The organism is Salinimicrobium sp. TH3, assembly GCF_026676115.1.
GTDB lineage: Bacteria > Bacteroidota > Bacteroidia > Flavobacteriales > Flavobacteriaceae > Salinimicrobium.
Genome location: NZ_JAPONB010000007.1, coordinates 57672 through 173014 on the forward strand (window position 1 = coordinate 57672; position 115343 = coordinate 173014).

General features: G+C 40.7%; 98 protein-coding genes (2 of these 98 cut by a window edge). 62 read left to right on the top strand and 36 right to left on the bottom strand.

Annotated features, from left to right (window positions below; genetic code table 11):
- From OU683_RS11695 to OU683_RS11720, 6 genes are all read right to left on the bottom strand, one after another.
- Window positions 1–754, bottom strand: the 5' portion of a protein-coding gene (locus tag OU683_RS11695; protein ID WP_268138484.1) for a mannose-1-phosphate guanylyltransferase. It extends 248 nt beyond the left edge of the window; the window shows 754 of its 1002 coding nt (coding positions 1–754); its start codon is at window positions 752–754; its stop codon lies off the left edge, out of view.
- A 1359-nt stretch (window positions 755–2113) separates the two neighbouring features.
- On the bottom strand, window positions 2114–2590 hold the full coding sequence (locus OU683_RS11700) for a UpxY family transcription antiterminator (protein ID WP_268138486.1): 477 nt from the start codon (window positions 2588–2590) through the stop codon (window positions 2114–2116).
- 1107 nt (window positions 2591–3697) lie between these two features.
- A complete protein-coding gene (locus OU683_RS11705) occupies window positions 3698–4345 on the bottom strand; it encodes a hypothetical protein (RefSeq protein ID WP_268138488.1) in 648 nt (215 codons plus the stop codon).
- Between the two features lie 713 nt (window positions 4346–5058).
- Entirely contained in the window at window positions 5059–5814 is a 756-nt protein-coding gene (locus OU683_RS11710; RefSeq protein ID WP_268138490.1) for an SDR family oxidoreductase, read from the bottom strand.
- Between the two features lie 83 nt (window positions 5815–5897).
- Window positions 5898–6275: a four helix bundle protein gene (locus tag OU683_RS11715; RefSeq protein WP_268138492.1), complete on the bottom strand. Its 378-nt coding sequence runs from the start codon at window positions 6273–6275 to the stop codon at window positions 5898–5900.
- A 309-nt stretch (window positions 6276–6584) separates the two neighbouring features.
- Window positions 6585–6740 carry a lmo0937 family membrane protein gene (locus tag OU683_RS11720; RefSeq protein WP_029038389.1) on the bottom strand — a complete coding sequence of 52 codons (156 nt, stop codon included), beginning with the start codon at window positions 6738–6740 and terminating at the stop codon, window positions 6585–6587.
- Between the two features lie 321 nt (window positions 6741–7061).
- Here OU683_RS11720 and OU683_RS11725 point away from each other — a divergent pair, with 321 nt between their 5' ends.
- From OU683_RS11725 to OU683_RS11745, 5 genes are all read left to right on the top strand, one after another.
- Window positions 7062–8408 carry an FAD-dependent oxidoreductase gene (locus OU683_RS11725; protein ID WP_268138494.1) on the top strand — a complete coding sequence of 449 codons (1347 nt, stop codon included), beginning with the start codon at window positions 7062–7064 and terminating at the stop codon, window positions 8406–8408.
- Between the two features lie 2008 nt (window positions 8409–10416).
- On the top strand, window positions 10417–10962 hold the full coding sequence (locus tag OU683_RS11730) for an RNA polymerase sigma factor (protein ID WP_228912892.1): 546 nt from the start codon (window positions 10417–10419) through the stop codon (window positions 10960–10962).
- Complete coding sequence (locus OU683_RS11735) at window positions 10946–11569, top strand: hypothetical protein (protein WP_268138496.1); 624 nt, start codon at window positions 10946–10948, stop codon at window positions 11567–11569. The genes OU683_RS11730 and OU683_RS11735 overlap by 17 nt, the downstream gene beginning before the upstream one ends.
- The gene (locus OU683_RS11740; RefSeq protein ID WP_268138498.1) at window positions 11550–12947 is read left to right on the top strand and encodes a hypothetical protein; all 1398 of its coding nucleotides are present in this window, start codon (window positions 11550–11552) and stop codon (window positions 12945–12947) included. The genes OU683_RS11735 and OU683_RS11740 overlap by 20 nt, the downstream gene beginning before the upstream one ends.
- A 23-nt stretch (window positions 12948–12970) precedes the next feature.
- A complete protein-coding gene (locus OU683_RS11745; protein ID WP_268138500.1) occupies window positions 12971–13657 on the top strand; it encodes a peptidoglycan DD-metalloendopeptidase family protein in 687 nt (228 codons plus the stop codon).
- 485 nt (window positions 13658–14142) lie between these two features.
- Here the strand turns inward: OU683_RS11745 and tnpA are convergent, their stop codons facing one another.
- The 14 genes from tnpA to OU683_RS11815 all read right to left on the bottom strand — a co-directional run bounded on the left by tnpA (window position 14143) and on the right by OU683_RS11815 (window position 30112).
- On the bottom strand, window positions 14143–14601 hold the full coding sequence (gene tnpA, locus OU683_RS11750) for an IS200/IS605 family transposase (RefSeq protein ID WP_268138502.1): 459 nt from the start codon (window positions 14599–14601) through the stop codon (window positions 14143–14145).
- Window positions 14602–15011: 410 nt separating this feature from the next.
- Window positions 15012–15596, bottom strand: a complete 585-nt coding sequence (locus OU683_RS11755; RefSeq protein ID WP_268138504.1) for a DUF2911 domain-containing protein — start codon at window positions 15594–15596, stop codon at window positions 15012–15014.
- Window positions 15597–15874: 278 nt separating this feature from the next.
- On the bottom strand, window positions 15875–16372 hold the full coding sequence (locus OU683_RS11760; protein WP_268138506.1) for a DUF2383 domain-containing protein: 498 nt from the start codon (window positions 16370–16372) through the stop codon (window positions 15875–15877).
- 147 nt (window positions 16373–16519) lie between these two features.
- Complete coding sequence (locus OU683_RS11765) at window positions 16520–17251, bottom strand: VIT1/CCC1 transporter family protein (protein WP_268138508.1); 732 nt, start codon at window positions 17249–17251, stop codon at window positions 16520–16522.
- 21 nt (window positions 17252–17272) lie between these two features.
- A complete protein-coding gene (locus tag OU683_RS11770) occupies window positions 17273–17803 on the bottom strand; it encodes an iron transporter (RefSeq protein WP_268138510.1) in 531 nt (176 codons plus the stop codon).
- Window positions 17804–18013: 210 nt separating this feature from the next.
- Complete coding sequence (locus OU683_RS11775; protein ID WP_268138512.1) at window positions 18014–18532, bottom strand: DUF4199 domain-containing protein; 519 nt, start codon at window positions 18530–18532, stop codon at window positions 18014–18016.
- 586 nt (window positions 18533–19118) lie between these two features.
- The gene (secA, locus tag OU683_RS11780; RefSeq protein WP_268138514.1) at window positions 19119–22478 is read right to left on the bottom strand and encodes a preprotein translocase subunit SecA; all 3360 of its coding nucleotides are present in this window, start codon (window positions 22476–22478) and stop codon (window positions 19119–19121) included.
- An 88-nt stretch (window positions 22479–22566) separates the two neighbouring features.
- The gene (locus tag OU683_RS11785) at window positions 22567–22788 is read right to left on the bottom strand and encodes a DUF2795 domain-containing protein (protein ID WP_008272287.1); all 222 of its coding nucleotides are present in this window, start codon (window positions 22786–22788) and stop codon (window positions 22567–22569) included.
- Between the two features lie 157 nt (window positions 22789–22945).
- A complete protein-coding gene (locus OU683_RS11790; protein WP_268138523.1) occupies window positions 22946–23521 on the bottom strand; it encodes a cob(I)yrinic acid a,c-diamide adenosyltransferase in 576 nt (191 codons plus the stop codon).
- Window positions 23522–23781: 260 nt separating this feature from the next.
- Entirely contained in the window at window positions 23782–23979 is a 198-nt protein-coding gene (locus tag OU683_RS11795; protein WP_268138525.1) for a hypothetical protein, read from the bottom strand.
- A gap of 683 nt (window positions 23980–24662) precedes the next feature.
- The gene (locus tag OU683_RS11800; RefSeq protein WP_268138528.1) at window positions 24663–25370 is read right to left on the bottom strand and encodes an ABC transporter ATP-binding protein; all 708 of its coding nucleotides are present in this window, start codon (window positions 25368–25370) and stop codon (window positions 24663–24665) included.
- An 818-nt stretch (window positions 25371–26188) separates the two neighbouring features.
- A complete protein-coding gene (locus OU683_RS11805; protein WP_268138530.1) occupies window positions 26189–27127 on the bottom strand; it encodes an O-methyltransferase in 939 nt (312 codons plus the stop codon).
- Between the two features lie 226 nt (window positions 27128–27353).
- Window positions 27354–27944 carry a hypothetical protein gene (locus tag OU683_RS11810; RefSeq protein WP_268138532.1) on the bottom strand — a complete coding sequence of 197 codons (591 nt, stop codon included), beginning with the start codon at window positions 27942–27944 and terminating at the stop codon, window positions 27354–27356.
- A gap of 299 nt (window positions 27945–28243) precedes the next feature.
- Window positions 28244–30112 (bottom strand): ABC-F family ATP-binding cassette domain-containing protein, encoded by a 1869-nt coding sequence (locus OU683_RS11815; protein ID WP_268138534.1) that lies wholly within the window; start codon window positions 30110–30112, stop codon window positions 28244–28246.
- A 1364-nt stretch (window positions 30113–31476) separates the two neighbouring features.
- Here OU683_RS11815 and OU683_RS11820 point away from each other — a divergent pair.
- The 8 genes from OU683_RS11820 to OU683_RS16585 all read left to right on the top strand — a co-directional run bounded on the left by OU683_RS11820 (window position 31477) and on the right by OU683_RS16585 (window position 40276).
- Entirely contained in the window at window positions 31477–32400 is a 924-nt protein-coding gene (locus tag OU683_RS11820) for a GDP-L-fucose synthase family protein (protein WP_268138537.1), read from the top strand.
- 155 nt (window positions 32401–32555) lie between these two features.
- The gene (locus OU683_RS11825) at window positions 32556–33254 is read left to right on the top strand and encodes an outer membrane beta-barrel protein (protein WP_268138539.1); all 699 of its coding nucleotides are present in this window, start codon (window positions 32556–32558) and stop codon (window positions 33252–33254) included.
- Window positions 33255–33823: 569 nt separating this feature from the next.
- Window positions 33824–34612 (top strand): polysaccharide biosynthesis/export family protein, encoded by a 789-nt coding sequence (locus OU683_RS11830; RefSeq protein ID WP_268138541.1) that lies wholly within the window; start codon window positions 33824–33826, stop codon window positions 34610–34612.
- Window positions 34613–34615: 3 nt separating this feature from the next.
- Window positions 34616–37084, top strand: coding sequence for an exopolysaccharide transport family protein (locus OU683_RS11835; protein ID WP_268138543.1), 2469 nt, complete (start codon window positions 34616–34618; stop codon window positions 37082–37084).
- A gap of 119 nt (window positions 37085–37203) precedes the next feature.
- Window positions 37204–38064: an ABC transporter permease gene (locus tag OU683_RS11840; protein WP_268138545.1), complete on the top strand. Its 861-nt coding sequence runs from the start codon at window positions 37204–37206 to the stop codon at window positions 38062–38064.
- A gap of 35 nt (window positions 38065–38099) precedes the next feature.
- Window positions 38100–39371, top strand: a complete 1272-nt coding sequence (locus OU683_RS11845) for an ABC transporter ATP-binding protein (RefSeq protein ID WP_268138547.1) — start codon at window positions 38100–38102, stop codon at window positions 39369–39371.
- The gene (locus OU683_RS11850; RefSeq protein ID WP_268138549.1) at window positions 39364–40146 is read left to right on the top strand and encodes an O-methyltransferase; all 783 of its coding nucleotides are present in this window, start codon (window positions 39364–39366) and stop codon (window positions 40144–40146) included. Before OU683_RS11845 ends, OU683_RS11850 begins: the two co-directional genes overlap by 8 nt.
- A gap of 13 nt (window positions 40147–40159) precedes the next feature.
- Window positions 40160–40276 (top strand): glycosyltransferase, encoded by a 117-nt coding sequence (locus OU683_RS16585; RefSeq protein ID WP_442800853.1) that lies wholly within the window; start codon window positions 40160–40162, stop codon window positions 40274–40276.
- A gap of 278 nt (window positions 40277–40554) precedes the next feature.
- Here the strand turns inward: OU683_RS16585 and OU683_RS11855 are convergent, their stop codons facing one another.
- Complete coding sequence (locus OU683_RS11855) at window positions 40555–41193, bottom strand: class I SAM-dependent methyltransferase (protein WP_268138718.1); 639 nt, start codon at window positions 41191–41193, stop codon at window positions 40555–40557.
- A 417-nt stretch (window positions 41194–41610) separates the two neighbouring features.
- On the opposite strand from OU683_RS11855, the gene OU683_RS11860 reads away from it, so the two are divergent.
- Genes OU683_RS11860 through OU683_RS11875 form a run of 4 tightly spaced genes read left to right on the top strand, consistent with a single transcriptional unit; the run spans window position 41611 to window position 46317 of the window.
- The gene (locus OU683_RS11860) at window positions 41611–43272 is read left to right on the top strand and encodes a glycosyltransferase family 2 protein (protein WP_268138551.1); all 1662 of its coding nucleotides are present in this window, start codon (window positions 41611–41613) and stop codon (window positions 43270–43272) included.
- A 40-nt stretch (window positions 43273–43312) separates the two neighbouring features.
- Window positions 43313–44461 (top strand): glycosyltransferase family 4 protein, encoded by a 1149-nt coding sequence (locus OU683_RS11865; RefSeq protein WP_268138553.1) that lies wholly within the window; start codon window positions 43313–43315, stop codon window positions 44459–44461.
- A 3-nt stretch (window positions 44462–44464) separates the two neighbouring features.
- Window positions 44465–45391: a glycosyltransferase family 2 protein gene (locus OU683_RS11870; protein WP_268138555.1), complete on the top strand. Its 927-nt coding sequence runs from the start codon at window positions 44465–44467 to the stop codon at window positions 45389–45391.
- Window positions 45367–46317 (top strand): glycosyltransferase family 2 protein, encoded by a 951-nt coding sequence (locus tag OU683_RS11875; RefSeq protein ID WP_268138557.1) that lies wholly within the window; start codon window positions 45367–45369, stop codon window positions 46315–46317. The genes OU683_RS11870 and OU683_RS11875 overlap by 25 nt, the downstream gene beginning before the upstream one ends.
- Here OU683_RS11875 and OU683_RS11880 read toward each other — a convergent pair.
- Window positions 46314–47267, bottom strand: a complete 954-nt coding sequence (locus OU683_RS11880) for a beta-1,6-N-acetylglucosaminyltransferase (RefSeq protein ID WP_268138559.1) — start codon at window positions 47265–47267, stop codon at window positions 46314–46316. The two genes, OU683_RS11875 and OU683_RS11880, sit on opposite strands and share 4 nt — an antisense overlap.
- A 204-nt stretch (window positions 47268–47471) precedes the next feature.
- On the opposite strand from OU683_RS11880, the gene OU683_RS11885 reads away from it, so the two are divergent.
- The 25 genes from OU683_RS11885 to OU683_RS12005 all read left to right on the top strand — a co-directional run bounded on the left by OU683_RS11885 (window position 47472) and on the right by OU683_RS12005 (window position 75752).
- Window positions 47472–48311, top strand: coding sequence for a glycosyltransferase family 2 protein (locus OU683_RS11885; RefSeq protein WP_268138561.1), 840 nt, complete (start codon window positions 47472–47474; stop codon window positions 48309–48311).
- 37 nt (window positions 48312–48348) lie between these two features.
- The gene (locus OU683_RS11890) at window positions 48349–49488 is read left to right on the top strand and encodes a glycosyltransferase WbsX family protein (protein WP_268138563.1); all 1140 of its coding nucleotides are present in this window, start codon (window positions 48349–48351) and stop codon (window positions 49486–49488) included.
- Complete coding sequence (locus OU683_RS11895) at window positions 49485–50516, top strand: glycosyltransferase (protein WP_268138565.1); 1032 nt, start codon at window positions 49485–49487, stop codon at window positions 50514–50516. The genes OU683_RS11890 and OU683_RS11895 overlap by 4 nt, the downstream gene beginning before the upstream one ends.
- Window positions 50503–51453, top strand: a complete 951-nt coding sequence (locus OU683_RS11900) for a glycosyltransferase family 2 protein (protein ID WP_268138567.1) — start codon at window positions 50503–50505, stop codon at window positions 51451–51453. The genes OU683_RS11895 and OU683_RS11900 overlap by 14 nt, the downstream gene beginning before the upstream one ends.
- Window positions 51454–51495: 42 nt before the next feature.
- The gene (locus OU683_RS11905; protein WP_268138569.1) at window positions 51496–52488 is read left to right on the top strand and encodes a glycosyltransferase family 2 protein; all 993 of its coding nucleotides are present in this window, start codon (window positions 51496–51498) and stop codon (window positions 52486–52488) included.
- Between the two features lie 6 nt (window positions 52489–52494).
- Window positions 52495–53640, top strand: coding sequence for a non-hydrolyzing UDP-N-acetylglucosamine 2-epimerase (gene wecB, locus OU683_RS11910; protein WP_326493554.1), 1146 nt, complete (start codon window positions 52495–52497; stop codon window positions 53638–53640).
- A 3-nt stretch (window positions 53641–53643) separates the two neighbouring features.
- Window positions 53644–53778 (top strand): hypothetical protein, encoded by a 135-nt coding sequence (locus OU683_RS11915; RefSeq protein ID WP_268138573.1) that lies wholly within the window; start codon window positions 53644–53646, stop codon window positions 53776–53778.
- A 103-nt stretch (window positions 53779–53881) separates the two neighbouring features.
- Entirely contained in the window at window positions 53882–55144 is a 1263-nt protein-coding gene (locus OU683_RS11920; RefSeq protein ID WP_268138575.1) for a glycosyltransferase family protein, read from the top strand.
- The gene (locus OU683_RS11925) at window positions 55141–56031 is read left to right on the top strand and encodes a glycosyltransferase family 2 protein (protein ID WP_268138577.1); all 891 of its coding nucleotides are present in this window, start codon (window positions 55141–55143) and stop codon (window positions 56029–56031) included. Before OU683_RS11920 ends, OU683_RS11925 begins: the two co-directional genes overlap by 4 nt.
- Before the next feature lie 42 nt (window positions 56032–56073).
- Window positions 56074–56946, top strand: a complete 873-nt coding sequence (locus OU683_RS11930; RefSeq protein WP_268138579.1) for a hypothetical protein — start codon at window positions 56074–56076, stop codon at window positions 56944–56946.
- A gap of 51 nt (window positions 56947–56997) precedes the next feature.
- The gene (locus tag OU683_RS11935; RefSeq protein WP_268138581.1) at window positions 56998–57687 is read left to right on the top strand and encodes an acylneuraminate cytidylyltransferase family protein; all 690 of its coding nucleotides are present in this window, start codon (window positions 56998–57000) and stop codon (window positions 57685–57687) included.
- Complete coding sequence (gene neuB / locus OU683_RS11940) at window positions 57684–58730, top strand: N-acetylneuraminate synthase (protein WP_268138583.1); 1047 nt, start codon at window positions 57684–57686, stop codon at window positions 58728–58730. Before OU683_RS11935 ends, neuB begins: the two co-directional genes overlap by 4 nt.
- A gap of 29 nt (window positions 58731–58759) precedes the next feature.
- The gene (neuC, locus tag OU683_RS11945) at window positions 58760–59890 is read left to right on the top strand and encodes a UDP-N-acetylglucosamine 2-epimerase (protein WP_268138585.1); all 1131 of its coding nucleotides are present in this window, start codon (window positions 58760–58762) and stop codon (window positions 59888–59890) included.
- Between the two features lie 162 nt (window positions 59891–60052).
- Window positions 60053–61327 carry a hypothetical protein gene (locus tag OU683_RS11950; protein ID WP_268138587.1) on the top strand — a complete coding sequence of 425 codons (1275 nt, stop codon included), beginning with the start codon at window positions 60053–60055 and terminating at the stop codon, window positions 61325–61327.
- Entirely contained in the window at window positions 61324–62397 is a 1074-nt protein-coding gene (locus OU683_RS11955) for a glycosyltransferase family 4 protein (protein ID WP_268138589.1), read from the top strand. Before OU683_RS11950 ends, OU683_RS11955 begins: the two co-directional genes overlap by 4 nt.
- A gap of 26 nt (window positions 62398–62423) precedes the next feature.
- Window positions 62424–63383: a class I SAM-dependent DNA methyltransferase gene (locus OU683_RS11960; protein WP_268138591.1), complete on the top strand. Its 960-nt coding sequence runs from the start codon at window positions 62424–62426 to the stop codon at window positions 63381–63383.
- On the top strand, window positions 63380–64531 hold the full coding sequence (locus tag OU683_RS11965; protein ID WP_268138593.1) for a glycosyltransferase family 4 protein: 1152 nt from the start codon (window positions 63380–63382) through the stop codon (window positions 64529–64531). The genes OU683_RS11960 and OU683_RS11965 overlap by 4 nt, the downstream gene beginning before the upstream one ends.
- Window positions 64522–66054 (top strand): glycosyltransferase family 2 protein, encoded by a 1533-nt coding sequence (locus OU683_RS11970; protein ID WP_268138595.1) that lies wholly within the window; start codon window positions 64522–64524, stop codon window positions 66052–66054. Before OU683_RS11965 ends, OU683_RS11970 begins: the two co-directional genes overlap by 10 nt.
- A gap of 111 nt (window positions 66055–66165) precedes the next feature.
- The gene (locus OU683_RS11975; protein ID WP_268138597.1) at window positions 66166–67161 is read left to right on the top strand and encodes a glycosyltransferase family 2 protein; all 996 of its coding nucleotides are present in this window, start codon (window positions 66166–66168) and stop codon (window positions 67159–67161) included.
- Window positions 67162–67196: 35 nt separating this feature from the next.
- The gene (locus OU683_RS11980) at window positions 67197–68444 is read left to right on the top strand and encodes a glycosyltransferase family 4 protein (RefSeq protein ID WP_268138599.1); all 1248 of its coding nucleotides are present in this window, start codon (window positions 67197–67199) and stop codon (window positions 68442–68444) included.
- The gene (locus OU683_RS11985; RefSeq protein WP_268138601.1) at window positions 68435–69502 is read left to right on the top strand and encodes a glycosyltransferase; all 1068 of its coding nucleotides are present in this window, start codon (window positions 68435–68437) and stop codon (window positions 69500–69502) included. The genes OU683_RS11980 and OU683_RS11985 overlap by 10 nt, the downstream gene beginning before the upstream one ends.
- Window positions 69503–69605: 103 nt before the next feature.
- Window positions 69606–71009, top strand: a complete 1404-nt coding sequence (locus tag OU683_RS11990) for an O-antigen ligase family protein (protein ID WP_268138603.1) — start codon at window positions 69606–69608, stop codon at window positions 71007–71009.
- A 31-nt stretch (window positions 71010–71040) separates the two neighbouring features.
- Window positions 71041–72057: a glycosyltransferase family 4 protein gene (locus OU683_RS11995; protein WP_268138605.1), complete on the top strand. Its 1017-nt coding sequence runs from the start codon at window positions 71041–71043 to the stop codon at window positions 72055–72057.
- A 308-nt stretch (window positions 72058–72365) separates the two neighbouring features.
- The gene (locus tag OU683_RS12000) at window positions 72366–73430 is read left to right on the top strand and encodes a glycosyltransferase family 4 protein (RefSeq protein ID WP_268138607.1); all 1065 of its coding nucleotides are present in this window, start codon (window positions 72366–72368) and stop codon (window positions 73428–73430) included.
- Between the two features lie 843 nt (window positions 73431–74273).
- Entirely contained in the window at window positions 74274–75752 is a 1479-nt protein-coding gene (locus OU683_RS12005; protein ID WP_326493551.1) for a sugar transferase, read from the top strand.
- Between the two features lie 551 nt (window positions 75753–76303).
- Here OU683_RS12005 and lnt read toward each other — a convergent pair.
- Window positions 76304–77893 carry an apolipoprotein N-acyltransferase gene (gene lnt / locus OU683_RS12010; RefSeq protein WP_268138609.1) on the bottom strand — a complete coding sequence of 530 codons (1590 nt, stop codon included), beginning with the start codon at window positions 77891–77893 and terminating at the stop codon, window positions 76304–76306.
- 1120 nt (window positions 77894–79013) lie between these two features.
- A complete protein-coding gene (locus OU683_RS12015) occupies window positions 79014–79316 on the bottom strand; it encodes a GIY-YIG nuclease family protein (RefSeq protein WP_326493552.1) in 303 nt (100 codons plus the stop codon).
- 406 nt (window positions 79317–79722) lie between these two features.
- Between OU683_RS12015 and OU683_RS12020 the strand changes: the two genes are divergently transcribed.
- Entirely contained in the window at window positions 79723–80496 is a 774-nt protein-coding gene (locus OU683_RS12020) for a CDP-alcohol phosphatidyltransferase family protein (RefSeq protein ID WP_268138611.1), read from the top strand.
- A gap of 258 nt (window positions 80497–80754) precedes the next feature.
- Here the strand turns inward: OU683_RS12020 and OU683_RS12025 are convergent, their stop codons facing one another.
- The 5 genes from OU683_RS12025 to OU683_RS12045 form a co-directional block, all read right to left on the bottom strand.
- The gene (locus OU683_RS12025) at window positions 80755–80937 is read right to left on the bottom strand and encodes a hypothetical protein (protein WP_268138613.1); all 183 of its coding nucleotides are present in this window, start codon (window positions 80935–80937) and stop codon (window positions 80755–80757) included.
- 357 nt (window positions 80938–81294) lie between these two features.
- Window positions 81295–82035, bottom strand: coding sequence for an LPS export ABC transporter ATP-binding protein (gene lptB, locus OU683_RS12030; RefSeq protein WP_228912832.1), 741 nt, complete (start codon window positions 82033–82035; stop codon window positions 81295–81297).
- 136 nt (window positions 82036–82171) lie between these two features.
- Window positions 82172–82522: a carboxymuconolactone decarboxylase family protein gene (locus OU683_RS12035; RefSeq protein WP_268138615.1), complete on the bottom strand. Its 351-nt coding sequence runs from the start codon at window positions 82520–82522 to the stop codon at window positions 82172–82174.
- Window positions 82519–83352 (bottom strand): twin-arginine translocase subunit TatC, encoded by an 834-nt coding sequence (gene tatC, locus OU683_RS12040; protein ID WP_268138617.1) that lies wholly within the window; start codon window positions 83350–83352, stop codon window positions 82519–82521. The genes OU683_RS12035 and tatC overlap by 4 nt, the downstream gene beginning before the upstream one ends.
- Window positions 83352–84317: a KpsF/GutQ family sugar-phosphate isomerase gene (locus OU683_RS12045; protein ID WP_268138619.1), complete on the bottom strand. Its 966-nt coding sequence runs from the start codon at window positions 84315–84317 to the stop codon at window positions 83352–83354. Before OU683_RS12045 ends, tatC begins: the two co-directional genes overlap by 1 nt.
- A gap of 85 nt (window positions 84318–84402) precedes the next feature.
- Here OU683_RS12045 and OU683_RS12050 point away from each other — a divergent pair, with 85 nt between their 5' ends.
- Both OU683_RS12050 and OU683_RS12055 read left to right on the top strand, forming a co-directional pair.
- Window positions 84403–86604, top strand: coding sequence for an ATP-dependent DNA helicase RecQ (locus OU683_RS12050; RefSeq protein ID WP_268138621.1), 2202 nt, complete (start codon window positions 84403–84405; stop codon window positions 86602–86604).
- Between the two features lie 513 nt (window positions 86605–87117).
- A complete protein-coding gene (locus tag OU683_RS12055; protein ID WP_268138623.1) occupies window positions 87118–88050 on the top strand; it encodes a peptidylprolyl isomerase in 933 nt (310 codons plus the stop codon).
- A 103-nt stretch (window positions 88051–88153) separates the two neighbouring features.
- Here the strand turns inward: OU683_RS12055 and OU683_RS12060 are convergent, their stop codons facing one another.
- Together OU683_RS12060 and OU683_RS12065 are read right to left on the bottom strand one after the other, a co-directional pair.
- Window positions 88154–88789 (bottom strand): peroxiredoxin, encoded by a 636-nt coding sequence (locus tag OU683_RS12060; RefSeq protein WP_268138625.1) that lies wholly within the window; start codon window positions 88787–88789, stop codon window positions 88154–88156.
- Window positions 88790–88967: 178 nt separating this feature from the next.
- Entirely contained in the window at window positions 88968–89537 is a 570-nt protein-coding gene (locus OU683_RS12065; RefSeq protein ID WP_268138627.1) for a thioredoxin family protein, read from the bottom strand.
- 88 nt (window positions 89538–89625) lie between these two features.
- Between OU683_RS12065 and OU683_RS12070 the strand changes: the two genes are divergently transcribed.
- The 5 genes from OU683_RS12070 (at window position 89626) to OU683_RS12090 (ending at window position 94233) form a co-directional block, all read left to right on the top strand.
- Entirely contained in the window at window positions 89626–90084 is a 459-nt protein-coding gene (locus tag OU683_RS12070) for an Mpo1 family 2-hydroxy fatty acid dioxygenase (protein WP_268138629.1), read from the top strand.
- 224 nt (window positions 90085–90308) lie between these two features.
- The gene (locus tag OU683_RS12075; RefSeq protein ID WP_268138631.1) at window positions 90309–90647 is read left to right on the top strand and encodes a tRNA-binding protein; all 339 of its coding nucleotides are present in this window, start codon (window positions 90309–90311) and stop codon (window positions 90645–90647) included.
- 28 nt (window positions 90648–90675) lie between these two features.
- Window positions 90676–90972: a DUF6660 family protein gene (locus tag OU683_RS12080; RefSeq protein WP_268138633.1), complete on the top strand. Its 297-nt coding sequence runs from the start codon at window positions 90676–90678 to the stop codon at window positions 90970–90972.
- A 55-nt stretch (window positions 90973–91027) separates the two neighbouring features.
- A complete protein-coding gene (locus OU683_RS12085) occupies window positions 91028–93211 on the top strand; it encodes a TonB-dependent receptor (RefSeq protein ID WP_268138635.1) in 2184 nt (727 codons plus the stop codon).
- Window positions 93212–93588: 377 nt separating this feature from the next.
- A complete protein-coding gene (locus tag OU683_RS12090) occupies window positions 93589–94233 on the top strand; it encodes a cation efflux transmembrane domain-containing protein (RefSeq protein ID WP_268138637.1) in 645 nt (214 codons plus the stop codon).
- A 387-nt stretch (window positions 94234–94620) separates the two neighbouring features.
- Here the strand turns inward: OU683_RS12090 and OU683_RS12095 are convergent, their stop codons facing one another.
- The 3 genes from OU683_RS12095 to OU683_RS12105 form a co-directional block, all read right to left on the bottom strand.
- Entirely contained in the window at window positions 94621–97134 is a 2514-nt protein-coding gene (locus OU683_RS12095; RefSeq protein WP_268138639.1) for a M14 family zinc carboxypeptidase, read from the bottom strand.
- A gap of 83 nt (window positions 97135–97217) precedes the next feature.
- Entirely contained in the window at window positions 97218–97607 is a 390-nt protein-coding gene (locus OU683_RS12100) for a PUR family DNA/RNA-binding protein (protein ID WP_268138641.1), read from the bottom strand.
- A 75-nt stretch (window positions 97608–97682) separates the two neighbouring features.
- A complete protein-coding gene (locus tag OU683_RS12105; RefSeq protein WP_268138643.1) occupies window positions 97683–99440 on the bottom strand; it encodes an ABC transporter ATP-binding protein in 1758 nt (585 codons plus the stop codon).
- 124 nt (window positions 99441–99564) lie between these two features.
- Here OU683_RS12105 and OU683_RS12110 point away from each other — a divergent pair, with 124 nt between their 5' ends.
- The 4 genes from OU683_RS12110 to yajC all read left to right on the top strand — a co-directional run bounded on the left by OU683_RS12110 (window position 99565) and on the right by yajC (window position 102515).
- Window positions 99565–100662 (top strand): Glu/Leu/Phe/Val family dehydrogenase, encoded by a 1098-nt coding sequence (locus OU683_RS12110; protein WP_268138645.1) that lies wholly within the window; start codon window positions 99565–99567, stop codon window positions 100660–100662.
- An 87-nt stretch (window positions 100663–100749) separates the two neighbouring features.
- Window positions 100750–101688: a transcription antitermination protein NusB gene (locus tag OU683_RS12115; RefSeq protein ID WP_268138647.1), complete on the top strand. Its 939-nt coding sequence runs from the start codon at window positions 100750–100752 to the stop codon at window positions 101686–101688.
- A 49-nt stretch (window positions 101689–101737) separates the two neighbouring features.
- Window positions 101738–102190, top strand: coding sequence for a DUF1573 domain-containing protein (locus tag OU683_RS12120; RefSeq protein ID WP_268138649.1), 453 nt, complete (start codon window positions 101738–101740; stop codon window positions 102188–102190).
- Between the two features lie 28 nt (window positions 102191–102218).
- Window positions 102219–102515, top strand: coding sequence for a preprotein translocase subunit YajC (gene yajC / locus OU683_RS12125; RefSeq protein WP_228912852.1), 297 nt, complete (start codon window positions 102219–102221; stop codon window positions 102513–102515).
- Between the two features lie 166 nt (window positions 102516–102681).
- On the opposite strand, the gene OU683_RS12130 is transcribed toward yajC, so the two are convergent.
- Both OU683_RS12130 and pepT read right to left on the bottom strand, forming a co-directional pair.
- The gene (locus tag OU683_RS12130) at window positions 102682–103275 is read right to left on the bottom strand and encodes a YdeI/OmpD-associated family protein (protein ID WP_268138651.1); all 594 of its coding nucleotides are present in this window, start codon (window positions 103273–103275) and stop codon (window positions 102682–102684) included.
- Window positions 103276–103405: 130 nt separating this feature from the next.
- Window positions 103406–104650 carry a peptidase T gene (gene pepT, locus OU683_RS12135; RefSeq protein ID WP_268138653.1) on the bottom strand — a complete coding sequence of 415 codons (1245 nt, stop codon included), beginning with the start codon at window positions 104648–104650 and terminating at the stop codon, window positions 103406–103408.
- A 110-nt stretch (window positions 104651–104760) separates the two neighbouring features.
- Here pepT and OU683_RS12140 point away from each other — a divergent pair, with 110 nt between their 5' ends.
- The 8 genes from OU683_RS12140 to guaB all read left to right on the top strand — a co-directional run.
- The gene (locus tag OU683_RS12140; RefSeq protein ID WP_268138655.1) at window positions 104761–105783 is read left to right on the top strand and encodes a quinone-dependent dihydroorotate dehydrogenase; all 1023 of its coding nucleotides are present in this window, start codon (window positions 104761–104763) and stop codon (window positions 105781–105783) included.
- Window positions 105780–106397 carry a LysE family translocator gene (locus OU683_RS12145; protein WP_268138657.1) on the top strand — a complete coding sequence of 206 codons (618 nt, stop codon included), beginning with the start codon at window positions 105780–105782 and terminating at the stop codon, window positions 106395–106397. The genes OU683_RS12140 and OU683_RS12145 overlap by 4 nt, the downstream gene beginning before the upstream one ends.
- A 266-nt stretch (window positions 106398–106663) precedes the next feature.
- Window positions 106664–107527, top strand: coding sequence for a hydroxymethylglutaryl-CoA lyase (locus OU683_RS12150; protein ID WP_268138659.1), 864 nt, complete (start codon window positions 106664–106666; stop codon window positions 107525–107527).
- Between the two features lie 128 nt (window positions 107528–107655).
- On the top strand, window positions 107656–108867 hold the full coding sequence (locus OU683_RS12155) for a DUF4856 domain-containing protein (RefSeq protein WP_268138661.1): 1212 nt from the start codon (window positions 107656–107658) through the stop codon (window positions 108865–108867).
- A 115-nt stretch (window positions 108868–108982) separates the two neighbouring features.
- The gene (locus tag OU683_RS12160; protein ID WP_268138663.1) at window positions 108983–110098 is read left to right on the top strand and encodes an imelysin family protein; all 1116 of its coding nucleotides are present in this window, start codon (window positions 108983–108985) and stop codon (window positions 110096–110098) included.
- A 3-nt stretch (window positions 110099–110101) separates the two neighbouring features.
- Entirely contained in the window at window positions 110102–111466 is a 1365-nt protein-coding gene (locus tag OU683_RS12165; RefSeq protein ID WP_268138665.1) for an HTTM domain-containing protein, read from the top strand.
- Window positions 111444–113876 carry a TonB-dependent receptor gene (locus OU683_RS12170; protein WP_268138667.1) on the top strand — a complete coding sequence of 811 codons (2433 nt, stop codon included), beginning with the start codon at window positions 111444–111446 and terminating at the stop codon, window positions 113874–113876. Before OU683_RS12165 ends, OU683_RS12170 begins: the two co-directional genes overlap by 23 nt.
- A gap of 101 nt (window positions 113877–113977) precedes the next feature.
- Window positions 113978–115343 carry the 5' portion of an IMP dehydrogenase gene (guaB, locus tag OU683_RS12175; RefSeq protein WP_228912862.1) on the top strand. It continues 107 nt past the right edge of the window, so the window shows 1366 of its 1473 coding nt (coding positions 1–1366); the start codon lies at window positions 113978–113980; its stop codon lies off the right edge, out of view.

Below are 115343 nucleotides of genomic sequence, written 5' to 3' on the forward strand. Positions count from 1 at the left end.
ACGAGAGAACAACTTTGATTTTTTTGCTCTTTTCCATTATGGCATAGTCAACGCTGATGGCCGGGATATTCAAAGAAGTTTTAAGTTCCAGCTGTCCATCTTTGCTGTTTTTCCATGCGGTAAGGGATCTTTCGTAGATTTCGGGTTGGAACTGCTTTAGCTCCTCAAGGAAAACTCCGGCTCTAAAGCAGAACATGCCGCTATTCCAAAGAAAATTTCCTTTCTTTAAAAAATCCTCTGCTGTTAAAGCATCAGGTTTTTCTCTAAAGGAGAGGACATCTGCCTCTTTATGTTCGATATAACCGTAGCCTGCCTCGGGCCTTGTAGGCTGTATTCCGAAGGTTACAATATTATCCTGTTCAGCCAGAGCAATGGCATTTTGAACAGCAATTGAATATTCCGGGCCCTCCTCAATAACATGATCGGCAGGGGTTACTAATAAAATATCATCAGGATTGGCAGCAAAGGCTGCAAAGGCAATGGCGGGAGCGGTGTTACGCGGAGTGGCTTCGACAATGTGCACAAACTCAGAGGTCCCAAGTTTTTGAAGGCTGTTTTCTGAAAGTTGCCTGTTTCCCTGGTTTCCCACCACAATTAGCCCATCTGAAAAAGCAATGTTTCGTTGCACTGCCAGTTCAAATAATGAATTGTTTGCGAAAATACTGAGATATTGTTTTGGTCTGGACTGCCTGCTAAGAGGCCATAATCGGCTCCCTACCCCTCCCGTAAGGAGGACGTGAAGAATTTTTGACATGAATCTCTTGATTATTTTGCCTTTTCAGAAGGTAGGGGCTTCTTCGTGGCGAGTATTACTTTGCTGTTAACGATTCCCGCTGTGAGATTTAAGAAGATGTTATTCAAACTTCGCAATTCTAAATTCGTATCTCTAACTTCCTGTCACGGCTTCGCCCCTCTGAGCCCCATCTAAAGTAGGTCAGGTCGATGAAAAGCTCCGAAAATCAGATGACTGACATTCGAACCTTAGAGCCGGTAAATATATTCGTTAACTTTACTTTAAGACAAACATTGAATGTTAAATAATGGAAGTTTTGTATCAAAATCCGGTAAAAACGCCACTTTTTAAGGAAAACCGTAATGACAGAAAGGTTTTTGGCCAAGAAAAAGATAAGGGAGGAAAGAAAAGAGGAGTAGGAATGTTAAATTTTTCTTAGGAGTCGGGAGAAATTCTTTGGTTAATTTTAAGAAAACGTTTTGGTAATCGGTTGTCAGTTGTCTGTTTTGAGTTGTGGGTTAATTCGGTAAATGCTTAAGTGGTTAAAAGGGGATTGGTTAATTAGTTAATTGGGGAGTGGTTAATTTGGTTTTAATTTTCCTAATTCCTAATTCCTAATTCCTAATTCCTAATCCCTAATCCCTGAAATTTAATTAATTGGTTAATTGGGGATTGGTTAACTGGGGAATGGTTGTTCTCGATACTAATTTCCCCCTGCTCTCGCAGGTTTAAATTCACTCGAACTGACGGGGAATGGATAATTGGGGAATGGTTAATTTGGTTTTTAATTTCCCTAATCCCTAATCCCTAATCCCTAATCCCTAATCCCTAATCCCTAATCCCTAATCTCTGAAATAGTTAATTGGTTAATTGGGGATTGGTTAACTGGGGATTGGTTTTTCTCGATACTAATTTTCCCCTTCTCTCGCAGGTTTAAATTCACTCGAACTGACGGGGAGTGGATAAATGGTGAATGGTTAATTGGTTAATTGGGGAATGGTTAAATTGGTTTTTAATTTCCCTAATCCCTAATCCCTAATCCCTAATCCCTAATCCCTAATCTCTGAAATAGTTAATTGGTTAATTGGGTATTGGGTATTGGTTAATTGGGAAATGGTTGTTCTCGATACTAATTTCCCCCTGCTCTCCAACTGACGGGGAATGGTTAATTGGATTAAATTTTTTTTACTGGTTACTGATTACTGATCACTGAATACTAGCCCCTAATCCCTAAAATAGTTAATTAGTTAATTGGGGACTGGTTAATTGGGGATCGGTTAATTTAATTAAATAAGCCAACAGCTAAAAGCTAACTGCCAACAGCTCTTTAACTTTGATCTTTAATCACTTGATCCTGAATTTTGAACACGGAATATTGAATTACGAAAGAACATCCGACACCCTGACATTCACAACCACCCCAAGATCTTTTAAGACAAGTCTGAGGCGCTTTTTTCCGATCTGCTCTACAACCCCTTCTTTACCTTTAAAGCTGCCCTCTGCAATAGTGAGTCGGTCGCCGGGGGAGAGGTGGGATACTTCTACCGCTTCCACGCGGTCATCCTCCAGCCAGTTTTTGATTGTGTTGATCTCTTCCTGGCGGATAATGGCAGGTTTTCCCAACCAGAATACATATTGAACTGCCCCGGGAACATCGAAAACCTGTGACCGGTTTTTTTCCTCCAGGTACACGAAAACATAAGATTTAAAAAGGGGAGAAGTGACTTTCTTTTTGCGGTCGCTCCACTGTTTTACTTCCGTAATAGTGGGGCAGTAGACCTCAATCTCTCTTTTCTCCAGTTCATTCGCAACTTTTTGCTCCCACCGCGGTTTAGTATACAGGGCGTACCAATTCATATAATCTTTGTTGTCTGTCTTTGATAAAATTCTTTTCTGCGGTAGGGAAGCAGAAATTTTAAGGGGGCAACCCCGTTGTTGAACAAATGTAAGCATAAGTTGGAAGAATGAAAAGGCGGAAATGATTTGAAAATTTGAAGATGTTGGGACATGAAGATTGGGAGGGAAGTTTTTCTGGCCACGAACCCGCCTGCCGGACGGGCTGGTGCACGAATGGCTTAAAAGGCGTTAGTCGGTAGTCCGTAGTCTGTAGAGCCAACAACCAACAGCTAATAGTTTAAAAATGAGATCCCTCGTCGCATTCTCTTTCTACCGAAAGCAAATGCTCTGTCGGGATGACAGCAGGAATTCAGTCGGCAGTACGGCTGTACTAAGTCGGCAGTAAGTGCTTTCTGTGTCCGTTTGAAGATTTATAAATGAAGAAGATAAACATCAGGTGTAAATCAGATAAACCGACAACCGAGAACAGACAACTGATAACTGAAAAAGCCAACCCTCCTACGCCAAAGCTTCGGCGGCCAGGCAGCCGCTAGCTCAAATGATGAGATCCCTCGTCGCATTCTCTTTCTACCGAAAGCAAATGCTCTCTCGGGATGACAGAAGAGATTCAGTCGACAGTGCGCAGTACTAAGTCGGCAGTAAGTGCTTCGTGTTTGTTTGAAGAATAAAATAAAGAAGAAAAACATCAGGTGTAAATCAGATAAACCGACAAACGAGAACAGACAACTGATAACCGAAAAAACCAAAATCTTTCAGGACCGACAACAGAAACTTGTTCCTGCAAGGTGTAACCCTACAATAAATACTGGCAACAGGCAACCCGAAATTCAGTAAAGCAGTACGGAGTACTAAGTCGGCAGTAAGTGCTTTGTGTGTGTTTGAAGATAATAAATAATAAAGATAAACATCGGGTGTAAATCAGATAAACCGACAACTGAGAACTGACAACTGATAACCGAAAAAGCCAAAACCTTCAGAACCGACAACAGAATCTTTTTCCTGCAAGATGTAACCCTGCAACAAATACTGGCAACAGGAAACAGGCAACAGTAAAAACTCGCAAATTGCAACCCACAACAATTTTCACTCCGTCACTCCATCACTCCGTCACTCCGTTACAACTTCCACATCCGTAAAAAACAACTCGAAACTCCCATCCTCACTTCGGTGCATTTTAGCAATGGCTATTCCCTCAAAAACATCATAATCTTCCCAGGTAGTAGCCAATGGATTTTCTCTACTTCCCCCGGATAGGTATACCCATTCCTGTATCATATAGTCATTTCCAAAGTAGACTTCGTACATGTCACCCGGGGTATAACCGGCGCCGTCGGGATATTTTACTGTTACCCGCTGCATTTCTTCGCCGCTTATAGGTGCAGTTGCCTGCTCTGTATGTTCCCATTCCATCTCATCCCAAACCAGGTGGAAAGGGAAAAGCAGCCAGTATTGATCATTAATGAACCGCTGATCTACCGCTTCATGTTGAGAAGCCTCTGTTTCGTAATTGTAGCTTGCAGTACTGTCGGGCGTTGTGAGGGTAGCTGTCTTCACCTGTGGCCGCCACGTCCAGGCTCTGCTGGTTCTGAGAGTGTCATCAACTCTCACGTTGAAGGTGTAGCGGAGTTCCTTCACATCTTCGAAATTCTGTATTCCGTTAGCTTCAGCTATTTTTTGCACAATAGTTTGATCTTCATTTTCATGGCAGGAGGTGATGATAAGGAGAAGGAGGACGAGGAGAGTGACTTTTTTCATATTATTATAGTTGGTATTGGATAAAGATATGAAAATGGGGGATTAGTTAATTGGTGAATTGGGGATTGGATAATCGATATCCAAAAAGCACGATTTCCAGGCCAAAATTCACAATCTACCAATAGAACAAAGCCTAAAGGCTAAGCTCATAGCAAACAGGCATAGCTCCTAATAAAAAATTGCTAACTAATTACTGCGCACTGCGAACTACTTTTCCCGGCTCCCTTTAGGGTAAGGGGTAAACCATCAAAAGACACCAGCTGTTGGCACGGACCTGTGATCCGGGACGATTATCAAAATTAGGAAAGATGGAGATGTTCTACATCCAGGGGGGAGATTGCTTCAGTTGCCTTTTCGGCTCCTTCGTAAAGACGTAAAGATGCTAAACAGTTGAAAAAAAACTGCCAACTAATCACTGCGCACTGCGAACTACTTTTCCCGATTCCCTTAAGGGCCAGGGCAAAACGGGAAAGGCGCAGCCACTACAAAACGCCAACAGCTAAAAGCCAACAGCCAATAGTTTAAAAATTGATGAGATCTCTCGTCGCTCCCTCTTTCTCACGAAAGAAAAAGCTCTGTCGAGATGACAACAAAAGTGGCAACCGGCAACAGATAAAACTCGCAACCGGCAACCGGCAACAATTAAACACCTGCAACCTGCAACTAAGAACAACCTTGAACTTTAAACCTTAAACCCACAACGGCCGCAGGCCCTAAAGCGCTTTCACACTCATACCTCCATCAGCCACTATATTCTGTCCGGTAATGAAGGATGATCTGTCCATGGCCAAAAATGCTATTATCGAAGCAATTTCTTCGGGTTCTGCAATGCGGTGGAGAGGTGTGCGACGCAGGATCATCTCCTTACGTTCGCCTTGAAGAACTGAATCTGTAAGCGGAGTTCTTGTATACCAGGGTGAAACAGCGTTTACTCTAATGTGATCTCTGGCCCATTCAACAGCTAAACTTCTGGTTTGCTGCAGGAGTCCGGCTTTAGCCATGGCGTAAGGAGTACCTGTACCCACATCCTGGGTCGCAGCAGCCGATGCTATGTTGATGATCTTCCCATTTTTGGATTTCACTAGTTGTGGGTAAAGTTCCCGGGCCAGCAGAAACGGCGAGATTAGATTGGTCTCCAATACCTGCCGGTGTTCATCTTCTGAAATTTCAGTAGCTTTCTTCCGAATGTTGATCCCGGCGTTATTTACCAGAATGGTCACCGCTTTCCAGTTGTTATCTACCCAGGTCGAGATCTTTTGGCGGCCTTCAGCTTTTGTGACATCGGCAACTATTCCTTTTACTTTGTATCCGTCCGAAGTGAATTTATCTTCTACCTTAAGAATATCATCTGCATTCCTGGCGGTAAACAGAACTTCTGCACCCAATTTTAAAAATTCCAGTACAGTCGCACGCCCAATTCCTTTGGAGCCGCCGGTAATGACAGCCGTTTGTCCTTTTAAGTTCCACATGTTTTTGTTATTAGTTAATTAGTGATTGGTTAATTGGGAAATGTTTATTTTTTCATTTCTAATTCGTTAATTCTAATATTAAATTACTGCTTTTCCTCGGCTTGTCTCCTAAGATATTTAATGTATCCATTGATTAATTTTATACAAGACTCAGTTTGGAGACGGACGTATTGTAGTTTTTCATCTGAGATATAATCCCATGCCTTTGCTTCAAGAGAGTGGTCCAGGATTTCTGCTATTGAGCCCCGGGCATTAAAAAGAAATTTTATGTTTTCTTTGTAATGATATCTACCCCATCCTTCTGCTATGTTAGCTGTTGCTGATCTAGAAGCTCGCAATAGTTGAGAATATAATTCAAATCGCTCCGTTTTTGGTAAAGAAGGGAGAATTTTTTCTTTAATGTAAATTTTAAGTTCATTACAAACCTGCCAACATTGAAGGTTTTCAAAATTCTCTGCCATCTTCTTTTTAGTTAATTGATTAATTAGAGTTAGAGAGTGGAGAGGTTTTTTATTTTCCCTAATCCCTGAAATTGGTTAATCAGTTAATTGGTTTTTTAATTTTCCTAATCCCTAATCCCTAATCCCTAATCCCTAATCCCTAATCCCAGTCCTCAACTCCTATTTTCTAGTACTCGAACTTTTTAAAAAAGGAGAGGCCGCTCCAAATATGAATAAGAAATGAGAGATCACTCTAAAATAGAGGATTCAGAAATTCTTTTTCATATTTACCGGGGCGGCCTCTTATTCTTTGGGCTGCAAATAGTCGATTTACAGGCTCCTTCCCGTTAGTAATTTATAAATGATCAGGATCACTGCAATTACGATCAGGATGTGGATAATACTACCAAGATCTGGAAAGGCGAAGTAGCCTATCAACCATCCAATGATCAGTAAAACGATAATAAGCCAAACTAAATCTCTCATAGTTCATAATTTGTGCAACCTTGTGGCTGCTGGTTAGATATAATGGTTGTATGCATTATTAATCTGTGAATTTTTAATTAGTTTCTAACAGATTATTTATTAAATGTACAAAAGCTTTCATTCCTTGGTTTGACTTTAACGGAGGTTTAACCCTTCCAAAGTATTAAGGTTTGAGGAATAAAGATTAATATATAATACGGTAAGTGAGCGGGAACAACCTGTGACCTGAAATATTTTCTGCAACCCGTAACTTTTAACTCGCAACAGCTGCCGGGCAACAGTAAACTCGCAACCGGAAAAAATTGTATTTTCGCAGGCAACATGCAGCACACAAAAAATATTGCCATAGTCGGCACCGGCCTTGTCGGTTCTTTACTTGCCCTTCACCTTAAGCAAAAAGGACATTCTGTAACCGTTTTCGACCGCCGCCCCGATGTGCGTAGGGTTGAATTCTCGGGCCGCTCCATTAATCTTGCCATGTCTAACCGCGGCTGGAAAGCTTTGCGCGAAGCCGGTATTGAGGAGGAGGTGAGGAAACTTGCTATTCCGCTGTACCGTCGTGCCATGCATGTAAACAGTAGCCCTGTGTATTTTCAGAATTATGGAAAGGAAGGGGAGGCGATTTACTCGATTTCCCGCGGAGTTTTAAACCGAAAGATGATCGATCTCGCAGAAGCTGCCGGGGCCGAATTTCGTTTTGAAGAGAAGGTATGGGATGTGGATCTAACGCAAGCCAGGCTCTATACGGGAGAATCTGAAAAAGGGGAGTGGCAGGAGTACAATTTTGATCTTATTTTTGGGGCCGATGGTGCTTTCTCACGGGTGCGCCACAAGATGCAACGACAAAGCAGGTTCAACTATTCCCAGAATTTCATTGATGTGGGCTATAAGGAACTGCGTATTCCGGCCAATCCCGATGGTTCACACAAGCTCGATAAAAATTCTTTTCATATATGGCCCCGTGGCAAGTTTATGTTGATCGCCATGCCCAATCTTGATGGGAGTTTTACCTGCACTTTGTTCCTGCCTTTTGAAGGGGAGCATTCCTTTGAAAGTCTCACTAACGAAGCTAAAGCCGAGAGTTTTTTTACAGAGTTCTTTCCCGATATCAAGGACGAGATCTCCAATCTTACCCGGGACTTTTTTAAAAATCCTACCAGCGCCCTGGTGACGGTAAAATGCTATCCCTGGACCTATTATGACAAAATAGCCCTAGTGGGGGATGCCGCTCATGCCATAGTTCCTTTTTACGGGCAGGGAATGAATGCCGGCTTTGAAGATATTTCTGAACTCAGCCGCCTTGAAACTGACTTTGGGGACGACTGGGAAAAGATCTTTGCACAATACCAGGCATTGCGGAAGCCGAACGCCGATGCCATTGCCGAACTCAGTTACCGGAATTTTCTTGAAATGAGTAGTAAAACTGCCGATCTCGACTTTTTACTTCGGAAGAAGATCGAAAAGAAATTTGCCGCCAAACATCCTGAACAATGGATTCCTGTATATTCCAGGGTCACATTTTCTGAAGCACCCTATGCTGAAGCTTTAAAAACCGGCGACCGGCAGGCTGCTATAATGGATAAAATAATGCAACTTCCCAAAATAGAAGAAAAATGGGAATCGGCTGAAGTGGAGCAAAAGATCCTGGAGTTGCTTAAAGGAAGTTAGACTTAAGATTTACGAAGGCCGAAGTTTCATATGCCATCCCGACAGAACTTCCTGACCGGCAGGGAAGGAAGTGACGAGGGATCTCAATTTTTTAATGTGAAAAATTTCCTGCAAGAATTACCTTCTAAAAATGCCATTTCAGAGACTCACTTTTAAGGACATTTTACTGACCAAAGATTTCTCAGTCGCTGAAAAAGCTCCTTCGAAATGACAACAAACCTGAAAACAGCCCTCCTTTGCTAAAGCTTCGGAGGACAGGCACCAGTCAACCTGCAACAGTTTGGAACTTGCAACACGCAACACGCAACCCGCACCTCGCACCTCGCAACATTTTGAAAATATAATGGATAAACCTTCCACAGTACTACCTCGCGCAAATGCACTTTTCAGCACCTCTTCCTGTCCACTGTTCTCCACCCTCCGTCTACGAAAAAGAGGTTTCTCACTCGCTAAAAAAGCTCCTTAGAAATGAGACCCCTTTGTCATCCCGACAGAACTTCCTGACCGGCAGAGAAGGAAGTGACGAGGGATCTCAATTTTTTAATGGGAAAAATTTCCTGCAAGAATTACCTTCTAAAAGTGTCATTTTCAGCACCTCTTCCTGTCCACTGTCCTCCACCCTCCACCCTCCGTCCACAGAAAAGAGATTTCTCAGTCGCTGAAAAACTCCTTCGAAATGACATCCGTTTGTCATCCCGACAGAACTTCCTGACCGGCAGGGAAGGAAGTGATCAGGGATCTCACTTTTCTTCCTATCCACTGTTCTCCACCCTCCGTCCACTAAGAAAAGATTTGTTAGTCGCTAAAAAAGCTCCTTTGAAATGACACCCCTTTGTCATCCCGACAGAACCTCCTGACCGGCAGGGAAGGAGGTGACGAGGGATCTCATGATTTTAGGTACATAAGCTAAGACATATCTACCTTACGTCTAAATTCACCTGTTAATTTCCCCTGTCCCGTAGGGACCAAAGATCGGTGAAAATAAACGAGCAAGGAAAAAGAGTCCTGTAGAGACGACAGGGATGTTTCCAACTTACTGCAAGAATTACCTTCTAAAAGTGTCATTTTCAGCGCCTCTTCCTGTCCACTGTCCTCCACCCTCCGTCCACAAAAAAGAGATTTCTCAGTCTCGGGAAATGCTCCTTCGAAATGACACCCGTTTGTCATCCCGACAGAACTTCCTGACCGGCAGGGAAGGAAGTGACGAGGGATCTTATGATTCTACGTACAAAAGCTAAGCTCACATCTACCTTACTTCTAATTTCCCCTGTCCCGTAGGGACAAAAGATCGGTAAAAATAAAATAGCTAGTAATAAAGTAGTCCCGTAGGGACGACAGATATCCCTTTCAGCATTACCTTCTTAAAATGCACTTTTAAGATCTCTTCAATTTACTTTTCCCTGCCCTTTGTACACTGTCCACTAAGAAAAGATTTCTCAGTCGCTAAAAAAGCTCCTTTGAAATGACACCCGTTTGTCATCCCGACAGAACTTCCTGACCGACAGGGAAGGAAGTGACGAGGGATCTCACTTTTCTATTTCTATAACCTAAATTCAATATTCCAGTTCTACCTTCACCTGCTAATTTCGCCTGTCCCGTAGCGACGACAGATATCCCTTTCAGCATTACCTTCTTAAAATGCCACTTTTAAGATCTCTTCAATTTACTGTTCTCTGCCCTCTGTACACTGTCCACTAAGAAAAGATTTCTCAGTCGCTAAAAAAGCTCCTTCGAAATGACAACGAATTTGGATAGGGCCCTCCTTCGTTTTAGCTTCGGAGAACCCGAAATCGGCAACCGGCAACAGTTTCCAACTTGCAACCCGCAGCTCGCAACCCGTACCTCGCAACATTTTGAAATATTCGGGATAATACCTTCCGCAGCAAACCTCTCAATAATGCCATTTTGGAAAGGTCTTCAGAAAAAAATCTACATTTAATAAATTTTTTTGCAACGCGACAGGAATATTGTCGTCTTTAAAGTGAAACCCAACCAAACTGAAGTTATTTTGATACAACATCAATTAATAGAGGCTTGCAAACAGAACGACCGCAGGGCGCAGCTTAAGCTCTATAACAAGTATTGCGACGGCATGTATTACGTTGCCCAGAGGTTTATCAACGATCCGTTTGAAGCTGAGGATGCCATGCAGGAGGCTTTTATCAAAGCCTTCGAGAAACTGGCGCAATTCACCGGAGAGGTGTCGTTTGGAGCCTGGCTTAAAAGAATCGTTATCAATAAGTGTCTCGATAAGCTAAAGGCCAGGAAGTTGGAGCTGGTAGCGATCAATGAACAGATCCTTGGAACTGTTGAGGAAGAGGAGAACTGGAATGTTGATGACGGTGTCGGACTCGAAGAGGTGAAAAAAGCCATGGAGGAACTGCCCGAAAAATACCGCTATCCTCTCATGTTGTATCTCATTGAAGGTTATGATCACGAAGAAATTGCAGATATACTGAATATTTCTCAGGTGGCCTCCAGAACACTGGTTCACCGCGGAAAGAAGAAATTACAGGAAGAACTTAAAGAAAAAAGACATGGCACAGGATATTAGAAAGATGTTACAGGAAGACAGAACCTTGCCTTCCAGGCCTCCAAAAGGACATCAAAAGAGATTTGAGGCAAGACTGGAAGAAAACTTCCCGCAGGAAAAAAATGACAAATCTTCAAACAGGAATTTCTTCTTCCTTAAGATAGCCGCTGTGTTCATAGTGGTATTGGGAATTGGATTCTTCTTTCTTAACCAAAACGACAGCTTTAACGGCAGCCAGGTAACCGACGCTCCTGTTGAGGTACAAACTAAAAGCGACAATGACAGCGATATCCCGGTGACCAAAGAGTATCAATTAAGCGATGTTTCGCCCGAATATAAAAAGATCGAGAACTTTTACCTGGCGAGCTTAAATATGGAACTGGCAAAACTGGATGTTAACGATTCTAACAAGGTGCTGGTGGATTCTTTTATGAAGCAGTTATCGGGCCTCGACCAGGAATATAAAAAATTAAATGCCGAAATAAATGAAACCGGACTAACAGAAAGCAGTGTGGAGGCTTTGATCTCCAACCTGCAATTAAGACTTGAATTGCTAAACAAATTGAAGAATAAAATTAAAGATATCAATCAATCTAAAAAACAGGAAAATGAAAACTACAGGGCTTAAAACCGCGATTATAGCACTGCTCTGCGCGGCTCCTATGCTGGCGCAGACAAGCAAACTGGATAAAACTTTTAAAACCAACAAGGACGTTACTGTGAATATTGATGCCCGCCATACGCTGGTGAATGTTGAGTATTGGGATAAAAATGAAGTTCGGGTATCGGCTCATCTTGAAGGAGGGGAAGGGAACAACACCAAAGCTCTTCAAAACTGGAGGCTGGATGTGGATGGATCGGCATCGGAGGTGAAGATAAATTCGGCCGCAGCACCGGGCGGGCCGGGGGATTTTAATATGGCTGCACTGCAGGCTCCCCTTGCAAAACTGCCGGAGATGATTGCCCCGCTAACCGAAATGATCGGGCCTATGCTGGAAGGTATTGCAGATCATCCTTTACCACCAGAATTTTATGCCAGCATGGGAGAGATCCACTTTGATTATGAGCAGTATCAAAAAGATGGTGAGAAATATATGGAGCAGTTTGAGAAAAAGATAGAGAAGAATTTCGGTAAGGATTTCGAAAAGGCGATGGAAGACTGGGCCCAGAAATTTGAAAGAGATTCTGCTCTTCGAAAAAAGCAGGAGATGAAAATGGAGGCCTGGAGTAAGGATTTTGAGAAAAAAATGGAAGCCTGGGGCGAAAGCTTTGGAAAAGATATGGAAAAATGGGGTGAAGAATTTGGAAAGGAGATGGAGACCTGGGCCGCCAATGTAGAAAAGCAGGCAAAGGAGCAAAAAGGTAATTCCAACTCAAATATTATTTTTCTTAAGGAAGGAAATTCTGAAAAGAAAGTATTGAAGGTGAGAATGCCCCGAAATGGACAATTAAAGCTAAACGTGCGTCATGGAGAGGTGCAGCTTGGAGGAACTACCAACAACCTTCGAGGGGAAGTATCTCATTCTAAATTCAGTGCCGGGGAAATTGCGGGGAGGAATACTAATTTCAAATTGGCCTATACACCTGTAATGATCAAGAACTGGAAGTACGGAGTTCTTAACGCGGCTTATGTGCAGGACCTTAGGATCGAAAAAGCCGAAAGCCTTAAGCTTGAATCCAATTCAAGCAATGTGCATCTTAAAGAGCTGGGTGAAACAGGAATTCTTGCCGGGACTTTTGGGGAGCTTAGGATAGATAAGGTATCGCCTGGTTTTAAGAATTTGGATATCACTCTTGAGAATTCAGACCTTGTGCTGGATCTTCCCGAGAGCTCTTTCAATTTCACATATAATGGAACCAACAGCGAAGTAGAATATCCAAAAGGGTTGAAGCTAACATCCAGCAAATCCTATGACAATCAAAAGTTAAAAGGTTATAACGGCAGCCAAAATGCCGGTGCTTCAATAAATATTCAGGTAAGATTTAGCGATGTTGTTTTGAAGTAGCATATTTTTGGACAAAAAAGTAAATGTCCCGACATAATTTCTTAGCCGGCCTCACTACAGGATTCACTCCCGTAATTGATGCCGGTTTTTCTTTGCCAGATTACCGGCATGTTGACCTCTCGGTCAATAATCCTGAATTATCCCAGGCGCATTTTAATTCTCCGGAAGCTTTTCAGGAATACCTTGATTATTTTATGCGGAAGCGGGGAGGAAAGATAACCTATGGAGGTTACAATGAACACCGCGGACTTTATCGACGCAGTGATTTATTTTCTTCTGCGGAAGAGGAAGATTTGATAAGGAACCGGCATATTGGTTTGGATATCTGGGCACCACTGGGTACAAATGTACTTGCTGTTCTGGATGGAAAGATCCACAGTTTTAGAGATAACGATAATTTTGGCGATTATGGACCTACTATTATTCTGGAGCATCAAATTGAAGACAGAAAGTTTTACACCTTATACGGACATCTGGAAAAAAGATCGCTGGAAAACCTGAAGGAGGGGCAGAAGGTTAAACAGGGAGAACAGATCGCTACATTGGGAGGTGCGTTAGAAAACGGAAGTTATGCACCTCATCTTCATTTTCAGATCATTTTAAATATGCAGGGCAAAAAAGGAGATTATCCCGGGGTCGCCGCCAAAAAAGACCTGGATTTCTACCTGGACAATTGTCCCGATCCAAATTTGTTGCTAAAGATCTATTAATTAACGGGTGGTCATGATGCCTTAGTCAAGGCTCTTTAGGTAGCCAAAGGTCCCGGAAGGACGGCAGGTTAATAGAATGTGCAGATACATTTTTAATCCCATGGTGATTACCTATATGAGGAATGAATATTTCATTTATGGAGTGCCTGTGGGTAGAACAAGATATTTAGAAATAAATATTTCAGTCCAGTAGGAACCTAGGATTAGAACAAGATATTAGGGAATGATAATTTATTTTTCAGTCTTCTGGGGACTACTTAGGGTAGAAAAGGGTATTTATAAATAAATATTTGAGTCCCGTAAGGCCTACCTATGGGCAGTCTAGATCCAGAGTGATTATTTTATTTTCAGTCCCGTAGGGACTACCTATGGGTAGCCATGATCCAGAGTGATTATTTTATTTTCAGTCCCGGAGGGACTGCCTGTGGGTAGAAAAAAATGTACAGAGCGCAACTGTGCCGTTAGGTACAGCATATGATCGATCATCAAATAGGTTTAAATATATATCGATCATCAAATTTGATATTAAATGCTTCCAGAAGGTTTATATACTCCTCCTGAAATGTCAGTGTTTTGTGATGCTCTTCTTGGTTTTGTATGTATCTTATTACACTTGGTAGTTGTGTTTTTGCATATGAAAATGCACCGTACCCGGCTTGCCAGGAAAATTTTCCATTTACAAATCCTTTATTGTTTATCCATTTAGATGAATCCTGCTTTACCTGTTTCATTAGATCAGAAAGAGATTGGGAAGGTCGCATCCCAAACAAAATATGGATATGGTCTGGCATACCGTTTATTTGTAATACTTTATGTTCATTGTTTTGTATAATGCCGGTGATGTATTTATACAATTCATCCTTAAAAGCATTTCGAATCAGACTTTCCCTGTTTTGTACAGCAAAGACTGTTTGAATATGTATTTCTGTATATGTGTTTGCCATGCTTTATTTATATATCCCGTACCTAAAGGCACGGAAATCTAAATAAATTCTAATTTCTACCTGTAGGATGTCCCTAACGGGACATAATTCTTTTTATGGAATTTAATCCATTCTGTGAAACCCCGTACCTAAAAGCACGGAAATCTGAATAATTCTAATTTCTACCGGTAGGGTGTCCTTAACGGGACATAATTCCTTTTATGGAATTTAATTCTTTCTGTGAAGCCCCGTACCTAAAGGCACGGAAACCTGAATGAATTCTAATTTCTACCTGTAGGATGTCCCTAAAGGGACATAATTCTTTTTAATGAAATTTAATCCTTTCTGTGAAACTCCCCGTATCCTGAAACAGGGCAATCGTATTTTAGTTCATACTCTCAATAAATATTCCTTGACGTGCCATAAAATTTTCACGATGCTCTCACCTTTTCTATGGTCTCGGGATCTTTCAAAGGCACACGCACCAGGGTTTGGTCCCAGGCAAGATTAAAGTTTATTAGGCCCTGCTTTTCTTCGAAATAAATTGTGAATTGTTCGATCGGGTTCTTTAGTTTTTTCACCGGTACTTCGACCGTGAGTACGTCATATTCCGGGATTCGGGATGGGAGTTCGTCGGCGGTAATACCCCAGGGGTACATTTCAGAATTGAAGATCACCTTCCAGGAATTCTCTTTTGGAATGGTCCAAAGGGTGTAGGTGCCTGCCTGCAGGAGCGAACCATCTACAAGAATATCTTTAGAAGTGTAGAAAGTGGTGGCTTCATTAGCCCCGGTTCTCCATACCTGGTCGTAAGGAACGAGTCCGCCAAAGATAGTCCTGTCTTTTTTGTAAGGACGGTTATAAAAAACTTCCAGCTGCAAATCTCCACTGCTATACTCCACAGTAGCTTCGGGACTAAACGATTTGGTGTTGTTCTTATAGATGATGTAGGTGAGCATGATCGCCCCTAACACAATTATAAAACCTAGAAATCCTTTCTTAACAGTACTTTGCATGTGCTAATGTAAACAATTTCCGCGCCGAAACATGCTTAACAGGAAATACCAAAAGCTGATTTAAAAAAATGTCATTCCGACGATAGGAGAAATCTCTGGTAGAAACGAAAGATTCTTCGCTTCGCAAAAGCTATGCTCTGAATAACAGAAGGACTCCCTCTTAAAAAGTGGTAAGTGAAGATATTTTTCAAGAAATATCCATGGTTAGGCCCATAAATTGATAACTTAGAAATAAAAAAGCCCCAATAGGGGCTAATGTAAAAATGTTTTTGTGCCTATTACATCGCCTTCAGCTTACGAACTCTTGGGCGATTGGAAGGATCTAACGCTTCTTCTCCCGATTCATATTTAAGGCATTTCTGTACTGCACTTTCTATAGTTTCTTTTTGCTTTTTTAGGATCTTCAGGATCTCCTTAGGCAAAGCTTTATTTTCAATTATCTCATTATAAAGCTCCAGGTTTTCCTCGTCTTTTTTTCTGCATTTTTTCAGCAGTTTTAGGGGTTTGGCCTTAACAAGGGCTTTTCTCTCTTCCCGCCAGTCGCGATCAAGATTTCCTTTTTGCACCCATTCCCTGGCGGGTTCCACATCTGCCTGAACAAGCTGTTCAGAAATTTCGTAGCTAAAGCGGTTCCTGTTTACAGTCTCATGGTTGAAAAATCGCTTCAACTCCACCTGCTGTACATCCTCGCTCGCATTGTAATAAATACGTTCTGCTTCAAAACTCTCTATAAGCAACGAATTTAACTTCTTAAATTTAGAGTAACGATCTTCCATAATTATTGTTTTATAACTTCGAAGATAGTTACGTTTGTAGATTATTTACTGCTAACCAATTGTTAAATCACTGATTTTTAATAGAATATTCAGTAAAATTTAAGAATAAGAATTCAGGTGTTAAGAAATTTCGGGATTAGAAATTTCCTACATCGCCACAAACATCTTTTCGAGAACATCTCCCACGAAGTAGGCGAGGAAGGCTGCTAAACCTCCTAGGAGCAGGGTCTCAAAAATGCCGAAAAGAATATTCTTTTCGGTTACGAAACTTTTTAGACTACCTACAATGGCGAGAGCTACCCCGGTTAAGATACAGGAGTAAAGAAAAAGATCATCCTGTATAGATGGTCCTGCACCGGTAAAAACATAAGAAAGCAGCGGGACAGAGCCAACTACCACGAAACTAAAAAAAGTCATACCGGCTGTTTTATATGGGGCCTTATCGCTTTTTACCATTTCCAGTTCCTCTTTCATCATGGTATCCACCCACACATCCTTATCGGCTGTTATTACGTCCACAACCTGTTCCAGCAGGTCGCCTTTAAAGCCTTTGGCCGCATAGATCTCCCTAATTTCCTCTACTTCCTTTTCCCGCAGGTTTTCAATTTCCCAGTATTCTACTTGTTTATGGCGTTCAAAGGTGTCCCGTTCTGCCTTGGTAGAAAAGAAATTGCCAACGCTCATTGAAAAGCCGTCGGCAATAAGATTCGCTAGTCCGAGGATGACCACAACCTGTATTCCAAGGCTGGCACCTTCGGCTCCTGCTACTACTGCAAAGGTGGTGATGGCGCCGTCTATGCCCCCGTATACGAATTCAGCAATATAATCTTTATTGAAGAAGAGGATCTTTTCCTGAGAGTGGAGTTGTTTTTCCTGCATTGGACGATATTTAATTAGTGGCTATTCCGGTCCATGAGGTTCCCTGCCTGTTTCCATTTCGATCTCAATTTCGACATTTACATCCTTTTCATAACGTTTTCCTTTGATCTCATCATGCCTGTGGAATTCGGGTGCAGGAATTTCCAGTTGGACTTTATATTTTCCTTCTTTTGGTATTTTAAAAAACGCGCCATAATGCAGCAGGAATGGATGCCACAGGAGCGGGAAATCTGTCTCAACGATCTGCTTTCCATCCCGATCCAGCACTTTACCGCGAATCTTTAGCCCCGGAATGAAACGCTTGTCTTTCCTGTCTCTCACCACGATTTCCAGGTGCGTATTAAAACCTTCTTTTGGAGTGTTCCACTTCAGCTTTCCTTCCTGCAGTTGGTAGGTGCCTTCAGCTTCTTCAGAAGCCAGGCTAATTATATAATCATCCACTTCTTTTTCGGCGTGGTTGTCCATTTCTTTCATGTAATCCAGGGCTGCCGAATATGCTTTTCCCTGGTCTTCGGCTAATTTGATCTTCTTTTCGTTGTCTTCGATCTTCATTTTTTATTTCTTAAGGGTTAGTCTCTTTAAGATAAGAACAAGTGCTTGTCTTTGCTGCTAATGCCCTGTTAAAAAAGGGTTCAAAAATGTCATTTTAAACCTCTTTTTGAGATAAGGATGTAAGACAAATTCTGAAAAACAAAAAATCAAGAAAGGTCTCCTGTCAAAAATGCGTTTTTGCACAATGATTTTTTTAGGAGCTTTCATGATCTATCTGTAAGGAGTTGTACCTTTTACCTGGTGCGGATTTGGCACCTTTCGCCGCATAATAAGTGCGGCAATGGCTGCTGTTATAAGTCCCGTAACGGCTGCCCACAATAGACTTTGCAGAATGTAGTTGGAGATATTGAAGTAGGCTTCGGCTTCTTGCCTGGTCATTTCTCCTGTTTCTACGGAATATTCAGTGATGTTGGCGAAATATTCAGGGGTAATGACAAAGCTTATTAACAGTTGTACAAAAGGGGAGAGGATCACAATTCCCAGGGTTAGGATTGCCCCGCTTTTAAATCCTTCTTTCCAGCTCATAACGCCATTGTGAAAGTTCTTCCTCTTGTCGTAAAGTGCCAACAGGTAAATGCCAATAGCCACTATGGCAAAAAAGCTGGTGTAGAATGCATGTTCCGAGATATACTCATCATGCAGGCCGAGTAATTTTTCTCCCACCATCCACAGGATCATGACCACAGAAAAAATTACGGCCCATTTGATTTCAATACGATACTTGCTCATGACGAAAAGGTTAGTTCTCTAAAATTAACAAAAAAAGCCTTATTAAAACAGGTCGTTAAAAAAAGAGGCTGAAATTATGATACACCTTCTTCTTTGCTTTTTCAGGTTTACTCATTAAAAAAGCAATTGTGAAGTGATGCTAAAATTTATACAATCTAACTTAAATCTGTCCCGAGACTTCGGGAGGTTGAAAGTGAAAAAAAATCTAAAGAGATGCTGAAATGAATTCAGCATGACGAGGTATAGTTTCGTCAACCTGAACTTGTTTCAGGTTCTCATTTACAACAGTAGCATCTGGATAGATTCTGAAATAAATTCAGCATGACATAGGGCTAATAAAAAGAAAGAGGCCTGAAAAGCAATTTTGCCTTTCAGACCTCCTTAAAAAAGATATACTGACCACTGATCACACCTCCTCTGTCCTGCGGACATCTCCCCTTTGTAAGGGGAGAAATATTTCGTACTACTAATTAGGAGTAGTGATATGTCGGCGTTTTAATTATTGATCACTAATAACCGGACCCCTCTGTCCTACGGACATCTCCCCTTTGTAAGGGGAGAAATATTTTGGTTCAGATTTAGCTAGTTAATCATCTACAAGTACCCAGTCTCCTTTGTCAAGAAGCGGAATGGCTTGTTTAAATTTCATGCTTTTATTTTCACCCGTCATCACATTTTTAATGGTGACCTTGTCGTTACGGCCGATCTTTGGGCGTTCCCGGGTGATAGTTTCAGTTACCTGAGGGCGACGTTGCTGAGTTTGGCCTGCAGCCCTACTTTGGGCAGCTCTCTCATCCATATTCGGGATTTCTTCCTTCGAAGTCTCAACAGCCTCTTTTTTCCTGGTTTGTCTTGCCTCTTTAATTTGAGCAGGGTTTGGTGCAGGAAGTTCTCCTTTGAACAGGAAGGAGATCACATCTTTATTTACCATGTCAAGCATCACCTTGAACAATTCAAAAGCTTCGAACTTATAGATCAACAATGGATCCTTTTGTTCGTGTACAGCCAACTGCACACTCTGTTTAAGCTCGTCCATCTTCCTTAGGTGAGTCTTCCAGGCGTCGTCAATGATCGCCAAACTTATGTTCTTTTCAAAGTCGGTGATTAACTGCTTACCTTCACTTTCATATGCTTTTTCAAGATTGGTAACTACCTGCAGGGTTTTCGTGCCATCCGTAAATGGAACAGCGATCCTTTCAAAGCTATTTCCTTTATCTTCCCACACCTGCTTGATCACAGGGTAAGCAGCTTCGGCATTGCGTTTCATCTTTTCAAGGTAGTGCTCGTAGGCAGCCTTGTAAACGGTTCTTGCAATCTTTTGAAAATCCATTTTGTCGAACTCTTCCTTGGTCACAGGAGAACTCATGGAGAAATAGCGAATAAGTTCGAACTCAAAGTTCTTAAAGTCGCTCGCCAGTTTATTTGTTTCTGCAATACCTTCTGCAGTATCATAGATCATGTTTGAAATATCCACACGCAATCTGTCTCCAAATAAGGCGTGGTAACGTCGCTTATAAACCACCTCACGCTGGGCATTCATCACATCGTCATACTCCAGAAGTCGCTTACGTACTCCAAAGTTGTTCTCTTCCACCTTTTTCTGAGCGCGTTCAATGGATTTAGAGATCATGGAATGCTGGATCACTTCTCCTTCTTCCAGACCCATGCGGTCCATTAATTTCGCGATCTTTTCCGATCCAAACAGGCGCATCAGGTTATCTTCAAGAGACACATAAAACTGTGAACTTCCGGGATCTCCCTGTCGTCCTGCACGACCTCTTAACTGCCTGTCCACGCGTCTTGAGTCGTGACGCTCTGTACCTACAATGGCAAGACCGCCAGCTTCCTTAACTTCTTTGGACAATTTAATATCTGTACCACGACCGGCCATGTTGGTGGCTATGGTCACAACGCCCGAGTTACCTGCTTCGGCAACAATATCGGCTTCCTTCTTATGCAGTTTTGCGTTAAGAACGTTGTGAGGTACGTTGCGCAGTTTAAGCATACGGCTAAGCAATTCTGAAATTTCTACGGAGGTAGTACCAATCAACACCGGTCTTCCCGCCTTGGAAAGTTCGGTTACATGATCGATTACTGCATTGTATTTTTCACGTTTGGTCTTGTAGACCAGATCTTCTTTATCTTTTCTTGCGATAGGGCGGTTCGTCGGAATTTCTACCACATCCAATTTGTAGATCTCCCACAATTCTCCTGCTTCGGTCACAGCTGTACCGGTCATCCCCGATAGTTTGCTGTACATCCTGAAATAATTCTGTAGGGTTACCGTAGCAAAGGTTTGCGTGGCATCTTCAATCTTCACATTCTCCTTGGCTTCAATTGCCTGATGTAGTCCGTCACTGTATCGACGGCCTTCCATGATACGGCCGGTTTGTTCATCCACAATTTTCACCTTGTTGTCCATCACCACATATTCGGTGTCTTTTTCAAACAGGGTGTAAGCCTTTAACAGCTGACGCATGGTGTGAATTCTCTCGCTCTTCACGCTGTAGTCGCGGAATAGATCTTCTTTCTTTTCGGCTTCTTCCTCTTTAGCAAGACCTTCTTTCTCGATCTTGGCGATCTCCATCCCAATTTCGGGCATTACGAAGAAATCGGGGTCATCTTTACCTGAAAGGAATTCGATTCCCTTATCTGTAAGGTCGATCTGGTTATTTTTCTCCTCGATCACAAAATACAATTCGGCATCAACCGTGGGCATTTCCCGGTTGTTATCGGCCATGTACTTGTTCTCTGTTTTCTGAAGAAGCGCCTTAACACCTTCTTCACTCAGATATTTTATAAGAGCCTTATTCTTTGGAAGTCCGCGGTACACGCGTAACAACTGTAATCCACCTTCCTCGGTGTTTCCCGAAGCTATAAGTTTTTTGGCTTCAGCAAGAACCCCGGTTAAATATTTTCGCTGTACCTCAACAATGTTGGCGATAGCAGGTTTTAATTGATCGAATTCATGAACGTCGCCCTTGGGAATTGGTCCCGAAATAATAAGAGGCGTTCTCGCATCATCAACCAGCACCGAATCCACCTCATCTACTATGGCGTAGTTGTGGGGACGTTGCACAAGATCGTCGGGCGAATGTGACATGTTATCCCGCAGGTAATCAAATCCAAATTCATTATTGGTTCCGTAGGTGATATCGGCATTGTATGCCTTTCTACGGGAAGCTGAATTGGGACGGTGGTAATCAATACAGTCAACAGTCAAGCCATGGAACTGGAAAATAGGAGCCATCCATGCGCTGTCACGTTTTGCCAGGTAATCGTTCACCGTAACCAGGTGCACCCCGTTCCCGGTAAGGCCGTTAAGGTACATGGGAAGTGTGGCCACAAGGGTTTTACCTTCCCCGGTTTGCATCTCTGCGATCTTTCCCTGGTGCATTGCGACACCACCTATAAGCTGCACATCGTAGTGCACCATATCCCAGGTAATGGGTTTTCCGGCAGCATCCCAAGAATTCTTCCAAATTGCATGATCTCCTTCAAGATTCACATAATCCTTATCGGCAGAAAGTTCACGGTCATAGGCAGATGCCGTGACCTTTAATTCGGTATTGTTTTTAAAACGTTTAGCTGTTTCCTTAACGGTGGCAAATGCTTCGGGCAGGATCTCGTTGAGAACACCTTCAGAAATCTCATAAGACTTCTCTTTTAATGCGTCAACTTCGGCGTAAATGTCTTCTTTTCGGGTAATATCTTCAGATGCATCGGCTTCGGCATTTAGACTCGTGATCTGTTCATTCACCTCCTTAAGCGCATCTTCAATCCTGGTCTTGAAAGCCGTGGTCTTAGCGCGGAGTTCATCCAGGCTAAGAGCTTCATATTCTTTTTCGAGAGCGAGGATCTGGTTGACTATAGGCTGAATCTCCTTAATGTCTTTCTTAGACTTGTCGCCGACAAAAACTTTCAATACGGTATCTAAAAAACTCATATGTTTTTGTGGTATTTAATATGTCAAAGTTAAGCAAAAAAAAAGCCTCAATTCTGAGACTTTTTTCTGCTGTTATTTAAGTGTGCTTTTAATATTCATCTTCATTCCAGAGGTAGTCCTCATCTGTAGGATAATCGGGCCAGATTTCCTCTATTGAATCATAGGAATCTCCCTCATCTTCAATAGCCTGCAGGTTTTCGACAACCTCCAGGGGCGCACCCGTCCTGATGGCGTAATCAATTAACTCATCTTTTGTGGCGGGCCATGGCGCATCACTAAGGTAGGATGCTAATTCTAATGTCCAATACATTGGTTAATCGGTTTTAATTTTTGCAAAAATAATTTTTTTGACGAGATAGTCAAGAAAAAAATCATCTTTTTATCACTAATTTTAAGAACGTATCTCTTCCACTGTAATTCCTTATAAAATAGAGGTCTTAAGTAAAAAATCTGCAGAATCCGGGATTTTAAGATTCCTTCTGGGGAATCCATTGGATTTCCTCTGCCTGTAGATCATGAGACAACTTTCGTGCCAGCACAAAAAGGTAGTCACTTAGACGGTTAAGGTACTGCAGCACCTGCTCCTCAAACGGTTCAATTTCATATAGGGCAGTGGCTAAACGTTCGGCGCGGCGGCATACACAGCGGGCTACGTGACAAACTGACACGGTTTGATGTCCTCCCGGAAGTACAAAATGTGTCATAGGCGGTAGAGCTTCATTCATTCTGTCCATTTCCTGCTCCAGTAATTCTATATCCTTTTGCGAGATCAATGGGATATCCAGGCGCTTTTTACCACTTTTAAGCACTGCCTTTTCAGGATCGGTAGCAAGTGTAGAACCTATGGTGAACAGCCGGTCCTGGATCTTTAGGATGATCTCCTTGCTGTGCTCATCTACCTGCTGGTCACGCAGGAGCCCCAGGTTAGAATTTAGCTCGTCTACTGTGCCGTAACTTTCAATGCGAATATGATGTTTGGAAACCCGGGTGCCGCCAAAAAGAGCAGTAGTGCCTTTGTCCCCTGTTTTTGTGTAAATCTTCATGTTTTCAATTTTAATACTTCTTCTGTGAAAGGGTGCCTAAAGTAGGAAAATTTGAAGTGTTTTTGAAACCGAAAGCTAACAGGTGTTTTAGAAAAATATAAAAGTCCTTAATGAAGAGAACATACATCCGGAGATGTGGGAAGATCTTATTTCTGAAGCATCTCCTTAACACCTCTTAAAAAAGACCTTTTTGAGGGGAATTTTCAGAAATGTCTTGTGAAGGAACAGGAAATTATTTTTAATAATACTCAGGCTGAAGGCTAATCTCCAATGTTCATTTCGGGCGTACTGTTCCCATTCTTTCTTCTGAATTTCCCGCGGATCTTTTCGCTTAGCGAACGGCGCCATTCGAGTTCCTTTTTCCTTCTTTTTATGCTTCTTATCCAAAGGAAAAAGGCGACACAGATACATGCCAGGGCCAGGTACAGAAATATCTCGTTCAACAAAAACTCTTCCATGGCATATGGATTTTATATAGTTAATTTACAGAAAATTCCTGATAAACCGAAACTTATATCCTGTTAAAACTCTATAATAAACTTTACTTTTTCTTCCTTTTTCTTTCGAGATATCGCTTTCTAAAGCTTTCGTTTTGCCGGTTCCTCTTGGTTTGATTTCGGGTCCAGAGAAAAAAGGCAAGGAAAACCACAATAAGGATGATATATTTTAGAGTGTCGCTGTCGAAAAAAGACATTTTGAAGGTAGATTTTAGAAGTTAGAATTTTGAAGGGGGTGTTGCATGTTGCCTGTTGCCCGTTGCCTGTTGCTTGTTGCCTGTTGCACGTTACCGGTTGTCTGTTGCACGTTGCCTGTTGCCGGATCGAGGTTCGGGTTTTACAAACTAACCTCGATTTCATAACCACTTATCACTGCTGCTAAAAGGAGTTGCAAAAAGGACCTTTTTTGGAGGTGCTTCGCAGTTAACTTTTGGCTTTTACCCTGCCTCAATTACAGTTTACACTATATAAGCTACAATATACATCATACATCAAAAACTGTCAACTAACCCCTGCGCACTGCCTACTGAACAAGAAAGTTGCCTGTTTCGCGTTTTTACTATTAGAATCTAAAAATATAAATTTTCTACTGAGCTGATACTAGTTCACTTCGAATTTCATACCTGATCTTGTACTTCGTCCCGCTAACTTTGTACTTCCAAATTCACTTCCTTCTTTTCGTCGCTTTCGATCATTCCGTCGCGTAGGCGTATGATGCGATGTGCATGTCGTGCAATGTCTTCTTCGTGGGTTACCAGGATCACTGTATTTCCAGACCTGTGAATCTCATCAAAGAGGTTCATGATCTCCAGGGAAGTTTTTGAATCCAGGTTTCCTGTGGGCTCATCGGCAAGGATGATGGATGGGTTATTGACCAGAGCCCTACCTACAGCAACCCTTTGTCGCTGCCCTCCCGAAAGCTGATTAGGTTTATGATCCATCCTGTCGGCCAGGCCAACATCGGCCAGTACTTTCTCGGCACGTTCCTTCCGCTGACTTTTTGAAGCACCCGCATAGATCATGGGAAGAGCTACGTTTTCAAGAGCGGTGGTGCGGGGGAGGAGGTTAAAGGTTTGAAAGACAAAGCCAATTTCCTTGTTGCGAATCTCTGCCAGCTCATCGTCTGTCATTTTACTCACATCTTTCCCGTTAAGTATATACTGCCCGGAGGTGGGAGTATCCAGACATCCTAAAAGGTTCATTAAAGTAGACTTTCCTGAACCCGAAGGTCCCATAAAGGCAACATATTCCCCTTTTTCAATCTCAAGGTCAATACCTTTTAAAACTTTTACTACTTCCTGCCCCAGGTTAAAATCCCGGGTAATCTGCCTGATCTTAATGACGCTGCTCATAGACTAATGTGAATTCAAATTGTTAGACGCAAGATAAAGGAATATGTTACAAGTTCTCTTGCCGGGGAATTTTGATCCTTTGGAAATTCTATATTCCGGGACTTTCAGAAAATAGCCAAAGAGTTAAAGGCTAAAAGCTCTTTCAGGAAAAATGTCATTCCGGCGATAGGAGGAATCTCATTTGTAGACGAGAGATTCTTCGCTCCGCTAAAGCTTCGCTCTGAATGACAGGGATTCCAAGTTAGCGCTTCCTTTTCCCCTCCCTAAAGGGTGGGAAGCGCAGAGGGTTTGGAGATTATCCTAAAAACCAACAGCAAATGGCTAACAGCTGTTTTAAGTAAAATGTCATTCCGACGTTAGGAGGAATCTCATTTGTAGACGAGAGATTCTTCGCTCCGTAAAACTTTGGCTTTGAATGATAGAGATTCAAAGTTAGTGCTTCCTTTTCCCCTCCCTAAAGGGTGGGAAGCGCTGATATCCTTTAAAACAGCTAAAAGCCAAAAGTTGTTTTATGGAAAATGTCATTCCGACGCCAGGAGGAATCTCATGTGGAAACAAAAGATTCTTTGCTCTGCAAAAGTTTAGATTTGAATGATAGTGGAGACAAAATTGTGCTTCCTTTTTCCCTCCCTAAAGGGAGGAAAGCACTGATATCCTTTTAAAATAGCTAAAAGTAAAAAGTTGTTTTATGGAAAATGTGATTCCGACGATAGGAGGAATCTCATTTGTAGACGCGAGATTCTTCGCTTCGCAAAAGCTTCGCTCTGAATTACAATGTGGTCAACTGCCAACTAAACACCTGCGCACTGCCTACTAACTCACACTCTTATCACAAAATGCTCTTTCTCCTGTTCTCTCCTGAAAAAGACCAGTCCCCATTGAAAAGTGTCAATAGTTACCCTAACTTCTGAATGCTGCTTAATTATTTCCCAGGCTTCTTCCATTCCTTTAGACCAGTGGATATCGTCAAAGATCATGACGCTGTCATTGTGGACAGTGGGAAGTAGCTTTTCAAAATATGCTAAAGTGGCTTCTTTTTGGTGATTGCCGTCGATGAAGAGTAGTGAGTATTTAGTATTGAGTATTGAAATTGGAGTTGAGGGTTGTGGGCTGTCGGTTGTCGGTTGTTTTTTTTTGGAATTAGGAATTTGGAATTTAGAATTTCTGTTCGTCACGGATTGAAAATCCGCGCCATAGGCTAATCTGTTATCAGTTGTCAGTTGAGAGTTTGGTCTCACCACTGACCACTGACCACTGTCCACTAAAAATTTCTCAAATCTGTCAATCTTAAGCTCAATATCTTTAAATTCAAAAGTTTTGAATTTCTCCCTTGCTACCGCCGCTGTCTCAGGGCAACCTTCAAGAGTAGTGATCCTTATAGCATTTCCCGCTGCCATAGCAGCTGTTCCCAACCCAAGAGAAGTCCCGAGTTCCAGAGCATTATCTACTTCTAAATATCGTACCAGCCGATTTAATAGTCGGGCGCGTTTGGGGGATATGCCTGCAATTTTTGCCATTTTTGACACCTCCCTTTTATCAGATTTAAAAACCCTGCTTTTGGCACCAAAGTCTTTAACCTTAATAGTCCTTTTATCTTTTAACAGAGATTTTCGGTATTGCTTTAGAATTGAGTAAGAGGGATGTTTCTTCCGGTCATAGAAGCATTTAGTTACCAGGTTGTAAACAAAAGGTGAATGCACCCCATGCTGATTGCTGGAGCGGAGGAGGAATTTTATGTAGGCGAGAAAAGTGAACAATTGGCAATTAACAATTAACAATAATCAATAGGGCAATGATTCGAAATCGGATTTAGACGGTCATTTCATTCTCTGTCTTGACGGCAAATGTAAGGCAAACAATGCCTGTTCCAGGATTAAGTGTTCGGAAATCGGGCAAAATCTATTGCTTTAAGGGTAAAAAAACTGCCGAAAGGGTTAGGCAATCGATCACCCCTTTCGGCGGCTTGGAGCCCCGAAAGCGGGTTTAAAACAAATCCCTCTTCTCATTTCTCTCATGGTAAGCTTTAAAATTTTCTATGTCGCCAAACATTTGAATAACTTCTTTCCGCTTTAAAATAGTTGGACTTTTGGATATAATAACATTATAGGAGGACCAGGGATATTCTCTAATTCTTTGAACAACCTTATGATGCACGGGATTATTATGGATGTAAAAAATTACTTGTTTAAAATATTCTTCAGACGTGATCCTTTTTCTTTCAAATGGCTTTTCCATCAGACTTCCAGTTCTGCCATAATTTTTGTTTATGGCCTGAGCATATGCATTAAATAAATGACCGAGCTGTCTGGAGGCATCTGGTTTCTTTGGTTCTTTACCCGGAGAGAATAAATAGTCCTCCTTCTTAATTTCATCGTCAGTTTTGAGATAAATAAGTACATGAAAATGATTCTGCATTAGGCACCAGGCAAAGGTATCCGCTATTGGAGGAATATACTTTTTATAGAGTCGTAGAAAATGTTGGTAATTCTCATCTTCAAAAAAGATCTTAGAACCGTTGTTCCCACGGTTGTAGATGTGGTAGAAGTTTCCCGGTTCTATAGGTTCGATCTGCAATTTTTTAATTTTGAGGAAAGAAATTAAAGATAAAAATTATTAAACTAACCACTTTCAGGGTAAAAAAACCGCTGAAAGGGTTGGCAATCGGTCACCCCTTTCCACGGCTTGTTCTGCAATCTTTCTACGGCTCCAAATCCGGAAAGAAGATGGCCGGCAAAACAACCTCTTCCGGGGTTTAAAACCGTTTTAAAGGTTGGGTGTCTGTGGTAACCACCCCTTTCCGCGGCTTAGGGCCCGGAAAGCGGGTAGAAATCGACAACCTCTTCCAGCTTTAAAAAACCGCTGAAAGGATTTTCTTAACTTTCCATCTTCGCTCCCAATTCAAACCACCTCTCAGTTTTCTTTTCAATCTCGTCTTCGATCCTGCTTAATTCCACAGAAGATTTTTCGATCTCTTCCGGGCTCAGGTCCTGCAGGAATTTCTTCTGGACTTCTTCCTTTTTCTTTTCCAGGTTATGGATCTCCTTTTCCAGTTTGTTGTACTCCTTCTGCTCGTTATAGTTGAGGCCGGCGGAGGTGTTGCTTTCCTTCTTCCATGATTTTTTATCGGTAGAAGTTTCTGTCTTTTCAGCAGGAGCAGCTTCAGTACTGGCTTCGTATTCTCTATAATCGGTGTAATTTCCGGGGAAATCTTCGATCTCGGCTTTTCCTTTAAAAACAAACAAATGATCCACGATCTTGTCCATGAAATACCTGTCGTGGGAAACCACTACGAGACAACCGGGAAAATCGAGCAGGAAGTTCTCAAGCACATTCAGGGTAACAATGTCCAGGTCGTTGGTAGGCTCATCCAGGATAAGGAAGTTTGGGTTCTGGATCAAAACTGTACACAGGTACAAGCGTTTCTTTTCACCCCCACTTAGCTTCTCTACGTAATCGTACTGCTTCTTCCGGTCAAAAAGAAAGCGCTCCAGTAATTGCTGTGCAGAGATCTGTCGACCTTTCTTCAGCGGAATATAATCCCCGAACTCTCGTATCACATCAATAACTTTTTGTCCTTCTTTCACCTCAATTCCCCGCTGAGTATAATATCCGAACTTAATGGTTTCTCCGATAGTGATCTTGCCTGAATCGGGTTCAAGTCCTCCGGTGAGGATGTTCAAAAAAGTGGATTTACCGGTACCGTTTTTCCCGATGATCCCAATACGATCCCCCGGCTGGAAGTTATAGTTGAATTTGTCAAGCAACTCAAGGTTTCCAAAACTTTTAGACACATTATGGAACTCCACGATCTTATTCCCCAGCCGCTCCATATTGATCTCCAGTTGGACCTGGTGGTCATTGCGGCGTTTGGAGGCCCTGTCTTTGATCTCGTGGAAATCCTCAATACGTGATTTGGATTTTGTGGTCCTGGCTTTGGGCTGGCGGCGCATCCAGTCGAGTTCCTTTTTAAAAAGCTGCTTTGCCTTATCTGTATTGGTTTGCTCTGTGGTGATCCTGTCCTCTTTTTTGTCAAGATAGTAGGAGTAGTTTCCTTTATAGGTATAAAGGTTCCCGTCCTCCAGTTCTACGATCTCATTACATACCCTCTCCAGAAAATACCGGTCGTGAGTAACCATAAAAATGGTAAAATTCTCCTTGCGGAAAAATTCCTCCAGCCACTCGATCATGTCCAGATCCAGGTGGTTAGTAGGTTCATCCATGATAATGAGGTCGGGCTTATTGAGGATCATTGAAGCCAGGGCAAGACGTTTCTTTTGTCCACCGCTAAGGCTTCCTACCTTGGCATGCAGGTCTTCCAGGTTAAGCTTGAAAAGAATTTGCTTATAAGTGGATTCAAAATCCCAGGCCTGATGCGCTTCCATTTGCTCAAAAGCTTTTTGGTAAGCTTCAGAATCTTCCGGATTTTCCAGGGCCTTTTCGTAGCGCTCGATCACTTTCAGGATCTCATTATCTGAAGCAAAGATGGTTTGCTCTACCGTAAGCTTTGGATCCAGGTTTGGTTCCTGCGGAAGAAAGGCAGTGGTAATGTCTTTGCGATAGACCACATTTCCCGCATCGGGAGTATCGGCGCCCGAAAGGATGTTTAGCAGGGAAGTTTTCCCCGTTCCGTTCTTGGCTACAAATCCCACCTTGTCCCCTTCATTGATCCCAAAAGAGATATTTGAGAACAGTTCTCTTTCCCCGTAAGCCTTGGCTACATTTTCAACAGATAAATAATTCACGCAGTTATTTTTTGCAAAAGTAAGTTTTTTCAATGACCAATTAACAATGACCAATTAGCCGGGAGCAAATTCCAAATTTTAAGCAACAAATTCCAGCGTTTCCTTTAGTCTCTCGTTAAAACTTGGGAATCACAAATCTTAAAAAAAAATAGCCAAAGGCCTATAGATAAAAGTTGATAGCCTCCATATGTCATTCCGACGGCAGGAGGAATCTCTGGTGGGAACGAGAGATTCTTCGCTCCGCAAAAGCTTCGCTCTGAATGACAGTGGAGTCACAACTGGCGATTTCTTTTCGCCACCCTAAAGGGAGGGAATCACATGTGTTTTGAGAATATAATCAAAAGCCAAGAGCTAACAGCCAAAGTTTTTTGAAGAAAATTGTCATTCCGACGAAGGAGAAATCTCTTGTGGGAACGAGAGATTCTTCGCTCCGCGAAAGCTTCGCTCTGAATGACAGTATGGATTCAACCGGCGCTTCTTTTCCCCGCCCTAAAAGGAGAGAAGCGCAGGTGGATTGGGGAAAACAGCCAACGGCTAACGGTTAAGAGTTAATAGCTCTTTTATGGAAAATGTCATTCCGACGTAAGAGGAATCTCTGGTGGAAATGAAAGATTCTTCGCTCCTCAAAAGCTTCGCTCTGAATAACAGTGAAGTTACAACTGTCTATTTCTTTTTAACACCCTAAAGGGAGAGAAGCGCAAATATTGTGAAAAATGTCATTCCGACGTAGGAGGAATCTCTGGTGGGAACGAGGGATTCTTCGCTCCGCAAAAACTTCGATCTGAATGACAGGGTAATATGGCGCTTCCTTTTCCCTATCGATGGCTATCGGGACAAAAGGGAGGAAGTGCAGAGAGTTTGTGAAAAATAGCCAAAGGTTTAAAAGCTAAAGGCCAATAGCTATATAATTAATTCTAAAGCAGCTCCGGAGGAGCGAAATATTTATAGAAAAAAGTGCTGAATAGAAATGAGCTCCAGAGGAGCGACAGAGAGTTGGATTCGTATCAGTTTGGAAGGCTCGACACGGATCACAGATCCTCGCCATGATGAAACCTATTCCAAAATATTCTGAAGTAGATTTCTAAAGCAGCTCGGGAGGAGCGGTACCTGCAGCTCACCTGCGACGGTATAATTTCAAGCTCTAACAATATTTAAACCGCCAGCTAATATCCACAACTTAAAACCCTTTAAAACTAAATTGTTGATGATAAAATTAAGATTTGCTATGTTAGCCAAAATATAACAGCTTGAAGAGTCAGAAATGTTTTGGAATTCTTTAAGGCCAGGGACTAAAGGCAAACAGCTAACAGATTTTTAAATTTTTGAGCCTAAATTAATAAGAAAATAAAGCAGCAGAATAAACAGTGGAGAAAGAATCAAAAATATACGTGGTGGGGCATACCGGAATGGTGGGTTCGGCCCTAATGAGAAAGCTGGAACAGGAAGGATATAAAAATGTCATTTTTCGTACCTCTGCAGAACTTGATCTTACGAAACAGGAGGCTGTTGTAGATTTCTTTGAGGTAGAAAAGCCGGAATATGTGTTTATGGCAGCTGCCAAAGTTGGTGGTATAGCTGCAAATGATACCTACAGGGCCCAGTTCCTATATGAGAACCTAATGATCCAGAGCAACCTGATCCACCAAAGCTATGTTCACGGGGTGAAAAAGCTGCTGTTTTTAGCTTCCTCCTGTATATATCCTAAAATGGCTCCGCAACCCATCAAGGAAGAATACCTGCTCACGGGAGAGCTGGAACCTACCAATGAACCTTATGCAATTGCCAAAATCGCGGGGGTGAAGATGTGTGAAAATTACAACCGGCAGTACGGCTGCAACTTCATTTCGGTAATGCCCACAAATCTATACGGGCCCAATGACAATTTTGATCCTGAGACCTCTCACGTGCTTCCGGCATTGCTGCGGAAGTTCCATGAGGCAAAGATCACAGGTGCCGAAGAAGTAGTGGTTTGGGGTAGCGGCGAACCCCGCAGGGAATTCCTGCATGTGGATGATCTCGCCACAGCCTGTATCCACCTTATGAATACTTATAATGGGAATATTAGCCTTAACATTGGCACGGGAGAAGACATAGCAATTAAGGATTTAGCTGCTTTAATAGCGGAGATAACAGGTTATAAAGGCAAGATCATTTATGACCACTCCAAACCAGACGGTACTCCCAGAAAACTCCTCGATGTTTCTTTGGTCCATAGTTTTGGATGGTATGCAAGCATATCTTTGAGAGAAGGAATTGAAATGGTTTATGAAAAAGTTAAAAAGCAGTAGTAAATGTTTCTTCTTCCCTCTTAATACTGCCTTATAACAAATAAAGAGTTTAAACGTTATTAATTAACAGCTGTTGATTTAATATTGAAAAGAAATAATTGACATATCACCTTATTTTATTTTATTTGTAAACTTGTACTCCATATCCAATTCTCATGAGAAAATATTTTTTTGCCCTCCTGTTCATATTTGCCACTACTTATACCGGCTTTTCCCAAACCACTTTTGAATATGGCCTTAAAGGCGGAATTAACTACTCTATGGGCGGAGAGATCCAGGGGAATGATTCAAATACAACATATTGGGACGGAATTGCAGAAGGGGAAGGAGCTCTTGGATTTCATGGGGGAGTTTTCGGACAGGTCAACTTTGGGAAGTTCTTTATCCGACCAGAGGTGGTTTACAGTTCTTTAACCCAGGAATTTGCTATTCCGAAAAGGGAAGAGAATACCGACTTTAATGTTCAGACCTTTACTATTCCTTTGATGGTGGGGTACAATATCTACGGTCCGTTGGATGTTTATGCCGGCCCGGTGTATTCCAATGTTTTGGATGCTCAAATTCCCGATGAGGAATTAAATGATCTAATTGTAGTGCAGAATACCCCGATAAATGCCCAAATAGGAGCTAAGGTGGAATTTGGTCGTTTTGGTTTGGATGTGCGATACGAACATTCATTGTCTGATGCAGAAAGACAGGAACTGGATTTTGTTAATACTGAATATGGGGGCAATCAGGGAGGAGCTAACAGAGCTTATTTTAATGATGCCCGACTTAATCAGGTGATTGTTAGCCTTATCTTTAAAATTGGTGGTCCCGGATTGAACGAAAGAAGAAGGAGAGCCTGTTACTAAATCAAGTGGGCAGTAGGCAGTGTTTTAGTGGGCAGTTTAATTTTTAGAACCAAGAGACAAGAATCAAGAACCAGGATTTTTTAATTTTCAGTGTTCGGTGATCAGTCTTTTTTGAGAGCCAGATTTTCAGTAAGCAGTGCACAGTTTTTATGTTGGCAGTTTCTCTTTTTAGAACCAAGAGACAAGAGTCAAGAATCAAGACTTTTTTCTGTTTAGTGACCAGTCTACCGGTAACTAAAGTCATTTCGAAGACTTTTGAGCGACTGAGAAATCTGCCTCAGCATTACTGAAAACTTAACTCCTCGCTCTCATGATGAGATCCCTCGTCGCATCTCCTTTCTGCCGAAAGTAATTGCTCTGTCGGGATGGCACCTGAGGAACCACAGGTATAACTCGGAACCCGTAACCCTCAACTTGCAACTTGCAACTAGAAACTGGCAACCGGAAACTGACAACCGGCAACCGGCTACAGGAACAACCCGCATTTAACTTCATTTAACAAACTAAACCTCCATTTATTTTATTATTAACATTCAACACCTATATTTGTCTTTACCTATTTATCCCAAATGAGTATCAGGCATTTAATTGTTATTGTTAGTGTTATATCTTTTGTTTCTTCCTGTGTTCCCACCAAAAGGTTGATGTACCTGCAGGAGGATGGTGTGAAGACAGATAGTATTATTAAAGTGGAGCGGATCCAAAAGCCATATAGGATTCAGGTAAATGATCTGCTGAGTATCAGGGTTAAAGCTATTGATCAGGATGCTGTGGGCATGTTTAATCCTATAGGGGATGAAAATCTTAATGCTACCAGAGAAGAAAGTTTATACTTTGATGGTTTTCTTGTAGATGCCCACGGTAATATTCGGGTACCGACCCTGGGGGAGGTGAATGTTTTGGGTTATACCGTAGAGGAAGTGAGAGAGAAGATCGAAAAAGCCCTTTTAGAAGATTATTTTAAAGAGCAGGCAAATATATTTGTTACGGTAAAGCTGGCAGGAATAAGATATACCACAATTGGAGAAATAGGTTCGGGGAGCCAGGTGATCTATAAGGAGCAGGTGACCATAATGGAAGCCATTGCCAATGCGGGAGATATTACGGAGTTTGGAGATAGGACAGATGTGGTGATCGTAAGACAGTATCCGGGAGGGGAGAAAAGACATCACATTGATCTTACCACTATTGACGCAATGCGTTCACCCTATTATTACATTCAGCCTAATGATCTGATTATAGTTAATCCGCTTCCGCAGAAGGCGTGGGGAATAGGGACTACTGGACTTTCCAATTTCCAAACTGCAGCTTCTGTATTGGCACTTGTAATAAGTAGTATATTAATTTTTACCCGGTGATGTATGGCACATGAAGATGATCATATTAGTGACGTAGGTACTACCTTTGATTTTAAAGGTTTTGTACTAAAGGTTTTTAGTTACTGGCAGCTTATTTTACTTTCCATAGCTATAAGCGTGGGGGTGGCATATTATAATAATGTCAGAAAATTACCTGTTTATCAACTGGGAAATTCCATTTCCATTAAGGACGATCAGAATCCTTTTTTTACCAGCAATACCAGTCTCACTTTTAACTGGGGAGGGACTTCTGATAAAGTAAATACAGCCATGACTATTCTTCGTTCCCGTTCGCATAACGAGGAGGTGGTGGAGCGGCTACAATATTATATTGGATACCAGCAGGACGGGGAGTATCAAAGGGTAAATGCGTATGGCTTCACCCCCTTCAAAGTAGTGGCCGATACCGCAGCATATCAGGGATTGGGAAAAACCTTTACCATACGTTTTAAAGATCCGGAAACTTTTACCTTAAGTACTAATTTTTCAGGTGGGAACACTTCCGTTTTTAATTATGCTACCAAAGAATATTCCACCGTAGTGGTAGAAGACGGGGAGTTCAAGAGGGAGTACAGGCTCAATGAGCCAATAAATTTACCATTTTTCAATGGTAAGCTGGTGGCAACCCAACTTGCACCCGTAATTGATAAGCCATTTTATGTGCAGTTCCGGCATTTTGATGGTACTGTTGGCCGGTTCAGAGGAGTGTCTGTAAATCCACAGAACCAGGGGGCTTCTGTATTAAATCTTTCCATGACAGGCGATAACAAGGCCGAAATTGTAGATTACCTTAACGGAACTGTGAGGGTGCTGAGTCAGAACATGTTGGAACGGAAGAATCTCTTTGCGACCAAAACTATTAGGTTCATTGACAGTTCGCTAAACGTGAAGGCACTGGAGCTCCAGGTAGTGGAGGATGAATTAAATAATTTTAGAAATAAGAATTCTATCCTTGATATTTCTGCAGAAAGTAGTCAATTAAATTCAGAACTCACGGCCCTGGATGTGCGGAAAGAAAATATTGCCCGGCAACTGGCGTATTACGAAACCCTGCAGGACTATCTTCGAACTCGCAGCGATTATTCAGATGTTCCGGCACCTTCGGTAGCCGGAATTGACGAAGGAAGTATAGTGAGAGGTGTGGGGCGTATTTTAGCTCTTGCTGAAGAAAGACGGAAGTACGAATATTCTTTACAGGAGGATTCGCCGGTTTTTAAGGATATAGACCGGCAGATCAATGCTGTTAAAGATGTATTGCTGGAGAATATGGCATCTTCTCAAGGCCTTCTTAGATCTGAGCTACGGGATATTAACAGGGACATAGCATTGGCAGAAGGAGAAATTAAAAAATTGCCTCAGGAAGAACAGGACCTGCTCAAGATCCAGAGAAAGTATACCATTAGCGAACGCACCTATAACATGTTCCTGGAAAAACGCAGTGAGGCCGGACTTATTAAAGCAGCCAACGTGAGTGACGTGATGGTGATCGATACTGCCAAAGATACCGGAGGCGGACAAATTGGTCCCAACACGCAGCTAAATTACGTTATGGCTTTAATGGTCGGCGGAATGATCCCGCTAACCTTCGTATTCCTGCTGGTTTTCCTTAATACTAACGTGCACAATGCCCAGGAGGTTACCAGACTTTCTCCTATTCCAATTCTGGGAATGATAGGTAAGAGTCGTATGGATACCAATCTTGCGGTTTTTAACAAACCTAAGTCAGCCATTGCCGAAGGGTTTCGGGGGTTGAGGTCGAGTCTGCAATTCATGTATAAAAAGCAGGGGGTTAAAGGTTCTAAAACAGTTCTTATTACCTCTTCAGTTTCCGGGGAAGGTAAAACTTTTTGCGCCATGAACCTGGCAACAGTATTTGCCCTGAGTGAAAAGAAAACCGTGCTGATAGGTGCCGATTTAAGGAAGCCAAAGATCTTTGATGATTTCAAGATCAACAATGATGTAGGTGTTGTTAACTATTTAATTGGGCAGGAGTCACTGGAAAATATCATTCAGCCGAGTATGGTGCCGCATCTTGATGTGATCACCGCCGGGCCTATTCCCCCAAACCCTTCAGAGCTACTCATGAACGAGCAGATGGAAACCCTCATGAATGAACTTAAGGAGCGGTATGATTATATTATCATGGATACCCCGCCGGTAGGAGTGGTTGCCGATGCACTCAACCTTATAAAATATGCCGATGCCACATTATATCTCATCCGCCAGGATTACACCAAACGCGGGATGCTGGAGGTGATCAATGAAAAGTACAACAAAGGCGAGATCAAAAATATAAGCTTCGTGCTCAACCATTTCGTGCACCGTGCAAAATACGGTTACGGTTATGGCTACGGTTACGGTTATGGATACGGCTATGGTTATGGCCAGTATGGGAAAGGCTATGGGCAGCAGGATACTCGCAAAAGCAAATTGAAGAAGAAGTGGAGGGAGGTACTTCGTAACTTCGAATAATCTTATGAACTGGAATAGTACAAAAAATAATCGTCCTAATCCCATCGGAGACAGCAAACGGAAAACAGCAAACGAAAGGCTGTAATCGGAAAATCCTACCAAAAAACAACAAACTACCCTTGACTGAACCCAACGACAACTGGCTCTACGAAATCACCCCAAAGCGGAAGCTGATCGACCTTAATTTTAAGGAGATATGGCGCTATCGCGACTTGTTGTTTTTATTTGTGAAGCGGGATATTGTGACCGTATATAAACAGACGATCTTGGGGCCGTTGTGGTATTTTATTCAGCCGCTATTTACTTCAGTGATTTTCACGCTGGTCTTTAATAACATAGCAAATATTCCTACTGGTGAGGTTCCTGCATTTCTTTTTAATTTAACCGGGATCACGGCCTGGAATTATTTCAGCCAGTGCCTTACCGGTACTTCGAGCACTTTTACGGCAAATGCAGGGATTTTTGGGAAAGTTTATTTCCCCCGGGCAATAATGCCTTTGAAGACGGTCATTTCCAATCTTTTTAAGTTTGGTATTCAATTATTCATATTGATCATTTTTTATTGTTACTATTTGTTTAATGGGTTTGAACTGAGTCCCAATTCCAATTTGCTTTTGTTTCCCATTTATGTGCTGATGATGGCTTTGCTTGGTTTGGGTGCCGGAATGACGATTTCTGCTTTAACTACGAAGTACAGGGACCTAACGGTACTTGTAGGTTTCGCAACCACTTTATTGATGTATATTTCGGCCGTACCATATCCTTTGAGCGAAGTCTCTAAAGAAGTTCCGGATCTCGTATGGCTGGTAAAATATAACCCGCTGGCACAGATCATAGAAGGCTTCAGGTATATGGTTCTGGATACCGGAACCTTCACCACAGCCGGGTTTTTATATACACTCGGAGTTTCTGTGGTGATGTTTTTGTTTGGGCTTATTGTTTTCAATAAAACGGAAAAGAACTTTATTGATACAGTTTAATTTATTTTCTGTGTCAAAAACTTAATTTGCATCCAATGAGCATTATTTTAAAAGCCGAAAATATATCTAAACTTTATCGCCTGGGAAGTGTCGGCACAGGTACACTCGGCGATGACCTGAAGCGATGGTGGTATAATGTTCGCGGGAAGGAAGACCCTTTCTTAAAGATTGGAGGGGTAAACGATAGAAGCGCCAAAGCTACCAAAGATTATGTCTGGGCGCTGCGGGATATAAATTTTGAAGTAAAACAGGGGGAAGTCTTAGGGATTATTGGGAAAAACGGCGCAGGTAAATCTACGCTTTTAAAACTGCTTTCCAGGGTTACTGCACCCACCACCGGGAGTATAAAGACCAGGGGAAGAATAGCATCATTATTAGAAGTAGGAACAGGTTTTCATGGGGAACTCACCGGGCGGGAAAATATTTTCATGAACGGTGCGGTTCTGGGGATGACAAAGGCTGAGATCAAAAAAAAATTAGATGAAATAATTGCATTTTCGGGTTGTGAGATGTACATCGATACTCCGGTAAAGCGTTACAGCAGTGGAATGACTGTGCGGCTGGGCTTTGCGGTGGCTGCTCACCTCGATCCCGAAGTTTTGGTAGTAGATGAGGTTCTGGCCGTGGGAGATGCGGAATTCCAAAAAAGAGCCATTGGGAAAATGCAAGACCTTTCCTCCGGAGAAGGTAGGACTGTACTTTTTGTGAGTCATAACATGTCTAGTGTAAATGCTTTGTGTTCAAGAGCCCTGCTATTGAGCAACGGAGGAATTAAAAAGGAAGGTGACGTTGAAAAAATTATTGAAGTTTATTTAAACGAAAATCAAAAAACCAAAACCAATTATTCATTAGAAAAATTTCCCCATAGACAGGGAAATGGTGAAGTTAAATTAGGCTCAGTTCAGATATCTAGTGAATACCCTGATGAAGTCCCCCGGACTGGGAGAAAATTGAATTTTGAATATCATCTTCTCAATCCCAAAGGTTACAATACTTCAGACATTCAATTCGACTTCAGAATAGATGATAACTTGGGACAGCGGTTGCTCTGGTTTAGCACAACCTTAAAGAAGTATGAAGAAAATAAAGTTTTGAATAGGTTAACGTTCAGCATTGATCGCTGTAATCTCAATTCGGGAATTTACTATGTCACAACTTACATTAGAGTAAGGAATGAAGTTTCGGATTGGATTCAAAACGCTTTTAGTTTTGAAGTGGCAGATGGGTTCTTTTATGACAACGCGGCAGGAGTGGTGCCTTCCCAGAGTAAGATTTTAACGAATTTCGATATATTTTCCTATGATTAAAAAAATCAGAAACAAAATTACTCGTTTTGAATCTCGCCTAGATCAAATATATCAAAATCTGAGCGTCCTTGATCAGAAGGAGAAAATTCAGAAACAGAACCAACAAATTCAATTTGATTTTCACCAAATTTCACAACTTTTCTCCCGAGGCGAGTTCATACCATGGACAAGTTGGTCAATTTCTCCGAGTACAATCCTTCACGTTTTGAACGATCTGTTAGTAAATGAGAAAAAGAGTGTCATTGAGTTTGGAGCAGGTTCATCTACATTTTACATTGCTAAATTTCTAAAAGAACATCAACTTGAAAATGTTCAATTTTTAACTGTGGAATCTGATGAAAGATGGATTGGAAAGATAGAAAAATGGGCTGGTAAATATGAACTGCTAGATCATATTAATATTGTTCATTCACCAATTACTGATGTTCAAAATGAATTGTCTTGGAAAAATCAGACAAAGTGGTATAGTTCGAAGGACATTGAGAATGCATTTAATAGGGAAGAGAAGTTTGATCTAATTCTAATCGATGGCCCATGGGGTGGTATCTCGCCCTTTGGAAGATATTCAGCAGTGCCATTTTTAAAAAACAATTTATCCGAAAAGTTTTCTATTTATCTTGATGATACTTTTCGTGAGGAAGAATTTAAAATTATTAACAAATGGAGCCAGTTATTAGATACGCCTGTTAAACATTATAATAAATATTCTCTTCTAACGAATGAAGATAGATATAATATTGAACCATTTTCAGTAAACAAATGGCAGAAAGTTTAATTTCTATAATTATATCCCCCACTTCAATCGCTCTGATCTTTTAAGAGCGACTTTAGAGTCTGCCATAGCCCAAGTCTACCTCAATTGGGAATGCATCTTAGTAGATGACGGTACTACAGATTATACTTAAGAACTTATAAGTTTATATTGCTTGAAGGGTTCACGGATAAAGTTTTATCAAAAACCGACAAACGCCAACGCTTGTAGAAATTATGAGGTTTTATACAAAGCAAAGGAGAATTTATTCAGTGGTTTGATAGTGATGACCTGATGGTTCCTGAATTTCTGGAAATTAAAGTCAAGACTGCAAATTTTAAAGACCCCTCCCTTGACGATATTGTTGACACCAATAAAGAGTGTTTGAAGAAGTATGTACTTTATTAGGATTATGTAGTTACACAGAAAAATTCAGGTAATTTTTTGTGCTTCTTTTTCACATAAATATATCTTTTGGGTGGGAAGGATTCCATATTTATATCTTTTTTTTGAAGAAAAATTTCTTCCGAAATCTGAAATAGTAACTTTAAAACCGGCTTCTCTATATCGGTCTAAATAATCTCTACCGCAAATTCTAACATGATCCGATTGTCCAAATGCTCTTTCTCTCTCTGTAGGAGCTGTAATAGTAAAATCTTCATAAGTTTTTTCAAATCTTTCATCAATTGGCACCAAAAATATGCCTCTTCCTCCAGGTTTCATTACCCGATAAAGCTCTGCCAAGGCTTTTTGATCGTTCTCAATATGTTCCAGGACATGGTTGCACATTATAAAATCAAACATATTGTTCCCATAAGGAATAGCAGTAATGTCAGCTTGAACAATTGGGGTCTTTAGGTTTCTGTAGAAATGCGGGTTCAGATCACAGGGGGTATAGTTAATCTGTTCTAATTTTTTAAACTGCTGATATAAACAATACTCTGGTGCAAAATGGAGAAAATTTTTATTGGTTCCGGCAAAAAGAAAATTATCCTGTTTTAAATAAAAGTAGAGTAGCCTATGTCTTTCCCTGCTACGACATTTCTGGCATTCTTCATTTTCTCTAGGCATCAATCCTGCGGTCCGGAATTTTTTAAATAGCTGTCATATATCGGGCAATGCACACCAGTTATTCTATACCTAATCCTAAGAATTTTCCTTTGAATTTTCCTTATTCTATAACTTGAGGTAATTCTTTTTAGCATACAACAATTCTAATTAGGATGGAAAAGTAGAAAAAGCCAGTCATATATTTTTCATTCAGTGATCTTATATTTTGGAAATTGGGGAAATCTCAATAAAAACCTTTTTTGTAAGAAATAATTTTTTGAAGCTCTGTGCCTATGGAATAGAGAAACAAGGACATCCAAAGAAAAATTTTATTACGGGATGTAATCCTGATGGAGCAGTTTATTCAGTAGCCAAAAGTATCTGTGAGATAGGACTTTTTGATATATTAGCATCCAACGATTCTAATATTATAGTTTTTTGAATCCTTTAGTTTCCATTATTATACCGACATATAACCGATCTGATCTTTTAGGAGCTACTTTAGATTCTATCCGTTCACAGACCTATACCAATTGGGAATGTATTGTAGTAGATGACGGTTCTTTAGATTATATTGGAGAGCTTATGTGGTTTTATTGCTCGAAGGATCCTCGCATTAAATTTTATCATAGACCGAGAACCAGAAGAAAAGGCGCCAATGCCTGCAGAAATTATGGATTCGAACTAAGCACAGGAAAATACAATCAGTGGTTTGATAGTGATGATCTAATGGTTCCGCAATTCCTGGAAGTTAAAGTCAGGACAATTGAAGAACATGATGTAGATTTTGTGATATCAAAGACTGCAAATTTTAAAGATCCTGAACCTAAGGACATTGTCAGTAAGAATAAGCAGTACTACAAATTCGATGATTTTAATATCACTCATCATAATTACGTAGTTCAAAACATAAACTGGTTGACACCAGATTTTATGGCCAGAAGGGATGTTTTGAGAAATTTAAGATTCAACGAAGGTCTCAAATCTGCCCAGGAACGTAATTTCTTCAGTAAGTTAACTTCCAGAACAATAAATGCTAAGGTCATCGATCAATATCTTACAAAACGGCGTTTACATGAGCAGTCCACTCAGTCCATTCTAAAAGTGGACCGGAGCAGGAAAGAAAGAGAGACTTTTGAGTTCATGTATGAGACCTGGCATGAATTGAGAAGGGAAAATACTTTTCCAACAAATTATTTGTTTGTAGAGGCGGTAGAGCATACCATTCACTACAAAGAACACCCCAGATACTTTCTTGAGCTTACGAAGCAATTATTGAGATGGAATATATCCACCGGCCTCTGGTATCTGGCTTATCAAACTAGCTGGAGAACGTCTAACCGGGGAAATATCTTCAGAAAAGGATTCAGAAGATCCTTTTCACGCCTAATGGCTAGAGGAGAAATGCCGCCTAAGAAATGTAAAAGCCTTTTCCTGAACAAGAACGTAAAAGAAAAGCCGGTCATCAACATCTTAACCCGCACTTCAGGAAGGCCAAGGGGTTTTGCGAAATGCAGGGAGTCAATTGAAAATCAGACGTATAAAAAAGTTAGACATTTAGTGAGTTATGATTCTGTCGCAGATCTTGATTATTTGGTGAGGGATGATATTGAAAAGATAAAGGTGACGAATCAGACAGTCGCTGCCGAATTAATACAATCTTTAGATCTTGAATATAAGCCCTACAATTTGTACTGTAATGAACTCCTGGCAAAAGTGGAAGAAGGCTGGGTACTTTTTTTAGATGATGATGATATGCTGACGAATAACCAGGTTTTGGAAGATATTTTTAAAGCTATTCGAAAAGGGGATGAAGACACTATATTTTTTTGGTTTACGAGGTTTCCTAACGGAGCATTATTTCCTTCTACTGAAAATTTTAAAAAGCGTACCATAAAGCTTCAGCAGATGGATACGGCCTGTTTTATGTTCCATTCGAAATACAAAGGAAGTGCCACATGGGATTGCTGGAAAGCAGCAGATTTCAGGTTTGTTAAGGAACTTTCCGAAATTATTCCAAACCAAAAATGGATCCCTAAAGCTTTGACCCAGAAGAACAACTTCGGAGACCAGGGAAGAAGAAATGACATATCGGATTAAGCAAAAACAAAATTCGTAGTTTCACAATATAATTCTTTTGATGAAAAAACTCCTTTTTATATGTCATGAAACCACCAGAACGGGGGCTCCATTTGTTCTGCTCTACTTTCTCGAGTGGTTAAAGGAAAATCATCCTCATATAGAGATATGGACAATTTCATTAAAAGAAGGCGGGTTAAGTGAGGATTTCAGAAGAATTTCTGACGAGTACATTGAGTTATCACATGCTTCAAAGACGAAAAATTCCTTATTGGTGAGAATTTTTAAAAAGCTACGGAGGAAGGCAGGTGGCAGGTTTGCTCCCGCAAGTTTTGAAGATGTTCTAGTAAAAAAAATCTCTAAGGAAGAATTCGATCTAATTTATGCCAATACAATAGTCAGCATTCCTTTGGCCCAAAAATTTAGAAAAGGTAGTAAATCCACTAAACTCATCGCCCATATCCATGAATTGGAAAGAACAATAAAAATGAGGTTGCCAGATCTAAAACAATATGCAAGAAATGTAGATCATTTCATAACAGCTTCAGATCTGGTTAAGGAAAACCTCGTCCTGAATCATGAAGTCGAAGAATCTTCCATAACAACCGTATACGAATGTGCTAAACTTGCAGCGCCAAGCAAAAGAAATAAAACCGAAGAATTTATAGTAGGAGGGGCAGGCACGGCCTATTGGAGAAAAGGGAGTGATCTTTTTATACAGGTAGCACGAATGGTAAAAACAGACTTGCCCGAAGCCAAAATCCGGTTTGTCTGGGTTGGGAACATTTCTTCAGAACAAAAAATTATTATTGAGAGTGATCTTGAAAAAGCTGGTTTGACAGATACAGTTTTTTTTGTTGGTGAGAAAGAGGATGTACGGCAATACTTCAATGAGTTTGACGTTTTTTTGCTGACATCAAGAGAGGATCCTTTCCCTTTAGTCGCCATTGAAATTGGAATGTTGGGTAAACCAATTATTTGTTTCGAAGGCGCAAGCGGTACTGCAGAAGTGCTGAAAATGGGAGGTGGGTATATCATTCCTTACCTGGATACAGAAACAATGGCAAAAAAAGTCAAATTTTATTTTCAAAATCCCGATCAGGTTGAAATGGACGGAAATAAGAGTTGTGAACTTTTTTCTCCCTATACTCCGGAAAAAATTTGTCCTCAAATATGGAAAAGCATAAATCATACTCTTATTAATTCCTAAAGTATGCTGGCTATTGTCATTCCTTTTTATAAGATTTCTTTTTTTGAACAAACCTTGAAGTCACTGGCGAACCAGACGAATAAGGAATTTAGGGTATATATTGGGGATGATGCGTCACCAGATAATCCTGTGGATATAATATCTTTTTATGAGGATTTAATAAACATTTCCTACCAACGATTCGAACATAATTTAGGAGGTAAATCTCTTACCAGTCAATGGGAGAGGTGCATAGAAATGGTTGCAGATGAAAGATGGATCATGATTTTAGGGGATGATGATTACGTAAGTAATAATTATGTTCAAGAGTTTTATCAACACCTCGATGAAATAGAGAATTATGATATAAAAGTTGTGCGTTTCGCCACACGTGTACTGAGAGAACCAGGCGGTGAACTTTCTAACCTATTCACGCATCCAAAAATAGAAAGTTCTACAGATTTTTTTTATAGAAAATTTTTAAAATTTTCCCGAGGCAGTCTTTCTGAGCAAATCTTTAGAAAGGATGCTTACCTCAAAAATAAATTTAGAGACTTTCCTTTGGGGTGGGGTGCCGATAACTTTGCATGGTTGGACTTTACTGAATTTGGATCCATCTATACCATAAATAATGCGACTGCTTTTTTCCGGATTTCCGAATTAAATATTTCAAGAGGAGGTTACGAAGAAACACTAAAGCAGCAAACGAAATGGATGTATTTTAACCTTATCGTAGAACAGTATCTTCATAAATTCAAAAAAGAACAAAGAGTTCCATTGCTCCTCTTTTATGAGCAGGTGGTTTATTATTCAGACAAGATTTCTCCGGGTTTTTTTATTACAATGCATAAAAACTTCATTCGCGAAAAAGCTTATATTCAGGTTCTGAAATTTAGTAGAAGATTTTTTTTATTTCTTATCAATAAGTGGAACGGAAAACATCCATCATAATCCCTACATATAATAGAGCCCATTTAATTGGTGCGACCATAGATTCTGTAATTAAACAGACTTATAATAATTGGGAATGCATTATTGTTGATGACGGTTCACAAGATGATACTAATACTGTCTTAAAACAGTATTGCAACCGGGAAGAAAGAATTAGTTTTTATTTAAGACCTGCCAATCGACCCAAAGGGGCCAATTCCTGTAGAAATTTTGGGTTGGAAAAGAGTAAAGGTGAATATATTATTTGGTTTGATAGTGACGATTTAATGTCAGCTGATCATGTTGAAAGAAAAGTCAATGCTATAGAGGCTTCAGATGTAGATTTTGTTATTGGTAGAACAGCTAATTTTCATAAGAATCTGGTGCTTGAGCCCTATTATTATGAGAAAAAGGAATATGGGATTAAAGCTTCAGATTTTATTTTACTCAAAATCCATTGGTATACTTACGATGTCCTTCTAAAAAAGGACATAGCAGACAAAATTATATGGAATGAGCGCATGAAATCCTGGCAGGATTATAATTACTTTTCTAAAATGTTATTAAAGACAGAAAAGGGGGAATATTTGGATGAAATACTAACTTTTCGAAGAATCCATGAAAATTCCATTCAAAAACAATTGACAAGGAGTAAAAAGAACTTCCAGGAAGAGCTGCTGGAAAATAGGATATTGACTTTCTACGATATTGAGAAAAAGATAGATCCTCTTACCAAAAAGGAATTGGTGTACGGCATCATGAACCTTCATTATGATCTAGCAAAAATGGGTGTTTTCTCACGAGCCAGAGAAGTAATAGGAATTGTAGGTAAAGAGTTGGGAATAACCTCTGTCTTTCTTTTTAAGGCTGCTGTGTGCTCTGCTTTTTATATAGAAAAAGGAAATTATCTTTTAGAAATATCAAAAAAACGAAATAAAGGAGTTTAGAAACGCTTTAAAATTAATTCCTTTTCAATTAAGACAAAGATTTCTTGATCCTGCTCAATATCAAATTTCCGTGCGAATAGTTTGTACTGTGATGCTTCCGTTAATTCCTTAAGATTATCTTTTTCAAAAGTCGCTGGCAAAGGTCCAGTGGGTTTTTCCCAATTTACATAGGTCAAAGAAGGTGCGATTTTCAAGTTATCCCCTTTAAAGAAATATGCCAGAATACTGTGAAAAAATATTTCATCCGGAATTAGAGTATATTTATGATACCTGCAATACCCGGGATGATCTTTTAAAAATTCAAGAATTCTTGTAACAGTTTCGGTTGGAAATGCCCACCACTGACTTCCACCATGTGGAAGTAAGAATGAAGGGAATTTTCTCTTTTGGAAGATTCTTCTAATTTCCTGAAATTTCTTTGTTTTTATTAAATAATTTATTTTCCCAGCCGTTTCTTTAGTGAAAAAATGTTGATCAAAAATAGAGGGTAATAGGGTGAAGTGCCCCCGTTTTAAGGATTTGTTTATTTTGTATTTGCGAATTCTATCTGTTCCTGAACTTCCCCAAATTCCAGGCATAGGAAAGATGTCAATATAATGTTTTTCATGATTTTGATCTAAAGTCTGGGTTATAAATTCAGGGTTTCTAAGAGGGTAATCTTGACCACTTAGAAGAACGCAATATCCATTTTTCCCGTCAGCCACTATTTGCTGCATGGCATTTAAAGTCGCCTCTACTATACTAAAGTCTCCCCAAATTATAGATTTTCTTTTGCTATAATCGAGTAAATGGACATTCGGAAATTCATTTAGCATCTGCTGGAACGGAGCAATTTTGACTTTTTTGTCGATATGAATATAAAAAGATATTTCCCTGTAATTTAGACTATGCACTAAACGCAGAATCTGGTCTGGGTTTTTGTGACCTAAAATGATATAATTAATCTCCAAAGTTTTTATTTTTTCTGTCTTTTTATAGAAAAATTTCTTTTCTCGTAATTGATGAATGATAAATTAAATTTTATTGTTTTCTTTGGTCCATTGAGCTCATTTTTGGGGAATAAAATTAGTTTCAGATTCCTCTCCTTTGATTGAAGGAATTTATAAAATTACTCTATTGAAAAGATATCTATAAGAGATTTTCAAATAAAAAGTATGGAAGAGCCTTTGGTGTCAATTATAGTGCCCTGTTATAATCAGGGGAGATTTCTGGATGAGGCGCTTTCTTCAGTTTTAGGTCAAACCTTTTCGTACTGGGAATGTATTATTATCAATGACGGAAGTACGGATGAAACGGAGAAAATTGCCCATCGTTGGTCGGTTAAAGATTCCAGGTTCATACCCATTTCGGTTCAGAACGGAGGAGTGAGTAGAGCTCGTAATATTGGGATTTCCAGGGCACAGGGGAATTTTATCCTGCCGCTTGATGCCGATGATAAGATTTCCAATGACTACGTTAAAGCCGCAATATCTGCTTTTCAAAATGATCCCTCTTTAAAACTAGTTTATTGCCAGGCAGAAAAGTTTGGAAAAGTGAGTGAGCCATGGAGCCTTGAACCATTTTCATTATTAAATCTGACAAGGTTCAATATGATATTCTGCTCGGCGATGTACAAAAAAGAGGACTGGGCAATGGCAGGTGGATACGATGATCAAATGACTACCGGTATAGAGGACTGGGAATTTTGGATATCATTATTGAAAACAGGAGGAAAAGTTCGTCGCCTGGAATTGACAGGTTTTTATTACCGGATTCAATCAAATGGAAGAACAGGTAAAATTACAGATACGAATCTTAAAGAGCTATACGAATATATGAGTATCAAACACGCTGAATTTTTTGTTCAACAATTAGGATCATTTAAATATCTAGATCAGAGGATAACCAATCTACAAGAAGAGCATGACCTGAAACTAACCAGCAGGAAATTCGTTATTGACCTCTTTTGTAAAAGATTTTTAAATTTCTCTATTTTTGGAACGTATAGACTTTAATTATCCTGAATTATCCTGAGATAAAGATTCCTGCAAAATGACAAAAACCGGAATAAAATTTCTTGCATATTATCTACCGCAATTTCATCCAATTCCCGAAAACGATGAATGGTGGGGCAAGGGCTTTACCGAATGGACTAATGTAACCCGCGCCAGACCACTGTTCAGAGGCCATTATCAACCTATTCTTCCAGCTGATCTGGGTTTTTATGACCTCAGGTTAACAGAAGCCAGAGTGGCGCAGGCCGAGCTCGCCTCTGAACATGGAATTGACGGCTTTATATATTATCATTACTGGTTTGGGGAAAACAGAATGCTTCTGGAGAAACCGGCTGAAGGAATGCTACTGGACAAAAAACCTGATTTTCCGTTTTGCTTTTGTTGGGCGAATGAAACCTGGAGAGGGATCTGGCATGGATTGGAAGATTCAAAAACCTTGATGAAACAGGAGTACAGTGGGGTTAAAGGCTATAAAAAACATTTTCAATATTTGCTTCCATTTTTCAGGGATTCTCGTTACATAAAAGTGGATAATAAACCCATGTTCCATATATACCGAATTGAAGACATTCCAGATCTTGACATTTTTTTGCAAGTCTTTGAAGATATGGCAATAAGTGAAGGCTTTGCCGGGATGTATTTTATATCTACTATAGTTTCAAATCAAAAGTTGAGTCTACATAGAAAAGAGATAAATGGCCAGGTGGGAGTAGATTTTTTCCAAAGAATGCGGTATAATCAGGGAAATATTTTTGCAGAAGACAATCCACTCTTTAGGATAGAATTAAAATTAAAAAAATGGATGGGTCATACCAGTAAATTAGGAGAAAGATCGAAGCCTCTAATTTACGATTACAAAAAAGGTGTTGCTAATTTTAATAATCAGATTCCACATAAGAAATATATTCCCTGTGTTTTTCCTAATTGGGATAATTCAGCGAGGAGCGGAAAAAGATCTATGATTTTTGTAAATTCTGATCCTGAAGGTTGGCAGGAACATTTGCAGAAAACCGTTGATGAACTCCTAAATCATCCACAGAATCCACCTTTCATAATTATTAAATCATGGAATGAATGGGCGGAAGGAAATCATCTTGAACCCGATAAAAAATATGGTTTGGGATGGTTGCAGGCAGTTAAGAATGTCAAGGAAAATCTAACAGGATCAATTAGTTGAAAAATCAAGAATTAATTTCTATAATACTTCCTGTCTTTAATGGAGGAAAGTATTTAGAACAATCTATTGTCAGTTGCCTGGAGCAGTCTTACGTCAATATAGAACTCATAATCATTGATGACTGCTCCACTGATAACTCTCTTGAAATTGCAAAGAAGTACGCCCGGAAAGACAGACGAGTACGTATATCTTCGAATTCTGAAAATCTAAAATTACCAGTAAGCCTGAACATTGGCCATAAGATTGCAAAGGGGAATTACATTACCTGGACCTCTCATGATAATTTTTATGAACCTGAGGCAATTGCGGAGATGCAGCAGGCACTTTCGCTTGCTGGGATAGACATCGTATACAGTGATTTTAATATTGTGGAGGATGATGGTCAAAAGAGAAAACCATTTGTTCTCGAAGAAGGCTCTACTCTTTTAATAAAGAACATTATTGGATCCTGCTTCCTGTATAAAAGGGAAGTTTATAAAAGAAATGGGGGCTATGATGAAAATTTATATACGATAGAAGATTACGATTTCTGGCTTCGATCTTCTCTTCATAGCAATTTTTTTCATTTACCTCAATTTCTTTATAACCATAGAAGCCACAAGGAAAGCCTTTCCTCGCAAATAGGTGAAGAAAACTCTTATCTCAAGTCCTTTTTTGACCAGGGATTAGTGCAGACTTATACCAGGTTCTTTAGTTTCTTTCCTCTGACAAAAATAGGAGACTATCCGGTCCTGTTTGCTAGATTTCATAAAAATGAAGAAGTTCCTCTCGAGGCTTTTTTCAGAAACTATCGTACATTTCGAAAAGAAATGGCACAACTTTGCGAAAAAATCCCTGGATTTGAAGTGGAGGATCTTTTAACAGGTTTCGATCTAAAAATCCGTCAGAATATTTATAACTACAGGAATAATCAGAACACTGGAACTCTAAAGTGGATACTGAAAAACAGACCATCCATTCTGTACAGGTTTGACCGGAGAAGAAGTCTGAAAATTATCATTAATTGTTTAAAAAATGGAGAGACCTAAAATAGGAATATTACTGGCCACCTACAATCGGGCACATCTTATCCATGATACACTTGATTCAATTAGTGCCCAAACTTATGAGAATTGGGAGTGCATTATTGTTGATGATCATTCTATAGATAGTACTGCTGAGGTAGTGGCCGATTATTGTGAAAAAGATCCACGTTTTTCCTATTTCTTGAAAGATGAGAGTTTTTCAAGAGGACTTTCCGGTTCCAGAAATTTTGGATTGACCATAGCTCAAACTAGAAAAGCTGAGTTTATTCAGTTTTTTGATGACGATGATATCATGCATCCGAAAAAGCTCGAACTTCAAATTCTCCCATTTCTCAATGACAGCAAACTTGCATTCACAGTATGTACTTTCTTAGGCTTTGACAGAATCGAGGATATTGACTTTAATAAAAACGAATCAGATATTCCCATAGAATCTGAACATCTTGCTGAAGATTTCCTGCATTCAAGAATTAGAATTAATTCAGCCGGACCAGTATTTCGAGCATGTTTATTTCAGGTACAGAAGTTTGATGAAGATTTACGATATGGCGAAGAATGGGAACTCTTCTTACGTATTTTTTTCAAATACAAACCAGAATATCTGGCGATAAAAAAGCCTTTGTTCTATTACCGACATCATCCCTGGTCTATAACTGCGAGACAGGATACAAAGGTTGAAAAAATCGGGACGCAATTTGTTATTATACAAAAAGTGTGGGATTTTTTGGAATTTCACAATTTAGTCACTGCCAGATCCTTTCCTTTTTTCATAAAACAATTTCTATTTCAAAATCATAATAAAATTTATTTAAAGAAAATTCAGGATCAGCTGCATAAAAGCGATGAGATAAATTGGTTTCAAAAATCAAAATTCAGATTTGTGATTTATTTTCATGACTTTTACTTAAAAATCATGAAAAGTATACTATATAAAGTATAACAACAGTCTTTATCCTTATTAAGGATTTGTTAGAAGAGACACTTGAATTTAAAGATGAGAATAGGAGTAAATCCAGAGAAAATAAAGGGTGAAAAAAATGTTCTAAAAGAGCACAGGGTCATAATACCCGTGTATATTCCCACAGAAAAGGATGAATACTACAAGGAAGCTGGAGATGTTTTTAAAATTGCTTTAGAATCTATTTTCAGCACGATTAACTATTCGACCACGTCTGTCACAGTCATAAACAATTCTTCTTGTGAAAGGGTAAAAAAAATAATTGAGCAATATCTGGAAAAAGATCTAATAGAAAAAAGTGTACAGTATACGGAAAACCACGGAAAGGTGTACAGCGTGGTTAGCGAAGCTAAAGCCTCCTACGAACCTTTTATTACAATAGCTGATGCGGATGTAAAGTTTTACTCGGGATGGGAACAAGCAGTTGTCGAAATTTTTTTAGACCACCCTAAGGCAGGAGTAGTTTCGCCTCTACCATTACAGAACCTTTGTTTTCATAAGAACTCTTCTGTTTTTTTTGATAATTATTTAGCCGGAAAAATTAAATATTCAAAAGTCGTTTCAAATGAAGATTGCGATAAATTTTTAAAAGGAATGGGGAATACTTCGTTATTGGATAGGAATAACCGCCAATATTCATGGAGAGAAAAGCAGTATTTTTTAAAAGGTAAAAAACCTGTGTTAATTGGAGCAGGACATTTTGTTGCAACTTATCGCAGAGAGATTTTTGACCTGATTACAGAATTTCCAAAAATGAAATTTATAAATGGCTATGAAGAATCTTTCCTGGACGATAAGGCAGATAAGAAAGGCTGGTACCGCCTTTCGACGGTAAACACTTATGCCTATCATATGGGAAATCGTGTAGAAAATGAAGATGAAAATACGACACCTGCGACTGAAGAAAGATCAGAAAATCTTTTTTTCAGGAATGTGAAAAATCCGAAAAAATCAATTTACCCACATTGGTTGAGAGATTTCTTCTTCAGAACATTACGAAAATTAAAGAAATTATAAATCTTAATCAATTTGAAAATTCTCCTTTGCTTTGGCACCCGACCTGAAGCCATTAAAATGGCACCAGTTGTTCATGAGCTTCAAAGAAGACATATTGACTTTAAAATATGTGTAACAGCTCAGCACAGGGAAATGTTGGACCAGGTGCTTGATTTCTTTGGGGTAATTCCTGATTATGACTTAGATCTAATGAAATCAGGGCAATCTTTGAATGGCTTAAGCGCAAATATATTCAGTGCAATAGATAAGGTCTTTGATCATTGGTTGGGGGTGCGACAATGTCGTCCTGACGATAATGCCGGGACTAATATAGTGCTGGTACATGGAGACACCACTACTTCTTCGATGGTCGCTCTTGCCGCCTTTCATAAGGGGATTAAGGTAGGGCATGTTGAAGCGGGGTTGCGAACCTATAACAAAAAAGCGCCCTTTCCCGAGGAAATGAATCGGCAGCTTACCGCCAGGATCGCCGATTATCATTTTGCGCCTACAGCTAATGCAAAGTCTAATTTACTAAATGAACAAATTCTGAATGAACAAATTCTATTTACAGGTAATACAGTAGTGGATGCGCTACATTGGGCGGTAAAACGGGTATCTGGGAAAGCCTTGCCCGAAGAGATAAGGAAAATTCAATCTTTATTGGATGTTGAAAAGAAGTTTATTTTAGTAACCGGTCATCGTCGAGAAAGTTTTGGAACAGGACTGGAAGAAATCGCGGAAGCACTACTGGAATTATCCTTAAAATCTCATATCGAAATAGTATTTCCCGTACATCTGAATCCAAAGGTAAAGGAGCCGGTGCATCGTCTTTTAGCGGAAAAACGTAATATACATCTTATTCCACCGGTTAGCTACCCCGCCATGTTGTGGTTAATGCAAAGAGCTGTAGTGATCATTTCAGATTCCGGAGGAATACAGGAAGAAGCCCCGGCTTTTGGAAAACCCGTATTGGTAACCCGGAAAGTTTCAGAGCGCATGGAAGGAGTAGAGGCGGGGTTATCAATCTTGGTGGGAACTGATAAAAAAAGAATAGTAGACGAAACAAGCCGTCTACTTCAAAATCCACCTAACCTGATGGAAAAACAGAATCCATACGGTGACGGCAAGGCAGCTTGGAGGATTGTGGAATTTTTGAAGAGTTTGGATTGAAACATGTGCAAAGGGCGTGTCGATAGTTCTGCAGTGATGCAGGGCCTGAGCGTTGATGAAGTAGCACCCCTGCTGTCCCAAACTAAACCTGTCGAAATGATGCTGAAGCGGTCTCTTGCTATCATAATGAGCCGGTGAAGTGCGAAGTGCTAGTGGAAAGTGGTCACTAAACTTTCCAATATTTCTGGGCCTGCTATTTAACAATTAATCTCTATTTTCGCTTTAGAACAAACTCAGTAAATTGTACCTAATTAAACAAAAAAAAGTTCTTGTTGTTGCCGAATCCATTGATGTGGAAGATAGCAGTGGCTCTAAGGCCAACGTGGCGCTGATATTGAGTTTGAGAGAGGCAGGATTTGATGTGCTGGTCTATCACTATACCCGAAAAGCAATTAATCTTGAGGGAGTGAATTGTGTAGCCATAAAAGAGAAAAAATTCAATCTTCTTTTTCTACTGAGCCGGGCGCAGCGAAAAATTCAGCATGGTCTGAAAATCAATCTTGCCAAACGTTTAGAACCCCTATTAGGCTTCTCATTTACTTTTTTTAATGATACTGCAAGTATTGCGGAGGCCCTTAAGCAGATAAAAGATTATTCGCCTGATATAGTGCTGACCTTGAGTAAAGGAGCAAGTTACCGACCTCATTATGCACTCCTTAAGCTGCCTGAGCTACATGATCGATGGTTGGCGTACTTCCATGATCCTTATCCGTTCCATTATTACCCCGATCCGTATCAATGGTCTGAACCGGGATACCACAAAAAAATTGAATTCTTTAAAGAAGTCTCAGAGAAGTGCCTGAAAGCAGCTTTTCCAAGTTTGCTTTTAAAGGAATGGATGGAGAAATTTTATCCTGCTTTAAAAAACAAAGGAATAATTATTCCACATCAACTGGACCAAGCTGGGAGAAAAGGAGTTAGGATTCCTGAGTTTTTTCATGCTGAGAAATTTACGCTGCTTCATGCCGGGAATTTATTGAAACAGCGTCCACCTTTTACTCTTATTCGAGGTTACAAAAAATTTCTTGACCAGACACCTGAAGCGAGAAAAAAAAGTCAGTTATTTTTAATAGGTAATGCTTCGTATCATATAGACGAATTGAAAAAATATAATAAGAATATTGACCAGCTTTACATAAGCAAAGGCTACATTAATTATGATGTAGTACTGGAAATGCAGAAGCTGGCTTCTGTTAATATTATATTGGAGTCGGAAGCTTCTCAAAGTCCATTTCTTCCGGGAAAATTTCCTCATTGCATACGTGCAAATCGTATAATTTTACATCTGGCGCCTGAGAAAAGCGAAGTGAGAAGGCTTTTGGGAAGGGATTATGAGTTTTGGTCAGAAATAAATGATGTGGATAAAATTGCAGGCTTGATTACCCTTCTCTATAAGAGATGGAGAAGTGGCCAAGAAATGACCCTTAATAGATCGGATCTGGAGTTTTATCTTTCGAAAGATTTTTTGAAACAGGAATTAGATAGAACTCTTCAGGAAGTATGAAGGCATCAGTTTTAATAGTATCTAAAAACCGGAAGGAGGAACTTCGAAAAACCATAAATTACATTGCGAAATTCCTTGATCAAAATCAACACGAAATGGGAATTTTCTTAGATGGTTCTACCGATGGTTCAGTAGACCTAAAGAAAGAGTTTCCCTGGATCAACTGGTATGGTTCTTCCGAGAGCATTGGACCTTCAAGAGCCCGAAGCATTTTGTACAAAAAAGCAAAAGGAGAGGTGCTATTCGGATTTGATGACGATTCACATCCATTAAACTCAGGATTCATAGAACAAACTCTAGAGCTTTTTGAAACCAAAAAGAATTTGGGGATTATTGCATTCAGGGAAATCAAAGGTTCATTCAAAAATAGAGATGACTTACAAGCTATTTTATCAGAAAAAAAAGAAGATTTCAAAGTAAAAAGTTTCGCTGGATGCGGATTTGCTATAAGAAGGCAGGTTTATAATGATGGTCGTGGCTTTCCAGTTTGGATTGATATTTATGGAGAAGAATCCTGTGTAGCTATGGAAACACTGTCGCTGGGATATGATATTTTATTCACCTATGCTATCTCTGTTCATCATAGAGTAGACAAAGATGTGCGAGCGAAAAGCTGGGCTAATCAACATCGATTTGGAAAACAAATAAAGAATGAGGGAATGTTCTATCTTGTATATTATCCTTTTCCTTTAGTTATTCTTAAACTTTCAAAATTATTCTTTCATAACTTGAAAAAATATTCTTTTTTAGATATAATATTTTTCAAGGAGTATCTGCTCGCAATTTTTAAAATTTTTAAAAACTTTCCTTCTGCATTGTTTCATAGAAAGCCAGTATCAATGAGAGTAATAAAAAAATTTAATTCCCTCAGAAATCCGGAATATTAATATCATAATATCTTTTAAGAATTGCAATTTAAAAACTCTTTATTGAAACTAAATCGGTTGGGTGTAAAAACTTTAATTTTCAAGATTTTGAATAAATTCCCTGCCCAGACTGGCTTTAGGGTATACCATTTGATTCAAAGATATTTAGTGGTCACCAGTTTAAAGTATAAAATAAAGAGCACGGAAGATAGCTATAGAAATATTGAACGTATTGCTAGTAAATTAAACTTAAGCCTAAAGGATAAAAAAATTATGGAAGTAGGCTCGGGTTGGGTACCAATTCTCCCTTATTTTTTTAAATTTTTCGGCGGAGTGGATCTTGTGTATACTTATGATTTAAATCACCATTACTCCATAAAAGAGATAAAAAAATTGAACAATTATTTTCAAGAACTGTATGGTGTACAGGTTAATAAACTAGGAACCAGAAATGAACTTTCAGATAAAATAAAATATTTCCCGAACACAAATGTCATTGATGCTGAACTTCCTCAAGTAGATATAATTTTTTCTCGGTTTGTACTAGAACACATCTCGCCGGAAGATTTAATGCATATGCACATGAAGTTCAAAGATGAAATACCTGATGCCTATATTATTCATTTTATTTCTCCTAGTGACCATAGAGCATATGAAGATGCCTCTCTTTCGCTGCAGGATTTCCTCAGGTTTAGTGCCAAGGAATGGGAGGAGATTCAAACAAAATTTGATTTTCATAATCGTTGGCGTTTGCCGCATTATTTACAATTATTTGATCATCTGGGTTTTCAGGTTGTCCATCTTGAGTATGATTGTCCGCCTATAGATTCAGAGGCCTACAAGAAGTTTAAAAATCTCGATGTGCATGATGATTTTAACGGGCTTACTGATGATGAACTTACTGCAGGAGCTATTAAAATTGTTCTAAAAGTATAAATATTACAATAGTTTTGAACTTCAAAAAATTAATAACTTGCACAAAAAGGTTTGAATAGCAATAAAAACATAATAGTCATTCCTGCCAGAGGCGGGTCCAAACGTCTAGAAGGAAAAAATCTTTTGTTATTAGGTGAAATGTCTCTTTTGGAACACAGTATAAAATTTGCCAAAATGCATGAGCGAATTTCCAAAAAGGTTATTGTATCTACAGATTGTCCTGAAATAAAAAAAGTAGCATTGAAAGCGGGAAGTGAAGTAGTCGATCGCCCGGCATGTCTGGCTACCGATACAGCATCTACAGTGACGGTGATTGATCACGTATTAAAGGTCCTCCCGGAGCAGGAGATTGAAAATATCATCTTATTACAACCTTCTAATCCTTTGCGACCGAGGAATTTATTAAATACAGCCTTCCAGACTTTCAAAAGCGGAGATTATGACAGTTTGGTAACAGTAAGCAGGAGTTACCAAAAATTTGGAAGGATTCAGGAGGAAAAGTTCATTCCTCTCAATTATAAATTTGGACAACGCAGTCAGGAACTACAACCATTATACTATGAGAATGGGTTGCTCTATATCATTCATGTAGACTTAATAAAAAAAGGAAAAATTTTGGGAGACAAGAATTATGCATTTATAGTGGATCATCCATTTGCTGAAATTGATATTGACGAACAGGTTCATCTTGATTACGCAGAATATATTTTAAGTAGAGAAACATGGAAAAATAATTTATGAATCCATACATAAAAATTGGAGAAAGAAAGATTGGTCAGGATTTCCCTCCTTTAGTAATTGCTGAAATTGGGATCAATCACGAAGGCTCTCTTCTAGTGGCAAAAGAAATGGTGGATGCAGCAAAACGTGCCGGAGCAGAGGTAGTAAAGCATCAGACTCATATAGTAGAAGATGAAATGTCAGAGGCTGCGAAAAAAGTTATTCCCGGCAATGCTAATATCTCTATTTACGAAATAATGCAACGTTGTGCACTTAATGAGAATGAAGAATTAAAGCTAAAGCTTTATGTTGAGGAACAAGGAATGATTTTTATTTCCACTCCATTTTCAAGGGCAGCTGCGAACCGACTTCAAAAATTTGATGTACCTGCTTTTAAGATTGGAAGTGGGGAATGTAATAATTATCCTCTATTAGAGCACATCGCTTCTTTTGGAAAACCTGTGATTCTAAGTACTGGCATGAACAGTCTTGAAAGTGTAAGAAAGGCCGTTGCAATATTTGATGAAGCAAAAGTGCCCGTAGCATTATTACATACCACAAATTTGTATCCTACTCCAATTCATCTGGTCCGGTTAGGAGCTATGATAGAGCTGCACGAAGTTTTTCCTGACAAAGTCTTTGGATTATCAGATCACACTCTAAACAATAATGCCTGCCTTGGGGCTGTTGCATTGGGAGCTTCTATTTTGGAGAGACATTTTACAGATCATATGCAGCGAACAGGTCCTGATATTAGCTGCAGTATGGATGAACAGACTTGCCGGGAACTCATTAGGAATTCGGCAGAAATTTCACTAATGCGGGGAGGAGAGAAGATTCCGGCAGCCGAAGAAAAGGTAACTATAGAATTCGCTTTTGCATCAGTGTGTTCAATTGCAACAATTAAAAAAGGCGAAACTTTAACAAAAGAAAACATTTGGGTTAAACGACCAGGTACCGGTGAAATATCAGCAGAACAATATAAGGAGTTGGTGGGAAAGAAAGCTGCAAGGGACATACCAGATGATACTCAACTAAGGTGGATTGATATAAGTCATTCTTAATGACTTCGGCAATATTAGATCTAAAACGAATGAAGAAGATTGCATTTTTAACAGGTACCCGTGCCGATTTCGGGAAAGTAAAATCCCTGTTTCAGATTCTACAGGACCATCAGGATTTTGAAGCACATCTTTTTGTTACCGGTATGCACCTGATAGAGAAATATGGCTATACCCTCTACGAAATAGAAAAATGCAGGTTTAAGAATATTTATGAATTCAGCAATGAAACTTCTGAAGCAACAATGGACCTCACATTGGCAAGGACCATAGAAGGTTTTTCTTCTTATGTGAAACAACTGCAGCCAGATCTCATAATAGTCCACGGGGATAGGGTGGAGGCACTTGCCGGAGCTATTGTGGGATCTTTGAACAATATCCTGGTGGCGCATATAGAAGGAGGTGAGGTTTCCGGTACTGTTGATGAACTCATCCGTCACTCTGTAAGTAAATTAAGTCATGTTCACTTTGTTTCTAATGAAACTGCAGAAAACCGACTGGTACAAATGGGGGAACTTAAAGAATCTATTTACAATATTGGTTCTCCCGATGTGGATATTATGTTTTCAAATAATTTAGCTCCTTTGGAGGAGGTGAAGAAATATTATGAAATTCCCTTTGATGACTATGCCGTTGCAATGTTCCACCCTGTTACCACTGAATTTGACAAGATGGAGGAATATGCTGAGAATTTAGTGAATGCTTTATTGAAAGATAATAGAAATTATGTGGTAATTTTTCCAAACAATGATTTGGGTAGTGAATTGATTTTAAAGCAGTATGAACGCCTGGAGGCTAATGGCAGGTTCAGGGTTTTTCCTTCCATAAGGTTTGAGTATTTTTTGGTGCTCCTTAAAAATTCCAAATTCATTATAGGAAATTCAAGTGCCGGGATTCGGGAAGCGCCCTATTATGGTATCCCAATTATCAATATTGGGTCACGGCAAAGCAACCGTAGTCTGCATTCCGAAATAATAAATTCAGATTATCGCCTGAAAGATATCCTGATAGCGCTAAAAGTCGTTGATCGATCTAAACATTCTGTTCCTGTCGAATCTTTCGGAAAAGGCAATAGTGCCCAATTATTTGTACAGACCTTGGAAAACAAGGAACTCTGGAGGATCAATCACCAAAAACAGTTCAGGGACCTCGAAAGTACCTGATTAACTTTGTGAACTAAGATTATGCTACAAAATGCCTACAAAACTTTAGGCCTGGTCATCACAGATGGGGTGGGGTTCAGAAACTTTGTCTTCAGTGATTTTCTTTCTGAAGCTGTTCAGGAATTTGAAAAAATTATTATCTATTCCGGCCTGCCGGCTGAGGTGTACAATGAAAATCTTCCTGACATTGTAGAAATTCGGGAATTGCCCATTTTTGTGGAAACATTTGACACCTGGTTTTGGAGAAAATTCAAAGAAGTGGCCCATTTGCAATTGCACAAAAAATTTTTCGGTATTAATGACAATTTAGAAGCAAATAAAAGTACGGGTAGTTCAAACCGGGGAAGAGCTACGAGATTTATTTATAAACTGACAAGAAGGTTTCATTCTGAAAAATTCATTCTCTTTCTGGAAAAGAAGCAATTAAAATCTCTATCGCAGCATCAGGTAACGAAACGGTGTTTGGATTTTTTACGGGAAGATCATCCCAATTTTTTGTTTTTTACTCATCAAAGGCCTCCCTACGTTGTTCCTATGGTTGTGGCAGCGAACGAGTTGGAAATAGGAACAGGTTCATTTATCTTCAGTTGGGACAATTTGGCATCGAAGGGTCGAATGGCCGCGAATTTTGACCATTACCTTGTATGGAGCGATTTAATGAAAAATGAACTTCTGTATTTTTATCCAGAGACTGCTGTCCAGAATGTAAAGGTTGTGGGAACCCCGCAATTTGAACCTTACATATTGGACAGGTATAAAACTATAAAAGAGGATTTTTATTATAGATTTGCTTTAGACCCTGTCCTTAAGACCATTTGCTATAGCTGTGGTGATATATCTACCAGCAGGAATGATGAACTCTATATTGGGACGATTGCTGCAGCCATTGAGAAAGGTGAAATCTTGGAATCAGTGAACCTACTGGTACGAACTTCTCCTGCAGAAGAAATAGATAGATTTGAAAATCTTAAACAGAGATTTCCCTTTATTTCTTGGAATTACCCTAATTGGGCTGTTTCGCGGAAGGATCATCCAGAAATTTGGAGTCAGAGAGTTCCTTCGGAACAAGATTTGAAAGATCTAAGTGCAATTCTTCAATTTAGCCACATTGGCATCAACATGTGTTCTACCATGAGTCTTGATTTTATGATTTTCGACAAACCAGTAATAAATCCTGTCTTTGGAAATGAAGAAAACGGTTTATATAATGATCAGCGTTTTTTAAATTATGATCACTATAAGAAGGTTGTAGAAAGTGGTGCTGTTAAAATTGCAAAAGACAAAGAGGAATTGATGTTTGATATCAATTTCTATCTTTCAAATCCAGGTTCAGATACTAAAGAGAGAAGGGAGCTTTTAAATTTAGAGATAGGTATGCCGTTGGAAGGTACAAGTAGACGAATAGCTAAATCACTACGCAAATTTTTAGAAGAATGAGCAGTGGAAAAAATATTGCTATCCTATGCGATTATCACCTCAATTCAAATCGAATTGGCGGAATGGATAGATTCTTTAAAGCGTTTAATAAACAATTGCTTCTAAAAGGCCATAAGGTGTGCTGGTTCTTTTCAGGAGGAGAAATTTTCGATTTTTATTCAAATTTCACAATAGATATCGCAAATAAAGCATCTTTAGAAAAAAAGTTTCTTGACTTTATTAAAACAGGGGAGAAGATTGATATAGTGGTAACGCATTTTCTCACTTTATGCACTCCATTTTATAAAAGAATTAAAGAAATAATTCAGCCGTACGTCATTGCAGTTGACCACAATCCGCGCCCTCTTCAAGGTTTTTCCTTGAAGAAGAGAATCAGAAATAAAATAAAAGGAAAGTTGTATTCTCAATATATTGATTGCTTCGTAGGCGTTTCAGAATACACCAGGGAATGCATTTTGGAAGATTTTGGGAAATCATTGGCCAAAAAGACTTTGGTGGTCTATAATGGTATAGATACTTCAATTTATCCAAAAAGAATTAGAAGAAATAGAGGCAAATTTATTGTTGCATCTCATCTAAGGGAATCTAAAGGCATACATGATCTAATAGATGCGGTAAACACTTTACAAGGAAAGGTGCGTGAAAATATTCAAATAGATATTTTTGGGGAAGGACCTTTAGAAAAATTCCTACAGGAGAAGGTGGAAATTTACAGTCTGCAACAGCAGTTTGAATTTAAAGGTAGTATTCCGACTTTGCCTGCACTATTTCAAAACTACTCTTATTTGTTGCAACCAACTTACATGGAATGTTTTAGTCTCTCGATTCTAGAAAGTCTTGCAGCGAACGTTCCCGTAATAACAACCTCGGTTGGAGGAAATACAGAGATAGTAAAAGATGGAGTTAATGGTTTTGTTTTTACTCCCAAAAAAATCAATGCTTTATCAGGTATTCTAGAGGATATTATGAACGGAACGCGTCATATCGGGAACAATGTAGATGGAATAGTCACAAAAGAATTTAATCTTGAAAAAATGGTGAATGGTCATTTAAAATTATTACCGATTTAATGAGTTACTGTAGTCTATATCCGTTGATGAAAAAGAAGGGTATTAATCTCTCTGCCCAGGATTTCCAGGAAAAGGTAAATGTGATTTTTCACGATTGTGAGGCAGAAGTTTATGACGAAATGCACGCTGACATGAATGATAGCCTTCAGGAGCAAATAGACCTATTGGTGGAGGATTTACTCGGACACTGTGACGTGTCTAAAAAGCAGTTAAGGGTATTGGATGTAGGCTGTGGAACAGGAATGAGTTCTAATTTTCTAATGAATTCAAGACTGAAACCATTCATTGCACATATAACCCTACTTGATACTTCCTCAAGGATGCTGGAGGTGGCTGATCGTAAGGCACAACTATGGAACAAGGAATACTCCCTTTTTTGCGGCCGTATGTCCCAGCTTTCGGGAAAATATGATTTAGTGTTGGTATGTTCTGTATTACATCACATCCCTGATCTGAAACAATTTTTAGAGGAGGTAAGAATTATTACAAATCCTAAAGGGATATTTATTCATTTACAAGATCCAAATGTAGATTCTCTTAATAATGAAAATTATAAGAATAGGGTAAAATCCTATCGGAGCAAGGATGAAACCAAACCCTTAGGAAGAAAAATCAAAAATTTACTTCCTAAAAGATATAGGTCTTATATAAACCGATTGCTGGGAAGAAAAAATTATATTGACCTTATTAATGATAAGCTTATTAAAGATAAAGTGATCAGCTCTCGATTGACAGCTGACGAAATTTGGAGTATAACTGATATTCATGTGGGATCATTGCAAGATGGAACCATGAAAGGTATTTCTATTGACCTCCTAAAAGGAAGTTTAGGGAATTTCACCTTAATCAACCAAAGATCTTATGGGTTTTATGGCAAGTTAAAAGCTGATCTGGACCCGGAGTTTAAGAAGAAGGAACAAGACCTAATTAATGAAAACAAACTTGATGGCCGTAATATCTCGGGTCTTTGGGTCAAATATAAATGATGCACATTGGTTTTCTGACACCGGAATATCCTCATTTTCTCGCAAATACTACTGCGGGCATAGGTAGTAGTATAAAAAATCTTGCAGAAGCATTAGTTAGGAAGGAAATAAAAGTTTCCATTTTTATCTATGGGCAAAATATAAATACTGTATTTCTGGAAGACGGAATTAAATTTCATTTCATCAAACAACAGAAATTCCTTTTAGGCGGATGGTTCCTGTACAGAAAGTTTATTCAGAATTACCTTAACAAATACGTTGCTGTCGATGGGATACAGGTTATTGAAGCACCTGATTGGACAGGAATCACGGCTTTCATGCGACTACGCTGCCCTTTGATAATTCGAATGCATGGTACAGATGCCTATTTCTGTAAACTTGAAGGAAGACCCCAAAAGACAAAAAATTTTTTGCTTGAAAAGTTTGGACTATTGGGAGCGAACAAACTGCTATCTGTGAGCGAATTTACAGCAAAAGAAACAATGAACATCTTTGGGCTAAAAGGAGAGGTGAAAGTAATTCCGAATTCAGTCAACACAGATCTTTTGACCTCGGAAAATTCAGGAGTTACTGCTGGAAGAATTTTATATTTCGGAACTGTTATTAGAAAAAAAGGAGTCCTGGAATTGCCTCAGATTTTTAATAGAGTAATAGAAAGAAAAGTTGAGGTTGAACTTTTAATCGTGGGAAAAGATGTAATTGATAGCCAAACAGGGCGATCAACAAAGGAAATGATGAAAGAAAGATTTACAAGCGATGCAGCTAGAAAGGTAAAATGGATAGGAGAATTATCTCACGAAAAGGTTCTTCTGGAAATAGCCGCAGCCCAGGTGATTGTCCTACCAAGCTTCGCCGAGGCTTTTCCAATGACCTGGCTGGAAGCTATGGCGATGGAAAAAGCTTTGGTCACTTCCAATATCGGTTGGGCAGATGAAATTATGATCGATGAGCAAACTGGGTATACCGAGAATCCGAAGAATCATGAGAATTTTTCAGAAAAGATTCTGAAACTCTTAAATGATCAGATTAAAGCGCAGGCAATGGGTCGGGCTGCAAGGAAGCGCATACTGGAAAATTTTTCAACGGATATTATTCCTGCCAGAAACGTAAATTTTTATAAAGAAGTTATTGAAGATAAATGCACTTAAAAGAAATAGTGACATCTAAAGGCGAGGTTCTGCTGTACACGGGAGAACCAAGAATTGAACTGTTAGATGAGCTTGCGGCGGGCCCCGGTGATCTTTGGCATAGTTCTTTAGATCAGGGTTTCCGGGGAGCTTTTCCTGAACTGGTTTACCAGACAGCAGTATTCTGGTGGTTCTTAAACGATGTTAATCAGATACAGCGCTCCATCAACTGGCGGATTAATCCTCAAAGTTTTGTGATTAGAAAAACGGTTTGGGAAATTTATGAGGGATTATCGGGTGAGTATCATTCCAATACGGCAGCTGCCTTAGATTTCGGTTATCGATTGCTTCGGCATGGCGGTGGTGTTCCGTTATATATCGAAGGACTTTTTTCTCAAGCTCAAAATGTAGTTGCACTTTCCGCAAATGATCGATACAGGTTTTACAGAAAAAACTTCAAATGGGATCATTGTTTATATATGCTACTGAAAAAAAGTGCTAGTAATTTTCGTTCGGAAATTAAAGCCTTCAGAGCTTCGGGTAAAGAGAATTTAAGCACCAACTCCACGCCCATCGTTGCTGTCAGGGGACTGGATCCTTTAACCAATAACCCGGAGGTAAGTGTTGTTATACCTACCATGTCAAGACAAAAATATACTCTTCAATTACTTAACGATTACCGGGACCAGACTTACTCTGTAAAAGAAATAATTGTAGTGGATGCGACTCCATCCGAAAATTGGGAACCCGAGGTATACAAAGAAGATTATCCTTTCGATCTTATAGTCCACAGGCAGAAATCAAAGGGAAGTTGCCGCGGTAGGAATGAAGCTTTAAATTTCTGTACAGGAGATTATATCATTTTCGCAGATGACGACATCCGAATACTGCCGGATTTTGTGGAAAATCATTTGCGGTTTTTACAAACTTATTCAGCGGATGCTTGTACGGGTCTGGATGTTCATGCTGACAATCATGAATTTGACCTTAAGGATCTAAAAAAGGCATTAGATAGAATGGGCGAAAATAGATGGAAGGCAGGTGCTGCCCAAAATTTTAACAATGCCAATTCCTGTGTAAAAAAGGAGTGGGTAGATAAAATGACAGGCAATGATATCAACTTTGATGGAGGATATGGGGAAGACACCGATTTCGGTTTCCGGATTTTGAAAATGGGAGGAATTCTTCTGTACAATCCATATTCTGCCAACCTACATCTAAAACCACCTGCAGGAGGTTACAGAGACTGGGGGCTGCAGGCATCGGTTTTAGGTAAACAAAGGAAAAAACAGGCTTGGGAACTGGATCATCCGGTAAGATTTATTAGACCTGTTCCCAGCCCGACTATACTTTATGGAATTATCAAACATTACAAAACTCGACAGGTTAAGGAGTACAGATCAAAATATTTCTTTCTATACCTTTTCAAAGGTTCGAAAAAGATGTTTCTTCTAAGACTTCTGAAGTTACCCTATAAACAACTCCAGTTCAATCGCTCACTGTTTTACGCCCGAAACCTGATTAAATTGGGAGAACGATTTTGATCAGTCAAAAATTTTTGCTTGATTAAAGCTTACCCGAAGCACTCAAAATTTTTAACTTACATTTGTTTTAGGAGAGGTGTAAAAAAATCATAAGTAATTCACTGCTTTTCAATGAAATTCAGCTTAATTGTTTGCACTTATAACCGCCCGCTGCCACTGTTAAAGCTCCTGAATTCTGTGGCTGAGCAGTCGTATTATCCTGATCAAATCCTTATAATTGACGGTTCGGAGGAAATGGCGACTCAGGAATTAATCGAAAAAAGCAATTTTCAAAGACTGGAATATTTTAAGGTCTCAGAAGATGACCGAGGGCTGACCAGACAAAGAAATCTGGGAATAGAAAAACTTGATGTATCTTCTAATATTATATGTTTTCTGGATGATGACATCATCCTTTCTCCTGATTATTTTAAAGAACTCATGGGGACATATGACAGATATCAGGATGCAATTGGAGTAGGTGGTTACATTCTGGATGAGGTGGAATGGAAAATCTCTGAATTTCATATTCCCTTGGGATTCCATGAATATACATTGGATGGGTGGAAAAGAAAACTTGGCAGCCGCAATCTGCTTCGCAAGAGATTGGCACTGTTAAGTGATCAACCTCCGGGAGTTATGCCTTCTTTTTCGAACGGACTTTCAATCAGCTTTTTACCGCCTTCGGGGAAGACCTATCCTGTTGAATATTTTATGGGTGGAGTGGCGTCCTACCGGAAAGAACTGTTTAATAAAATAGCTTTCTCTGAATTTTTTGAAGGATACGGACTATATGAAGATTTAGATTTTTGCCTCCGGGCTTCAGAAGTGGGTCATCTTTATGTAAATACCCGCGCCCGAGTTCACCATTATCATGAAAAGGGCGGGAGACCGAATAGTTTCAAATATGGTAAAATGGTACTGCGAAATGGGTGGTATGTATGGAGGGTCAGGTTTAAAAATCCATCTTTTTCAGCCAGATGGAAATGGCATGCTACTGCTATGCTGTTAACATTCATTAGACTATGTAACGTATTGAATACTACTAAAAAAAGAGAGGCTCTTACAGAGAGCTTGGGTAGAATCTTCGGCTGGTGGAGTATTATTTGGAATAAACCAAAACCCTAACGTACGATGGAAAAAGCTGTGGAAAATAGACTACGATGAAATTCGGAATCATTACTTACTTACCACATAAAGAGAATAAAGACGAGTATTATTCTTACGCGCCTTATATTTCAGAGATGAACATGTGGCTAAAAAACATAGTAAAAACATTAGTTGCGGCACCAAAAACTCCTGGTTTTCCTACTCAAATTGAGACTGCCTATTCTGAAAGTGAAATTGAATTTTACCAAATACCAGGTATGAATTTCACTAACCCTGAGAACATCGTTGCATCTCTACGAAATTTCCCCGCTGTAATTGTGGGTGTCTGGAAAGTAATGAAAAGGGCAGATCATCTTCATCTGCGCTGCCCGGGCAACGTTAGTCTGATAGGCTGTTTTCTTCAGATATTTTTCCCCCGAAAACCTAAAACAGCAAAATATGCAGGAAATTGGGATCCGGAGGCAAGGCAGCCATGGTCATACAAGCTTCAAAAATGGCTTTTAAGCAATACATTTTTGACGCGGAATATGGAGGTGCTTGTGTACGGAGACTGGCCCGGACAATCCAAGAATGTAAAGCCCTTTTTTACCGCAAGTTTTTCTGAAAGAGAAAAAAACGAGGTAAGGGATAAGAAATTTGAAGCTCCATTTACTTTTTTATTCGTAGGGAACCTGGTTGAAGGAAAGCGACCCTTGGAGGCGATAAAAATTGTGGAAAAATTGAATTTCTCGGAAAGAAGAGGCATGGATTCAGATTCGGAAATCTCCGCAGATTTTGATTCTCAAAACCGCTCTTCCGACCGGTTTTTTCTTACAATTTACGGAGATGGTCCGGAAAGGGAACGGCTGGAGGAATACTGCCGACGGAAGGATTTAGAGAATTTGATACATTTTAAAGGAAATCGTCCGTTACAGGAATTAAAAAATGCCTATCAAAAAGCTCATTTTCTGATCCTGCCTTCAAGATCTGAAGGTTGGCCTAAGGCCATTGCCGAAGGCATGTTCTTTGGATGCATTCCCATCGCAACGTCAGTGAGTTGTGTGCCGTGGATGTTGGGGGGAGGTTCCAGGGGAATTCTTTTAAAAAATCAACAGCCAGTGCGGATTGGACAGGAAGTAGAAAAAATTTTAAAATTATTAGCTGATCAGGAAAAAATGAAAATGATGTCCGATGGTGCAAAAGAGTGGAGTCAGAAATATACTCTGGAGAAATTTGAAGCGGCACTTAAGGAAGTTTTAAAGACGTCGAATGGCAAAAGTATCTCTCCCAAAGGGAGAGATTTGGGTGTAGGATGCGAGTAATTCAACTTATAGATTCATTGAGAAGTGGCGGCGCTGAGAGAATGGCGGTGAATTATGCCAATGCATTAGCCAAGCGGATCGACGAATCCTACTTGTGCTGTACCCGCATGGAAGGCTTATTAAAAAAGAAGCTTTCTCCTGAGGTAGGATATCTTTTCCTTGATAAAAAGAAAACCTTGGATATAAAAGCTTTTCGGAAGCTCCGAAGATTTGTGAAAGAGCATAAGATTGACCTTATTCAAGCCCATAGTAGTTCCTGGTTCCTGGCGTTGATGATCAAGTGGAGTCTTCCAAGGGTGAAGTTGATATGGCATGATCATTATGGAAGGGAGCTGCAAGGTCGTAAAGTTGGAATCTTAAAATATGCTTCCAAAAACTTTGATGGCATTCTTTCGGTTAATTCTGAGCTTCTAGAGTGGTCAAAAAAGAATTTACGTAGTAAAAAGATTGCCTATTTCAGAAATTTCCTTTTGAATGACCAGAGAATCCCTGAAGATATAGATTACAAGAACTTCATTCATGGTTCGGTTTTTAATATAATCTGCCTGGCAAATTTGCGCCCTCAAAAGGATCATCTTAATTTACTTAAGGCTTTTAAAATTGTCTCAGAGAACCATGCCAAGACTTCACTTCATTTGGTGGGGAAGGATGAAAATGACGAATACTCCAAAAGTATACGAGATTTCATTGCATCTAACGCTCTGGAAGAAAAAGTGTTTATCTATGGCGAGCAAGAAAAGGTAGAATTCTTTTTAGGACAAGCGGACCTTGGGATTCTTTCTTCTGTTTCAGAGGGCTTGCCTCTGGCCCTACTGGAATATGGTAGAGCAGGTTTGCCGGTAGTGAGTACAAAAGTAGGGCAGTGTGAGGAAATTCTCCGGGAGAAGGGCTTATTAGCTCCTCCAGGTGATTCTTTAAAGCTTGCAGAGTGTATTTGTCACTACATAGAAAAGGAGGAATCTCGAAAATCAGATGCAGCATCTTTTAAACGTTATGTAAAGGAAGAATTTTCAGAAGAAGTTGTGATGTCCTCTTATATAACTTATTTTAATCAATAGTCAAAGATCAAGAACACCATTGGCTGTCTTATTTTTATTCTAAGTGAAAATAAAAACCACAATGAAGTTTTTGTTATAATTGCAAAATATTGAGTGCAGGGTAATGATCAAAGCAACTAACCTATCGAGATCACAGAAAAAAGTTTTACATTGGCTGGTAAGTATAAAATATGCGAAGTTACTTCTTTTGCACTTCGCTATGGCTTTATTGATCTATGTGCACAGACCTTCCGCGCAATTTTTGCTTTTCGGAGTGCTTATATTTTTTTTAGTTTACATTTTCCAAAGCAGAAACAAAAATAATGAAGCATTAATGGCTGCGGCCTATATTGCAGGGGCGGAGGTTTTTTTCAGGATGAATGGAGGAATGATTTTTTATGAAACGGGAAAATATTCTGTTATTCTTTTCCTCCTAATTGGTCTTTTTTTTAAAGGATCTTCATCAAAAACTACTCCTTTTTGGATTTATTTGCTAATTCTTGTTCCAGGAATTGTTATTGCTTCTCAAACTCTAAGTTATGAAGTAGTATTTCGAAAGGCTATAGCATTTAATCTGAGTGGGCCGGTATGTCTGGGGGTAGCTGCTGTTTATTGTTACTACAAAAAAGTGTCGCTCTGGCAGTTTGATAGGATTTTGTTGATGTTGCTTCTGCCTCTGATCGCTAATATGTTTTATCTTTTTCTGTACACGCCCAGTATCAGTGAATCACTCTCAACAGGAACAAATTCAAATTTTGCCGCTTCTGGGGGTTATGGTCCCAACCAAATTTCTACAGTAATGGGATTGGGCGCGTTTCTTCTTTGCACTCGGTTGTTCACCATTAAGAGTAGAGTTATCAATGTCATTGATCTTGTTCTGTTCGGCTTGATGAGTTATAGGGCTCTTGTCACATTCTCAAGAGGAGGGGTACTTACTGGAGTAATTTGCATTGTCTGTTTTTTGATACTCCTGTACTACAAAAGACCAGATAGGGAAAAGGCCGCAGTGGTGAAGAAGATTATTGTTGCATCAGGAACTGGATTAATTATCTGGATGTTCAGTACTATCGCAACCAACGATTTGCTTCTTTATCGCTATACTAATCGTGATGCTGCGGGGAAACTGGAACAAGATATTACAACAGGAAGAGCTGAATTAATTTCCACAGAACTACAAGGGTTCTATTATAATCCACTGGTAGGAGTAGGTGTCGGAAAAGCAAAAGAATTCCGAATGGAGGAGACGGGTGTTGAAACCGCCTCACATAATGAAATTAGCCGTTTACTTTCAGAACATGGTTTGTTAGGTCTTTTAGCCATCCTAATTCTTATATTTGTCCCCATAATTTTTTGGACAAAGTTTAAAAACAATTATTATTTTTTGGCGTTCTTAGCCTTCTGGTTCCTCACCATCAACCATTCGGCGATGAGAATTGCCCTGCCGGCATTTGTTTATGGGCTTGCTCTGTTATATATTGTTGATGATAATAAGAGGCCGGTTCATAAGAAAAAAATAGAGGCGCAATAAGTAGATGGGCTGGCGCTGTTATAAATAGTTAATGAAAAAAAGAATTCTTTATATAGGTAACAATCTTTCCAATCCCACCTTTACCGCTACCTATATTTCTTTTTTCAGTGAAGTATTAAAGCAGGAAGGGTATTGGGTAAAGACGGCATCGGGAAAGGATAATAAAGCACTGCGGCTGATGGAGATGCTCTCCCTTATCTGGACAAACCGCAAACAAACTGATGTTGTTCTTATCGACACTTACGGGGCCCAGAATTTCTATTATGCTTATAGCATTGGTAAGTTATGTCAGCAGCTCAAGCTGCCTTATATTCCAATCTTACACGGCGGGAATTTAAAAGAACGCCTGGACAAATCTCCAAACCTTACCAAGTCCCTCTTTGGCAACGCCAGGATCAATGTAGCACCTTCTCACTTCTTATTTGATATTTTTGTGGATCACGGTTTTTCGAACTCCCGGATCATTCCCAATTCTATAACCCTGGAGAATTACCCTTTTAAAGAGAGGAAGACTTTTAAACCAAATTTCCTTTGGGTACGCAGGTTCCAGGAGCGATACAATCCGCTAATGGCAATAAAAGTTTTAGAACAGGTTTACAAAAAACATCCCGAAGCTAAAATGTGTATGGTGGGCCCCGAGAAAGATGGCTCTCTTGCCAACTGTAAGGAGTATGCAAAGCAAAAAAACTTGCCTATAGAATTTCCTGGAAAGATGAAAAAGAAAGATTGGGCAGCACTCTCTTTGGATTACGATTTTTTCATCAACTCCACAGATGTCGATAACACGCCAATAAGTGTTATTGAAGCCATGGCCCTGGGCCTCCCCGTCATTTCCACCGATGTCGGCGGCATGCCATATCTCATAGGCAACGGCAAAGATGGTATTCTCGTGCCACAGAACGATGTCTCCGCTATGGTCGCTGCTATAGAAGATCTGCTCCAGAATCCTGAAAAATGTGAGCTAATCGCAAAAGCGGCTTATGAGAAAGTCAGAAAGTTTGATTGGGAGATCGTGAAGGAGGAGTGGATCTCTGTTTTGAATGAATAAGGTGTAAAAGCACCAAATTCCGAGCACCAAATTCCAAATGACCGGCAAAGATTTAAGCGAAGGAGGGATCGGCATCAAGCTGAAAGCAATCAAATTTCAATATGCTGCTTGTTATAAGAATGTAAAGCGGCCTATCGAAAATTTTGCGTGAAAATTGAAAGGAGTGAGCCGTAAAATTTTAGGCTGTTTGAGCGTTTTAAATTATCATTTTAGAAAGAATTTTTCCCGCGAGTTCCTAAAATTTAGGCTACGAATGAAAATTTTAACAATATTTTCGTAAGCCTAGATTTTTTGGTTCTTTTTCATCAATGGAAAAAGAACAGAAAGAAAATTTCATATTTTTACTTCAGCTTCTTCAAATGCAGAACCTGATCTATATTGGAAATAAACTTCGTTCCCGCGGCGGTACCCCCACCTCCATTGATACTCTGGCTCCACTACTCAGAAAAGAAGGCTTTGAAGTAAAAACAGCCTCAGCAAAAAAGAACAAACTCCTTCGCCTGGCAGATATGCTCCGGCTGGTGTACAAAAACAGAAAAACTACCGATTACGTCCTTATCGATACCTACAGCACCCAAAACTTCTGGTACGCTTATGCAGTTGCCCGGCTTTGCCAAAGACTGGATCTTAAATATATTCCTATCCTACACGGCGGGGAACTTCCCGCCCGACTTGACCGCTCTCCCGGTGCTTCAAAAAAGCTATTTGGGAAGGCTTTTATAAATGTAGCCCCCTCTCTGTATATGAAGACCATTTTTCAGCAGGCGGGATTTTCTAATGTAAAGTATATTCCGAATAGTATTTCTCTGGATGACTACGATTTTAAAGAACGGGCAGAAGTTCGGCCAAAGCTGCTGTGGGTACGGGCTTTTGCAGAAATATATAATCCGCTGCAGGCAGTAAAAGTCCTGGAGCTCCTGCTCTCCGAATATCCCAATGCCGAACTCTGTATGGTAGGGCCGGTTAAAGATGATTCCTGGAAAGAATGCATTCGATACGCCAAATTGCACCGCCTCCCGGTTCGCTTTCCCGGGAGATTACCAAAAGACGAATGGACGGCTCTCGCTGCCAGCTATGACATCTTTCTCAACACCACCAATATTGACAACACTCCGGTGAGCGTCATTGAAGCCATGGCCTTAAGTCTGCCTGTTGTCTCTACTAATGTGGGCGGACTTCCATATCTTATTTCTGCAGACATAGATGGAATTTTGATGCCACCAAATGATCCCGAACGAATGGCTGCTGCAGTTAAGAACATCCTCAGTGACCCCCAACGTTCCCTGGAAAGAACACGGGCAGCCAGGAAAAAGGTGGAAGCCTTTGACTGGGAAAGAGTGAAGGAGATGTGGAAAAGTATTTTGAGTTATTAATATAAGGAAATCAATAGCTCCAACTTCTTAGGAGAAGGAGGTGCGGATGAGCAGACAGAACCAGACCTCTGAAACAAGTTCAGGGTGACGCGCGTCTCATTCAGCTTCCTTTAGAAGGACAATTCCTTTGGTCTGTTAAAAAGAGGTGATTCCCTCCCTTTAGGGCGGGGGAAAGGAATCACCGGCATGGCGATAGGATTTCTACTCTCGAAACCTCTTCATGATTAGTTGGATTTATAAAAAAGAGGTGGTTCCCGCCCTTTAGGGCGCGGGGGAAAGGAATCACCGGCATGGCGAAAGGATTACTCATTTAAACTTTTTATTAGCCCCATTCACGGTTAGTGGGTAAACACCGAAATCTTGAATCCATGCCCACCCCGCCCTGCGGGCACCCCTCCGGAGGAGGGGAGGGAAAAATAAAGGTTTAAATTATTGTTATTAAGATTTATAAAGTAGAGGTGATTCCCTCCCTTTAGGGTGGGGAAAAGGAATCACCGGCATGGTAGCTCTTTTAAAACAGGTGATTCCCTCCCTTTAGGGCGGGGGAAAGGAATCACCGGCATGGCGATAAGATTTCTACTCTCGAAGCCTCTTCATGATTAGTTGGATTCATAAAAATGAGGTGATTCCCTCCCTTTAGGGCGGGGGAAAGGAATCACCGGGCTGTTGATGAGGGCGGGGGAAAGGAATCACCGGCATAGCAAAAGCTATCACGGTACTTAACAGGTTCCATAAAATTTTCCGATAGTCGAAAAAAAATTTTGTAGAAGGTTAATATTTATTACTTTAACATCATATTAGGTCCCTCCTCACATGTTTATTTAACCAACCGATAAGCAGCACATGGCAGAGACACATCTTCAGGAAAAAGTTAGTGAGAGCAGGCAATCCTCACTATACTCTTCCCTATCTTTGCGCGGTAAGAATTTTTACATGCCCCGTAATAATCTACATTTTGAGATCTCCGAACGCAAGTTCTTTCTCCGCCTCTTTGATGTCGTGTGGGTTCTTTTTGCGCTCTATGTGGTAGGTATTCTTTTTGGGGTGGATTATTTTCAATTCGAAAGTGGAAACTGGTATTGGAGTGTGGTTCTTGCCACTTACCTGGCATTATTTGCCGGCATTTTCGAACTTTACGACTTACAAAAAGCCAGTAGCTTTACTAAAGTGCTGCAGAATGCAGTACTTGCTACCTCGGTCACCGTCCTTTTCTTCCTTATGACCCCGGTACTTACTCCGGTTCTGCCCGAGAATCGTTTTAAGATCCTTTACCTCTTTCTCACTATTCTATTTACCCTGCTGCTATGGCGGTATTCCTATATTGCCTTGATTTCAACCCCAAGATTCTACCGTCGCGTACTTATTGTGGGTGAACCGCTGGAAGTGGAATTGGTGGCTTCTCACCTGCAGCAGTCCGATCCCAATTATAATATTATTGGTTACGTGAATCCGCAGGAGGGCAATAATATTAACTTCGGAAAAGCCAGTCTTGAAGAATTTCCTTCCAGGGATCTTTGGGAAACTGTCAGGGAGCATTCTGTAGATGAGATCCTTATCTCAAACCTGGGAGCCGAAAAGGTCGGGGAGCTGTATGAAGAGATCTTAAGCCTGTTAAAAAAGGGATTTCCGGTAAAGGATTTTAATGAAGTTTATGAGGATAAGACGAGTAAGATCCCGGTGCAGCATATCGAAAAGAATTTTTATCAATTCTTTCCCCTTAGCCGAAGTAATGACAATAAATTCTATTTGTTTTTTCACCGGTCGGCCGATATTTTAATTTCTGTTGTCGGAATTATTTTTGGTCTACTTTTGTTGCCCTTTGTTTTCTTCGGAAATTTAATTGCCAATAAAGGACAGCTATTTTACAGACAGGAGAGGGTAGGGAAGAATGGAAGACCGTTTACTATTCTGAAGTTCCGCACTATGCGTTGTGATGCTGAAGTTAATGGTGCGGTTTGGGCTACTAAGAATGATGTGCGTATTACAAGCTTCGGGAAATTTCTCCGTCGCACCCGGATGGATGAATTTCCGCAGTTCTATAATATTCTAAAAGGAGAAATGAGCCTTATTGGTCCCCGTCCAGAACGCCCTGTCTTTGTACAGGAATTATCTGAATTAATACCGTTTTACGATACCCGCCACTTCGTTAAACCCGGACTCACCGGCTGGGCCCAGGTTATGTGCGATTACGCCGATAGTCACGCCGACAGTCTGGAAAAGCTGCAGTATGATCTTTACTATATTAAACATCGGAATATTTTTCTCGATATCACAATTCTTACCAAGACACTGAGTACTGTTATTTTCTTTAGAGGACAGTAGTCTTAAGGGGGCAGTTGGCAGTTTTTCAGTATGCAGTTGGCAGTGTGGTAGTAGGCAGTAAGTGATCAGTGCTCAGTGTTCAGCTTGTAATCCCAAATGTCATTTCGAAGTAGCTTTTTTCGCGACTGAGAAATCTGCTTCTGGGGCAATGAGAATTTTTCTTAAACCATAAGATCTCTCGTTGCCTCCTTTTTCTGGGAAATTGAACGTTTTAGTAAGCAGTTGACAGTGTTCTGGTAGGCAGTCTTAAGTAAGCAGTTAGCAGTGTTCTGGTAGGCAGTAAGTATTCAGTGATCAGTGCTCGGAGGTCAAGCTTATAATCACAAATGTCATTTCGAAGAAGCTTTTTTCGCGACTGAGAAATCTGCCTCCGGGAAACCAGAATTTTTCTTAAGATCTCTCGTCGCCTCCTCTTTTTGGCGAAATAGAACGCTCAGTCGGGATGACATTCCGTGACGATGGGGCGGATTAGTAACTTATGATAACATGCTGAGAAAAAGTCTTGGTTCTTGTCTCTTGCTTCCAAAGAAACTGACCACCGCCCACTTTTTTCACTTTCTGCTTCGTTTCCACGGCACCATTGCAAAAAGAAATATGAATAAGGCCAGGAATAGGGAAATCCGCGCGATATAATCTCCAAACCGGGCATAAAAGGTAAGGTCGCCGTTAAGGGTAACTTTTCCTCGCAGAGCTCCTTGTTCTTCATAACCCAGGGTGGCGGTAATTTCACCTTTTTCATTAATGAAAGCAGAAATTCCTGTGTTGGCACTACGGGCGATGGACCTGCGGTTTTCAATAGCCCGCAACCTGGCGTAGCTTAAGTGCTGCTTGTGTCCCTGAGTGTTGCCCCACCATGCATCATTGGTAATAATAGCAAGAAAATCTGCCCCTTCATTTACATAGCCCGTGACGAAATCTCCGTAAACCGATTCATAACAAATGATAGGCCCCACTTCTTCAGTAGAAGTTGCCTTAAATGTCCCCCTCTTTTTTTGGGTGGTTTTCATGGCCACTGTGCCGCCAAGATCGATCATGACATTCCCCAGTATAGGTTTTAAAACTTCCTGGTAAGGAAAATTTTCAACGCCTACCACCAACTTGGATTTGTGATAGAAGTGAACAGAATCATTGGCAGAGATCATAAAAGCCGAATTATAATCATCATACCAGTCATTTGGTCCCAATTGATTACTTTGACCTCTCACCCTGTTAGGATCACTAAAACGATCATACATGGAGATCCCACTTAAAAATGAGATCTCAGGATGCCTGTTGACGAATTGAGTGGAAAAGAAGTTGGCTTCAGAATCTTCGAAGCGATTCAATATGGTTCCGTCGGCAAAAACTGTTTCGGGAGCAACCACGATACTGGTCTGGGGGGTAATACTTTCTTCAGCAAGCCTTGTAAGCAGCTCTCCAATACGCTTATCATTGGTGTTGTATTTTTCGGTATATGGATTAACGTTGGGCTGCAGCACTACTGCCTCCAGAGTTTGTTCACTCTCCTCATAATTCCACAGAATAAAGTAGGAAACTGCTATAGGAATAAGAATAAGTAGCCCTGTTTTCACCAGGCCCCGGTAAAGTATTTCCTTAGCCTTATGCCGGCGATACAGCAAAATCATTTTTAAAAAGGCAATATTTGTGAGCAGTATCCAAAGGGTTCCTCCAAAGGTGCCGGTGAATTCATACCATTGGATCCAGTGTGGGAATTCTGAAAAACCATTCCCCAGGTTTAGCCATGGCCATGAAAATTCCCAGTTGAGGTGCAGATATTCAAAAGCCATCCAAATACTTATAAAAAATGAGGAAGAGGCTTTAAAATTTACTCTTTTTGCCACTACGTGAAATACCAGAAAAACCAGGGACATGAGCAGGGAGTTCACTGTAATAGCGAATACTCCGCCAAACGGGGTGGAGAAATAAAGCCAGTAAGTGGTGATCAAATTCCAGATGAAAAAGCTGAGGTAGGAGAGTCCAAGGATCTTCCATTTACGATTATGGGCCTGCTCGATCCTAATCTTGTGTTCTGTGTAAAGCAAAGGCACAAAAGCAAAGAACAACAGTAACGGAAAACCATAAGTAGGCCACGCGAGTGCCAGTAAAATTCCGGAAAGTAATGCGTAAAGGAAGTGTTTCATAGTATCTGGATGCTAAGGTATAAAAACTATGGATTTGAACTACCTCTGTCCTTTTCAAAATGTCAAATCGAAGGAGCTTTTTCAGCGACTGAAGATTCTGCTTCTCCTTTCGAGTCATTTCGAAGGAGCTTTTACGGCGACTGAGAAATCAGCCACTTGAGAAGAGGAAACATTGTTTTATAAAGAAGCAAATTACTCTCATTGATGAGATCTCTCGTCGATTTCTTCCCTTCCGGTCAGAAACCTCTGGCGAGATGACTATAAATATTGTCATTTCGAAGGAGCTTTTTACGGCGACTGAGAAATCTGCCACTTGGGAAGAGAATATACTTTTATTGGGAAGAAACATTTTACTCTTATTCATGAGATCTCTAGTCGATTTCTTCCCTTTCGGTCAGAAAATTCTGTCGAGATGACTATAAATAGTGTCATTTCGGAGGAGCTTTTTTGCGACTGAGAAATCTGCCACTTGAAATGAGAATATACTTTTTTTGGAAAGAAACATTTTACTCTTATTCATGAGATCTCTCGTCGATTTCTTCCCTTTCGGTCAGAAACCTCTGTCGAGATGACTATAAATATTGTCATTTCGAAGGAGCTTTTTTAGTGACTGAGAAATCTGCCACTTGAGAAGAGGAAACACTGTTTTATAAAGAAGCAAATTACTCTCATTGATGAGATCTCTCGTCGATTTCTTCCCTTTCGGTCAGAAACCTCTGTCGAGATGACTATAAATAGTGTCATTTCGAAGGAGCTTTTTTAGCGACTGAGAAATCTGCTTCTTGAGAAGGGAATATACCTTTTTTGGAAAGAAACATTTTACTCTTATTCATGAGATCTCTCGTCGATTTCTTCCCTTCCGGTCAGAAACCTCTGTCGAGATGACTATAAATAGTAGTCATTTCGAAGGAGCTTTTTTGCAACTGAGAAATCTGCCACTTGGGAAGAGAATATACTTTTATTGGGAAGAAACATTTTACTCTTATTCATGAGATCTCTCGTCGCTTCCTCTCCTCCGAAAGAAACCTCTGTCGAGATGACTGCCGCAATTATTTGTAGTAGTCATTTCAAAGGAGCTTTTTTAGCGACTGAGAAATCTGCCTCTTGTAATAAGTATTGTTTAAAAAACATCCCAATTCAAAAATTGCCATTCAGGATTAAAGTTGTTGATTAATTTCTCCTTCTTTTCCCTTCTCCATTTTTTGATCTCTTTCTCTCTATTTATTGCTTGTGTAGGATTTTCAAAACCTTCATAATACACCAGATAGTAGCAACTGTATTTACCTGCAAAAGATTTTCGGGAATGTTCACTGTCGAAATGATGCTGAGCCAGCCTTTTTTGAATGTTATTAGTAACACCGATATAAAGGGTTGTTTTATTCTTGTTGGTGACTATGTAAAGAAAATAATTGTACAGCATCATTCTAAAGTAAGAAAAAAAGTATATTGAGTAGTAGCCTTTTTCAGCGACTGAAGATTCTGCTTCTTCTTTCGAGTCATTTCGAAGTAGCTTTTTTGTGACTGAGAAATCTGCCTCTTGAAATGGAAAAATATTCTATTATAAAGGAGCAAATTATTTTCATTCATGAGATCTCTCGTCGATTTCTTCCCTTCTGGTCAGAAACCTCTGTCGAGTTGACAATCAGGAAAGTTGGCGCGGATTTATAATCCGTGACAAGTACTAAAAAAATTCTTGTCTCCTGAATCTTTCCTTTTGCCCTATTTTTTAACCTTAACCCGCAACCCGCAACCCGCAACCACTAACCCGCAACCACTAACCCGCGACGTGCAACCGGAAATTTTCCTATTTTTACACAAAACCAACCAATATGAGCCTAGCTAAACATGTCCCGAATGCCATTACTTTAATCAACCTGTTAAGTGGTAGCATAGGAGCCATATTTGCGGTGCAGGGTGATCTGGTCATGGCTGCGATCTTCGTAGCACTGGGGATCTTTTTTGATTTTTTTGACGGACTGGCCGCACGCGCCCTCAATGTGAAATCTGAACTTGGTCTCCAGCTTGATTCCCTCGCCGATATGGTCACCAGCGGTCTCGTGCCTGGTATTGTTATGTACCAGCTTTTTAGGCAGGCACTCCCGGGATCAGCTGTTCAACCTAAAGACTGGACCACGGGACAGGACGTACTGGAATGGAACCTTCCTGTTCTTGCCTTGTTTGGATTGCTGGTTACTCTTGCTTCAGGCTATCGCCTGGCAAAGTTCAATATTGACGAGCGGCAAACAGATTCTTTCATTGGTTTGCCTACCCCGGCGAATGCCTTGCTAATATTAAGTCTGCCGCTGATCCTTATTTTTCAGCCGCAGCCTTTGCTTGTAGATATCATCCTTAATCCCTGGTTCCTTGCTGCACTTACTTTGTTCAGTTGTTTTATGCTGAATGCAGAGATTCCTTTGTTCGCATTGAAATTCAGCAGCTGGGGTTTTGCAGAAAACAAGGTCCGTTACCTGTTCCTTATCTTCTGTGTTATTCTGCTCATCTTTCTTCAATTCGCTGCAATACCTTTGATCATCATTAGTTATGTAATTGTCTCCATGATCACGAATAAGAGTAGTGGAGAGGCGGCAGTCGAAACCCGGTAGAGCGTAGCTTTTGCGTAGGGAAGAATCTCTTGTTTACTGAAGAGATTCCTCCTGCGTCGGAATGATATTCGGGTTCCTCTGTCATTCAGAGCGAAGCGTTTGGGGAGCGAAGAATCTCTTGTTTACTGAAGAGATCCTCTTGCGTCGGAATGACATTCGGGTTCCTCTGTCATTCAGAGCGTAGCTTTTGCGGAGCGAAGAATCTCTCGTTTACCGAAGAGATTCCTCGTTCCTCGGAATGACATTCGGGTTCCTCTGTCATTCAGAGCGAAGCGTTTGCGGAGCGAAGAATCTCTTGTTTTCCTGAAGAGATTCCTCGTTCCTCGGAATGACATTCGGATTCATCTGTAATTCAGAGCGCAGCTTTTGCACAGCGAAGAATCTCTTGTTTACTGAAGAAATTCCTCCTGCGCGGGAATGACATTCGGGTTCCTCTGTCATTCAGAGCGCAGCTTTTGCGGAGCGAAGAAACTCTCGTTTTCTTGAAGATATTCCTCCTGCGTCGGAATGACATTCGGGTTCCTCTGTCATTCAGAGTGTAGCTTTTGCGGAGCGAAGAATCTCTTGTTTACTGAAGAGATTCCTCCTGCGTCGGAATGACAATCAATTCATCCTGTCATTCAGAGCGCAGCTTTTGCGGAGCGAAGAATCTCTTGTTTACTGAAGAGATCTTCTTGCGTCGGAATGACATTCGAATTCATCTGTCATTCAGAGCGAAGCTTTTGCGTAGCGAAGAATCTCTTTTTTACTCCAGAGATTCCTCCTGCGTCGGAATGACAATCGGATTCATGGGAATCCTTACTGAAAAAGTTTTTTCTTCCTCAATTCGAAATTTTGTCCCAGGTAAACCTTCCTTACCATTTCGTCTTCGGCAAGTTCCTCGGGGATTCCGGCCTTAAGAATGCGCCCCTCAAACATAAGGTAAGTGCGATCTGTAATAGCCAAAGTTTCCTGAACATTGTGATCGGTAATAAGGATCCCGATGTTTTTATTTTTCAGTTGGGCGACAATCCGCTGAATATCTTCCACGGCCACAGGGTCAACTCCAGCAAATGGTTCATCCAGAAGAATAAAATTTGGATCTGTAGCCAGGGCACGGGCTATTTCAGTACGCCGGCGCTCTCCCCCGCTTAAAAGATCTCCACGGCTTTTGCGGATGTGTCCCAGACCGAATTCTTCTATAAGGGATTCCATCTTCATTTTACGTTCCTTTTTGGAGAGCTTTGTAAGCTCCAGAACGCTCATTATATTGTCTTCTATACTAAGCTTTCTAAAAACCGAAGCTTCCTGGGCCAGATATCCAATTCCATACTGCGCACGTTTGTACATTGGGAATTTGGTAATGTTTTCCCTGTCAAGAAAGATCCTTCCGCCATTTGGTTTGATCAATCCTACGATCATATAGAAAGAAGTGGTTTTTCCGGCTCCGTTGGGACCTAGCAGTCCCACAATCTCCCCCTGATTTACTTCCAGGGATATGCCTTTTACAACTTCACGACCTTTATAGGATTTTACAAGACTTTCGGCGTATAACTTCATTTTTAAGATGTTAGTAGTGAGATATGAGAATTGAGATGTGCAATTATCGTGCAATTCCTAAAGATAAAAAGTTTGAAGGTCTTATAACTAATCTGGAAAGAGTTTAGTTAAGACCTTCTTCGTTAATCCTTAGTCCTTAAGCATTATTCATTTCTAAAGCTTCCCAAAACTCATACGCCCTGCGAAGATGTGGGATCACAATAGTTCCTCCCACCAAAGTAGCTATACTTAGTGCTTCCATTACTTCTTCCTTTGAAAGTCCTTCTTTATAGCTGGTTTCAAGGTGATACTTAATGCAGTCATCACAACGTAAAACGGCTGAGGCTACTAAACCAAGTAGCTCCTTAGTCTTCACATCCAACGCCCCTGCAGTAAATGCATTAGTGTCGAGGTTAAAAATACGTTTTATGATCTTGTTGTTATCGCCAAGGATCTTGTCATTCATCTTCTGGCGATATTCATTGAATTCTTCTACCTGGTTTTTCATTGCTTTTGTTTTCTTAATTTTCGATTTTCCTTCCTTATAACTATCCGCGAGATCACAATACTCACCTCATATAACACAAGCACCGGAATAGCTACAATGATCTGACTCAAAATATCGGGCGGGGTAATAATAGCCGCAAGAATTAGTACTATCACCAAAGCGAACTTCCTGTACTTCCGAAGAAACTCAGGTGTTACCAATCCAATTTTTGTAAGGAAATATATTATAATAGGTAATTCGAATATGATTCCGCAGGCTACCACCGAGGAACGTACCAGGCTTATATAACTTCCAATGTCAAATTCGTTCAATACCACTTCACTTACCTGGTATTTTCCGAGGAAATTAATAGAAAGTGGTGTCACTAGGTAATATCCAAAAAGTACTCCCAGGAAGAACAGGATGGAAGAAATGAAAATAAAGCCTCTCGATGTATTTCTTTCGTTGGCATACATAGCGGGAGAGATAAATTTCCAGAATTCATAGATGATATAAGGGAAAGCAATTATGAAACCTGCTGTAATGGAGGTCCAAACGTGTGCAGAGAATTGCCCACCCATGGTTCTGGACTGTATGGTGAAAGGCATATCATCAAAACAGAACCCGCCTTCCAGGCCTACAAATGTAGAAAGGCGACAAAGTATGTCATATGTGAAAAAATCGGCCTTGGTGGGGCCGAATAACAAAGTATCGAAAATGAAACCTTTAGCTAAAAAAGCTGCACTTCCTGCTACTACTACTGCCAGGGATGCCCTAATGAGGTGCCAGCGCAAATCCTCAAGGTGATCCAAAAATGACATTTCATCGGCAGATTTTTCTACTTTCGCCATTAAATGATTCCTTCTCTTATTAGGTTGTGTAAGTGTACCACGCCGTAATATTTACCGTCTTTTACAGCCAGTAATTGTGAGATCTTATTTTCTTCGAGCATATCCATTGCATCTACAGCCATTGCATCAAACTCAATGGTTTTGGGATTAGGGCTAAGAATGTCCCTGGCCGTTAAACCTGAAATGTCAATGCTTTTTTGGAGCATACGTCGTATATCACCATCTGTCACAATTCCCAGAATTTTTTCATTTTCGAGCACCGCAGTTACCCCCAGCATTTTTTCGGAGATCTCTACGATCACCTGTGGAATAGGAGTATCTGGGGCTACCCATGGTTTCTGATTTTGGTCGGCTATATCACTAACTCTTAGGTATAATTTTTTACCCAATGCTCCTCCCGGATGGTATTTTGCGAAATCCTGGCTTGAAAAGCCCCGCAAGTCGAGCAGGCAAACAGCCAGGGCGTCACCAATAACAAGTTGGGCAGTGGTGCTGGTGGTAGGGGCGAGGTTATTAGGACAGGCTTCCTTTTCTACAAAGGAATTGAGAATATAATCGGCCTGTTTTCCCAAAAAGGAATCTGTACTTCCGGTGATGGCGATAAGGGTATTTCCGAAATTCTTGATTAGAGGCACTAATACTTTGATTTCGGGAGTATTTCCGCTTTTTGAAATACAAATCACCACATCGTCCTGTAAAATAGTGCCCAGGTCCCCGTGAATAGCATCGGCAGCATGCATGAATACTGCAGGAGTACCGGTAGAATTCAGGGTGGCGACAATTTTAGTGGCGATCACAGCACTTTTTCCAATTCCGGTAATGATGACTCTACCACTGGATTTGTACACCGCCTGTACGGCTTCAGCAAAATTATGGTCTAATAATTGCTCTAATTTCGCTATAGCTTTGGCTTCAGTTAAAATGGTTTCTCTTGCTACAGAGAGTATTTTTTCTTGAGGTGTCAAATTTGTAGAGTTAGAAGATTGTATGGAGTAAAGAAAAATGTATCTTTATTTTGTGCAAATGTATGTAAAATTGTAACACAATTGAATGACTTCGCAGGAAATCGATTTACACGAACAGCTTAAGAAATACTTTGGTTTTAGCCAGTTTAAGGGCCTTCAGGAGGAGGTAATAAAGAGTATAGTTAATGATCATAATACCTTTGTGGTAATGCCCACAGGAGGTGGAAAATCTCTTTGTTATCAATTACCGGCGCTTATAAAAGAAGGAACTGCAATTGTTGTCTCCCCCTTGATCGCTTTGATGAAGAACCAGGTGGATGCAATTCGTGGAATTTCTTCTGAACACGGCATTGCTCATGTGCTAAACTCCAGCTTAAACAAGACTGAAGTGAAGCAGGTGAAGGAAGATATCACCAATGGAATTACCAAGCTTCTTTATGTTGCGCCCGAATCTCTTACCAAAGAAGAGAATGTCGAGTTTTTACGCAGCGTAAAAATATCTTTTATGGCCATAGATGAAGCTCACTGTATTAGTGAGTGGGGACATGATTTTAGGCCGGAATACAGAAACCTGAGGCATATTGTCAAACGAATTGGAGATGATATCCCTATCATTGGCCTAACGGCGACAGCTACTCCCAAGGTGCAGGAAGATATACTGAAAAACCTTGCTATTACAGATGCCCGCACTTTCAAGGCTTCCTTTAACCGTCCAAACTTATATTATGAAATACGGCCTAAGACCAAAAATGTGGATGCCGATATCATAAGGTTTGTTAAGCAGAACCAGGGAAAATCGGGTATTATTTACTGTCTTAGCAGGAAACGGGTGGAGGAGCTCGCTCAAACTTTGCAGGTGAATGGAATATCAGCTGTCCCATATCATGCCGGTCTTGATGCCAAGACCCGTTCCCGTCACCAGGACATGTTCCTTATGGAGGAAGTAGACGTTGTAGTGGCGACTATCGCCTTTGGAATGGGAATTGACAAGCCCGATGTGCGGTTTGTGATCCACCACGATATTCCCAAAAGTATAGAAAGTTATTATCAGGAAACAGGTCGAGCAGGAAGAGATGGAGGCGAAGGCCATTGTCTCGCGTTCTACGCCTATAAAGATATTGAGAAGCTGGAGAAATTTATGAGTGGTAAGCCGGTCGCCGAGCAGGAGATTGGCCAGGCACTCCTTCAGGAAGTGGTGGCCTTCGCTGAAACTTCTGTTTCCAGGAGAAAATTTATCCTGCACTACTTTGGAGAGGACTTCGATGAAAAAACCGGCGAAGGAGCCGATATGGATGATAACGTACGGAATCCCAAGAAGCAACATGAGGCAAAAGAAGAAGTAGTATTGTTGTTGCGAACAATTAAGGAAACCAAACAGTTATATAAGTCCAAGGATGTGGTGAACACCTTAGTAGGTAAATCTAATGCCATGATCAAGTCTCACCGTACAGATGAGCATGAACTCTTTGGGAAAGGTGCCGACAAAGATTCCAAGTATTGGATGGCTTTGTTACGACAGGTACTGGTAGGAGGATTTCTGCGGAAAGATATTGAAACTTACGGAGTTGTGAAGCTTACCGATAAAGGGGAGAAATTCCTGAAAAAGCCGGATTCTTTCATGATGACCGAAGATCACATCTATGAAATGGGCGGCAACGACGGAATAGTTACTGCAGCCAAATCGGGCGGTGGTACCGATGAAAGACTTCTAAAGATGCTTAAGGATCTGCGTAAAAAGATCGCTAAGGATCTTGGGCTTGCAACCCATCTTATTTTTCAGGATCCTTCTCTGGAAGACATGGCCCTGAAGTATCCTGTTTCTCTTGAGGAACTTGGAAATATTCATGGAGTAGGGGAAGGAAAAAAATCCAAACCTTACAGTAAGAAATTTGTAGAACTTATCTCCAATTACGTCGAGGAAAATGATATAACGCGTCCCGATGATCTGGTTGTGAAAACTACCGGTGCCAACAGTGGCCTTAAGTTATATATCATTCAGAATGTAGATCGTAAACTGCCGCTAGACGATATCGCCTCTGCAAAAGGCATGGAAATGACCGCATTTATTAAAGAAATGGAAGCCATTGTCTACAGCGGTACCAAGCTGAACATCAACTATTGGATTGATGAGATCCTGGATGAAGATCAGCAGGAAGAGATACATGATTATTTTCTCGATGCCCAAACCGATAAGATCGAAGATGCTCTCGAGGAATTCGAAGGTGATTATGATGAAGAAGAATTACGGTTATACAGAATCAAATTTATTAGTGAAGTAGCGAATTAAAGAAGAGATCAATAATTTGAATTTACAGCCGGAACGAGAGTTTCGGCTTTTTTTGTCTTCTGTCATTCAGAGCGCAGCTTTTGAGCAGCGAAGAACTCTCGTTGTCCATAAGAGATTCCTCCTGCCGTCGGAATGAAAAACGAAATCTTATGTTATTCAGAGCGCAGCTTTGGCGTAGCGAAGAATCTTTTGTTTTCCACCAGAGATTCCTCGTTCCTCGGAATGACAATTGAAATGCTTTGTCATTAAGAGCGCAGCTTTTGCGCAGCGAAGAATCTTTTGTTTTCCATAAGAGATTCCTCCTGCCGTCGGAATGACAACGGAAGTGGAATGTCATTCAAAGCGCAGCTTTAGCACAGCGAAGAATTTATATTAAACCGTATATTTTTTGGAAAATCAATATAATGCAAAATTTTTCCTTAACATTCTGCCAATTCTGCTTCTTTCCATAGACAATAATTAAGAAACTTTATTCATTTCTTTATCTTTGCACCTTAAATCAAAAAACAAATTATGGAACCAGGATTATATGGCATTTTTCATACCTCAAAGGGAAATATACTTGTCAAACTTGAATATACTAGAACTCCAGGTACTGTGGGGAATTTTGTAGGCCTCGCAGAGGGAAACCTGGAAAATGAAGCTAAGCCACAGGGAAAACCTTACTACGACGGACTTAAATTTCACCGTGTAATCCCGGACTTTATGGTTCAGGGAGGAGATCCTAAGGGAACCGGTGTAGGTGGACCGGGATATCAATTCGAAGACGAGATCCACCCCGATCTTAAACACGACCGTCCTGGAATTTTATCTATGGCCAATGCCGGTCCGGGTACAAATGGGAGTCAGTTTTTTATAACGCATACTGCAACTCCCTGGCTGGATGGGAAACATACAGTTTTTGGGCACGTGATTGAAGGTCAGGAAGTAGTTGATAAGATCCAGCAGGGCGATAAAATTGAAAAACTGGAAATCGTTCGTGAGGGAGAGGAAGCTAAAAATTTTAATGCAGTAGAGACTTTCCGGCAGTTCAACGGAGCAAAAGCTGAGCGTGAAGCAGCAGCCAAAAAACAGCAGGAGGAAATGATTGGTGAACTTGCTCAGGGTTTTGAAAAAACCGATAGCGGATTGCGATATAAAATGATCTCTGAAGGAAACGGTAAGAAAGCTGAGAAAGGACAAACTGTATCTGTTCACTATAAGGGAATGTTACCAGACGGTACGGTTTTCGATTCTTCCTATAAAAGAAAACAACCTATTGAATTTCCTCTGGGGAAAGGTCATGTGATAGAAGGTTGGGATGAAGGTATCCAGTTGCTTAAGGAAGGGGATAAGGCAAGATTTGTCATTCCATCCAATCTGGCATACGGTTCCCGTGGTGCCGGGGGAGTGATCCCTCCAGATGCTACCCTTGTATTTGATGTAGAGCTTGTAAAAGTGAAGTAAATACTTCAATTCAATTATGATAAGAAACCTCAGTATCCTAATGGAAGCTGAGGTTTTTTTAGTCATTAGCCATTGGTCCTTAAACCTTAAACCTTAAACTTTCTTAGTCCGGTTGAGGGGTCATTCTCAAATAGGATTTAACTTCTTTAAAACCTTTAGGAAATAATTTTTCAGCCTCCTCATTACTTACAGATGGACTTATCACCACGTCCTCTCCCGACTTCCAGTTGGCGGGTGTTGCAACTTTCTTATAGGCGGTAAGCTGCAAAGAATCTATTACCCGTAACAGCTCTTCAAAATTTCTTCCGGTGCTCGCGGGATAGGTGATCATAAGTTTGATGGTTTTATCGGGCCCAATGACGTACACAGATCTTACAGTTAGAGTATCATCTGCATTAGGGTGGATCATATCATAAAGATCGGACACCTTTCTGTCTTCATCGGCAATAATGGGGAAATTTACCGTAGTGTGTTGAGTTTCATTGATATCTTTAATCCAGTCTTTATGCGATTCCACGCCATCTACACTTAGGGCCATCACCTTCACATTCCGCTTTTCAAATTCATCCTTGTATTTGGCTGCCGCGCCGAGTTCGGTGGTGCAAACCGGGGTGTAATCTGCCGGATGGGAAAATAATATTCCCCAGCTATCCCCCAGGAAATCGTAAAAGTTGATTTTTCCCTGAGAGGTTTCGGCATCAAAGTTTGGGGCTTTGTCTCCAAGTCGTAATGTACTCATGATTAAAAGAATTTAAGAGTGAATAAACACTATAAATTTACTGAATATTAAATGCTTGGAAACGGCCCGCAGTTAAATCTGAGTTAATCTTTTTAGATATGAGACATTAGATCTGAGACTTGAGATACTGCTAGTTTCCAATAATAAATTAGAGATTTTAAACCTTAATCCTTAGGCATTAATTTTTTGGAGTGTATTTCCATTTAATAGAACATCCCACACTTGGCTTTTGAGGACCCGGTACAGGACGGCTGCCAAGCAAAGCGTCAAGAGCTTCCCTTAATTCCCTGCCGTTTATGGAATGACCGTTCCCCGGGCGGGAGCTGTCAAGTTGCCCGTGGTATACCAGCTTTTGTTGCCCGTCAAAAAGGTAGAAATCTGGGGTGCATTCTGCTTTATAATTTCGGGCTACCTCCTGCGTGCGGTCATAGAGGTAAGGGAAGGTGAAGTTGTGCTTTCGGGCAAATTTCCACATAAGATCGGGATGATCTTCAGGAACTTTTTCCACATCATTACTGCTTATGGCAACAAAACCGAATCCCAGCACGCGATAATCATTAGCTACACGCACAATTTCATCTACCACATGTTTTACATATGGGCAATGGTTGCAAAGAAACATGATCACAGTGCCCCTTTCTCCTTCTACATCGACCAGTGAATAAAGGTTTGCCGTGACAGCATCGGGTAATTCGAAATCTATTATTTCAGTTCCCAGCGGGAGCGTATTAGAAGCAGTTTCAGCCATTTTTTTAATTCATTTCCGCCTTGAAAATACAAATTTCCTGCGGAATATTCTCAGAATTACTATCTTGGTTCGACCATAATAAAATTCTATGCGCACCTTAGACCAATGGTTTTCTGAATATGCTGTAAGTCACCAGAACAAGACCAACCAGCTTATACATTATATCTGCGTACCTGCGATTTTCTTTTCTATTGTGGGCTTATTGATGAGCATTCCGCCGGGGCCTCTAACAGAAATTTTCCCAATGTACATTCCGTTTTTGGAAAATTGGGCAGTGGTAGCCCTCATCCTTGTCTTACTATTTTACATGCGGCTATCTGTTTCCATGGGAATTAAGATCCTTATTTTCGCCGGAATTTGCATCGCAGGGAATTATTTCATTTCCCAGGTCGCCACCCTCTGGCTGGTCTCGCTAATCATTTTTGCAGTTGCATGGGTGGGACAATTCTATGGACACAAGGTGGAGGGGAAAAAACCTTCATTTCTAAAGGATATTCAGTTCCTCCTCATCGGCCCCGCCTGGGTGATCAAGAAGGTGTTCGGATAATGCAAAGTTAGATTTTAGAAGTACGAAGTTAGAAGTGAATCAACATCCCCACCCCGTCCTGCGGGCACCCCTCCCAAAGGCGGGGAGGGAAAAATGAAACAAGGTGGGAAAAACAGCGTAAGAATTTTGAATCCTAAATTTTGAATCTTGAATTAATTCAGATGGCGCGGATTTGCAATCCGTGACAAGGGCAAAGCAATTCAAAAAACAACAAACAACAAACCATGAACCATATCACCTGGAAAGATTTTGAAAAAGTGGAAATGCGGGTTGGTACTATTACCGAAGTTTCAGATTTTCCTGAAGCCCGCACTCCCGCTTATCAGCTCAGGATCGATTTTGGTCCTGAGATAGGGATCCTCAAATCTTCAGCGCAGATCACAAAAAGATACTCGAAGGAAGACCTGGAGGGAAGACAGATCATTGCTGTGGTAAATTTTCCGAAAAAACAGATCGCGAATTTCATGAGCGAATGCCTGGTGCTGGGATCTGTAGGTGATGAAAATGACATTGTACTAATCCAGCCGGGGTTCAAAGTTGAAAACGGGTTGAGAGTAGGCTAGTTTCATTTCAGTTTTTTAACTTTGCAGCGTGAAAATTTTAGCTGTCTTCATTTCTCTCCTGGTAATCGTTTTAAACGGTATTCCGTGCTGTGCAGATGACTGCAGCGATGAAATTGTTTCTGAACAACAGGAATCCAAAACCCACAACAGTGAACTTTGTTCTCCCTTTTTAAACTGCGGTACCTGTAATGCAGTCGTGCTTCAGGAAGAGCCCTCAGAAATGCCATTTTCAGAACCCGTGCTGGGTAGAGAGTATATCGAGGCAGAGGAAGGATTGATTTCAGAATTTACTTTCCGCATCTGGCAGCCCCCAAAGAACAGCTGAACAACTTCGCAGGGAATTCTTCCCAAAGCTATTTTTTCAAATCCAATTTAATATAATGACACAAAAGATATTTTTGTTGCTGGCCCTTTGTTTTTTTGGCCTGGCAGCAAACGCACAGAACGTGCTTAAAATTAAAGTAATAGACGCCGAGACAGATCAACCTCTTTATGGCGCCAATGCTTCCATAGCAGGTACTACTATTGGTGCTACTGCAAATGAAGAAGGGGTGATCACCCTTGAAAATATTCCCAATGGGATTCAAATAATCAGGATAAGTTATGTGGGCTTTGCCACCCAGGAGCTCAGCATGGACTTTCCTCTTGCTGAAGAGAAATTTATCACAATAGAACTTGCTCCCGAAGGAGAGCACATGGAAGAGGTGATCATCTCTGCCACCCGTTCCCGCCGTACCATTGCCGATCTGCCTACCCGCGTTGAGGTGATCTCGGGCGAGGAACTGGGCGAAAAAGGCAACATGAAACCGGGAGATATCCGTATGTTGCTGAATGAAACCACCGGGATCCAAACCCAACAGACTTCGGCGACATCTTATAACTCCAGTATCCGTATTCAGGGGCTGGATGGGAAATACACCCAGCTGCTCAAGGATGGTTATCCATTGTACTCTGGCTTTTCCGGAGGATTGAGTTTACTGCAAATCGTACCGCTTGACCTGCAACAGGTGGAGGTGGTGAAAGGTGCTTCTTCTACACTTTATGGTGGGGGAGCCATCGCCGGACTCGTGAACCTGGTTTCCAAAACTCCGGGAGAGGAGCGGGAGATCAATTTCCTGCTTAACGGAACTTCAGCCCTGGGCCTAGATGTTAGCGGATTTTATTCTGATACCTTCGGAAAGTTTGGAACGACCCTTTTTGCTTCCTACAATTACAGCGACCCCTATGATCCTGCCGATATCGGCCTTACTGCCATTCCTGAAGTAAATCGTGTGACCGTGAATCCGAAGTTGTTTTATTACCCTTCTGAAAATGCCACTTTAGAGCTGGGAGTGAATACGGTCATTGAAGAAAGAACAGGCGGGAATATTGCCTTTTTGGAAGGTGAGGAAGTCGCAGATCCTTATTTTGAAAGGAACAACACGGAAAGGATCACTACCCGCGCGGGTTATACCGAGCTTTATGAGAACGGAAGTTCTTTGATGATAAAGAACAGCTTTAGCTTTTTCGAGCGGAAGATCGAGATCCCCGATTTCACTTTTTCGGGAGATCAGCTGGCTTCTTTCAGCGAGATCACCTACAATTTTGGTGATGTTGACCTGGAGTGGGTGGCTGGATTGAACCTCGTATCCGATAAGTTTACTCAAGATCCTACAGGAACTTCCGAAGTGGTGGATTACAACCACATCACCTATGGAGCTTTCCTTCAGAACAACTGGCGTATCTCCAATATGTTCAGCCTGGAAAGTGGATTACGTACAGATTACCAGAACGAGTACGGTTGGTTTGTGCTACCAAGACTTTCTGGATTGATCGAATTTTCTGATGCCTGGACGATGAGAGTCGGCGGCGGACTCGGTTATAAAACTCCGACCATCTTTACTGAAGATGCTGAAAGAATTCAGTTTCAAAATGTGATGCCAATAGATGTTTCTGAAACTGAAGCCGAACGCTCCCTTGGAGCAAACTTTGATATTAACTACCGTACCGACCTTTTCGAGGTGATAGACTTTAGCGTTAACACACTATTTTTCTATACCAGAGTTAATGATCCTATTATGCTGACAGCAGCATTTTCAAATGGATTTAATTCGCATTATGTTTATGACCAACCTGATGGTTATCTGGATACCCAGGGAGTGGAAGCGAATTTCCGGTTCAAGTATGGAAACTTTAAACTCTTTACAGGTTATACCCTGGCCGATGTGAATGAACATTACAATGGTGAAACCTATGAAGCTCCCCTTGTGGCGCAGCACCGTCTAAATAATGTATTGGTTTATGAAATTCATGAGAAGCTGGTGATAGGACTGGAAGGTTATTATTTTGGAGAGCAAAAGCTTGAAGGAGGCATGACCGGACAGGATTACTGGATCTTTGGGTTGATGACCGAAAAGAAATGGGATAATTTCTCTTTATTTCTAAACTTCGAGAACTTTACCGATACCCGTCAAACCCGATTTGATGATATTTATACCGGTTCAATTTCAGATCCGCAGTTCCGCGATATCTATGCACCCGTTGATGGATTTGTTATTAATGGTGGGATAAAGATCAATCTCTAATTGTTGCAGGTTGCCGGTTGCCTGTTGCGGGTTGCCTGTTGCGGGTTGCCGGTCGCCGGTTGCCTGTTGCCTGTTGCGGGTTGCCTGTTGCCTGTTGCGGGTTGCCGGTTTGAAGCCGTTGAAAAAGTGGGCAAGAATTACTGATTCTGCTGATTTATTTTAGGACAGCAGGGAAAGTTGGGCTGAAGCCATGAGAGCGGTACATTGGTAACCACTGACTGGAGCCGGTGGCTAGTCAACAATGATTTTGGTGAGAACCTGAATGCCTCCGGCTTTTGCCGGAGGATTTTGAATAGAATATTAGATCCGGGCTTTAGCCCAATGTATTTACATTCAAAAAAGTCTAATTCTAAAATTGTACTTCTAACTTTACAGATATGGAAAATGGAAAATATAAAAAGAGACTTCATTACGCGCTCATCCTCAGTTTCATTACTATTGGCTACAATTTGATAGAGGGAGTAGTTTCTACCTTTTTTGGAGCCAGTGATGACACGCTTGCACTATTCGGATTTGGACTTGATAGTTTTGTGGAAGTGCTTTCGGGCGTAGGAATTGCACATATGATCTACAGGATGAAAAGAAATCCTGTAAAGGAGAGGGATAATTTTGAAATCACTGCCCTTAGAATTACAGGAGCGGCTCTTTATTTACTTACCGCCGGCCTTGTAATCGGAGCTGTGATTGCTATATTCAACAAGTCAGAACCCCAAACTACGCTTGCAGGTATTATCATTGCGGTGCTTTCTATTCTTACCATGTACTTTCTATACAGGGAAAAGATCAAGGTAGGAGAGAAGCTGGAGAGTCAGCCGATCATTTCAGACGCAAAATGCACCAAAACCTGTTTTTACCTGTCTTTTATTTTACTCGCCTCCAGTCTGCTCTATGAGCTTTGGCAAATTCCTTATGTCGATGCCCTGGGTAGCATCGGAATTGCATGGTACGCATGGAAAGAAGGCAAAGAAGCCTTTGAAAATGCGAGATCTAAAAGTCTGAGCTGTAGTAGTGATTGCTGTTGAGTTCCTGTTACCAGTTGCGGGTTGCCTGCTCCAATTGTGGAGATAATTGGGCTAAAGCCCTTGCTCATCAGGATTTCATGAACCACTTCCTTAAGGCAGTGGTAATTCAGGTTTCTTTCCCAAAAGTTGCAACAGAAAATCCCCTCCTCCGGAAGGAGCCTGTCCCGAATTTATTTCGGGATGCCCGCAAGTCGGGCTGGGCGTTGAATATTAAACCGTCAATTGCCTCCGGCTTTAGCGGGAGGTTTACATATTAACAAGGGGAGGGCTTTAGCCCAATAAAAAGGGGTACCAAAAATGCCATTTTTGGTACCCCTTTTATTATCACTGCTTGAGGATCTAGGATCTAAGATCTAAAATCTCAAATCTCATATCTCAAATCTAACTTTACATTTCATCCCCAAAGAAAATTGCATTCATCAACAGCTTATTAGTTCCATACCAAAACGCCCGGAAATTCGTGTTATCTGTGAAGAGGATCACATTACCTTTTCCCATTGAATTGTGCTTGAAAGGGACGGTGCCGGGTAACAGTTCCAAATTCTCTTCGCTAATATAGCCGCTCAATAATGGTTTTTCGGTGTACTGTATAGGATTCTTATAAGAAGTGGAGTCTGCCTCAACAAATAAAGTAGTATCTCTAAAAAGTGCAATTTTATCATCTTTATAACCAAAGTTGATTGGATGAGAACGATCCTGTTTGGCTTCAAAAATTGCTCCCCCAATTCCCTGGGCCCCTCTAAAATCCCGTCGCTGCTCAAAAGTGATGTTTTTAGCCTGTATTTTATTTTCTTTTAATTCCAGGTCAAGAAACTCATTTTTGTCCAGCCAGGTTGCAGCATTTTTATAACCTATTAAAGTTCCGCCATTGCGGACCCATTCCTTCAGTTTTTCTGCATCTTCTTTTTCAAGGATATTGTCGCGGGAATTGGAAAGAATGATATCTGTGTAGCGGCTAAGGTCTGTTCGGGAGAAATTAGAAAGATCGAGCTTAGTGATCTTCATATCATATCGCTGGTCAAAAAGGTGCCAGATCTCACCTGCGTCATAAGGTGTAATTCCTTCCCCAACTATTAATGCAACTTTTTGAGGTTCCAGGGCACGAAACTGGTTACTTCCTAAATTAACTCCGCCTGTGAGTCCGGTATCGGCTGCATAGATCTCCACCTGGGAATGTTTGGAAACTTCCTTTAGAAAATCATAGATCTCTTCAGAATTCATTTTTTGATTCTGGGCCGGGATCAATATGGTTCCGTAGTCGAATTTTTTGTTTCCGGTGTTGAAAGGCTGCATTGCCACTTTTGCCCTTAATCCTTTGTTCAGTATGGTATTGAGAGCTTTCGGAGCTTCATATGGATGCCATTCCATTAGATAAGCATATTCACTTATTTCGGGAAGATCTACTGCGGGTCTTGTAAGACTGTCGATCTTTCTACCGGCAACATCCATTTTTGCTGCGTCTGTGAAATCGAGATTAAAAGACAAGGGGAAGGACCAGGCCGAAATATCGTAGAAAAGACTGTCCTGGAACTCTGTTCTTCTTTCAAACATGGCTTCTACAAGCCGTTGATGTTTTTGCTTTTTTGGGACTACATAGCTGCTACCGGGCTTGAAGGTTTCTCCATCCTGGCTGAATTCCTCCTGCAGTTCGTGGATTTCAACTTTATGTCGTTTTAGAATTTCGGCAAGATGAAATGCAGAAGAAGCATCTTTGTTGCTTCCAAAGACATATGCTCCTTTTTCGGCTTCTTTACGGGCGTTTTGGTAAAAGTTCCGCTGGTAATCCAGGATTTTCACCCTCATCTCTTTTGCTGCCTCGAGGGTGGAAAGCGCCGCAGTGAACTGGTTACGAATGGTGAAAGGAAAAGTGAGGATCCCATTATCGGTTTCCTGGGCATGTCCCCGGGAACTTCCCTGCTCAAAAAGGATCCCGATACTCCCCTGAATATCGGGAAAAGTAGATCCTTTTCCGTAGTAAAAGTCGTCATAATTCTCTTCAGAATAATAAAGCGAACCAATGCCATCTAAAGCCGCAGCGTGATAGGTCCCGATTTCCCGGGTCAACTCCTGGTTAAGATCTGGAGTTAAAGGATGCGTTCTCGAAGGAATTCCCGGCTGAAAGAAGAAAGTGGAATTTGATCCCATTTCGTGATGATCTGTCAGGATGTTTGGATACCATTTATGGAAAGTCTCTATTCTCGCACGACTTTCGGGCAATTGTACCGGCAGCCAGTCCCTGTTCATATCAAACCAGTAGTGGTTGGTTCTCCCTCCCGGCCAAACTTCATCATATTCCCGATCCTGAGGATCGGGGTTGATATTTTCGCTCTTGTTGGTGTTGGCCCAATAGGCGAAACGCTGTAAACCATCGGGATTGAAAACAGGATCAAAGAGGATGATGGTATTATTCAAAAGTTTATTTATTTCGGGGCCTTCGGCAGCAGCAAGGTGATATGCCGCGAGAAGCGCAGCGTTTGCACCGCTGGCTTCATTGCCATGAATGGAGAAGCCCTGATTTACAACGACGGGCATTTCAGAAGTATTGAGATCTTCGGACCCTGGTTCTGTTAAAGCTACATGTTGACGACGTATCTCTTCCAGGTTTTGGTGATTATCTTCCGAGGTTATTGTGAGAAGAATAAGGGGCCTGCCCTCAAAAGTGCGTCCACGATTCTCCAGAGTGATCCTGGGAGAAGCTTCGGCTAAAGCTCTCATGTAGTTAAGGATCTGGTCATGGCTCGCATGCCTTTCCCCGGGAAAATAACCCAGGATATCCTGCGGTTTAGGAATTTCGGGATTATAGGTTACGTGCTGCGGCAAATAATAAGAGAGGTCAATGTCTTCCTGTGCAAATAAATTAAGATTAAAAAGGAGAACAAGGGCAAGAATAAAGGATTTCATAAATAGCACTTTTGGGACCCCAATATAAAAAAAAACCGTCCCAATTGCCCGGGACGGTTTTTTTTAGTTGAAGTGTAATTCTATTATATGTCTTCGAAACTAATATCTGTAAAGGCAGCGGCAGATGGAGAAGCAGTTGCTTCTACTTTTCTTTCCTCTTCCTCTTCATACTCTTTCTTGAAGTTCTTTTGGTGGCGTTCGCTTATGACTTCTTCTCCTTTTTCATTAAGAATATAATCTGTCATCTCCTGAAGGATCTCGTTAAAACCGGCAAAATCCTCTTTGTAAAGATAGATCTTGTGCTTCTTGTAGTGGAAAGACCCGTCATCATTGGTGAATTTTTTACTCTCGGTAATCGTCAGGTAATAATCGTTTGCCTTAGTTGCCCTAACATCAAAGAAATAGGTGCGTCTACCGGCTCTTAAGACCTTGGAAAAAATCTCTTCTTTTTCAATCGTTCCATTGTCGCTCATAATCAATTTATCTTTTACGGTTTGTAAATCATAGGTTCAAAAATCCAAAAAAAATTAACATTCTACAACAAATTTTTACATTTCTTTTTCACTGAGTTGTTTCAGGTATAATTCTTTATAATAACCTTCTGTTCCAAGGAGTTGCTGATGGGTGCCACGCTGCACGATCCTGCCGTCTTCCAGGATGATGATCTTGTTGGCATTCTTTACTGAAGAGATCCTGTGGCTAACAATTATAGTGGTCTTGTCCTTGCTGATCCTGAAGAGGTTGTTAAGGATTTCCTCTTCGGTCTCTGTGTCTACTGCGGAAAGAGAATCGTCAAAAAGCAGGATTTTTGGGTTATGTACGATGGCCCGGGCAATAGACACCCGCTGTTTTTGTCCGCCAGAAAGGGTGATTCCTCTTTCTCCCAGGACGGTGTCGTAACCTTTACTGAAGCCTATAATATTCCTGTGAACGGCAGCATTTTTGGCAGCCTCAATGATCTCCTCCTCAGTAGCATCTGCTTTCCCGAATTTAATATTATTCCTAATGGAGTCGCTAAATAAGAATGCATCCTGCGGCACGTAGCCTATGCTCTCTCTAAGCTCCTTAAGGTTCATGCTTTGTACGTTCTTGCCGTCAATGGTGATCTCTCCCTTTTCAACATCGTACAAACGGCCAATCAACTCAAGGATTGTGGATTTTCCCGAACCTGTTTTTCCAATGATTGCAAGGGTCTCTCCACTTTCCACTTCAAAAGTGACATTTTTGAGGGCTGTAATATTCGTGTCTTCATAAGTAAAGGTGACATCCTTAAAGGCAATGGAGCCCTGAATGTCTTCAGGTTTATTGGAAGGATTCTGTATCTGCGGTTTTTCTTTTAGAAACTCGTTGATCCTTTTCTGTGAAGCTTCGGCTTGTTGCACAATAGAGGTGACCCATCCTACCGTAGCAACGGGCCAGGTGAGCATATTTACATAAAGCAGAAATTCCACAATAACTCCGAGATTTTCAATTTCCCCGTTGATGAATTTCCTGCCCCCAATATAAATGACCAGAATGTTACTGGCTCCAATAAGCAGGATCATAAGCGGAAAAAAGAATGCCTGTACCTTTACCAGGTCGATGTTCTTTTCTTTGTTCTCGTTGGAAAGTGTTACGAAAGAAGCATTTGTTTGGGGTTCTATCCCGTAAGATTTTATTACTGATATCCCGCTGAAGCTTTCCTGAGTAAAGGTGTTGAGCTTTGACAAATATTGCTGTACGACCGTACTTCGTTTATTAATGGCCACGCTGAGCTTATAAATGGCAAAGGAGAGGATGGGGAGGGGAGTTATGACGTAAAGTGTTAGTTCTGGCGCCTGTAGGAACATATAAGGGATCACCACAATGAACAGGATACCGGTCTGAATACTGTACATAAAAGCGGGACCAGCATACATTCGTACTTTGGAGACATCTTCACTAATCCTGTTCATGAGATCTCCCGTTCGGTTTTTTTTGTAAAAATTTAAGGAGAGGTCCTGGTATTTCCGGTAAACTTCATTTTTAAGATCATATTCGATATGCCTTGACACCACAATGATCGCCTGTCTCATCAAAAAGGTGAAAAGAGCCGCCATTAAGGTCGCACCCAGGATAAGAAGGATGTTATTCATAAGCTCGTTACGCAGAGCAGCTTCCGAAGTTATCTCATCGTTCACATATTGTTCAATGGCAGTAGTGGATTCTCCAATAAAGCGGGGAGTAAGTATGGCAAAAATTCGCGCCAGGATTGTAATGAAAATACCACCAATAAGGTGCCATTTATATTTGTAGAAGTATTTGTTTAAATGCTTAAGTTCTTTCATAAGGTTGCACCGGCTGCATTTTCAATTTCACATTTTTGTTCAGGCAAATGGCATTAAATTGAAATATTCATTATTTTCGCCCTGTAATATTTCGAATAACGAAATTAATTTAATTTTTAAACTAATGACAGTGGATGTTCTAAAGGCAAATGAACTTAAAAAAGCCGCTCCGGTCTTTGGGCAGCTTTCTTTTGATGACCATGAACAAGTGGTTTTTTGCAACGACAAAGATACAGGATTAAAGGCAATTATCGGAATTCACAACACAGTTTTAGGTCCTGCCCTGGGAGGAACACGTATGTGGAACTACAGCAGTGAATGGGACGCCGTTAATGATGTTTTGCGACTTTCCCGCGGGATGACTTTTAAAAGTGCTATTACAGGACTTAATCTTGGTGGCGGTAAAGCTGTGATCATTGGAGATGCCAAAACCCAGAAGACCCCCGAGCTTATGCGCAGGTTTGGAGAATTTGTTCATTCTTTAAGCGGAAAGTATATTACTGCCGAAGATGTAGGGATGGAAACTGCCGACATGGATACTGTACGTGAGGTAACGCCATATGTTACAGGAATTTCTGAAGATAAAGGTGGCGCAGGGAATCCTTCACCCGTTACAGCCTACGGAGTCTACATGGGAATGAAAGCTGCCGCTAAATTTCGCTACGGGACAGATGACCTGCAGGGAAGATCTGTTCTTGTACAGGGAATTGGCCACGTTGGGGAATCTTTGGTAGATTATCTTGCAAAAGAAGGTGCAGATGTGATCATAAGCGATATTAATCAGCAGAAATTAACCGAAGTCCGGGATCGCTATAATGCAACGATCTATGGCGGGGAAGATGTATATGGTGCAGATGTTGATATCTACGCCCCATGTGCCCTTGGAGCGACAATAAACGACCAGACCATTGAAAGGTTCAAGGCTTCAATTATTGCAGGAGCTGCCAATAACCAGTTGGCCGATGATACAAAGCATGGAATTATTCTTAGAGAAAAAGGAATAATTTACGCACCCGATTTTCTAATCAATGCCGGTGGTATCATCAATGTATATGCTGAACTGGAAGGTTATGGAAGAAAAGAGATCATGGAGAAAACCCAGAACATCTATAATACAACTCTTGAAATCCTTACTGCTGCCGAGGATAATGACATTTCAACTCATGAAGCTGCCCTTAAAGTAGCAAAGCAGCGAATTGCTGATAGAAAAAATAGCAAATAACCCCAGCGGTTTTTTAATTAAATAGTATTTTTGCCGGGCGAAAGGGAAAAACCTTTCGCCCTAATTTTTTAAAGTTCTTTTACAGCTATGTTGACCAGAAGACATATCAGGGTTAAAGTAATGCAGTCACTGTACGCCTATTCCCAAAGCGAAAATGACAATCTAAAAGCAGAGGAGAAATTCCTGCTTAAAAGCATGGATGAGATGTATGACCTGTATCTTTTAATGCTGGATCTTTTTGTAGAAATCAGGGATTATGCAGAGAATTACATGGAGAAATCCCAGCAAAAGCATCTGCCTTCTGTTGAAGATGTAGACCCCAACCGCAAGTTTGTTGATAACGAGTTGATCTCCCAGATAGGCAAGAACAGATCTCTTGACCTTGCGCTGGAAACCCGCAAACTCAATAACTGGAAAAATGATGATGAGTATGTGGAGATTCTTTGGTCTGAGATCAAAAAGAGCGAGCTCTACCAAAATCATATGTCTACCCGTACTTCCAGTTTTAAGGAAGATAAAGAATTTGTCATAGCAATCTTTAGAGAAATAATTGCTCCAAACGAAAAACTTTACGATTACCTGGAAGATAAGAAGATCACCTGGATAGATGACCTTCCGCTTGTGAACACTGCAATAGTAAAAATGTTGCAAAAATCATCTCAAGGTAAAGAACAGGCGCTTACTCAGCTTTTTAAAAGTTCAGATGATAAAGAATACGCGGTAGAATTATTCAGGAAAACTTTGCTTAACGATGAAAGCCTTGCCAATGAAATGGTAGGGAAAACTCCAAACTGGGATAAAGAAAGAATTGCCGATCTCGACACTATTTTGATCAAAATGGCAATTTGCGAATTCCTTAAATTTCCATCTATTCCTGTTAAGGTAACTATTAACGAATATTTAGAAATTGCTAAAGAATATAGTACTCCTAAAAGTAGTATTTTTATTAACGGGATCCTTGATAAGCTTTCAAAAGAGTACAGGGAAAACGGCAAACTGAATAAAATAGGCAGGGGTCTTATGTAGTCCTGCAAATTTTCTTAATTTTATCCACTTTAACTTTAAATTGTAAATCATGAAAAAAGGAATTTTATTACTGGCATTAATTGCTGCCTTCAATTTTACTTCCTGCAAGGAGAATGCAGCCGAAAAAGTACAGGCAGAAAACGTAGAAGAAGCTGCACTACGTGATTCACAGGATGTTGTATATCCTAAATTAACCTTTGAAAATACAGAGCACGACTTTGGAACCATCGCCCAGGGTACTAACGTAGAGCACACCTTTACTTTTACCAATACAGGGAAAGCACCTCTTGTTATTACAAATGCTTCCAGCTCATGTGGATGTACAGTTCCAACATGGACAAAAGAGCCTATTGCTCCCGGAGAAACAGGTGAAATGCTTGTAAAGTTTAACGGTAGCGGTCAAAACCAGGTCACCAAAACAGTAAATATAACTGCTAATACCGAAACCGGGAAAGAGCAAATCAAAATTAAAGCTTTTGTAGAGCCTAAGGCACAGTCTTAAGCATTAGCAAAAAGCAACAGAACTATCTATGGATCAATTAACCCAGTTTGCCCCAATTATTTTAATGTTCATTGTGGTGTATTTTTTTATGATACGTCCACAAATGAATCGTGCCAAGAAAGAAAAACAATTCTCGTCTGAACTCAAGAGAGGAGACAGAGTTGTTACCAAAAGCGGAATGCACGGAAAAATAGTTGATTTCAGTGATAAACAAAACGCAGTAATTATTGAAACCGGTGCCGGCAAGATCACTTTTGACAGGTCATCCATATCAATGGAGATGAGCCGAAAGTTAAATGAACCGGCAGTAAAGGAAACTAAATAGGTCCAAATTCCTGGATCAAATAAAAAAGCTCCCGTCATTTGGCGGGAGCTTTTTTATTGACCAAACCTAACAGGTTTTCAAAACCTGTTAGGTTTTTTTATTCTGATACATAACCGAAAGATGCTAAATCATGTTTAGCATGACGTGACTATCCTGTTTCTCTACTTCAACAATTCTTGTATTTATCATGCAGTCCCTGTCCGGCCATGATCATTGGAATGATCTTCTTTAACCTACTCTTTTTTGTTGCTTCCCTTTTTGCCTGATCTATATGTTCACAGTATTCTCGTTTTTTACCGGGAGAAAGGTTGTCAAAGGAAACTTCCAAAGCCGGATCTTCTTTAAAGGCAGCCAAAATATCTTCGGGAATCTTTACTTTTTTTGGTTTTGTGGGTTTTACCTCCCTGCCCTCTTTTTGATTTTGAATTGCTTCCAAGACGTATTTTCTCAATTCCTGAACCGGTATTTCCTGCCCTCGCTCAAACTTTATTTGTCTTAAAGCTTTGGTTTTTCCCTCCTGTGCATTTTCCAGAAGGGCAGTATTTTCTTTAAGTAGAGCTCCATTGTAAAACCAGATTCCGATATGGTTCTTAAATGCTGCAATGGAAACTACATTCTTGCCATTCACGGTATAAACCGGCGCACCCCATTTGATGGTTTCCTCAACATCTGTAGTAAGGAGCATTTCCCGTAGCTCCCTTAGCTCACTTTCCCAGGAGGGATGAGCTGCAAAATACTCTTCTGCCGATTGTACTGCCATGGTTTGGTGATTTGTTAATTGTTCTTGTTATTAACAACCCTGTCAGGGTTCTATACCGCTGACAGGCTTTGACAGATCTGCAACCCGGAACTCGCAGCTCGTAACCTGAAAATCCGGAAATCTTTAATCTTTATTTAGAATTCTTCTCGGCTGTCAGTTCTGCGATCTTCACGATCACTTCTACAGCTTTTTGCATGCTTTCTACAGGTACATATTCATACTTGCCGTGGAAATTATGACCACCGGCAAAGATGTTAGGGCAGGGCAGCCCTTTGAAACTCAATTGTGCTCCATCGGTACCACCCCGAATTGGCTTAATAAGCGGGGTTACATTCACCTGTTTCATAGCCTCTTCGGCAATGTCCACGATGTGCATCACCGGCTCTACCTTTTCACGCATATTGAAATACTGATCCTTGATCTCCACTTTTACGCAATCCCGATCCTGCTGACTGCAAATTTCCTTTGCCAGGTCTTTCATCATAAGCTTCCTTGCCTCAAAATGCTCCCTGTCATGATCCCGAATGATATAATGTAAAGTAGTTTCCTCTACATCGCCCTCCATGCCGTTTAGGTGGAAAAATCCCTGTCGATCTTCAGTATGTTCCGGTGTTTCCAGGCGTGGCAGGGAATTGATAAAATCCATTGCGATATACATGCTGTTGATCATCTTGTCTTTCGCATATCCCGGATGTACACTTTTCCCGCTGATTTTCACTTCTGCGCCTGCGGCATTGAAATTCTCAAATTCGAGTTCGCCAACCTGGCTGCCGTCCATAGTGTAAGCCCAGGCTGCACCGAATTTTTCGACATCAAATTTGTGAGCCCCACGTCCAATTTCTTCGTCGGGTGTGAAGCAAATTCTAATTTTTCCATGTTTGATCTGGGGATTTTCCAGGAGGTATTTCATTGCCTCCATGATTTCGGTGATTCCGGCTTTGTCATCGGCACCGAGTAAAGTGGTTCCGTCGGTAGTTATTAAGGTTTGTCCTTCATACTGCAGGAGATCACCAAAATATTCCGGTGACAGGATAATATTCTTTTCCTTATTTAAAACGATGTCCTTTCCGTCATAATTTTCAATGATCTGTGGATTCACATTTGTTCCTGAAAAGTCCGGGGTGGTATCGAAGTGGGAAACAAAGCCAATGACCGGCACATTATGATCTACATTTGAAGGAAGGGTAGCCATAACGTAAGCATTTTCATCTATGCTTACTTCCTGCATGCCCATTGCCTGCAATTCATCCTTAAGTTTGTTTGCTAAATCCCACTGTTTCTCTGTACTGGGAGTGGATTCGCTGGTTTCATCACTTTGAGTATCTATCTTAACGTAGCTTAAAAAGCGGTCAATAATATCCTGCTTATTCGTCATTTTTGCTGAAGTTTTCTCAAAAATAGCGATATATCAAATAGGTTCAAAACCTTTTCTCTTTTCCTCTTATTTTATTCAGCTTTGTGTTAATTTTGTTTAAAATATCCTTCATGTATCAAAAGATCATCCGTCCACTCCTATTTAATATTGATCCTGAAAAAGTCCATTATTTTACCTTTTCCCTACTTCGGAAATTGTTTTTTCTTCCGTGGAGCCAAAAGCTGGTTAGAAAAAAGTTTGTTGTTGAAGATAAACGGCTGGAAAGGGAAGTCTTCGGAATAAAATTTCCGAATCCTGTAGGATTGGCTGCAGGTTTCGATAAGGATGCAAAACTTTATAAGGAGCTGTCGAATTTTGGTTTCGGTTTTATTGAGATAGGTACACTTACTCCTAAGCCTCAACCGGGCAATGAGAAGAAAAGACTTTTCAGGCTAAAGGAGGATAAGGCGATCATTAACAGGATGGGTTTCAATAACGGCGGGGTGGCCGAAGCTGTTGAAAGACTGAAAAAGAACGACGGAGTTCTAATTGGGGGAAATATTGGAAAAAATAAGATCACCACGAATGAAAATGCAGTAGATGATTATTTGATCTGCTTTAATGCCCTTTTTGAGCATGTAGATTATTTTGTGGTCAACGTGAGTTCTCCAAATACGCCGAATCTTCGGGAGCTTCAGGATAAGGAGCCACTCACGAAACTATTAAACACCTTACAACAGGAAAACCTGAAGCGTCCAGGTCACAAACCAATCCTGCTTAAAATAGCTCCAGATCTTACCGACTCTCAACTGCTCGACATTATTGACATTATCAAAGAAACCGGTATTGCAGGTGTCATAGCCACCAATACTACAATATCCAGAGAAGGCTTAACATCAAAAGATAAAGAAGAGTCAGGTGGGTTAAGCGGAAAACCTCTCACTAAACGTGCTACAGAGGTGATTCGATTTTTGTCTGAAAAGAGTAACAAAGCTTTCCCCATCATTGGAGTGGGCGGGATCATGACCCCCGAAGATGCCATTGAAAAACTGGAAGCAGGGGCCAGCCTTGTGCAGCTATATACAGGGTTTATATATGAAGGACCGCAATTGGTGAAAAATATCAACCTGGAAATCCTAAAGCGGTCTAAGTGATCTCAGAAATAATTCCATTTCTCACCGCCTCGATCCTGCTGACGCTTTCTCCCGGCCCGGATATTATTTATGTGCTGGTGCAGGGGATGACAAATGGGAAGAAATATGGAATTGTCACTGCTTTAGGATTAATTTCGGGAATTATAATTCACACCAGCCTGGTAGCTTTTGGGATCTCGGCTGTAATTAAACAATCTGAAACTTTATTTCTCCTAATAAAAGCTTTTGGAGCAGCTTATTTGTTTTACCTCGCGTGGCAGGTCTACAGGAGTAAACCTGCAATCAATGTTGATACAGATATTAGCAGCAATAGGAAGGAGCTAACATCCCTCTATAAAAAGGGATTTTTGATGAATGTTTTAAATCCTAAGGTAGCGATCTTCTTCCTTGCCTTTTTTCCCGGATTTCTGTGGGAGCCCAATGGTAATACTGTAATGCAGTTCTATATTTTGGGATTCCTGTTTATGTTGCAGGCTTTCCTCATCTTTTCGGCCGTGGCAATTCTGGCAGGAAAGATCTCTCTCTACCTTCAGAAACATCCAAATTCCGGAAAGGTCTTCAAGTGGCTGCAGGTGGTGGTGTTTGTGGGGATCGGGATATTTATATTAGTATAGAGTAGTTAGTATTGAGTATTGAGAAGATGCTTTTGGCTTCTAACTGTTGACTTTTGACTTTTTTCGAATAAGCGCTGGCGCGGATTTGCAATCCGTGCCGAGTTACCAAATTATTTCCCGCTGATCCCGCAGATTTACCCCGAACAATTTTGATTTTTTAATTTTGATTCTTAAATCCCATCCGTTGGCGCGGATTTCTAATCCGTGTCGATGTTCAAAACATATCTCAATTCTCATATCTCAAATCTAAACTCTATATTTGGCCTATGGCGCAGATCAAGATTATTGAATGTCCGCGGGACGCGATGCAGGGAATAAAGGAATTTATTCCTACAGAAAAAAAAGTTCAGTACATACAATCTCTCTTGCGTTGCGGATTCGACACTATCGACTTCGGAAGTTTCGTTTCGCCTAAGGCCATTCCGCAGATGGCCGACACAGCTGAAGTTCTGTCAAGGCTTGACCTTTCCCGTACCCAAAGCAAGCTGCTTGCTATAGTTGCCAATACGAGGGGTGCCGAAAATGCCTCCAAACATCCCGAGATACAGTACCTGGGTTATCCTTTTTCTATTTCAGAAAATTTCCAGATGCGTAATACTCATAAAACCATAGCCGAATCTGTGGAAACGCTGCAGGAAATCCTAAATATTGCAGATGCTTCAGGAAAAGAGGTGGTTGCCTATCTTTCCATGGGCTTTGGTAATCCTTATGGAGATCCATGGAATGTGGAGATCGTAGGAGAGTGGACCGAGAAGCTTTCAGGAATGGGGGTTAAGATCCTTTCCCTGTCTGATACTATTGGGAGTTCCACTCCCGAAGTTATTGAATATCTTTTTTCCAACCTTATCCCGAAGTATCCTAAAATTGAATTTGGGGCGCATCTCCATACTACTCCCACTAAATGGTTCGAAAAAGTAGACGCTGCTGCTCGATCTGGCTGCACAAGGTTTGACGGTGCCATACAGGGTTTTGGGGGTTGTCCTATGGCAAAAGACGAATTGACCGGTAATATGCCCACAGAAAAATTACTTTCCTATTTCACTTCGAAGAAAATGGACACGAATGTAAAAATGATGAGCTTTGAAGCGTCTCACAATGAGGCGACAAAGATTTTTTCAGTTTATCATTAAGTTTCTCAATAACTTTTAACAATTCTATAATTATTTATTATTTAAAATAATTCCAAATAAGGTTTGGTGGCTGAAGCCCGTCCTTTATATTTGCGGTATTATTTTAAATAAGTCTAAATAAAATAGAAATGAAAAAATCTTTATTCGCAGCCTTGTTAGGAGGTTTGGCGCTTTCATCTTGTTCCTCAGATGATGATATCACAGTTGTTGAGCCTACTGTTGAAATTCCAACCAGTTATTCCTTTTCCAGGGAAGGGAGCACATCAGTAAGTTATAGCGGCCAGACAACCAGGCTGGAAATGTCAAAAGAGTTGTTTACTGCATTTAATGATTTTGACAACGCTACAGAAGAAAGCCTCTCCAATATGTTTGCGAATGAGAATAATCCTTTTTCTTCCGACGATTTAAATTCAAGTTCAAAAAGCGTAAAAAGCAAAGTGGCAGCTTCACAGGCCTACTTTTCTGGTAACTCTGTGGAGAGCAATGATATCAAAAATGAATTTGAAGGCTGGATTAGTCAGCAGGTAAATGAAGTTTTTCCAAATAAAGACCAGGTTGCTGCTGCGGGAGTGGCAGGACAAATTGCCGATGGTTCCAATGTGCGTTACGTAAATGCTCAGGGACTTGAGTTAAATCAGGTTTTTGCCAAAAGCCTTATTGGCGGATTGGTCGCAGATCAAATGCTTAATAATTATCTTTCAACAGCAGTGCTTGATGAGGGAGATAATATCGCAAACAACGATGCAAAAGTTCTGGAAGACGGAAAGAACTACACAACCATGGAGCACAAGTGGGATGAGGCATATGGATATCTTTATGGAGATTCTTCTATCCCTACAGATAATCCTAACAATGCTTTGGGTGAAAGTAATGACAAGCTTCTATTCAACTATTTGGGTAGAGTTGATGCTGATGATGATTTTGCCGGAATTGCTGAAGATGTTTTTGAAGCTTTTAAAACAGGACGTGCTGCCATTGTCGCAGGAGACTATGAACTTCGTGACGAGCAAACAGCCATCATCCAGGAGAATATTTCAAAAGTAATCGCGGTGCGTGCAGTATATTACCTGCAGGGTGGAAAAGAAGCTATCGCCAATGGAGAGATGGGTTCTGCCTTTCACGACCTGTCTGAAGGATTCGGATTCCTTTATAGCCTAAGATTTACTCATGATCCTGTTACGAATGCACCTCACCTTAGCAAATCTGAACTGGATACTTTTAAGGAGCAACTTTTAGCAGGAGAGAATGGTCTTTGGGATGTAGAGCCTGCAACTCTTGACGCCATTTCTGAAAGTATTGCAGAAGCTTTTGACTTTACTGTTGCCGAGGCGGCAGAGTAAACAGAGAAATAAAATTAACAGAGGCTGTCCAAAAAGTTACTTAATCGTCATTCTGAATTTATTTAAGGATCTTTTTAAAATTAAACTTTTTGGACAGTCTTTTCAACCTTATTATATGTTCAAGAAATTAGGTATTATTTTTTTCGTAGTAGTGGGAGTAGTGTCCTGTAATTCTGATGACGGGGGGAAAGAGAGTCCGGAAGGTTCTTTTGATCGGGGAGCGATGTTAGTCAACTGGGCAGACAATATTATTATACCTTCATATGAAGCCTTTGCCGAAACTACAGAGGATCTAAAAAACTCTGTTGCCGTTTTCAATGGGGATCCTTCCGCAGAAAACCTGGAGAGTTTAAGAGATGCTTATGAAGAAGCCTATCTGGCTTATCAAACTGTTGCACCATTCCGCATAGGAAAAGCAGAATCCACAAATTATCACCGTTTTCTCAATATTTATCCTGCCAGTGCAGCAACGATCCAGAATAATATTGAAAGTAACAGCTACAATCTGGAACTGCCGAGCTCTGTAGATGAGCAGGGTTTTCCTGCTGTTGATTTTCTTATTAATGGTCTGGGAGCTACAGATGCCGCTACCGTAGAATTTTACACCTCGAATGGGAATGCCGCAGTTTACCAACAGTATCTTCTTGATGTGGCGACCAGGATTGATGCTCTTACAGATGTGGTTCTGAATGACTGGAAGACCTCCTATAGAGACGTCTTTGTGAATAATACCAGTTCCTCCAGTACTGGGGCTGTAGATATATTTACAAATGACTATATCATGTACTATGAAATGCTGCTAAGGTCAGGTAAAATTGGGATTCCCGCCGGTGCATTTATCGGAAACCCTGCACCTGAAACTGCCGAAGCGTACTACTCTGATGGTCTTTCCAAAGAATTATATTTAAAAGCCCTAACTACGGTACAGGACTTTTTCAACGGAAAGCATTTTAACGGCAGTGGATCTGGCCCCAGCTACAAGCAGTACCTGGATTACCTGAACACGGTTAAAGGTGGAGCCGACCTTAGTGCCCTTATCAATGAGCAGTTTGAAAACATCAGGGAATTATCTTCAGGTCTGGATCCTGATCTTGCTGAACAGGTGAGAACAAATAACACGCTCATGCTACAGGTTTTTGATGCACTTCAAAAGAATGTGGTTCTGCTAAAGATCGACATGCTGCAGGCCCTGGATATAAGTATTGATTACGTAGATTCCGACGGTGATTAGGTAATGAACAATTTGATCTCAAACTATTTTAGAAAAGATTCGGAAGCCGCTCCTTTAGCGGTTTTCCGAATTTTTTTTGGAATCATGATGTTTGGCAGTATCCTTCGGTTCTGGCTTAACGGCTGGATCGAAAAACTTTATATCGCTCCCGATTTTTTCTTTTCTTACTACGGCTTTGAATGGGTTAAGCCACTGGGGAATTTCACCTATATTCTCTTCCTTCTTTGCGGGATTTCCGCATTAATGATCGCTTTCGGCTATAAATACAGATTAGCCACAATTACTTTTTTCCTGAGCTTCACCTATATCGAGCTCATGGATAAGACCACTTACCTCAATCATTACTATTTTATAAGTATCCTTGGATTTCTTCTGATATTCTTACCTGCATCTTCATATTTTTCAGTAGACGCTTATAGAGATCCAAAAAAGGCATTTCAGAGGGTGCCTTCCTGGTGCATCGACAGCATCAAATTACTATTAGCCATGGTGTACTTTTATGCCGGGCTGGCGAAAATAAATTCAGATTGGCTTTTTAGGGCTATGCCTTTAAAGATCTGGCTTCCGTCAAATTACGACCTTCCTCTCCTGGGTGATCTTTTGCAGCAGGAATGGGTTCATTATTTTTTTAGCTGGACAGGGATGATCTACGACCTGGCCATTCCTTTTCTCTTATTTTTTAGGAAGACACGGCGTCTTGCATTTGTGCTGGTCGTTGTTTTCCATGTGTTAACAAGGATACTCTTTCCAATCGGAATGTTTCCTTATATCATGATCGTGAGTGCCCTCATCTTCTTTGATACCGGTTTACACCATAAGATCCTTCAAAAAATTTCTAGCTTGATCAAAATTTCAAAATCTCGTTTTGACAATGCCAAAACCTTCCATTACCTTCCAAAAAAGCGAAAAATATTGCTTTCTTTTCTCAGCTTGTTCTTTTTGATCCAGTTCCTTTTTCCGTGGCGGTACCTGCTATATCCGGGAGAGCTGTTCTGGACAGAAGAAGGCTTCAGGTTTTCCTGGAGAGTGATGTTGATGGAAAAAGCCGGTTATGCTCAGTTCAGGATCGTCGACAGGGAGAATGGAAAAAGCTTCTATGTCAATAATGGCAATTTTCTAACTCCTTTCCAGGAAAAACAAATGTCTTTTCAGCCCGATTTTATTCTTCAGTACGCTCATTTTCTTGGCGATCATTATAGAAAAAAAGGAATTGAGCAGGTTGAGGTTTATGTGGATAGCCACGTCGCCCTCAATGGAAGAAAAAGTACCCCCTTTATAAACCCCCGGGTCAATTTGCTTGAACATCAGGACACGTTCAGGCAAAAAACCTTTATTTTACCATTTAATGATACCATCAAAGGTCTTTAGTTTTTTACTTTGTTCACTATTTTCCCTTAGTGCTGTGGCGCAGTTTTCTTTAAGCGGAAAAATTATCTCTTCAGAAACCCAGGCTCCTGTGCCCGATGCAGAGATCTATAACCGAACTACAGGAAATCTTATTACTACCGATGAAAACGGAAGGTTTGTTATTGAAGATCTACCCGCCGGGAATTATGATCTGGCCATCTTTAGTTATCAATTTCAAGTACTGGAGAGAAAAATTGAACTTTCAGAAGACAGGGAGATTGTTTTCGAACTTGCTCCCCTGGCAGAAACTCTTTCTGAAGTAGTCCTCATAGAAAGGCGAAAGGAGATTTTTGCGCTTCGTAATCTTAAAAAGGTTGAAGGTACAGCCATTTATGCAGGGAAGAAATCTGAAGTTGTCCTTATGGAAGAGATCACCGGAAATCTTGCTGCCAACAACTCCCGTCAGATCTACAATCAGGTGGTGGGACTAAACATCTATGACAATGGTGATGCCGGTCTACAGCTGAATATTGGGGGGCGCGGGCTGGATCCCAACCGAACCCAGAACTTCAATACCCGCCAAAACGGCTATGATATTTCTGCAGATGTTTTGGGTTATCCTGAAAGTTATTACACTCCTCCCGCAGAAGCCCTTAGCGAGATCCAGGTGATTCGTGGGGCGGCTTCCCTGCAGTATGGAACACAGTTTGGCGGACTTATTAATTTCAAATTCAGGAAGCCCAATCCTTATAAAAAAATTGAGCTGGTGACAAGGCAATCTGTCGGCTCCTTTGACCTCTTCACCAGCTTCAACAGCCTGAGTGGGACTGTAGGGAAGTTTAGTTACTACACTTATTATAACTATAAATCAGGGAATGGATTCAGAGAAAATTCAGGATATGAATCCCACAATGCATTTGCCCATTTTGGATGGGAATTTAGCGAGGATACAAAAGTTTCTTTCGAGTACACTTTTCTCGATTATCTCGCTCAGCAGCCGGGAGGTTTAACCGATTTTCAGTTTTATAAAAATCCCGATTTTAGTAACAGGGAGAGAAATTGGTTTGATGTCAACTGGAATCTTTGGGCTCTTAAATTTGAACATAAATTCTCTCAAAAAACCGATTTCACATTTAATTTCTTCGGCCTGGATGCTTCGAGAAAAGCCCTGGGCTTTCGCCAAAACAGGGTGTCACAAGCAGATGATCCATTGGAGGCAAGAGAGCTTTTAACAGACAACTTCAACAATTGGGGGGCAGAAGCAAGAATTCTCACGAGATATAACCTTTTTGATGAGGAGTCGGTCCTGCTTTTAGGAAGTAAATACTACACTGCCAAAAATGAGCAGCGGCAAGGCCCCGGAACTGCAGCTTCAGGTCCTGATTTTACGTTCGCAGCAGAACAATTTCCAAATTACACAAGACAGTCCGAATTTGTTTTCCCAAACAGGAACATTGCGTTTTTTGGAGAGAACATCTTCAACTTAACCGGAAAATTCTCTGTTACTCCGGGATTTAGGTTCGAATATATAAACACCCAAAGCGAAGGAAGCTACAAAGATATTCAGCTGGACCTTGCCGGGAATATTTTAAAAAACGAAACGCTGCAGGACAACAGACAGTTTGAACGGAGTTTTGTTCTGCTGGGGCTTGGAGCCAGTTATGAATTGGAGGGAGCAGAGATCTACGGGAATATTTCTCAAAATTATCGCTCTGTGACTTTTAATGATATTCGGGTAGTAAACCCGGTTTTTAAACTGGATCCGGATATTAGTGATGAAGAAGGCTTTACGGCCGATATTGGGGTGAGGGGGAGATTGAAAAAATTTCTTTCTTATGATCTTAGCGTCTTTGCCCTTCAATACAACGAACGGATTGGCGAAGATTTTGTGCCTGCAACAGCGGTGCGTTTTCGTGGAAATATTGGAGATGCTTTTATTTACGGTCTTGAAACTTTTGCAGACTGGAACATCAAAAACACCTTTTTTAAGGGGGCAGATGATTATATAGCCGGTGCATTTGTGAATGCGGCTTTTACCGAATCTGAATATACTAGTTCAGATAGGAACAATGTGGAGGGGAACCAGGTTGAATTTATACCTGCAGTAAATGTGAAAACAGGAGTGGATTTTGGATTTAGGAATTTCCTGGGAAGCCTTCAATATACCTATTTGTCAAAACAATTTACAGATGCGACCAATGCGCCCCAGGTAAAGAGTGATTCCCAACGTGGGATCGAAGGTGCAATTCCTGCATATGGTATTATGGATTTATCGCTATCCTACAAGTATAAGATCTTCAGGTTGGAAACGGGAATTAACAACCTGCTCGATAATTCCTATTTTACAAACAGGGCGACAGGATACCCGGGCCCGGGAATTATTCCGGCGCAACCCTTGACCTGGTACACTTCTCTGCAAATGAAGTTGTAGCGACTTTTGTTTCTGGTTGAAGAAAAGCAAATTAAAATTAGAATACTTCTGCTTTGTGGCATAAAGGATGTATATTTGCACGCAATTAAATCTTAATTGCTATGATCGCACACACCTCCAGGATACTGGGCGAAGGACTTACCTACGATGACGTACTTTTAGTCCCTGCCTTTTCAGAAATCCTTCCCCGCGAAGTTAAAATTCAGTCAAAATTCACCCGCAACATCACGTTAAATGTGCCTATAGTTTCCGCAGCTATGGATACAGTTACCGAGTCACGTATGGCTATTGCCATGGCGCGTGAAGGAGGAATTGGAGTACTTCATAAGAACATGACTGCCGAAGAGCAGGCGCTTAAGGTTCGAAAAGTGAAGCGGGCCGAGAGCGGGATGATCATTGATCCTATAACTTTGCCTATTACCGCAAAGGTGCGTGATGCAAAAGAAAATATGCGGGAGCACAGCATTGGGGGAATTCCTATTGTGGACAAAGAAGGAAAATTGTTGGGCATCGTTACAAACCGTGACCTTAGATTTGAAAAGAACAATGACCGGCCAATTTCAGAAGTGATGACTTCTGAAAATCTTGTTACTGTAGCCGAAGGGACTTCCCTTGAAGAGGCCGAAGTGATATTACAGCAGAACAAGATCGAAAAACTTCCCGTAGTAAATTCTGAAGATAAACTGGTTGGTCTAATAACCTTCCGGGACATCACTAAACTTACTCAAAAACCAATTGCCAATAAAGATACCTACGGAAGACTTCGCGTTGCAGCCGCTATTGGGGTGACCGGAGATGCTGTTGAAAGGGCTGAAGCCTTGGTAAATGCAGGAGTGGACGCCATAGTGATCGACACGGCTCATGGACATACCAGGGGCGTAGTTACTGTGCTGAAAGAAGTGAAGAAAAAATTTCCAAACCTTGAGGTTATCGTTGGAAATATCGCAACTGCCGAAGCTGCCAAATATCTTGTAGAAGCCGGGGCAGATGCCGTAAAAGTTGGAATAGGACCCGGATCTATCTGTACAACCAGGATAGTGGCGGGAGTTGGTTTTCCACAGTTTTCAGCTGTACTTGAAGTGGCTGCCGCCATAAAAGGAAGCGGAGTTCCTGTGATTGCCGATGGGGGAATAAGATATACAGGTGATATTCCCAAGGCGCTTGCTGCAGGGGCAGATTGTGTGATGCTTGGATCTTTACTGGCAGGTACAAAAGAATCCCCGGGAGAAACCATTATCTACGAAGGACGGAAATTTAAATCCTACCGCGGAATGGGTTCTGTAGAAGCCATGAAGCAGGGATCTAAAGATCGATATTTCCAGGATGTGGAAGATGATATCAAAAAGCTGGTGCCAGAAGGGATCGTGGGACGGGTTCCTTATAAAGGAGACCTCTACGAAAGTATTCACCAGTTCATAGGGGGTCTTAGAGCCGGAATGGGTTACTGCGGTGCAAAAGATGTCGCCA

What these genes read in the sequence shown, in the direction of transcription:
- OU683_RS11700 (WP_268138486.1), bottom strand. Translation starts at nt 2,590, where the DNA reads ATGAATTGGTACGCCCTGTATACTAAACCGCGGTGGGAGCAAAAAGTT.
- OU683_RS11705 (WP_268138488.1), bottom strand. Translation starts at nt 4,345, where the DNA reads ATGAAAAAAGTCACTCTCCTCGTCCTCCTTCTCCTTATCATCACCTCC.
- OU683_RS11710 (WP_268138490.1), bottom strand. Translation starts at nt 5,814, where the DNA reads ATGTGGAACTTAAAAGGACAAACGGCTGTCATTACCGGCGGCTCCAAA.
- OU683_RS11715 (WP_268138492.1), bottom strand. Translation starts at nt 6,275, where the DNA reads ATGGCAGAGAATTTTGAAAACCTTCAATGTTGGCAGGTTTGTAATGAA.
- OU683_RS11720 (WP_029038389.1), bottom strand. Translation starts at nt 6,740, where the DNA reads ATGAGAGATTTAGTTTGGCTTATTATCGTTTTACTGATCATTGGATGG.
- OU683_RS11725 (WP_268138494.1), top strand. Translation starts at nt 7,062, where the DNA reads ATGCAGCACACAAAAAATATTGCCATAGTCGGCACCGGCCTTGTCGGT.
- OU683_RS11735 (WP_268138496.1), top strand. Translation starts at nt 10,946, where the DNA reads ATGGCACAGGATATTAGAAAGATGTTACAGGAAGACAGAACCTTGCCT.
- OU683_RS11740 (WP_268138498.1), top strand. Translation starts at nt 11,550, where the DNA reads ATGAAAACTACAGGGCTTAAAACCGCGATTATAGCACTGCTCTGCGCG.
- OU683_RS11745 (WP_268138500.1), top strand. Translation starts at nt 12,971, where the DNA reads ATGTCCCGACATAATTTCTTAGCCGGCCTCACTACAGGATTCACTCCC.
- tnpA (WP_268138502.1), bottom strand. Translation starts at nt 14,601, where the DNA reads ATGGCAAACACATATACAGAAATACATATTCAAACAGTCTTTGCTGTA.
- OU683_RS11755 (WP_268138504.1), bottom strand. Translation starts at nt 15,596, where the DNA reads ATGCAAAGTACTGTTAAGAAAGGATTTCTAGGTTTTATAATTGTGTTA.
- OU683_RS11760 (WP_268138506.1), bottom strand. Translation starts at nt 16,372, where the DNA reads ATGGAAGATCGTTACTCTAAATTTAAGAAGTTAAATTCGTTGCTTATA.
- OU683_RS11765 (WP_268138508.1), bottom strand. Translation starts at nt 17,251, where the DNA reads ATGCAGGAAAAACAACTCCACTCTCAGGAAAAGATCCTCTTCTTCAAT.
- OU683_RS11770 (WP_268138510.1), bottom strand. Translation starts at nt 17,803, where the DNA reads ATGAAGATCGAAGACAACGAAAAGAAGATCAAATTAGCCGAAGACCAG.
- OU683_RS11775 (WP_268138512.1), bottom strand. Translation starts at nt 18,532, where the DNA reads ATGAGCAAGTATCGTATTGAAATCAAATGGGCCGTAATTTTTTCTGTG.
- secA (WP_268138514.1), bottom strand. Translation starts at nt 22,478, where the DNA reads ATGAGTTTTTTAGATACCGTATTGAAAGTTTTTGTCGGCGACAAGTCT.
- OU683_RS11785 (WP_008272287.1), bottom strand. Translation starts at nt 22,788, where the DNA reads ATGTATTGGACATTAGAATTAGCATCCTACCTTAGTGATGCGCCATGG.
- OU683_RS11790 (WP_268138523.1), bottom strand. Translation starts at nt 23,521, where the DNA reads ATGAAGATTTACACAAAAACAGGGGACAAAGGCACTACTGCTCTTTTT.
- OU683_RS11795 (WP_268138525.1), bottom strand. Translation starts at nt 23,979, where the DNA reads ATGGAAGAGTTTTTGTTGAACGAGATATTTCTGTACCTGGCCCTGGCA.
- OU683_RS11800 (WP_268138528.1), bottom strand. Translation starts at nt 25,370, where the DNA reads ATGAGCAGCGTCATTAAGATCAGGCAGATTACCCGGGATTTTAACCTG.
- OU683_RS11825 (WP_268138539.1), top strand. Translation starts at nt 32,556, where the DNA reads ATGAGAAAATATTTTTTTGCCCTCCTGTTCATATTTGCCACTACTTAT.
- OU683_RS11830 (WP_268138541.1), top strand. Translation starts at nt 33,824, where the DNA reads ATGAGTATCAGGCATTTAATTGTTATTGTTAGTGTTATATCTTTTGTT.
- OU683_RS11835 (WP_268138543.1), top strand. Translation starts at nt 34,616, where the DNA reads ATGGCACATGAAGATGATCATATTAGTGACGTAGGTACTACCTTTGAT.
- OU683_RS11845 (WP_268138547.1), top strand. Translation starts at nt 38,100, where the DNA reads ATGAGCATTATTTTAAAAGCCGAAAATATATCTAAACTTTATCGCCTG.
- OU683_RS11850 (WP_268138549.1), top strand. Translation starts at nt 39,364, where the DNA reads ATGATTAAAAAAATCAGAAACAAAATTACTCGTTTTGAATCTCGCCTA.
- OU683_RS11855 (WP_268138718.1), bottom strand. Translation starts at nt 41,193, where the DNA reads ATGCCTAGAGAAAATGAAGAATGCCAGAAATGTCGTAGCAGGGAAAGA.
- OU683_RS11865 (WP_268138553.1), top strand. Translation starts at nt 43,313, where the DNA reads ATGAAAAAACTCCTTTTTATATGTCATGAAACCACCAGAACGGGGGCT.
- OU683_RS11870 (WP_268138555.1), top strand. Translation starts at nt 44,465, where the DNA reads ATGCTGGCTATTGTCATTCCTTTTTATAAGATTTCTTTTTTTGAACAA.
- OU683_RS11885 (WP_268138561.1), top strand. Translation starts at nt 47,472, where the DNA reads ATGGAAGAGCCTTTGGTGTCAATTATAGTGCCCTGTTATAATCAGGGG.
- OU683_RS11890 (WP_268138563.1), top strand. Translation starts at nt 48,349, where the DNA reads ATGACAAAAACCGGAATAAAATTTCTTGCATATTATCTACCGCAATTT.
- OU683_RS11900 (WP_268138567.1), top strand. Translation starts at nt 50,503, where the DNA reads ATGGAGAGACCTAAAATAGGAATATTACTGGCCACCTACAATCGGGCA.
- OU683_RS11915 (WP_268138573.1), top strand. Translation starts at nt 53,644, where the DNA reads ATGTGCAAAGGGCGTGTCGATAGTTCTGCAGTGATGCAGGGCCTGAGC.
- OU683_RS11925 (WP_268138577.1), top strand. Translation starts at nt 55,141, where the DNA reads ATGAAGGCATCAGTTTTAATAGTATCTAAAAACCGGAAGGAGGAACTT.
- neuB (WP_268138583.1), top strand. Translation starts at nt 57,684, where the DNA reads ATGAATCCATACATAAAAATTGGAGAAAGAAAGATTGGTCAGGATTTC.
- neuC (WP_268138585.1), top strand. Translation starts at nt 58,760, where the DNA reads ATGAAGAAGATTGCATTTTTAACAGGTACCCGTGCCGATTTCGGGAAA.
- OU683_RS11955 (WP_268138589.1), top strand. Translation starts at nt 61,324, where the DNA reads ATGAGCAGTGGAAAAAATATTGCTATCCTATGCGATTATCACCTCAAT.
- OU683_RS11960 (WP_268138591.1), top strand. Translation starts at nt 62,424, where the DNA reads ATGAAAAAGAAGGGTATTAATCTCTCTGCCCAGGATTTCCAGGAAAAG.
- OU683_RS11965 (WP_268138593.1), top strand. Translation starts at nt 63,380, where the DNA reads ATGATGCACATTGGTTTTCTGACACCGGAATATCCTCATTTTCTCGCA.
- OU683_RS11970 (WP_268138595.1), top strand. Translation starts at nt 64,522, where the DNA reads ATGCACTTAAAAGAAATAGTGACATCTAAAGGCGAGGTTCTGCTGTAC.
- OU683_RS11975 (WP_268138597.1), top strand. Translation starts at nt 66,166, where the DNA reads ATGAAATTCAGCTTAATTGTTTGCACTTATAACCGCCCGCTGCCACTG.
- OU683_RS11980 (WP_268138599.1), top strand. Translation starts at nt 67,197, where the DNA reads ATGAAATTCGGAATCATTACTTACTTACCACATAAAGAGAATAAAGAC.
- OU683_RS11985 (WP_268138601.1), top strand. Translation starts at nt 68,435, where the DNA reads ATGCGAGTAATTCAACTTATAGATTCATTGAGAAGTGGCGGCGCTGAG.
- OU683_RS11990 (WP_268138603.1), top strand. Translation starts at nt 69,606, where the DNA reads ATGATCAAAGCAACTAACCTATCGAGATCACAGAAAAAAGTTTTACAT.
- OU683_RS11995 (WP_268138605.1), top strand. Translation starts at nt 71,041, where the DNA reads ATGAAAAAAAGAATTCTTTATATAGGTAACAATCTTTCCAATCCCACC.
- OU683_RS12000 (WP_268138607.1), top strand. Translation starts at nt 72,366, where the DNA reads ATGGAAAAAGAACAGAAAGAAAATTTCATATTTTTACTTCAGCTTCTT.
- OU683_RS12005 (WP_326493551.1), top strand. Translation starts at nt 74,274, where the DNA reads ATGGCAGAGACACATCTTCAGGAAAAAGTTAGTGAGAGCAGGCAATCC.
- lnt (WP_268138609.1), bottom strand. Translation starts at nt 77,893, where the DNA reads ATGAAACACTTCCTTTACGCATTACTTTCCGGAATTTTACTGGCACTC.
- OU683_RS12015 (WP_326493552.1), bottom strand. Translation starts at nt 79,316, where the DNA reads ATGATGCTGTACAATTATTTTCTTTACATAGTCACCAACAAGAATAAA.
- OU683_RS12020 (WP_268138611.1), top strand. Translation starts at nt 79,723, where the DNA reads ATGAGCCTAGCTAAACATGTCCCGAATGCCATTACTTTAATCAACCTG.
- OU683_RS12025 (WP_268138613.1), bottom strand. Translation starts at nt 80,937, where the DNA reads ATGACAGAGGAACCCGAATGTCATTCCCGCGCAGGAGGAATTTCTTCA.
- lptB (WP_228912832.1), bottom strand. Translation starts at nt 82,035, where the DNA reads ATGAAGTTATACGCCGAAAGTCTTGTAAAATCCTATAAAGGTCGTGAA.
- OU683_RS12035 (WP_268138615.1), bottom strand. Translation starts at nt 82,522, where the DNA reads ATGAAAAACCAGGTAGAAGAATTCAATGAATATCGCCAGAAGATGAAT.
- tatC (WP_268138617.1), bottom strand. Translation starts at nt 83,352, where the DNA reads ATGGCGAAAGTAGAAAAATCTGCCGATGAAATGTCATTTTTGGATCAC.
- OU683_RS12050 (WP_268138621.1), top strand. Translation starts at nt 84,403, where the DNA reads ATGACTTCGCAGGAAATCGATTTACACGAACAGCTTAAGAAATACTTT.
- OU683_RS12055 (WP_268138623.1), top strand. Translation starts at nt 87,118, where the DNA reads ATGGAACCAGGATTATATGGCATTTTTCATACCTCAAAGGGAAATATA.
- OU683_RS12060 (WP_268138625.1), bottom strand. Translation starts at nt 88,789, where the DNA reads ATGAGTACATTACGACTTGGAGACAAAGCCCCAAACTTTGATGCCGAA.
- OU683_RS12065 (WP_268138627.1), bottom strand. Translation starts at nt 89,537, where the DNA reads ATGGCTGAAACTGCTTCTAATACGCTCCCGCTGGGAACTGAAATAATA.
- OU683_RS12070 (WP_268138629.1), top strand. Translation starts at nt 89,626, where the DNA reads ATGCGCACCTTAGACCAATGGTTTTCTGAATATGCTGTAAGTCACCAG.
- OU683_RS12075 (WP_268138631.1), top strand. Translation starts at nt 90,309, where the DNA reads ATGAACCATATCACCTGGAAAGATTTTGAAAAAGTGGAAATGCGGGTT.
- OU683_RS12085 (WP_268138635.1), top strand. Translation starts at nt 91,028, where the DNA reads ATGACACAAAAGATATTTTTGTTGCTGGCCCTTTGTTTTTTTGGCCTG.
- OU683_RS12090 (WP_268138637.1), top strand. Translation starts at nt 93,589, where the DNA reads ATGGAAAATGGAAAATATAAAAAGAGACTTCATTACGCGCTCATCCTC.
- OU683_RS12095 (WP_268138639.1), bottom strand. Translation starts at nt 97,134, where the DNA reads ATGAAATCCTTTATTCTTGCCCTTGTTCTCCTTTTTAATCTTAATTTA.
- OU683_RS12100 (WP_268138641.1), bottom strand. Translation starts at nt 97,607, where the DNA reads ATGAGCGACAATGGAACGATTGAAAAAGAAGAGATTTTTTCCAAGGTC.
- OU683_RS12105 (WP_268138643.1), bottom strand. Translation starts at nt 99,440, where the DNA reads ATGAAAGAACTTAAGCATTTAAACAAATACTTCTACAAATATAAATGG.
- OU683_RS12110 (WP_268138645.1), top strand. Translation starts at nt 99,565, where the DNA reads ATGACAGTGGATGTTCTAAAGGCAAATGAACTTAAAAAAGCCGCTCCG.
- OU683_RS12115 (WP_268138647.1), top strand. Translation starts at nt 100,750, where the DNA reads ATGTTGACCAGAAGACATATCAGGGTTAAAGTAATGCAGTCACTGTAC.
- OU683_RS12120 (WP_268138649.1), top strand. Translation starts at nt 101,738, where the DNA reads ATGAAAAAAGGAATTTTATTACTGGCATTAATTGCTGCCTTCAATTTT.
- yajC (WP_228912852.1), top strand. Translation starts at nt 102,219, where the DNA reads ATGGATCAATTAACCCAGTTTGCCCCAATTATTTTAATGTTCATTGTG.
- OU683_RS12130 (WP_268138651.1), bottom strand. Translation starts at nt 103,275, where the DNA reads ATGGCAGTACAATCGGCAGAAGAGTATTTTGCAGCTCATCCCTCCTGG.
- pepT (WP_268138653.1), bottom strand. Translation starts at nt 104,650, where the DNA reads ATGACGAATAAGCAGGATATTATTGACCGCTTTTTAAGCTACGTTAAG.
- OU683_RS12140 (WP_268138655.1), top strand. Translation starts at nt 104,761, where the DNA reads ATGTATCAAAAGATCATCCGTCCACTCCTATTTAATATTGATCCTGAA.
- OU683_RS12150 (WP_268138659.1), top strand. Translation starts at nt 106,664, where the DNA reads ATGGCGCAGATCAAGATTATTGAATGTCCGCGGGACGCGATGCAGGGA.
- OU683_RS12155 (WP_268138661.1), top strand. Translation starts at nt 107,656, where the DNA reads ATGAAAAAATCTTTATTCGCAGCCTTGTTAGGAGGTTTGGCGCTTTCA.
- OU683_RS12160 (WP_268138663.1), top strand. Translation starts at nt 108,983, where the DNA reads ATGTTCAAGAAATTAGGTATTATTTTTTTCGTAGTAGTGGGAGTAGTG.
- OU683_RS12165 (WP_268138665.1), top strand. Translation starts at nt 110,102, where the DNA reads ATGAACAATTTGATCTCAAACTATTTTAGAAAAGATTCGGAAGCCGCT.
- OU683_RS12170 (WP_268138667.1), top strand. Translation starts at nt 111,444, where the DNA reads ATGATACCATCAAAGGTCTTTAGTTTTTTACTTTGTTCACTATTTTCC.